This window comes from Actinomadura mexicana (assembly GCF_900188105.1).
Lineage (GTDB): Bacteria > Actinomycetota > Actinomycetes > Streptosporangiales > Streptosporangiaceae > Spirillospora > Spirillospora mexicana.
Genome location: NZ_FZNP01000020.1, coordinates 1 through 115,343 on the forward strand (window position 1 = coordinate 1; position 115,343 = coordinate 115,343).

The 115,343-nt window shown below is 72.9% G+C and carries 91 protein-coding genes, 1 tRNA gene and 1 pseudogene (1 of these 93 running past the window's edge); 44 read left to right on the plus strand and 49 right to left on the minus strand.

Annotated elements, in window-relative coordinates:
• Positions 1–162: 162 nt before the first annotated feature.
• The gene (locus CHC11_RS34710; RefSeq protein WP_179279158.1) at positions 163–831 is read left to right on the plus strand and encodes an SDR family NAD(P)-dependent oxidoreductase; all 669 of its coding nucleotides are present in this window, start codon (positions 163–165) and stop codon (positions 829–831) included.
• Positions 832–836: 5 nt separating this feature from the next.
• On the opposite strand, the gene CHC11_RS34715 is transcribed toward CHC11_RS34710, so the two are convergent.
• Positions 837–1,148, minus strand: a complete 312-nt coding sequence (locus tag CHC11_RS34715) for an ArsR/SmtB family transcription factor (protein ID WP_089316128.1) — start codon at positions 1,146–1,148, stop codon at positions 837–839.
• Between the two features lie 230 nt (positions 1,149–1,378).
• Here CHC11_RS34715 and CHC11_RS34720 point away from each other — a divergent pair, with 230 nt between their 5' ends.
• Positions 1,379–3,004 carry an AMP-binding protein gene (locus CHC11_RS34720; RefSeq protein ID WP_089316129.1) on the plus strand — a complete coding sequence of 542 codons (1,626 nt, stop codon included), beginning with the start codon at positions 1,379–1,381 and terminating at the stop codon, positions 3,002–3,004.
• A gap of 221 nt (positions 3,005–3,225) precedes the next feature.
• Here the strand turns inward: CHC11_RS34720 and CHC11_RS34725 are convergent, their stop codons facing one another.
• From CHC11_RS34725 to CHC11_RS34760, 8 genes are read right to left on the minus strand one after another with little or no spacing between them, the layout of a single operon-like run.
• Positions 3,226–3,972, minus strand: a complete 747-nt coding sequence (locus CHC11_RS34725) for an ATP-binding cassette domain-containing protein (protein WP_089316130.1) — start codon at positions 3,970–3,972, stop codon at positions 3,226–3,228.
• A complete protein-coding gene (locus CHC11_RS34730; RefSeq protein ID WP_218826371.1) occupies positions 3,969–5,003 on the minus strand; it encodes an ABC transporter permease in 1,035 nt (344 codons plus the stop codon). The genes CHC11_RS34725 and CHC11_RS34730 overlap by 4 nt, the downstream gene beginning before the upstream one ends.
• Positions 5,004–5,019: 16 nt before the next feature.
• Entirely contained in the window at positions 5,020–6,153 is a 1,134-nt protein-coding gene (locus CHC11_RS34735) for a sugar ABC transporter substrate-binding protein (RefSeq protein WP_089316131.1), read from the minus strand.
• Position 6,154: 1 nt separating this feature from the next.
• On the minus strand, positions 6,155–7,315 hold the full coding sequence (locus tag CHC11_RS34740) for an aldose epimerase family protein (protein WP_089316132.1): 1,161 nt from the start codon (positions 7,313–7,315) through the stop codon (positions 6,155–6,157).
• A 44-nt stretch (positions 7,316–7,359) separates the two neighbouring features.
• Entirely contained in the window at positions 7,360–8,853 is a 1,494-nt protein-coding gene (gene araA / locus CHC11_RS34745; protein WP_089316133.1) for an L-arabinose isomerase, read from the minus strand.
• A 23-nt stretch (positions 8,854–8,876) separates the two neighbouring features.
• Positions 8,877–9,551, minus strand: coding sequence for an L-ribulose-5-phosphate 4-epimerase (locus CHC11_RS34750; protein WP_089316134.1), 675 nt, complete (start codon positions 9,549–9,551; stop codon positions 8,877–8,879).
• A complete protein-coding gene (locus CHC11_RS34755; RefSeq protein ID WP_425427371.1) occupies positions 9,551–11,206 on the minus strand; it encodes a ribulokinase in 1,656 nt (551 codons plus the stop codon). The genes CHC11_RS34750 and CHC11_RS34755 overlap by 1 nt, the downstream gene beginning before the upstream one ends.
• Positions 11,207–11,243: 37 nt before the next feature.
• Positions 11,244–12,233 carry a LacI family DNA-binding transcriptional regulator gene (locus CHC11_RS34760; protein WP_089316218.1) on the minus strand — a complete coding sequence of 330 codons (990 nt, stop codon included), beginning with the start codon at positions 12,231–12,233 and terminating at the stop codon, positions 11,244–11,246.
• A 409-nt stretch (positions 12,234–12,642) separates the two neighbouring features.
• Between CHC11_RS34760 and fdhA the strand changes: the two genes are divergently transcribed.
• Complete coding sequence (gene fdhA / locus CHC11_RS34765) at positions 12,643–13,857, plus strand: formaldehyde dehydrogenase, glutathione-independent (protein WP_089316136.1); 1,215 nt, start codon at positions 12,643–12,645, stop codon at positions 13,855–13,857.
• Positions 13,858–14,081: 224 nt separating this feature from the next.
• Here the strand turns inward: fdhA and CHC11_RS34770 are convergent, their stop codons facing one another.
• The 3 genes from CHC11_RS34770 to CHC11_RS34780 form a co-directional block, all read right to left on the minus strand.
• Positions 14,082–15,311, minus strand: a complete 1,230-nt coding sequence (locus CHC11_RS34770; RefSeq protein WP_089316137.1) for an acyl-CoA dehydrogenase family protein — start codon at positions 15,309–15,311, stop codon at positions 14,082–14,084.
• A gap of 109 nt (positions 15,312–15,420) precedes the next feature.
• The gene (locus CHC11_RS34775) at positions 15,421–16,404 is read right to left on the minus strand and encodes a glucosyl-3-phosphoglycerate synthase (RefSeq protein ID WP_089316138.1); all 984 of its coding nucleotides are present in this window, start codon (positions 16,402–16,404) and stop codon (positions 15,421–15,423) included.
• Positions 16,405–16,553: 149 nt separating this feature from the next.
• A complete protein-coding gene (locus CHC11_RS34780; protein ID WP_089316139.1) occupies positions 16,554–17,990 on the minus strand; it encodes an XRE family transcriptional regulator in 1,437 nt (478 codons plus the stop codon).
• A gap of 150 nt (positions 17,991–18,140) precedes the next feature.
• On the opposite strand from CHC11_RS34780, the gene aceA reads away from it, so the two are divergent.
• The 5 genes from aceA (at position 18,141) to CHC11_RS34805 (ending at position 23,877) form a co-directional block, all read left to right on the plus strand.
• Positions 18,141–19,424, plus strand: a complete 1,284-nt coding sequence (aceA, locus tag CHC11_RS34785) for an isocitrate lyase (RefSeq protein ID WP_089316140.1) — start codon at positions 18,141–18,143, stop codon at positions 19,422–19,424.
• A gap of 239 nt (positions 19,425–19,663) precedes the next feature.
• Complete coding sequence (locus tag CHC11_RS34790) at positions 19,664–21,181, plus strand: M1 family metallopeptidase (RefSeq protein ID WP_089316141.1); 1,518 nt, start codon at positions 19,664–19,666, stop codon at positions 21,179–21,181.
• Between the two features lie 104 nt (positions 21,182–21,285).
• Positions 21,286–22,074: an ABC transporter permease gene (locus CHC11_RS34795; protein WP_089316142.1), complete on the plus strand. Its 789-nt coding sequence runs from the start codon at positions 21,286–21,288 to the stop codon at positions 22,072–22,074.
• A complete protein-coding gene (locus CHC11_RS34800; protein ID WP_245920155.1) occupies positions 22,067–22,885 on the plus strand; it encodes an ABC transporter permease in 819 nt (272 codons plus the stop codon). The genes CHC11_RS34795 and CHC11_RS34800 overlap by 8 nt, the downstream gene beginning before the upstream one ends.
• On the plus strand, positions 22,885–23,877 hold the full coding sequence (locus CHC11_RS34805; protein WP_245920157.1) for an ABC transporter ATP-binding protein: 993 nt from the start codon (positions 22,885–22,887) through the stop codon (positions 23,875–23,877). The genes CHC11_RS34800 and CHC11_RS34805 overlap by 1 nt, the downstream gene beginning before the upstream one ends.
• A 7-nt stretch (positions 23,878–23,884) precedes the next feature.
• Here CHC11_RS34805 and CHC11_RS42240 read toward each other — a convergent pair whose 3' ends face one another.
• The gene (locus tag CHC11_RS42240) at positions 23,885–24,055 is read right to left on the minus strand and encodes a helix-turn-helix domain-containing protein (protein ID WP_218826372.1); all 171 of its coding nucleotides are present in this window, start codon (positions 24,053–24,055) and stop codon (positions 23,885–23,887) included.
• A gap of 195 nt (positions 24,056–24,250) precedes the next feature.
• Here CHC11_RS42240 and CHC11_RS34815 point away from each other — a divergent pair, with 195 nt between their 5' ends.
• Positions 24,251–25,294 (plus strand): ABC transporter substrate-binding protein, encoded by a 1,044-nt coding sequence (locus CHC11_RS34815; RefSeq protein ID WP_089316143.1) that lies wholly within the window; start codon positions 24,251–24,253, stop codon positions 25,292–25,294.
• 67 nt (positions 25,295–25,361) lie between these two features.
• Here CHC11_RS34815 and CHC11_RS34820 read toward each other — a convergent pair whose 3' ends face one another.
• Complete coding sequence (locus CHC11_RS34820; RefSeq protein WP_089316144.1) at positions 25,362–25,832, minus strand: hypothetical protein; 471 nt, start codon at positions 25,830–25,832, stop codon at positions 25,362–25,364.
• Positions 25,833–26,012: 180 nt separating this feature from the next.
• Between CHC11_RS34820 and CHC11_RS34825 the strand changes: the two genes are divergently transcribed.
• The 5 genes from CHC11_RS34825 to CHC11_RS34845 all read left to right on the plus strand — a co-directional run bounded on the left by CHC11_RS34825 (position 26,013) and on the right by CHC11_RS34845 (position 30,844).
• The gene (locus CHC11_RS34825) at positions 26,013–26,723 is read left to right on the plus strand and encodes a hypothetical protein (RefSeq protein ID WP_218826373.1); all 711 of its coding nucleotides are present in this window, start codon (positions 26,013–26,015) and stop codon (positions 26,721–26,723) included.
• A 4-nt stretch (positions 26,724–26,727) separates the two neighbouring features.
• Positions 26,728–27,381 carry a hypothetical protein gene (locus tag CHC11_RS34830; RefSeq protein ID WP_089316145.1) on the plus strand — a complete coding sequence of 218 codons (654 nt, stop codon included), beginning with the start codon at positions 26,728–26,730 and terminating at the stop codon, positions 27,379–27,381.
• A 235-nt stretch (positions 27,382–27,616) separates the two neighbouring features.
• Positions 27,617–29,026 (plus strand): aldehyde dehydrogenase family protein, encoded by a 1,410-nt coding sequence (locus CHC11_RS34835; protein ID WP_245920159.1) that lies wholly within the window; start codon positions 27,617–27,619, stop codon positions 29,024–29,026.
• Positions 29,027–29,204: 178 nt separating this feature from the next.
• Entirely contained in the window at positions 29,205–29,954 is a 750-nt protein-coding gene (locus tag CHC11_RS34840; RefSeq protein ID WP_089316146.1) for a hypothetical protein, read from the plus strand.
• A 35-nt stretch (positions 29,955–29,989) separates the two neighbouring features.
• A complete protein-coding gene (locus CHC11_RS34845) occupies positions 29,990–30,844 on the plus strand; it encodes a helix-turn-helix domain-containing protein (RefSeq protein ID WP_089316147.1) in 855 nt (284 codons plus the stop codon).
• A gap of 8 nt (positions 30,845–30,852) precedes the next feature.
• Here CHC11_RS34845 and CHC11_RS34850 read toward each other — a convergent pair whose 3' ends face one another.
• The 3 genes from CHC11_RS34850 to CHC11_RS34860 all read right to left on the minus strand — a co-directional run bounded on the left by CHC11_RS34850 (position 30,853) and on the right by CHC11_RS34860 (position 33,267).
• Positions 30,853–31,182 (minus strand): DMT family transporter, encoded by a 330-nt coding sequence (locus CHC11_RS34850; protein ID WP_089316148.1) that lies wholly within the window; start codon positions 31,180–31,182, stop codon positions 30,853–30,855.
• Entirely contained in the window at positions 31,182–32,048 is an 867-nt protein-coding gene (locus tag CHC11_RS34855; protein WP_218826374.1) for an LLM class flavin-dependent oxidoreductase, read from the minus strand. Before CHC11_RS34855 ends, CHC11_RS34850 begins: the two co-directional genes overlap by 1 nt.
• 70 nt (positions 32,049–32,118) lie before the next feature.
• Positions 32,119–33,267 (minus strand): helix-turn-helix domain-containing protein, encoded by a 1,149-nt coding sequence (locus CHC11_RS34860; RefSeq protein WP_089316150.1) that lies wholly within the window; start codon positions 33,265–33,267, stop codon positions 32,119–32,121.
• A 127-nt stretch (positions 33,268–33,394) separates the two neighbouring features.
• Here CHC11_RS34860 and CHC11_RS34865 point away from each other — a divergent pair, with 127 nt between their 5' ends.
• Both CHC11_RS34865 and CHC11_RS42245 read left to right on the plus strand, forming a co-directional pair.
• Positions 33,395–34,189, plus strand: coding sequence for a class II aldolase/adducin family protein (locus tag CHC11_RS34865; RefSeq protein ID WP_179279159.1), 795 nt, complete (start codon positions 33,395–33,397; stop codon positions 34,187–34,189).
• 76 nt (positions 34,190–34,265) lie between these two features.
• On the plus strand, positions 34,266–34,499 hold the full coding sequence (locus CHC11_RS42245; protein ID WP_218826375.1) for a VOC family protein: 234 nt from the start codon (positions 34,266–34,268) through the stop codon (positions 34,497–34,499).
• Here CHC11_RS42245 and CHC11_RS34875 read toward each other — a convergent pair.
• Both CHC11_RS34875 and CHC11_RS34880 read right to left on the minus strand, forming a co-directional pair.
• Entirely contained in the window at positions 34,493–35,926 is a 1,434-nt protein-coding gene (locus CHC11_RS34875; protein WP_089316151.1) for an ATP-binding protein, read from the minus strand. The two genes, CHC11_RS42245 and CHC11_RS34875, sit on opposite strands and share 7 nt — an antisense overlap.
• Entirely contained in the window at positions 35,923–37,572 is a 1,650-nt protein-coding gene (locus tag CHC11_RS34880; RefSeq protein WP_089316152.1) for an NAD(P)/FAD-dependent oxidoreductase, read from the minus strand. Before CHC11_RS34880 ends, CHC11_RS34875 begins: the two co-directional genes overlap by 4 nt.
• 127 nt (positions 37,573–37,699) lie before the next feature.
• Between CHC11_RS34880 and CHC11_RS34885 the strand changes: the two genes are divergently transcribed.
• Positions 37,700–38,755, plus strand: a complete 1,056-nt coding sequence (locus tag CHC11_RS34885; protein WP_089316153.1) for a Gfo/Idh/MocA family oxidoreductase — start codon at positions 37,700–37,702, stop codon at positions 38,753–38,755.
• A 48-nt stretch (positions 38,756–38,803) separates the two neighbouring features.
• Here CHC11_RS34885 and CHC11_RS34890 read toward each other — a convergent pair whose 3' ends face one another.
• From CHC11_RS34890 to CHC11_RS34920, 7 genes are all read right to left on the minus strand, one after another.
• Complete coding sequence (locus tag CHC11_RS34890; protein WP_245920161.1) at positions 38,804–39,826, minus strand: coiled-coil domain-containing protein; 1,023 nt, start codon at positions 39,824–39,826, stop codon at positions 38,804–38,806.
• A 196-nt stretch (positions 39,827–40,022) separates the two neighbouring features.
• Complete coding sequence (locus CHC11_RS34895) at positions 40,023–40,463, minus strand: HNH endonuclease (protein ID WP_089316154.1); 441 nt, start codon at positions 40,461–40,463, stop codon at positions 40,023–40,025.
• A gap of 25 nt (positions 40,464–40,488) precedes the next feature.
• Positions 40,489–40,559 (minus strand) — tRNA-Asn (locus CHC11_RS34900).
• 92 nt (positions 40,560–40,651) lie between these two features.
• On the minus strand, positions 40,652–41,653 hold the full coding sequence (locus tag CHC11_RS34905; protein ID WP_089316155.1) for a GNAT family N-acetyltransferase: 1,002 nt from the start codon (positions 41,651–41,653) through the stop codon (positions 40,652–40,654).
• Positions 41,654–41,732: 79 nt separating this feature from the next.
• Positions 41,733–42,719 (minus strand): methylmalonyl Co-A mutase-associated GTPase MeaB, encoded by a 987-nt coding sequence (gene meaB, locus CHC11_RS34910; protein WP_089316156.1) that lies wholly within the window; start codon positions 42,717–42,719, stop codon positions 41,733–41,735.
• Between the two features lie 67 nt (positions 42,720–42,786).
• The gene (scpA, locus tag CHC11_RS34915; protein WP_089316157.1) at positions 42,787–45,009 is read right to left on the minus strand and encodes a methylmalonyl-CoA mutase; all 2,223 of its coding nucleotides are present in this window, start codon (positions 45,007–45,009) and stop codon (positions 42,787–42,789) included.
• Positions 45,006–46,829, minus strand: a complete 1,824-nt coding sequence (locus CHC11_RS34920; protein WP_089316158.1) for a methylmalonyl-CoA mutase subunit beta — start codon at positions 46,827–46,829, stop codon at positions 45,006–45,008. Before CHC11_RS34920 ends, scpA begins: the two co-directional genes overlap by 4 nt.
• A 116-nt stretch (positions 46,830–46,945) precedes the next feature.
• On the opposite strand from CHC11_RS34920, the gene CHC11_RS34925 reads away from it, so the two are divergent.
• From CHC11_RS34925 to CHC11_RS34935, 3 genes are all read left to right on the plus strand, one after another.
• Complete coding sequence (locus tag CHC11_RS34925) at positions 46,946–48,124, plus strand: acyl-CoA dehydrogenase family protein (protein WP_089316159.1); 1,179 nt, start codon at positions 46,946–46,948, stop codon at positions 48,122–48,124.
• 137 nt (positions 48,125–48,261) lie between these two features.
• The gene (locus CHC11_RS34930; RefSeq protein WP_089316160.1) at positions 48,262–48,471 is read left to right on the plus strand and encodes an HGxxPAAW family protein; all 210 of its coding nucleotides are present in this window, start codon (positions 48,262–48,264) and stop codon (positions 48,469–48,471) included.
• Between the two features lie 2 nt (positions 48,472–48,473).
• A complete protein-coding gene (locus tag CHC11_RS34935) occupies positions 48,474–48,656 on the plus strand; it encodes a hypothetical protein (RefSeq protein ID WP_089316161.1) in 183 nt (60 codons plus the stop codon).
• 43 nt (positions 48,657–48,699) lie between these two features.
• On the opposite strand, the gene CHC11_RS43600 is transcribed toward CHC11_RS34935, so the two are convergent.
• A complete protein-coding gene (locus tag CHC11_RS43600; RefSeq protein ID WP_281258412.1) occupies positions 48,700–48,828 on the minus strand; it encodes a hypothetical protein in 129 nt (42 codons plus the stop codon).
• 166 nt (positions 48,829–48,994) lie between these two features.
• Here CHC11_RS43600 and CHC11_RS34940 point away from each other — a divergent pair, with 166 nt between their 5' ends.
• From CHC11_RS34940 to CHC11_RS34970, 7 genes are all read left to right on the plus strand, one after another.
• Positions 48,995–50,080, plus strand: coding sequence for a carboxylate-amine ligase (locus CHC11_RS34940; protein ID WP_089316162.1), 1,086 nt, complete (start codon positions 48,995–48,997; stop codon positions 50,078–50,080).
• Between the two features lie 226 nt (positions 50,081–50,306).
• The gene (locus tag CHC11_RS34945) at positions 50,307–51,281 is read left to right on the plus strand and encodes a sensor histidine kinase (RefSeq protein WP_089316163.1); all 975 of its coding nucleotides are present in this window, start codon (positions 50,307–50,309) and stop codon (positions 51,279–51,281) included.
• A 212-nt stretch (positions 51,282–51,493) separates the two neighbouring features.
• Complete coding sequence (locus CHC11_RS34950) at positions 51,494–51,937, plus strand: hypothetical protein (protein ID WP_089316164.1); 444 nt, start codon at positions 51,494–51,496, stop codon at positions 51,935–51,937.
• A 63-nt stretch (positions 51,938–52,000) separates the two neighbouring features.
• Positions 52,001–52,630: a GNAT family N-acetyltransferase gene (locus tag CHC11_RS34955; RefSeq protein WP_089316165.1), complete on the plus strand. Its 630-nt coding sequence runs from the start codon at positions 52,001–52,003 to the stop codon at positions 52,628–52,630.
• A 293-nt stretch (positions 52,631–52,923) separates the two neighbouring features.
• Positions 52,924–53,706: an SAM-dependent methyltransferase gene (locus CHC11_RS34960; RefSeq protein ID WP_179279160.1), complete on the plus strand. Its 783-nt coding sequence runs from the start codon at positions 52,924–52,926 to the stop codon at positions 53,704–53,706.
• A gap of 198 nt (positions 53,707–53,904) precedes the next feature.
• Positions 53,905–55,212: an acyltransferase family protein gene (locus CHC11_RS34965; RefSeq protein WP_179279161.1), complete on the plus strand. Its 1,308-nt coding sequence runs from the start codon at positions 53,905–53,907 to the stop codon at positions 55,210–55,212.
• 100 nt (positions 55,213–55,312) lie between these two features.
• A complete protein-coding gene (locus tag CHC11_RS34970) occupies positions 55,313–56,485 on the plus strand; it encodes a PucR-like N-terminal domain-containing protein (protein ID WP_089316168.1) in 1,173 nt (390 codons plus the stop codon).
• 7 nt (positions 56,486–56,492) lie between these two features.
• Here CHC11_RS34970 and ligA read toward each other — a convergent pair whose 3' ends face one another.
• From ligA to CHC11_RS35010, 8 genes are all read right to left on the minus strand, one after another.
• The gene (gene ligA, locus CHC11_RS34975; RefSeq protein ID WP_089316169.1) at positions 56,493–58,565 is read right to left on the minus strand and encodes an NAD-dependent DNA ligase LigA; all 2,073 of its coding nucleotides are present in this window, start codon (positions 58,563–58,565) and stop codon (positions 56,493–56,495) included.
• 39 nt (positions 58,566–58,604) lie between these two features.
• Positions 58,605–58,733, minus strand: coding sequence for a hypothetical protein (locus CHC11_RS43605; RefSeq protein ID WP_281258413.1), 129 nt, complete (start codon positions 58,731–58,733; stop codon positions 58,605–58,607).
• Between the two features lie 419 nt (positions 58,734–59,152).
• Positions 59,153–60,037: a DMT family transporter gene (locus tag CHC11_RS34980; RefSeq protein WP_089316170.1), complete on the minus strand. Its 885-nt coding sequence runs from the start codon at positions 60,035–60,037 to the stop codon at positions 59,153–59,155.
• Positions 60,038–60,471: 434 nt separating this feature from the next.
• Entirely contained in the window at positions 60,472–61,785 is a 1,314-nt protein-coding gene (locus CHC11_RS34990) for an ABC transporter substrate-binding protein (RefSeq protein ID WP_089316172.1), read from the minus strand.
• Entirely contained in the window at positions 61,703–62,893 is a 1,191-nt protein-coding gene (locus tag CHC11_RS34995) for a branched-chain amino acid ABC transporter permease (RefSeq protein WP_089316173.1), read from the minus strand. The genes CHC11_RS34990 and CHC11_RS34995 overlap by 83 nt, the downstream gene beginning before the upstream one ends.
• Positions 62,894–62,897: 4 nt before the next feature.
• Positions 62,898–63,776, minus strand: a complete 879-nt coding sequence (locus CHC11_RS35000) for a branched-chain amino acid ABC transporter permease (RefSeq protein WP_089316174.1) — start codon at positions 63,774–63,776, stop codon at positions 62,898–62,900.
• Positions 63,776–64,483: an ABC transporter ATP-binding protein gene (locus CHC11_RS35005; protein WP_089316175.1), complete on the minus strand. Its 708-nt coding sequence runs from the start codon at positions 64,481–64,483 to the stop codon at positions 63,776–63,778. The genes CHC11_RS35000 and CHC11_RS35005 overlap by 1 nt, the downstream gene beginning before the upstream one ends.
• Positions 64,476–65,255 (minus strand): ABC transporter ATP-binding protein, encoded by a 780-nt coding sequence (locus CHC11_RS35010; RefSeq protein WP_089316176.1) that lies wholly within the window; start codon positions 65,253–65,255, stop codon positions 64,476–64,478. Before CHC11_RS35010 ends, CHC11_RS35005 begins: the two co-directional genes overlap by 8 nt.
• Before the next feature lie 237 nt (positions 65,256–65,492).
• On the opposite strand from CHC11_RS35010, the gene CHC11_RS35015 reads away from it, so the two are divergent.
• A complete protein-coding gene (locus CHC11_RS35015) occupies positions 65,493–66,095 on the plus strand; it encodes a TetR/AcrR family transcriptional regulator (protein WP_089316177.1) in 603 nt (200 codons plus the stop codon).
• Between the two features lie 18 nt (positions 66,096–66,113).
• On the opposite strand, the gene CHC11_RS35020 is transcribed toward CHC11_RS35015, so the two are convergent.
• Positions 66,114–67,745: a long-chain fatty acid--CoA ligase gene (locus CHC11_RS35020; RefSeq protein ID WP_245920164.1), complete on the minus strand. Its 1,632-nt coding sequence runs from the start codon at positions 67,743–67,745 to the stop codon at positions 66,114–66,116.
• Positions 67,746–68,556: 811 nt separating this feature from the next.
• Here CHC11_RS35020 and CHC11_RS35025 point away from each other — a divergent pair.
• The 3 genes from CHC11_RS35025 (at position 68,557) to CHC11_RS35035 (ending at position 74,795) form a co-directional block, all read left to right on the plus strand.
• A complete protein-coding gene (locus CHC11_RS35025; protein ID WP_089316178.1) occupies positions 68,557–69,420 on the plus strand; it encodes a CE1 family esterase in 864 nt (287 codons plus the stop codon).
• An 84-nt stretch (positions 69,421–69,504) separates the two neighbouring features.
• Positions 69,505–69,789 (plus strand): trypco2 family protein, encoded by a 285-nt coding sequence (locus CHC11_RS41780; protein ID WP_089316179.1) that lies wholly within the window; start codon positions 69,505–69,507, stop codon positions 69,787–69,789.
• The gene (locus tag CHC11_RS35035; RefSeq protein ID WP_089316180.1) at positions 69,786–74,795 is read left to right on the plus strand and encodes a trypsin-like peptidase domain-containing protein; all 5,010 of its coding nucleotides are present in this window, start codon (positions 69,786–69,788) and stop codon (positions 74,793–74,795) included. The genes CHC11_RS41780 and CHC11_RS35035 overlap by 4 nt, the downstream gene beginning before the upstream one ends.
• Before the next feature lie 12 nt (positions 74,796–74,807).
• Here the strand turns inward: CHC11_RS35035 and CHC11_RS35040 are convergent, their stop codons facing one another.
• From CHC11_RS35040 to CHC11_RS35055, 4 genes are all read right to left on the minus strand, one after another.
• Positions 74,808–75,017, minus strand: a complete 210-nt coding sequence (locus CHC11_RS35040) for an MbtH family protein (protein ID WP_089316181.1) — start codon at positions 75,015–75,017, stop codon at positions 74,808–74,810.
• A 17-nt stretch (positions 75,018–75,034) separates the two neighbouring features.
• Positions 75,035–76,303, minus strand: a complete 1,269-nt coding sequence (locus CHC11_RS35045; RefSeq protein WP_245920166.1) for a lysine N(6)-hydroxylase/L-ornithine N(5)-oxygenase family protein — start codon at positions 76,301–76,303, stop codon at positions 75,035–75,037.
• A 14-nt stretch (positions 76,304–76,317) separates the two neighbouring features.
• Positions 76,318–77,337 carry an iron-siderophore ABC transporter substrate-binding protein gene (locus tag CHC11_RS35050; protein WP_218826378.1) on the minus strand — a complete coding sequence of 340 codons (1,020 nt, stop codon included), beginning with the start codon at positions 77,335–77,337 and terminating at the stop codon, positions 76,318–76,320.
• 101 nt (positions 77,338–77,438) lie between these two features.
• Positions 77,439–89,450, minus strand: a complete 12,012-nt coding sequence (locus tag CHC11_RS35055; RefSeq protein WP_089316183.1) for a non-ribosomal peptide synthetase — start codon at positions 89,448–89,450, stop codon at positions 77,439–77,441.
• Between the two features lie 116 nt (positions 89,451–89,566).
• On the opposite strand from CHC11_RS35055, the gene CHC11_RS35060 reads away from it, so the two are divergent.
• The 3 genes and pseudogenes from CHC11_RS35060 to CHC11_RS43055 all read left to right on the plus strand — a co-directional run bounded on the left by CHC11_RS35060 (position 89,567) and on the right by CHC11_RS43055 (position 91,739).
• Positions 89,567–90,877 (plus strand): salicylate synthase, encoded by a 1,311-nt coding sequence (locus CHC11_RS35060; protein ID WP_245920168.1) that lies wholly within the window; start codon positions 89,567–89,569, stop codon positions 90,875–90,877.
• A 23-nt stretch (positions 90,878–90,900) separates the two neighbouring features.
• A pseudogene (locus CHC11_RS43990) lies at positions 90,901–91,155 on the plus strand (DNA-formamidopyrimidine glycosylase family protein); the annotation flags it as partial.
• A gap of 263 nt (positions 91,156–91,418) precedes the next feature.
• Positions 91,419–91,739 carry a hypothetical protein gene (locus CHC11_RS43055; protein ID WP_245920170.1) on the plus strand — a complete coding sequence of 107 codons (321 nt, stop codon included), beginning with the start codon at positions 91,419–91,421 and terminating at the stop codon, positions 91,737–91,739.
• Positions 91,740–91,937: 198 nt separating this feature from the next.
• Here CHC11_RS43055 and CHC11_RS35075 read toward each other — a convergent pair whose 3' ends face one another.
• Complete coding sequence (locus CHC11_RS35075; RefSeq protein ID WP_143227429.1) at positions 91,938–92,435, minus strand: hypothetical protein; 498 nt, start codon at positions 92,433–92,435, stop codon at positions 91,938–91,940.
• 59 nt (positions 92,436–92,494) lie between these two features.
• Positions 92,495–92,929 carry an ATP-binding protein gene (locus CHC11_RS35080; protein ID WP_089316187.1) on the minus strand — a complete coding sequence of 145 codons (435 nt, stop codon included), beginning with the start codon at positions 92,927–92,929 and terminating at the stop codon, positions 92,495–92,497.
• 605 nt (positions 92,930–93,534) lie between these two features.
• Between CHC11_RS35080 and CHC11_RS35085 the strand changes: the two genes are divergently transcribed.
• The 3 genes from CHC11_RS35085 to CHC11_RS35095 all read left to right on the plus strand — a co-directional run bounded on the left by CHC11_RS35085 (position 93,535) and on the right by CHC11_RS35095 (position 97,099).
• Positions 93,535–95,145 carry a toxin glutamine deamidase domain-containing protein gene (locus CHC11_RS35085; RefSeq protein ID WP_143227430.1) on the plus strand — a complete coding sequence of 537 codons (1,611 nt, stop codon included), beginning with the start codon at positions 93,535–93,537 and terminating at the stop codon, positions 95,143–95,145.
• A 559-nt stretch (positions 95,146–95,704) separates the two neighbouring features.
• Positions 95,705–96,307, plus strand: coding sequence for a 3'-5' exonuclease family protein (locus tag CHC11_RS35090; RefSeq protein ID WP_089316189.1), 603 nt, complete (start codon positions 95,705–95,707; stop codon positions 96,305–96,307).
• A 123-nt stretch (positions 96,308–96,430) separates the two neighbouring features.
• A complete protein-coding gene (locus CHC11_RS35095; protein ID WP_089316190.1) occupies positions 96,431–97,099 on the plus strand; it encodes a hypothetical protein in 669 nt (222 codons plus the stop codon).
• Here CHC11_RS35095 and CHC11_RS35100 read toward each other — a convergent pair.
• A complete protein-coding gene (locus tag CHC11_RS35100) occupies positions 97,024–97,668 on the minus strand; it encodes a dihydrofolate reductase family protein (RefSeq protein WP_089316191.1) in 645 nt (214 codons plus the stop codon). The genes CHC11_RS35095 and CHC11_RS35100 overlap by 76 nt on opposite strands.
• A 197-nt stretch (positions 97,669–97,865) precedes the next feature.
• On the opposite strand from CHC11_RS35100, the gene CHC11_RS35105 reads away from it, so the two are divergent.
• The 3 genes from CHC11_RS35105 (at position 97,866) to CHC11_RS35115 (ending at position 100,048) form a co-directional block, all read left to right on the plus strand.
• Positions 97,866–98,636 carry an MBL fold metallo-hydrolase gene (locus tag CHC11_RS35105; protein WP_089316192.1) on the plus strand — a complete coding sequence of 257 codons (771 nt, stop codon included), beginning with the start codon at positions 97,866–97,868 and terminating at the stop codon, positions 98,634–98,636.
• Between the two features lie 330 nt (positions 98,637–98,966).
• Positions 98,967–99,848 (plus strand): helix-turn-helix domain-containing protein, encoded by an 882-nt coding sequence (locus CHC11_RS35110; RefSeq protein WP_089316193.1) that lies wholly within the window; start codon positions 98,967–98,969, stop codon positions 99,846–99,848.
• Positions 99,845–100,048 carry a DUF397 domain-containing protein gene (locus tag CHC11_RS35115; protein WP_089316194.1) on the plus strand — a complete coding sequence of 68 codons (204 nt, stop codon included), beginning with the start codon at positions 99,845–99,847 and terminating at the stop codon, positions 100,046–100,048. Before CHC11_RS35110 ends, CHC11_RS35115 begins: the two co-directional genes overlap by 4 nt.
• Positions 100,049–100,153: 105 nt before the next feature.
• Here the strand turns inward: CHC11_RS35115 and CHC11_RS35120 are convergent, their stop codons facing one another.
• From CHC11_RS35120 to panD, 3 genes are all read right to left on the minus strand, one after another.
• Complete coding sequence (locus tag CHC11_RS35120; protein ID WP_179279162.1) at positions 100,154–103,708, minus strand: serine/threonine-protein kinase; 3,555 nt, start codon at positions 103,706–103,708, stop codon at positions 100,154–100,156.
• Positions 103,709–103,812: 104 nt separating this feature from the next.
• Positions 103,813–105,381 (minus strand): (2,3-dihydroxybenzoyl)adenylate synthase, encoded by a 1,569-nt coding sequence (locus tag CHC11_RS35125; protein ID WP_089316227.1) that lies wholly within the window; start codon positions 105,379–105,381, stop codon positions 103,813–103,815.
• Between the two features lie 2 nt (positions 105,382–105,383).
• Positions 105,384–105,785 (minus strand): aspartate 1-decarboxylase, encoded by a 402-nt coding sequence (gene panD, locus CHC11_RS35130; RefSeq protein WP_089316196.1) that lies wholly within the window; start codon positions 105,783–105,785, stop codon positions 105,384–105,386.
• A 73-nt stretch (positions 105,786–105,858) separates the two neighbouring features.
• Here panD and entS point away from each other — a divergent pair, with 73 nt between their 5' ends.
• On the plus strand, positions 105,859–107,106 hold the full coding sequence (gene entS / locus CHC11_RS35135) for an enterobactin transporter EntS (protein WP_089316197.1): 1,248 nt from the start codon (positions 105,859–105,861) through the stop codon (positions 107,104–107,106).
• 7 nt (positions 107,107–107,113) lie between these two features.
• Here entS and CHC11_RS35140 read toward each other — a convergent pair whose 3' ends face one another.
• Genes CHC11_RS35140 through CHC11_RS35150 form a run of 3 tightly spaced genes read right to left on the minus strand, consistent with a single transcriptional unit; the run spans position 107,114 to position 112,603 of the window.
• Positions 107,114–110,488, minus strand: a complete 3,375-nt coding sequence (locus tag CHC11_RS35140; protein WP_089316198.1) for a non-ribosomal peptide synthetase — start codon at positions 110,486–110,488, stop codon at positions 107,114–107,116.
• Between the two features lie 52 nt (positions 110,489–110,540).
• Positions 110,541–111,557 (minus strand): FecCD family ABC transporter permease, encoded by a 1,017-nt coding sequence (locus tag CHC11_RS35145; RefSeq protein ID WP_089316199.1) that lies wholly within the window; start codon positions 111,555–111,557, stop codon positions 110,541–110,543.
• Positions 111,554–112,603 carry a FecCD family ABC transporter permease gene (locus tag CHC11_RS35150; protein WP_218826379.1) on the minus strand — a complete coding sequence of 350 codons (1,050 nt, stop codon included), beginning with the start codon at positions 112,601–112,603 and terminating at the stop codon, positions 111,554–111,556. The genes CHC11_RS35145 and CHC11_RS35150 overlap by 4 nt, the downstream gene beginning before the upstream one ends.
• 129 nt (positions 112,604–112,732) lie before the next feature.
• On the opposite strand from CHC11_RS35150, the gene CHC11_RS43615 reads away from it, so the two are divergent.
• The 3 genes in view from CHC11_RS43615 to CHC11_RS35165 are tightly spaced (each overlapping or abutting the next) and all read left to right on the plus strand, a layout consistent with a single transcriptional unit that may run on beyond the window.
• Positions 112,733–113,407, plus strand: coding sequence for a TetR/AcrR family transcriptional regulator (locus CHC11_RS43615; RefSeq protein ID WP_089316200.1), 675 nt, complete (start codon positions 112,733–112,735; stop codon positions 113,405–113,407).
• Positions 113,400–114,302 (plus strand): ABC transporter ATP-binding protein, encoded by a 903-nt coding sequence (locus tag CHC11_RS35160; RefSeq protein WP_089316201.1) that lies wholly within the window; start codon positions 113,400–113,402, stop codon positions 114,300–114,302. Before CHC11_RS43615 ends, CHC11_RS35160 begins: the two co-directional genes overlap by 8 nt.
• Positions 114,299–115,343, plus strand: the 5' portion of a protein-coding gene (locus CHC11_RS35165; protein WP_089316202.1) for an ABC transporter permease. It continues 593 nt past the right edge of the window; the window shows 1,045 of its 1,638 coding nt (coding positions 1–1,045); it begins with the start codon at positions 114,299–114,301; the stop codon falls past the right edge of the window. The genes CHC11_RS35160 and CHC11_RS35165 overlap by 4 nt, the downstream gene beginning before the upstream one ends.

Below are 115,343 nucleotides of genomic sequence, written 5' to 3' on the forward strand. Positions count from 1 at the left end.
CCGGCCAGATCGTGATCGTCGGCACCGAGGGCTTCGACCCCGCCGACACCGACACCACCGAGAAGGCCAAGTTCACCTTCAAGGGCGTGCCCAAGTCCACCTCAGTGCCCGACGCGCCGTCCCAGGGCGCGGTCACGCGTTAGCCGCACGGTGCGGAACCAGGTGGGAGAGCCGCGGCGGGCGCTCGTGATCGGCGGACTGGGCGCGATCGGCGGCGCCGTGGTCCGGCGGTTGGCGAGCGCCGGCTGGGAGTGCCTCGTGGCGTCCCGGTCGCCGCATGCCGACATCGGCCTCGACATGGCGGACGAGGCTTCGGTCGGCGCGGCGGCGGCGGCATGCCCGCCGTTGGACGCGCTCGTCATCGCCACCAACCTGGAGCCGAGCGCTTCGCTCGCCGAGCTGACCGGCCGGCACGCGACGGCGATGTTCGCCACGCATGTCACCGGTCCGCTCCTGTTCATCCGGAGCGCGCGCCACCTGCTGACGAAGGGGTCGAGCATCGTGTTCCTGTCGTCCCCGGCCGCCTACCGCGGAAGTTACGACCCGTGTTATGCGGCGGCGAAGGGGGCCACGATCGCTCTCGCCCGGACGCTGGCGAAGGAACTCGCACCGGACGTGCGCGTCAACGCACTGTCCCCCAGCATCGTCGAAGACTCACCCGTCGCCCGGCGCATGACGCCCGACTTTCGCGCCCGCCATCGTGAAGCCTCCCTTCTGGAGCGAACGCTCTCCATGGACGAGTGCGCGGAAGCGGTCTGCTTCCTCGTCTCCCACCCGCACGTGACGGGCGCGACCCTGCATCTGAACGGCGGCGAGTTCCTCGGGGCGTGACGGGCTCACTTGTCCTCGAACTCGGCCTCCAGCGCGTCCAGGTGCTGGGTCCAGAACCTGCGGAAGCGCTCCAGCCACGTGTCGATCTCCCGCAGGGTCGCGGAGTCCACGGCGTAGAGACGGTGGGCGCCCCTCGCCCGGACCGTCGCGAGCCCGCTCTCCCGCAGCACGCGCAGGTGCTGGGACACCCCCGGCTGCGAGATTCCGAACTCCGCCTGGATGACCGCGGCGATGGCGCCGGAGGTCTGCTCACCGTCGGCGAGCAGCTCCAGGATCCGGCGCCTCACCGGGTCCCCCAGGACATCGAACACGTGCATCACGCCATTATTTCGGTGCGACTTATATAAGTCAATGGCTAAACATCGGGCCGGATCACGCCCCCCGGCCGGATCGGGGCCGGTAGCGGCCAGGGCGCCGGTCACTACCACGGCATGGCCAGCCAGCTATATTTTTTTGTAGCGGACTCTCTGACCGCGCTCATTCCAGCGCGATGCTTCCGGCTCGCCGGGCCGAAGCCTTCGCCCGCCTTGGATGGAGAGGTGGCCCGATGGAGCCCAGCGCCTCCGCGCACGTCGACACGTTCTGCCGCGACAACCTGCCTCCCCACGACGAATGGCCCGAGTTCGACTTCACGCTTCCGGAGGTCGCCTACCCCGAGCGGCTCAACTGCGCGCACGTCCTGCTGGACGAGACCGTGAGGGCGGTCGGCGCCGGCCGGCCCTGCCTGCGCACTCCCGGAGGCCTCCTGTGGACCTACGGCGACGTGCTGCGGCGGGCGAACCAGGTGGCCCGGGTACTGGTCGACGACCTCGGGCTGGTGCCGGGCAACCGCGTGCTGCTGCGCGGGCCGAACAACCCGTGGCTGGCCGCGGCATGGCTCGGCGTGCTCAAGGCGGGCGGCGTGGTGATCACGACCATGCCGATGCTCCGCGCCCGGGAGCTGACGACCATCGCCGAGCTGGCCGAACCGAGCCTGGCGCTGTGCGACCACCGTTTCCTGGAGGACCTGGCCGCGGCGGAGACTCCCGGGATGCGCACCGTGCCCTACGGCTCGGACGACGCCGACGACCTGGTGTCCCGGGCGGCGGGCAAGGACGGGACCTTCGAGGACGTCGAGACCGCGGCCGACGACGTCGCGCTGCTGGCGTTCACCTCGGGCACCACCGGACGGCCGAAGGCCACCATGCACTTCCACCGCGACGTGCTGGCGATCGCCGACACCTTCTCCCGGCATCTCCTCCGGCCCGTTCCGGACGACGTCTTCGCCGCGTCGCCGCCGCTCGGGTTCACCTACGGACTGGGCGGGCTGCTGGTGTTCCCGCTCCGGGCGGGCGCCTCCGCGCTGCTGATCGAGAAGGCGTCCCCGGCCGAGCTCGCCGAGATCACGGCGGGGCACGGCGTGACGGTGCTGTCCACCGCGCCGACGACCTACCGCGCGATCCTGGCCGCCGGGCTGGCCGGGCGGCTGGCCGGGGTGCGGCGCTGCGTTTCGGCGGGCGAGCACCTTCCGGCCGCGGTGTGGAGGGCGTTCCACGAGGAGACGGGCGTGCGGATCATCGACGGGATCGGCTCGACGGAGATGCTGCACATCTTCGTCGCGGCCGCCGACGACGCCATCAGGCCGGGCGCGACGGGCGTCCCGGTCCCCGGCTACCGGGCGGCCGTGGTCGACGCCGCCGGCCGGCCGGTGCCGGACGGGACCCCCGGGCAGCTCGCGGTCCGCGGCCCGACCGGCTGCCGCTACCTCGCCGACGCCCGGCAGAAGACCTACGTCCTGGACGGGTGGAACATCACCGGCGACACCTACATCCGCGACGCCGACGGCTACTTCTGGTACCAGGCCCGCAGCGACGACATGATCATCTCGTCCGGCTACAACATCGCCGGGCCCGAGGTCGAGCAGGCGCTGATCGAGCATCCGGACGTGGTCGAATGCGGAGTGGTCGGCGCCCCCGACCCCGACCGCGGTGCCGTGGTGACGGCGTTCGTGGTCCTGCGCGAGGGGGTCGAGGGGAACGCGGGCAAGGCCGCCGAGCTCCAGGCCTTCACCAAGCGGACGATCGCCCCGTACAAGTACCCGAGGTCGGTCCGGTTCGTCGACCGGCTCCCCCGCACCAACACCGGCAAGCTGCAGCGCTTCCCCCTGCGCGAGATCGCCGGGGGCGCCCGGTAGGGGCCGGAGCGGCGCGCCGACGCCCACATCCGGTCATCCGCCCGGCCATCGGGCGGTCTTCGCGCTGGGCGGGCAGACCGTGACGCTGTGGGCCGCGCTCTTCTTCGTCGGTCAGCAGCGGGCCTGGCTCAAGGCCCAGGCGCAGCCCGCCTGAGTGTGCCTCACCCCGAAGGCGGGCCGAGCCTTCGGGCCAGGCTCGGCACGCCCGGCCCGAAGGCCTCCTACAGACCTCGGCTTCGGCGGTAGTCGGCGACGACCAGGTCGGTCAGCTCCTGCAGGGAGGTCTCGGCCGTCGGCTTGTCGAAGGAGATCCGGCCGTGCTGCAGCAGGTTGACCCGGTCGCAGACGTCCAGGACCTGGGCGTAGTTGTGCGCGATGATGATGATCGACACCTCGCCGCGCGCCTTGAGGTCGCGGACGAGGTCGAGGATCATCGTGCCCTCCTTGGCGCCCATCGCGGCCAGCGGCTCGTCGAGCAGCAGGATGCGGGCGTCGGAGTAGACCGAGCGGGCGACCGCGATGGCCTGCCGCTGACCGCCGGACAGCTTGGCGACCTCGACGTCCACCGACGGGATCCGTACCCCCATGTCGGCCAGCTGGCGGGCGGCCCGCCGGCGCATCGCACGGTTGCTGAGCAGCGGCCAGCGCACCAGCTCCCGGTTGAGGAACATGTTGTGGTAGACGCTCAGCTCGTTGACCAGGGCGAGGTCCTGGTAGACGGTGTCGACGCCGAGCGAGCGGGCGTGGTCCACCGAGCGCGGGCTCACCTCCGTGCCGTCGATGAGGATGCGGCCGGTGTCCGGCCGCTGGAAGCCGCTGATGATTTTGATGAGCGTGGACTTCCCGGCCCCGTTGTCACCGATGAGGCCGAGCACCTCGCCCTTGCCGAGGTGCAGCGTGACGTCGGCGAGGGCCTCCACGCCGCCGAAGCGCTTGCCGATGCCCTCCACCCGCAGAGCCTCGCTCATGAGCGCCCCGCCCTTCGCAGCCGGGCCAGGTGGACGTTCAGCACCATCGAGATGATGATCGCCGACCCGAGGATGATGTTGAACGGGTTCGCGCTGATCCCGATGAGGTTGAAGCCGTTCTGCATCTCGGCCAGCACCAGCGCTCCGAGCAGCGCCCCGACGACGGTCCCCGAGCCCCCGGCCAGGGCGGTGCCGCCGATGACCGCCGCCGACACCGCGATGAACATCGCGTTCGACCCGCCCGAGCTCGGGTCGATGGAGCCGACCCGGAAGGCCTCCAGGATGCCGGCGAAGGCGCCGAGCGCTCCGGTGAGCATGAAGTTGCCGATCTTGATCCGGCCGGTGCGGATGCCCGCCTCGGCCGCGCCGAGCGGGTTGCCCCCGGTCGCGACCGTGTGCAGTCCCCACCGGGTGCGGGTGAGGACCAGGTGGAAGAAGACCACGATCACCAGGCACCAGGTCAGCTCCGCCCAGGGGGCGCGCCCGAACCAGCCCGCCAGGCCCTCGGCCGCCTCGGGGATCTGCGCCGGGTAGGCGTGGGAGGTGGTGAGCATGATGCCCTGCACCAGGAACATCGAGCCCAGGGTGGCGACGAACGACGGCACCCGCAGCACGACCGTCACCACTCCGTTGCCGAGTCCGATGAGCGCGCCGGCCAGGACCGCCAGCACGATCGCGATGAACGGGTACACGCCGGAGAAGTCGACCATGTAGTGCATGAGGAAGGGTGCCAGCGCGAAGACCATGCCGACCGACAGGTCGATCTCGCCGCTGACGAGCAGGAACACCTCGCCGACCGCGATGATGGCGTACGGCGCGGTGCCCTGGGAGACGTTGACCAGGTTGTCGTGGGTCAGGAAGACCGACTTCGCGGTCTGGAAGTAGATCAGCAGTCCGAGCGCCACCAGGAGGATGGTGGCCTCCCGGCGGCGCAGGAACGCGTCGGTGGCCAGGCCGGGCAGCCCCCGGGCACGCCGCCGCGGTGGCGTGCCCGGGGTTGCCGCCTGGTCCCGCAGGGTGCTCTCGCTCACTCCGTGCTCCTCCCTGTCAGACGTGAGCGATGGCGCCGGACCGCGGCACCAGCTGCTGGGCGGGGCTGGAACCCTCGTACCGGGTCTTGGTGGTGAGGTACGGGCCGACCGTCTGCTTGCTGACGAAGGTCAGGCCGGTGTTGGTCACCGGGGGGAAGACCAGGCCGCCGGACAGCTTGTAGAACCACAGGGCCAGCACGGGCAGGAATCCCTGCAGGTAGGGCTGCTGGTCGATGGTGAAGTCCAGGTCGCCGGACTTGACGGCGCCCAGCGTGCCCGGGGTGAGGTCGAACCCGCCCGCGGCGACGCCTCTGCCCTTGAGGCGGTACTTCTGCATGACCTTGCCGATGCTCTCGGTCGAGCCGGCGTCCACCGCGAACATGCCCTTGACGTTCTGGTGGCCCTGGGCGTAGGCGTCGACGGTCGACAGTTCCTTCGGCAGCTCGGCGCCGCTGGCCACCGAGGTGAACTTGATCGGCTTGCCGGAGGCCTTGATGGCGTCCCGCGCGCCGTCGATGCGCGGCTGGATGTTCAGCGAGCCCGGGGTGGCGATGAACCCGACCGCGTCTCCCCCGGTCATCAGCGCCGCGATCTTGGTGCCGAGCTGGTAGCCGGAGGTGTAGAGGTCCTGGCCGATGTAGGCGAGCCGGTTGGTGCCGGGGTCGTCCTTGGCGCCGTCGGCGTTGTAGGAGACCACCGGGATCCCGGCGTCCAGCGCCTTGTCCACCGGCTGCCGGAAGGCGGTCTTGTCCACCACGGCGACCGCGAGACCGTCGGCCTTGCCGGAGATGGCCGCGTTGGTGGCGCTGACCATCTCGGGCACCGCGGAGTTCTGCGAACCCGTCCACTGGAACGAGCAGCCCAGCAGGGCGCAGGCGTCCTGCGCGCCGTACTGCGTCGGCGTGAAGAAGGGGTTCGTGGTGACGTGGTTGACGAACACGAACTTCCAGTTCGGCGTCTTCGGGAAGTGCCCGGGCCCGCCGGTGGGCGAGGACGAGCTCTTGTTGTCCGAGGAGCAGGCGGCCAGCAGCGCCGACGCGGCCGCGGTCGCGCTGACCAGGCCGGCGCCGCTGAGCAGCCGGCGCCGGGTGGGCTCGCTGAGGCCGAGGTCGTCGACGGCCTCTTCGACCGCCGGATCGATGCGCTCCATGTCAGGCTCCGAACTGGTAGACGGTCGTGGAGTGGTAGGCCTGGCCGGGGTCCAGCTCCGTGGAGGGGAAGGCCGGCTGGTTCGGCGAGTCGGGGAAGTGCTGGGTCTCCAGTGCGAACCCGTCGCCCTGCCGGTAGACGCGGCCGCCGGTGCCGACCAGCGTGCCGTCGAGGAAGTTGCCCGAGTAGAACTGGAGCCCGGGCTGGTCGGTGGAGATGGCCAGGGTGCGGCCGCTCCCGGGATCCTGGACGCGCGCGGCGACCTTCCAGCCGGAACCGTCCAGGACGAAGTTGTGGTCGTAGCCCTGGCCGTAGAGGAGCTGGTCGAAGCCCGTGCGGATGCGGGCGCCGATCGCGGTGGGCCCGGTGAAGTCCAGCGGGGTGCCGTGCACCGGGGCGATGCGGCCGGTCGGGATCAGCTCTGATGAGCTGACAGGGGTGTACCGGGAGCCGTTGATCTGGAGCCGGTGGTCGTAGACCGTTCCGCTGCCCTCGCCCGAGAGGTTGAAGTAGGAGTGGTTGGTGAGGTTGACGACGGTCGGCTTGTCGGTGGCGGCGTGGTAGTCGAACCGGATGGCGTTGTGCCGCGTGACGGAGATGGTCACGTCGGTCTTGAGGGTGCCGGGGAAGCCCTGGTCGCCGTCCGGGCTGGTGTGGGACAGCCGGAGCGCGACGCTGCCGCCGGTGGTGACCGGGGCCGCGGACCAGACGCGCTGGTCGAAGCCGGTCGTGCCGCCGTGCAGGGTGTTCCCGTTGTTGTTGGTGGTCAGCTGGTACGCGCGCCCGTCGAGCGTGAACCGGCCCTTGGCGATGCGGTTGCCGTACCGGCCGATGAGCGCTCCGAAGTACGTGCTGTTCTTGGTGAGGTAGTCGGAGAGGGTCGGGAAGCCCAGCGTGACGTTGGCGAGCCTGCCGTGCCGGTCGGGCGTCTCGATGGTCTGGACGATGCCGCCGTAGGTGATCACCCGGATGCGCATCGAGCCGTTGGTCAGGGTGTAGCGCCAGACCTTGGTGCCGTCGGGCATCGTGCCGAACAGGTCCTTGCCGATCCCGGGCTTCAGGTGGCGGCCGGACGCCGTGGAGGAGGGGGCGAATCCGCCGATCGCGGCGCCGGCGAGCACGGCCAGCGCGACCAGCCTTACTGCGAAGCGTGATCTGGTCATGGGACGGTTTCCTCACAGATCTCGGGGGTGGGGTGTCCTGGCGGCTAGAAGCCTTGTGCCAGGCGGTGGTACGCCTGGTTCCAGCGCATCTCGCGCCGGAACCGGGCGACCTCGGTCTCGCTGTCGATGACGAGCAGTTCCACGCCCGTCATCTCGGCGAGGTCGGCCAGGATCTCGATGGTGATCGCCTGGGACAGCACCGTGTGGTGCGGTCCCCCGGCCGACAGCCAGGCCTCGGTTGCTGTACGGAAGTTCGGGCGGGGCGCCCACACGGCCCGGGCCACCGGCAGCCGGGGCAGCGGTTCCGGGGGCCCCACCAGGTCGATCTCGTTGGCGACCAGCCGGAAGCGGTCGCCGAGATCGGCCAGCCCGACGACGAGCCCCGGTCCGGGCGCCGCGTCGAACACGAGCCGGACCGGGTCCTGCCGTCCCCCGATGGACAGCGGGTGCACCTCGCAGCTCGGCACGCCGGCGGCGATGGAGGGGCAGACCTCCAGCATGTGGGCGCCCAGGATGAGCTCCCGGCCCGGGACGAGGTGGTAGGTGTAGTCCTCCATGAAGGAGGTGCCGCCGGGCAGTCCCGCGGCGGCGCTCTTGAGGGCCCGCAGCAGCAGGGCCGTCTTCCAGTCGCCCTCCGCGCCGAAGCCGCGGCCGTCGGCCATCAGGCGCTGCACGGCGATGCCCGGCAGCTGCCTGAGCCCGCCGAGATCCTCGAAGTTGGTGGTGAACGCCTGGTAGGACCCGGCGGCGAGGAAGTCGCGCAGCCCGAGCTCGATGCGCGCGGCGTCGCGCAGCGCCTGGTGGCGTCCGCCGCCGGACCGCAGCTCCGGGGCGACGGCGTACGCCTGCTCGTACTCCTCGGCGAGCTCGCCGACCCGGTGGTCCGGCACCGCGCCGGCGGCCGCGACGAGGTCGTTCACGCCGAAGGCGTGGACCGAGGCGCCGAACCGGATCTGCGCCTCGACCTTGTCGCCCTCGGTGACGGCGACGTCCCGCATGTTGTCGCCGAAGCGGGCGAGCCGCAGGGTCCGCAGGTCGGCGTGGCCACGGGCGGCCCTGACCCATGAGGCGATCCGCGCGCGTACCGCGGGGTCGCTGGTGTGCCCGGCCACCGTGGTGCGCGCCATGCCGAGCCGGGTCTGGACGTGGGCGTGTTCCCGGTCCCCGTGCGCGGCTTGGTTGAGGTTCATGAAGTCCATGTCGATGCTCGACCACGGCAGCGCCACGTTCGCCTGGGTGTGCAGGTGCAGCAGTGGCCGGAGCAGCGCGTTCAGGCCGGCGATCCACATCTTGGCGGGCGAGAACGTGTGCATCCAGGTGATGACCCCGATGCAGTCGTCGTCCGCGCCCGCCTGGAGCATCGTCCGCCGGATGGCCTCCGCGTCGGTGAGCACCGGGCGCCACCGCACCGCCGCCGGGATGTCCGGATCCTCGTCCAGGGCCTGGGCGATCCGCCGTGACTGCGCGGCGACCTGGTGGAGCGTGTCCTCGCCGTACAAGGACTGGCTTCCGGTGAGGAACCAGATGGTCGGTGCCATCGCGGGGCTGCTCCCTTCGCGGGTCACGGGCGCTGTCCGTAGGCGTTCTGGTAGCGCTGGTACAGGCGGTCGATGTCGTCGGGCCGCAGCGGGACGGGGTCGCCGAGCTGGCGGGCCAGGTGCACCGCCCGTGCCGCGTCCTCGCACATCACCGCGGCCTTGACCGCGGCCCGCGCGTCCGCGCCGATGGTGAAGACGCCGTGGTTGCGCATGATCACCGCCGGGGAGCGGTGGCCGCGCAGCGTGCCGACGATGCCGCGCCCGATCGAGTCGTCGCCGATGGGCGCGAACGGGCCGAGGGGGATCTCCGCGCCGAACTCGTCGGCCATGGCCGTCAGGACGCAGGGCACCGGTTCCCCGCGGGCGGCCCAGGCGCAGGCGTACGCGGAGTGCGTGTGCACCACCCCGCCGACCTCGGGCATGTGCCGGTAGACGTAGGCGTGCGCGGCGGTGTCGCTCGAAGGCCGCAGGTCGCCCTCGACGACCGTCCCTTCGAGGTCGCAGACCACCATCCCCTCCGGGGACAGGTCCTCGTAGGAGACGCCGCTGGGTTTGATGACCATCAGGTCGCGGCCGGGCACCCGGGCGGAGATGTTGCCGGCCGTCCACACGACCAGTCCGTACCTGACGAGTTCGGCGTGCAGGTCGGTGACGGTCCGCCGCAGCGCGCGGACCCTCCCGTCGGGTGCGCCGGGCATCAGAGGCCCCCTTCCGAGCCGAGCGCGTCGTTGCGCAGCCGCCGCAGCCGGTGCAGGACCGCGCTGCTCGCGCCGCCCCGGGCCGCGAAGTGGTCGTGCAGTTCGCGGTACTCCGCGAAGAGGAGGTCATGGACCCGGGCCCGGGCGGGGTCCGGCGCGTAGGCGGCGGTGACCACCCGGCCCATCGCCGCCGCGGCCTCCGGCACGTCCCGGTGGAGGCCCGCCGCGACCGCGGCGTGGATGGCGGCACCGAGCGCCGGCGCCTGGTCGGAGGCGGCGATGGAGACCGGCCGGCGCAGGACGTCGGCGTAGATCTGCATCAGCGCCGCGTTGCGTTTCAGCCCGCCGGCGACGACGAACTCCTCGACCGGGACCCCGGCCGCCTCGAAGGCCTCGACGATGACGCGGGTCCCGTAGGCCGTCGCCTCCATGAGCGCGCGGTAGACCTCCTCCGGCCGGGTGGCCAGGGTCATTCCCGCGATCACGCCCGACAGGTGGTGGTCGACCAGGACCGAGCGGTTGCCGCCCGTCCAGTCCAGCGCCACCAGCCCGTGCGAGCCGACGGGCGCTGCCGCGGACGCGGCCGCCAGTTCGTCGTGGTCCCGGCCGGTCATCCGGGTCCACCAGGCGAAGATGTCGCCGACCGCGCTCTGCCCGGCCTCGTAGCCGTAGGCTCCGGCGGTGATGCCGCCGTCCACGACGCCGCAGATCCCCGGGACCTCGGCGAGGACGGCGCTGCTGACCACGTGGCAGGTCGACGTCCCCATGATCGCCAGCAGCCTGCCGTTCTCGACCGCGCGGGCGGCCGGCGCGGTGACGTGGGCGTCGATGTTGCCGGCCGCCACCGCGATGCCCTCCGGCAGACCGGTCCGGCGGGCCGCCTCGGCGGTCAGCGTCCCCACCCGCGACCCCAGCGGGGAGAGCGGATGGGCCAGCCGCGTGGCCGCGAAGTCGGCGAAGCCGGGATGCAGCGCGGCCAGATAGCCGGCGGAGGGGTAGCCGCCGTCCTGGTGGATGCCCTTGTAGCCGGCGGTGCAGGCGTTGCGCGTCTCGCGGCCGGTCAGCTGCCAGACGATCCAGTCCGCCGCCTCGATCCAGCGTTCCGTACGCCGGTAGGTGTCCGGATCCTCCTCCAGGACCTGCAGCGCCTTGGCGAACTGCCACTCCGAAGAGATCCGTCCGCCGTACCGCTTGATCCACTTCTCCGCGCGCTCGTGCGCCAGTGCGGTGATGCGGTCGGCCTGCGGCTGCGCCGCATGGTGCTTCCACAGCTTCGGCCAGGCGTGCGGCCGGTCCGCCAGCTCCGGGAGCTCGCACAGCGGGGTGCCGTCCGACCGGACGGGAAGCACCGTGCAGGACGTGAAGTCGGTGCCGATCCCCACGATCCGGGCCGGATCCACCCCGGCCTCGGCGACGGCCGCGGGGACGGCGGTGCGCAGCACGGCCCGCCAGTCCGCGGGGTTCTGCAGTGCCCAGTCGGGCGGGAGCGGCTCCCCCGTGACGGGCAGCGCCCGCTCGATCACCGCGTCGGCGTAGTCGTGGACGGCGCCGCCCAGCTCGGCCCCGTCGGCGACCCGGACGACGACCGCCCGGCCGGACAGCGTGCCGAAGTCGACGCCGACGACGCAGGCGGTCTGGTTGATGTTAGCGCTCACAATTTCCTCATCGCTGGAGTCCGGGAGCATCGGCAGGTCAGGTGCGCGGGGCCGGGCGGGCGCTGGACCTGACCACCAGCTCCGGCGGGATCAGCACATTCCCCGGCGGCCCCGAGGGTTCGCCGAGGCGCTGCACCAGCAGCTCCAGCGAACGGCGGCCGAGCTCGCCGAAGTCCTGGCGCACCGTGGACAGCGGCGGGATGAAGTAGGCGGCCTCCGGGATGTCGTCGAAGCCGACCAGGCTGACGTCCTCGGGGACCCGGCGGCCGGCCTCGTGCAGCGCGCGGAGCACGCCCAGGGCCATGTGGTCGTTGGCGCAGAAAACCGCCGTGACCGCGGGGTCTCCCGCGAGCCGCCGGCCGGCCTCGTAGCCCGACCGGGCGCTCCAGTCACCGGTCAGCACCTCCGGCACCGCCGCTCCGGCCCCGGTCAGGGTCGCGCGCCAGCCGTCGGCCCGGCCGACCGCGTCGAGCCAGGTCCCGGGACCCGCGACGTGGTGGACCGTGCGGTGCCCGAGGTCGAGCAGGTGGCGGGTGGCCGCCACCGCGCCGGCGCGCTGGTCGATGGCCACCATCGGAACCCGCGCGGTCAGCCCGCACCCGGCTCCCACCAGCGGCACGAGCCGGCCGGCCTGCGCCAGCACGTCGTTCGTCGAGGTGTGCGGGGCGATCACCACGACGCCCTCGACGGCCTGCTCCGCCAACCGTCCGACCGCGTCCAGCAGGGCGCGCTGCGTGATCGCCCGCAGGCTGACGATGCTGACGAAGAAGTCGGCGTTCCGGGCGGCCTGCTCGATGCCGTGCAGCATCGACGCAGGACCGTAGAGCGTGGATTCGAAGCTGACCACGCCGAGCGTCCTGGAGCGCCGGGTCACCAGGGTCCGGGCCGCCGAGTTCGGCCGGTAGCCGAGCTCGGCGATCGCCGCCTGCACGCGGGCGCGGGTCCGCGCCGAGACGTTCGGATGGTCGTTGACCACGCGCGACACCGTCTGGTGCGACACCCCCGCCAGCTGGGCGACGTCAGCCATGATCGGCGGATTCGACGAGCCGTGGTCGGCCACCGTCTCCTCCTCCGCGGTCGCGCCGGGGGCTCCGGCAGTGTTGCGTAGGCCGATTGTGAGCGCAAACATTTCAACCGTCAAGACCCGATACGCAATGGGTTTCGGACGGCCGGTGACGGGCGCTCGGCCTCGGCGATCGCGTAGCCGGATGATCACGAAGCCGGGCCGGACGTACGGATGCCCAGGGGCGGGCAGCCGGTCCCGTGACGTCCGGGGCTCTTGAGACCCTCGCCAGAAAATCGGACTAACAGCTGGAAACCGGGTACATCCCGAAGTACCCATCGTGGACACCCGTGACGTCCGAGGACGGGGGCGACGAGCACGGGCCGCTGTTCCGGGCGCCTGCGAGCCGACTCTCTACGTGGAAGGAGAGGACATGGCGGACACCAATCGAGGCGTCGTGTACCAGGGGCCGGGCGAGGTCACGGTCGAGGACCTGGACTTCCCCAAGCTCGAACTGGCCGAACAGGGCGGGCGCAAGCTGCAGCACGGCGTCATCCTGAAGGTACTGGCCACCAATATCTGCGGTTCCGACCAGCACATGGTGCGGGGCCGGACGACCGCGCCCGCCGGGCTCACGCTCGGCCACGAGATCACCGGGGAGGTGATCGAGACAGGCAGGGACGTCGAGTTCATCAAGGAGGGCGACCTCGTCAGCGTCCCGTTCAACATCGCGTGCGGCCGCTGCCGCAACTGCAAGGAGCGCCACACCGGCGTGTGCGAGAACGTCAACCGGGAACGGCCGGGCGCCGCCTACGGGTACGTCGACATGGGCGGCTGGCACGGCGGCCAGGCCGCCTACGCGGTCGTCCCGTACGCCGACTTCAACCTGCTCAAGTTCCCGGCCGACCGCGACACCGTGATGGAGAAGCTGCCCGACCTGGCGATGCTGTCGGACATCTTCCCGACCGGATACCACGGCGCCTACACCGCCGGCGTCACGACCGGTTCGACCGTGTACGTGGCGGGCGCGGGACCGGTCGGCCTCGCGTGCGCGACCGCCTGCCTGCTGCTCGGCGCCGCCGTCGTGATCGTCGGCGACATGAACGAGCGGCGGCTGCAGCAGGCCCGCGGCTTCGGCTGCGAGACGATCGACCTGTCGGAGCACGGTGACGTGGGCGCGCAGATCGAGCAGGTCCTCGGCGTTCCCGAGGTGGACGCCGCCGTCGACTGCGTCGGGTTCGAGGCGCGCGGCCAGGGGCACGAGGGAGCGAGGACGGAGCAGCCCGCGACCGTCCTCAACACGCTCATGAACGTCGCCCGCCCCGCCGCAGGGCTCGGCATCCCCGGCCTGTACGTCACCGGTGACCCGGGCGCGTCGGACGAGAACGCGAAGGAGGGCCAGCTCGGGCTGCGGATCGGCCTCGGCTGGGCCAAGTCGCAGTACCTCGTCACGGGCCAGTGCCCGGTGATGGCGTACAACCGGCAGCTGATGATGGCGATCCTGTACGACCGGGTACAGATCGCCCGGAACGTCAACGCGTCGGTCATCCCGCTCGAGCAGGCGCCGCAGGGCTACGCCGAGTTCGACAAGGGCGCGGCGCGCAAGTACATCCTCGACCCGCACGGCACAGTGGGAGCCGCGGCCTGAGTCCGCCCCCTACTCGACGCCCTCGGCGATCCGGCGCCGCTCAGTCTGCGGCATTCACGCCGGGTGTGGCTGGACGAGCTTTGGGCGGCCCCGGAGCGACACCCGCATGATCGGCTCCCGATCGGCTCCCGGTCTCGGATGCGGAGCACGCGAAGCCGGGAAGACGGCCGGGGCGCCCGTGGGCGTTCCGGCGAGGCGGCCCGGCCGTCTGCGCAGGTCGGCTGCTACCGCACCGGCAGGCCCGTGATGGTGCGGCCGATCACCAGGCGCTGGATCTCCGAGGTGCCCTCGAAGATCGTGAAGATCTTGGAGTCGCGGTGCATGCGCTCGACGGGGTACTCGCGGGTGTAGCCGTTGCCGCCGAGGATCTGGATCGCCTCCTCGGTGACGTGGACCGACATCTCGCTGGCCATCAGCTTGGCCATCGAGCCCTCGGCGCTCTGGAAGTCCTTGCCGGTGCGCGCCATCCAGGCGGCCCGCCACACCATGAGGCGGGCGGCGTCCAGGCGGCACTTCATGTCGGCCAGTTTGAAGGCGATGGCCTGGAAGTCGCCGATCTTCTTGCCGAACTGCTCGCGCTCCTGCGCGTACTGGAGGGCGTAGTCGTAGGCGGCTCGGCCGACGCCGAGGGCCATCGCGCCGACGGACGGGCGGGTCGTCTCGAACGTCTTCATCGCGGCCTGGCCCTTGGAGCTCTTGCCCTCGCGGCTGCGCGCGATGCGCTCGTCGAACCTGTCCTTGCCGCCGACGATCAGGTGGGACGGGATCCGGACGTCGTCCAGCACCACCTCGGCCGTGTGGGAGGCGCGGATGCCGTGCTTCTTGAACTTCTGGCCCTGCCTCAACCCCGGCGTGTTCGGGGGGACGATGAAGCTGGCCTGCCCGCGGCTGCCGAGGTCGGGGTGCACCGAGGCGACGATCACGTGGACGTCGGCGATGCCGCCGTTGGTCGCCCAGGTCTTGGTGCCGTTCAGCACCCACTCGTCCTTGGCCTCGTCGAACACGGCGCGGGTGCGGATGGAGCCGACGTCGCTGCCGGCGTCGGGCTCGGAGGCGCAGAACGCGCCGAGCTTGATGTCGTCGGCGGTGCCGAACATCTGCGGCACCCACTCACTGACCTGGTCAGGCGTGCCCACGGCGGCGACGGACGCGGCGGCGAGGCCGGTCCCCACGATCGACAGGGCGATGCCCGCGTCACCCCAGAACAGCTCCTCGAACGCCACCGGGATGCCGAGGCCGGTCGGCTCCAGCCACTGGGTGGCGAAGAAGTCGAGGGAGTAGATGCCGACCTTGGACGCCTCCTGGATCAGCGGCCAGGGGGTCTCCTCGCGCTCGTCCCACTCCTCCGCGGCGGGGCGGATGACGTCCTTGGCGAACTCGTGCACCCAGTCCCTGACCTCGCGAACGTCCTCGCTGGGCTCCAGCGAGAACGGCGTCTGCTCCGCGCTCGTCATGATTATTCGACCCTCTCTCCAATATTGCCTGTTACCAACGGTAGCACCATCCGGAGTTACCGCGGGTAACACGTTGGCAGGGTGTGCGGAGCGGAGCGGTCGGCGGCCGCTATCCACGGCCAGAAGAGACGGAGCGGGCGGCGTCGTGGCCGGAGACCTCGATCATCGGCGGGCGCTCCCCCACGGCCACGTCGGCCGTGCGCGCGTCGTGCCCGCCCGCGCGGCGCCGGAACCGGGTCAGCGCGGTGGAGGGGGCCGCGAGGGGGAGCATCCGGCCGTGCCGCTCCAGCCGCGACCAGGCGGTCAGCATGATCTGGCCCGCCATCGCCCCGAGCGCCTCGGTGGACTGGTGGGCGTGGATCCGGCGGCCGAGGTCGACCTGCGCGATCGCGTCGAGCCCGGAGTCCTGGAAGACGTCCAGCAGCAGGCCGAGCTCCACCCCGTAGCCGGTCACGAACGGCAGCCGCTCCAGCAGCGCGCGGCGCCCCGCGTACTCGCCGCCGAGCGGCTGCATGACGCCGGCCAGCAGCGGCCAGTGCAGGTTGATCAGGGGGCGCGCGACCAGTTCGGTCACCCGGCCGCCGCCGTCCTCGACGCGCCGCTCCCCCTCGACCAGCGGCCGGTCGTAGCAGCCCTTGACGTAGCCGACGGAGGGGTCGGTCAGCAGCGGTCCGAGCAGCCCGGTGACGTAGGAGGAGGTGAACCCGCGCAGGTCGGCGTCCACGAACACGATCAGGTCGCCGGAGGTCACGGCGAGGGACTTCCACAGGGCCTCGCCCTTGCCGGACATGCGGCCCTGCTCCGGCAGGACGGAGTCCTGCGCCGCCACGTCCGCGCCGGCCGCGGCGGCGACGGCGGCGGTCCGGTCGGCGGAGCGGGAGTCGATCACGACGATCTCGTCCACCAGCGGGATCCGCTCGACCAGGTCGGTGCGCACGGCCGCGACGATCGCGCCGACCGTCGCCTCCTCGTCGCGCGCGGGCAGCACGACGCTGATCCTGGTCGCGCCCTTGGCGGCGAGCAGGAGACGCGGCGGCCAGTCCTCCGCCGCGCTCGTACGGCGGGCCAGCCAGGACTCGACCTCGGGCAGCACGCGCTCTCCCTTCCGCCGGGGGGGACCCGGACCGGGCGGTCGGCGTCCCCCTCGCCTACCAGGAAACGCGAGATCCCCCCGCCCCGTGCACGGTTCGCGCCGCGCGCGGCCGACCGACCCGAAGGTTTAACGCGGCCACAACACGCCCGTCATCCGGCGGCGTGCCGGTCCAGGAACTCGTAGACGTCGGCCTCGTCGACGCCGGGGAACGCTCCCGGCGGCAGGACCGACAGGACGTGCGAGTGTGCGCGCGCCGACGGCCACGCCATCCCCTCCCACCGGTCCGACAGCGCCTTCGGGGGCCGCTGGCAGCAGTCGCCGTCCGGGCAGGCCGACCTGACCCGCCGGGTCGTCTCCCGGCCGCGGAACCAGCGGGAGTCCTCGAACCGGACGCCCAGCGTGATCGCGAAGTCGCGCTCGTGGCTGGGGTCGATGTGCGACAGGCACCAGTACGTCCCGTTCGGGGTGTCGGTGTACTGGTGGTAGACGGAGAAGCGGTCCGCGGCGCCGAACACGTGCCGCCCGGCCCACTCCCGGCACATCCGCTGGCCCTCGATCGCGCCGTCCTCGTCCTGCGGGAAGGCCAGGCCGTCGTTGGCGTACGCCTTGTAGATCGTGCCGTTCTCGTCGTTCTTGGTGAAGTGCAGCTGCAGGTCGAGGTGGTGCGTCGCGACGTTGGTGAAGCGGTGCGCGGCCATCTCGTAGGAGACGGAGAAGACGTCCGCCAGGTCCTCCACCGACAGCTCCCGGGCGGCCTTGGCCTCCTGCAGGAACGGGACGACGCTGCGCTCGGGCATCAGGATCGCGGCGCCGAAGTAGTTGGCCTCGACGCGCTGGCGCAGGAAGTCGGCGAAGTCGCGCGGCTGGTCGTGGTCGAGGGCGATGTGCCCGAGGGTCTGCAGCAGGATCGTCCGCGGCGTGTGCATGCCGAGCTGCTCGCGCTCCAGGTAGATCCGCCGGTTGCGCAGGTCGGTGATCGACCGGACCGAGCGCGGCAGGTCCTGGACGTACTGGAGGCTGAAGCCGAAGTGCCCCACCAGCGTCATCAGCAGCCCCTGCGAGACCGCGCCGCGCCGGTACCCGACCGAGTCGAGGGTCTGGGACGCGACGCGCTCGATGTCGGCGAAGTGGTTGCCGCGCTCGTGCATCTGGCGGCGCAGCTCGGCGTTGGCCTTGCGCGCCTCCTCGGGGCTCGCGGTGGGCTTGGTACGGCTGCGCCTGAGCTCCCCGTACAGCGCGAGAATGTGCTCGATGACCTCGTTCGGCATCCGCTTGCCGACCTTCAGGTGCGACAGGCCGAGCGTCCGGTACAGCGGGTCGCGCTGCGCTTCCTCCAGCTGGATCTCCAGCTGGGCGCGCCGGCTGGGGGGCTGGCGGCGCAGGAGTTCCTCCACCGGGCATTCCAGCGCGGCGGCGAGGGCCTGCAGCAACGACAGCTTGGGCTCGCGCCGCCCGTTCTCCAGCAGGGAGAGCTGGGACGGGGCGCGGCCCACGCGCTCGCCGAGCTCCGACAGCGTCAGGCCGCGAGCGCGCCGCAGGTGGCGGAGCCGCTGTCCGAACGTGACGAGATCCACGTCACCCGTCAAGTTAAGGGCTTCTTCTGTCCGCAAGGTCGTCACCGCTTCATCTTAGCGGAAATATCGCACTTCTTCTGTTACTCGCCAGTTCATAACGGACTGGTGCCGGGGGCATAGTCGTGAGCAAGCACCCAGGGGACGACACGGAAGGGCAGGAAGATGAGCGAAAGTCGCCTCAAGGGCGCAGCCGAGGAGCTGCAGCGACAGTGGGAGACCGACCCGCGTTGGAAGGGCGTCGAGCGGACCTACACGGCCGAGGACGTCGTCCGGATCCGCGGATCGGTCCAGGAGGAGCACACCCTCGCGCGTCTCGGCGCGGAGCGGCTGTGGACCCTCCTGCACGAGGAGGACTACGTCCACTCCCTCGGCGCGCTGACCGGTCTCCAGGCCGTCCAGCAGGTCAAGGCGGGCCTGAAGGCCATCTACCTGTCCGGCTGGCAGGTCGCGGCGGACGCCAACCTGGCGGGCCAGACCTACCCGGACCAGAGCATCTACCCGGCGAACTCGGTCCCGTCCGTCGTGCGCCGGATCAACAACGCGCTGCTGCGCGCCGACCAGGTGCAGTGGGCCGAGGGTGAGGGCGACACGCACTTCCTCGCCCCGATCGTGGCCGACGCCGAGGCCGGCTTCGGCGGCGTGCTGAACGCCTTCGAGCTGATGAAGGGCATGATCGCCGCGGGCGCCGCGGGCGTGCACTGGGAGGACCAGCTGGCCTCCGAGAAGAAGTGCGGCCACCTCGGCGGCAAGGTCCTCATCCCGACCTCACAGCACATCAAGACCCTCAACACCGCCCGCCTCGCCGCGGACATCTCGGGCGTGCCGTCTCTGATCATCGCGCGGACCGACGCCGAGGCCGCGACCCTGATCACGACGGACGTGGACGAGCGCGACCGCGAGTTCACCACCGGCGAGCGGACCGCCGAGGGCTTCTACCGCGTCCGCAACGGCATCGAGCCCTGCATCGCGCGCGCCAAGGCGTACGCGCCGCACTCCGACCTCATCTGGATGGAGACCGGCACCCCGGACCTGGAGCAGGCCCGCAGGTTCGCCGAGGCCGTGAAGGCCGAGTACCCGGACCAGATGCTGGCCTACAACTGCTCGCCGTCCTTCAACTGGAAGGCGCACCTGGACGACGCGACCATCGCCAAGTTCCAGCGCGAGCTCGGCCACATGGGCTTCAAGTTCCAGTTCATCACCCTGGCCGGGTTCCACGCGCTCAACTACGGCATGTTCGACCTGGCGCACGGCTACGCCCGCGAGGGCATGACGGCCTACGTCGACCTGCAGGAGCGCGAGTTCGCGGCGGCCGAGAAGGGCTTCACCGCGGTCAAGCACCAGCGCGAGGCCGGCACCGGCTACTTCGACCTGGTCAGCACCGCGATCAACCCCGACTCCTCCACCACCGCCCTGAAGGGCTCGACGGAAGAGGGCCAGTTCCACTGACCCTCGCCGGCCGGCGCCGCCGGCCCCGCTCTCCGGCCTGATCCCCAAGGACCCGAAGGCCCCCGCGTCCCTACACCCGCGGGGGCCTTCCGGCGTCCCGGCACACCCCGCGCCGCCCCTCCCACCACCCTCGTCCGCCCCTCACGTTCCGGCCACATTCGGCAACGGATCTCGACAAACGCCGCCGCGGGGCGCATCGTGAGCCCCGCTAGATGATCTCTTTGAGAGAGGACCCCCTGATGGCGCGTCACCCCCGGTTCATCCGGTCCCGGGCGATCCCCGGCCGGATGCTGCCGCTCGCCGTCGCCGCGGTGAGCGTCGTCGCGCTCGCGCCCGCCGCCTCCGCCGACGGGCAGGGCCACCACGGGCGCTTCACCCCCGGCGCCTCCGGTGTCGGCGACCCCTACTTCCCGCTGGAGGGCAACGGCGGATACGACGTCCGGCACTACTCGCTGAACCTGAGCTACGACCCCGACCACGACCAGCTCGACGGCACCGTGACCGTCACCGCGCGCGCCACCCAGGACCTGTCGCGGTTCGACCTCGACCTGTCCGGGATGGACGTCGACAAGATCTGGGTCGACCGGCACCGGGCCCGCTACGAGCGGCGCGGCCAGGAGCTGGTCATCACGCCGCGGCAGGGGTTGCGCAAGGGGCGGACCTTCACCGCCGTCATCAGGTACGGCGGCGTGCCGCAGACCATCGTGGGCTCGCCGATCGTCTTCGGCTCCCCCTACGGCTTCCTGCACACCCCCGACGGCGCGTTCGTCGGCGGCGAGCCGAACGGCGCCAGCACCTGGTTCCCCGTCAACGACCACCCGAGCGACAAGGCCACCTACGACTACACCATCACGGTGCCGGAGGGCCTGACGGCCGTCGCCAACGGCCGCCCTGCGGGGCACCGCTCCGCCGTCGCCGGCTTCAGCCGCCGCGCGTCCAAGACCCGCGCCGAGGTCTTCAGGTGGCGCGAGGACAGCCCGATGGCGAGCTACCTCACCACGATCGACATCGGCAGGTGGGACGTGCGGCAGGGCCGCACGCCCCGCGGCGTCCCCAACTACACGGCCGTCGACCCCGAGCTGCTCGCCGCCCAGCCGGACGCGGTGAGCTTCTTCTATGACACCACCAGCGAGGTCACCGACCTCTGGTCGAAGACGTTCGGGGAGTACGCGTTCGGCAGTACCGGCGCGATCGCCGACGACGCCCGCTTCAACGGCCAGCCGCTCGGGTTCTCCCTGGAGACGCAGAGCAAGCCCGTGTACTCGGCCGTGCGCAGCACCGGCACGATCGCGCACGAGCTGGCGCACCAGTGGTACGGCGACGCGGTATCGCCCGCGCGGTGGAAGGACGTGTGGCTGAACGAGAGCTTCGCCACCTGGGCCGCCTGGTACTACAACGAGGTCCACGGCCGCCAGACCGTGCACGACGCGGCCCGCGCCACCTACGCCGCCCGCCCGTTCCCCGACCGTGAAGGCCGCCCGTACTGGTCGGTGCTCACCGCCGACCCGCAGCGCGACACCATGTTCAACGACCGCGTCTACAGCGGCGGCGGCATGATGCTGCAGTTCCTCCGGGAGAAGATCGGTGACGACAGGTTCTTCACCCTGCTCCGGACCTGGTACGCGCAGCACAAGTACGGCAACGCCAGGACCGAGCAGTTCACGGCGCTGGCCCAGCGGGTCGCGGGGCAGGACCTGAGCGGGTTCTTCAAGGACTGGCTCTACTCCCCCGTCAAGCCCGGCATCCCGCAGGACTGAGCTCGTCCCTTCGGTGGACCGGCCCCCGGCGCGACCCGCCGGGGGCCGGTCTCTGTGCGAAAGTACGTGGTCGGAGGCGGGCCGCCGGTCTAGGCTTCCGGCAGGTGAGCGTCCTTCCGTGGGTGTGGTGGTACGGGTTCCGCCGCCACACCGCCTATCCGCTCGGATCCCTGACCGAGTCGCTCACCAACACGCTGTTCGGCTTCCTGCGCGCCTACGTACTGCTGGCGCTGTGGGACGTCCGGCCGTCGCTCGGCGGGTACGCGGCCGCCGACGCCGTGACCTTCTGCTTCGTCACCCAGGCGCTGATCGGGCCGGTGCAGATCTTCGGCGGGATGGAGCTGACCGAGCGCATCCGCAACGGGGACGTCGCGATCGACCTGCACCGGCCCGCCGGGCTGCAGGGCTGGTGGCTGGCCCACGACCTCGGCCGCGCGGCGAGTTCACTGGTGCTGCGCGCGGGGCCGCCGCTGCTGGCCGGCGCCCTGGCGTTCCCCTTCCGGTGGCCGGCTCCGGCGCACCTGGCCGCGTTCGCGGTGGCGCTGGTCCTCGCGACGGTGGTGAGCTTCGGACTGCGCTACCTGGTGGCGATGGGGATGTTCTGGCTGCACGACGACCGCGGCCTGAGCGCCATAACGCTCGTGATGTCGCTGTTCTTCTCCGGGATGATCCTGCCGCTCGTCGTGTTCCCCGGGCGGCTCGGCCGGACCGCCGAGCTCCTGCCGTGGGCGGCGCAGATCCAGGTGCCGGCGGACGTGTTCCTCGGCCGGTACGACGGCGCGGGCCTGGCCGGCGCGCTGGCGTTCCAGGCGGGGTGGGCGGCCGTCCTGCTCGGGGCGGGCGCGCTGGTCACGCGGGCGGCCCGGCGGAGGCTGGTGGTCCACGGTGGCTGAGCCCGCGGCGCCCGGCGCGCTGCGCGTGTACGGGCTGCTCGCCTGGACGTGGATCCGGGCGGCGGCGCAGTACCCGGTGTCGATGGTGCTGCTCGGCGTGGCCACGGCGGTCGTCTTCGCGCTGGACGCGGCCGCGATCCTGGTGCTGTTCTCGCGGGCGCCGCGCATCGCCGGGTTCGGCGTGTCCGAGGTCCTGTTCCTGTACGGCACGTCGGCCCTGTCCTTCGCGCTCTCCGACATCGTCCTCGGGTCGACCGAGCGCCTCGGGACGCACGTGCGGGAGGGGACGCTGGACGCGATGCTGGTGCGCCCGGTGAGCCCGCTGATCCAGATCGCGACGGAGGGCTTCACGCCGCGCCGGCTCGGCAAGCTCGTCCCGGCCGTGCTGGTGCTCGGGTACGCGCTCGGCCGGCTGGACGTCCACTGGACCCCGGGCCGGCTCGCGCTGCTCCCGGTCATGGTGCTGTCCGGGACGGCGATCTTCGGGGGGCTGTGGGTGCTCACGGCCGCGGTGCAGTTCGTGCTCGTCGACAGCCACGGAGCGAGCAAGTCGCTCACCTACGGCGGCGCCTTCCTCACCCAGTACCCGATGACCGTGTTCGCCCAGGACCTGGTCCGCGGGGTGACGTTCGTCGTGCCGCTGGCGTTCGTCAACTGGCAGCCCGCGCTGTACGTCCTGGACCGTCCGGACCCGCTCGGGCTGCCGGACGCGGCGCGGTTCGCCTCCCCTGCGGTCGCCGCGGCGCTGTGCGCGGTGGCGGCCATCGCATGGCGGGCCGGCCTGCGGCACTACCGATCGACAGGGAGCTGATGCCGGTGCCGATGATCGAGGCCGAGAACGTGGCCAAGAACTTCACCGTGCGGGCGCGTTCGGGGTTCCCGCGGCGGGCGCGCAGGACGGTGCGCGCGGTGGACGGGGTGTCGTTCACGGTGGAGCGGGGCGAGTTCGTCGGCTACCTCGGCCCGAACGGGGCGGGCAAGTCCACGACGATCAAAATGCTGACCGGAATCCTCACCGCGTCGTCCGGGACCCTGCGGGTGTGCGGGCTGGACCCGTCGCGGCGCCGCACGACGCTCGCGCGCCGCACCGGGGTGGTGTTCGGGCAGCGGACGACGCTGTGGTGGGACCTTCCGCTGCGCGCCAGCCTGGCGCTCGTGCGGCGCCTCTACGGGGTCGAGGCGGCGGCGCACCGGGCGCGGCTCGCGGAGCTGACCGCGCTGCTGGAGCTGGAGCCGTTCCTGGACACCCCGGTCCGGCAGCTCAGCCTCGGCCAGCGGATGCGGGGCGACCTCGCGGCGGCGCTGCTGCACGACCCGGAACTGCTCGTCCTGGACGAGCCGACGATCGGCCTGGACGTGGTGAGCAAGGCGACCGTCCGCGACTTCCTGGAACGCGTCAACGCCGAGCGCGGCACCACGATCCTGCTGACCACGCACGACCTCGGCGACATCGAGCGGCTCTGCCGCCGCGTCCTGATCATCGATCACGGCCGGCTCGCCTACGACGGCGGGCTGGAGGAGCTGCGCCGCACCGTGGACGCCGACCGGCTGCTGGTCGTGGAGCTCGCGCGGCCGGCGCCGCCGATCAGGCTGGACGGGATCGAGGCGGAGCGGGTGGAGGGGCCGCGGCAGTGGCTCCGGCTGCCGAACGCGGCGAACGCGGCGGCCGTCGTCGCCGCGCTGGCGCGCGACCACGATATCCGCGACATCTCGCTGCGGGAGGCGGGCATCGAGGACGTCCTCGCCGGCCTCTACCGGGGGGACCACGCGTACTGGTGCTCGGGCCGGCCCGTGGCGCCGTAGCGCAGCGTCACCACGACCCGCCCGCCTCGGCGAGCGCCGCGAGGTAGCGCTGGGCGGTGGCGCGGGAGATGCCGACCTGGTCGGCGATCTCGGCCGCCGACCGCGGCCCGTCCGCCCGCCGCAGCGCGCAGCCGGAGCGCCTCGCGCACGGCGCGGGGGTCGGCGGCCGCCGTCGCAATGATGACGTCGGCCTCCAGTTCGGGCAGCAGGGTGAGGCCCGAGGCGTCCGGCAGGTAGACGTCCAGCAGGACGAGGGCGGGCCGCAGCTGGCGCCCCGCCGCGTCCGGGCACGGCGTCCAGCTCTGACCGCGTCCCCCGGCCCCCGCTCCCGGGGCATCCCACCCCCGTCACCAGCCCGACCAGGAGAACCGTCATGCCCAGCACCTCCGTCCGGGCGGGCGCCGCCGCGCTCGCCGCCCTGTCGTCCCTGTCCGCCTGCCGCGGCTCCCGCTCCGGATCGGAGGCCGACGGCTCCGGCGGCACCGTCAAGATCATGGTGGGCGGGATCGACAAGGTGATCTACCTGCCCGCCAAGCTGACCGAGCAGCTCGGCTACTTCAAGGAGCAGGGCCTGGACGTCCGGCTGCTCACCGAGCCGGCCGGCGCGCAGGCCGAGAACGTGCTGATCGCCGGGGACGTCCAGGGCGTCGTCGGCTTCTACGACCACTCCATCCACCTGCAGACCAAGGGCAAGTGCGTGCAGAGCGTCGTGCAGATGGCGGACGTGCCCGGCGAGGCGGAGATGGTCCCGGCGTCCAGGGCCGGCTCCCCGACCTCCCCGGCCGGGTTCAGGGGCAAGAAGCTCGGCGTCACCAGCCCGGGATCGTCCACCGACTTCATCACCCGCGCGCTGGCCGTGCGCAACGGCGTCAGGACGTCGGACTACACGACGGTGAAGGCGGGCGCGGGCCAGACGTTCATCTCCACGATGGAGAACGGCGGCATCGACGCCGGCATGACGACCGACCCGACCATCGCCAAGCTCGTGAGCACCGGCAAGGGCAAGGTCATGGTCGAGATGCGCACCGAGGACGGCACCCGCCGGGCGCTCGGCGGGCTGTACCCGTCCAGCTCGATCTCCATGGACTGCGCGTACGTGAAGTCGCACGGCGAGACCGTGCAGAAACTCGCCAACGCCTTCGTCAAGACGCTCGGCTGGATCAAGCAGCACAAGCCGGCGGAGATCGCCGCGAAGATACCGAAGGACTACGCGGGCGGCGATCCGGCGCTGTACGAGAAGGCCGTCGGCGACTCGATCAGCATGTTCAACGGGGACGGCCTCATGAAGCCGGACGCCGCGGAGAACGTCCTGAAAGTACTGGCGCAGTTCTCCCCGGAGGTCGCGGAGAAGAAGGGCCGGATCGACCTGGCCGAGACCTACACCACGCACTTCGTCACCAACGCGAAACAGGGCTGATCAGTCGCGCCGGCCCCCGGCCGGACGCCGTGGACGCGGGCCGGGCCGCGCGCGGAGGCCCGGCCCGTCAGCGTCCCACGGCGGAGTAGAAGTCCGCGTCGGCGGGGTTCTCCCGGCGGCCCGAACCCCAGCGCCGCGGCGCCCAGGCGGGCATCAGCAGCGCGAGCCCCATCATCCCGTACACGCCGGACCCGAGCAGCATGCGCAGGCCGAAGTCCATGTCGCCGGCCGGCGGCACCCTGCCGGGCAGGTCGAGGGCGCGGCCCGGGTCGACCAGGAAGTAGGCGGACGCGCCGAGCAGCGCCAGCGCCGGCACCAGCGAGACCAGCGGCGACGCCCACCGCGCGACGATGATCACGCCCATCACCAGGCCCACGGCGGCGAGCAGGGCGAACGCGCCGTAGATGCGCGTGCGGTCGGTGATCTCCTGCCCGGTGCCGTCGAAGGACTGGCCGGCCTGGACGTACCCCCAGGCCGCGCCGTACACCAGCGCGGGTGTCAGCAGGACGCCGAGGACGAAGCCGAACGCGTGGCGCACCGCGCATCACATCCATTCGAACGCGCCCGCCACAGGGCGCGGGTTCCGGGGGCGCCTCAATCAGAACACGCGCGTCGGTGACGCCGCAGGAAATCCGTACCGTTTTATGGCGGTTCGTTTTGAACGCCTTTGACTGGGCATCGCCGTCTCATTCGATCCGACAGCACGTTGGAGGAAACAATGTCGACCGCGATATGGGTCGTCGTCGCCCTGGTGGTCGTCGCCGTCCTCGCCGCGGCCGGGTACTTCGTGATGACCCGGTCCCGCACGGCGCGGCTCAGGCGGCGGTTCGGCCCCGAGTACGACCGGGCCGTTGAGCGCCAGGGCGGCCGCGCGGCCGCCGAGCGGGAGCTGCGCTCCCGCGAGCAGCGCCACGAGGAGCTGGAGCTGCGCGACCTCGACCCCCGGCGCCGCGAGGAGTACCGCGAGCAGTGGGTCCGCGTCCAGGAACGCTTCGTCGACGCCCCCGAGGCGGCGGTGGAGCAGGCCGACCAGCTCGTCACGGTGGTGATGGGCGAGCGCGGCTACCCGACGCATGGCTTCGAGGAGAAGGTCGCCCACCTGTCGGTCGAGCACGGCCGCACGCTGGACCACTACCGGCGGGCCCACACCATCAGCGGGAGGGCCGCGACCAAGGAGGCGTCCACCGAGGACCTGCGCCAGGCCATGGTGCACTACCGCGCCCTGTTCGAGGAGTTGCTCGCCCCGCACGGCGAGGCCCACCACGGCAAGGGCGAAGAGCACGCCGCGCGGAATTCCGCGAGGCACGCCGCACCGCACACCGAGCGGCGCGCCGCGGAGCGCACCGACGACCACGCCGGCAGGAACCCCGCCGCGCCCACCGCCCCGGCCGCCGGAGACCGCGGCGACGACCGAACCATGAGGAGCTGACCCGATGGAGCACAGGCGACCCGAGACCGGAACGCCCGCCGCCGGGCCGCTCACCGGCGAGCGCGCCCGCGCCGCGGGAACGGCGGAACCCGGGACGACCGACGACCGGCACGTCGCCGGTCCCCACCCGACCGCCCCTGGGACGCAGGCGCCGGAGACCGTGCCCGACACGGTCCCGGACCCGGTACCGGCCCACCGCGGCACGGACCGCACCAGGACCCCCGTCAGGGACGCGGGCGCGATCAAGACTCCGAGCCAGGAGGCCAACCAGGCCCAACCGTCCACCCGGGACACCGACCCGACCGGGATCCCCGTCCCGGGCACGGAGCCCGAGCATGCCGCTTCCCCGAAGCCGGGCGCGGCTCCGGGCGCCGCAGCCGGCGGCGTCAAGGAGAAGCTGATCGCCTCGGGCGAGGCCGAGCGGTTCCGGGAGCGGTGGCACGAGGTTCAGGCCGCCTTCGTCGACGACCCCGGCGAGTCGGTGCGCAAGGCGGACGGCCTGGCCTCCGAGGCGGTCGACGCCCTCGCGCAGGCGCTCGCCAAGCACCGCCGCTCGCTCACCGAGGCGCTGGACGGCGGCGAGCCCGCCGACACCGAGCGCCTCCGGCTGGCGCTGCGCGGCTACCGCGACCTTCTGGACCGCATCTTCGCCGCCTGACCTGCCGAAACGGGCGCCCTCGCGAAATAGCGGGGGCGCCCGTCGGCGTCCGGCCTCCGCCGTTCTGGAACTAGGAGACCGCTCGCCGCCCCGGCTCGCCGGAATGCCGCCGGACCGGTCCTGGCGCCGGCCGCCGGCCGCCCGTCCCGCCGCCGGGGCGCCCCGGCCGCTCGTCAGGAAGGCGGTGAGGGTGAATACTGAATCCCGTTCGGTAACCCCGTGAGCGGAGGACCAGGTGTCCGAGAACTTCTCGATGACCATCGACGGCCAGGCCGTGACGGCGCCCGGCGCCTTCGGCGTGATCGATCCGGCGACCGGCGAGGTGGCCGAGCAGGCGCCCGACGCGTCCCGGGAGCAGCTCGACGCGGCGATGGCCTCGGCTCAGACCGCCTTCACCGAGTGGCGCCGCGACGAGGCCGCGCGCCGCAAGGCGCTGCTCGCGGCGGCCGAGGTCATGTTCGCCAGGTCCGAGGAGATCGGCCGGATCCTCACACTGGAGCAGGGCAAGCCCCTGGCCGACGCGACCATGGAGGTCGTCGGCGCGGGCGTGTGGCTGAAGTACTTCGCCGACCTCGAACTGCCCCGCGAGGTCATCCAGGACGACGCGAACGCGCGGGTCGAGGTCGTGCGCCGCCCCATGGGCGTGGTCGCAGCGATCACCCCGTGGAACTACCCCCTGCTCCTGGCCGTCTGGAAGCTCGCCCCGGCGCTGCTCGCGGGCAACACGATGGTCCTCAAGCCGTCCCCGTTCACGCCGCTCTCCAGCCTGAAGCTCGGCGAGGTGCTGCGCGACGTCCTGCCGCCCGGCGTGCTGAACGTCGTCACCGGCGGCGACGAGCTCGGCGCCTGGATGACCGGGCACGAGGTGCCCCGCAAGATCAGTTTCACCGGCAGCGTCGCGACCGGCAAGCGCGTCGCGGCCGCGGCGGCGCCCGACCTGAAGCGCGTCACGCTGGAGCTCGGCGGCAACGACCCGGCGATCCTGCTCGACGACGCCGACCCGGCCGCGGTCGCCGACCGGCTGTTCGGCGCCGCGTTCCAGAACAACGGGCAGGTCTGCTCGGCGATCAAGCGCGTGTACGTCCCGGAGGCCCTCTACGGGGACGTGGTGGACGCGCTCGCCGAACGGGCCAGGGCCGCGCGGGTCGGCAACGGGATGGACGAGGGCGTCCAGTACGGGCCGATCAACAACCGGCCGCAGTACGAGCGGGTCGGTGAGCTGGTCGCCGACGCGCTCGCGGGCGGCGCCCGCGCGGCGGCGGGCGGCAAGCCGATCGACGGGCCCGGCTACTTCTTCGAGCCGACGATCCTCGCCGACGTCTCCGACGGCACCCGCATCGTGGACGAGGAGCAGTTCGGCCCCGCACTGCCGATCGTCAAGTACACCGACCTGGAGGACGCCGTCGCCCGCGCCAACGGCACCCACTTCGGACTGTCCGGATCGGTGTGGGGCGCCGACGCCGACCGGGCAGCGGAGGTCGCCGGGCGGCTGGAGTGCGGCACCGCGTGGGTCAACACCCACCTGGCCCTCGCCCCCAACCAGCCGTTCGGCGGGTTCAAGTGGAGCGGCGTCGGCGTGGAGAACGGCCCATGGGGCCTGTACGGGTTCACCGAGCTCCAGGTGATCCACCGCTCGAAGGGCTGACACGTCCGGCAGGGGCCCGGGGGCAGGGCCCCTACCCTGTTCCATCACGCCCTGCATGAGCGGAAAGGCACGACTTCGCGTCCGGAAAGTGATGCGGCCGCTGCTGGCGGACCGGTCCCGGAATGGGACACTTTCCGGACGGGGGCGTTGATCACCGCACCGACCCTGGAGGAGCCGGATGGACACCTGGGACGTCATGCGGCAGGACGATCTCGGCAATGTCTTCCGCGTCGCGGCGCACGACTCCCGGATCTCCGCGCTGGCCCAGGTCATGGTCCTGGAAAGCGGCGTCCGGCACCGGCAGATGTACTGGGTGGACGGCCCGCCGGGCCCCGCCGTGCGCACCAACCGCGACCTGTACCTGGTGTTCCTGCAGCTGGGGCAGCAGGCGAGGGCGGCCTCGTGGTCGCTGTCGGCGTTCCTGCGCTCGCTGTGGAAGGTCGGCGCCGCGCTCGCCGACCAGGCGCGGCTGGAGCCCGACGACGTGGCGGCGATGTTCGCGGCGGCCGCCGCCACGCCGCCCCCCGCCTTCGACCCCGCCTGGAGCGGCAAGGACCTGTCGCTGCCCGGCGAGGAGCCGGACCGGTACACCGACTGGGAGCGGGTCCTGCTCTCCCAGATCGCCGACCTGGAGGACTTCCTGGCCGCTCCCCCGGGCCCGCAGGCCCGGTTCGGCGTGGAGGCGCCCCGGCCGCCCGGCTCCGGCGCCCGGGCCACCCCGGCCCGCTGGTACAACTTCGACCCCGCGACCTACCTGGAGTGCGCGGTGGCGGGCAGCCTCGGCGGGTGGGACGCGGCCGACGGCGCCCGCGTGCCGCTGCCGGCCGGCCCCGGCGAGCCGACGGCGCGCTCCTACGTCCGCACGATCACCACGATGAGCTGGACCGATCTGGCCCGCATCGCCGTGTGCGGGCAGATGTACGAGTAGCCTGCCCTGTCGTCCTCACGTGGTAGGACTGGCCCATGAGCGACAGGCCGGTCGAGTTCAGCGACCGGGGCGGCTGGTTTCTGGCGCGGGGCCGTCCCCATCCCGCGCTGCGCCCGTTCCTGCGCGCCTACGACGGCTACTGGGAGACCGAGGCCGTGCCGTCCCGGATGCGGACCCTGCCGACCCGCACCACCGTGGTGATCCTCAACCTGGGCCCGCCGCTCCACCTGGAGGTCCCCGACCCGGGGGTGCGCGACCGCGCGTACGGGTCGTTCGTCGCGGGGATGCACGACGGCCACGGCATGTACCTCAGCCCCGGCGGGCAGCGCGGCATCCAGCTCGACGTGACCCCGCTGGGCGCCTACACGCTGCTCGGCGTCCCGATGGCGCGGCTCACCAACGCCGCCGCCGACCTGCCCGACCTGCTCGGCCGGGAGGCGCGGACGCTGGTCGAGCGGCTCGGCGACGCGCCGGACTGGGGCGCGCGGTTCGCCATCCTGGACGCCTTCCTGCTGCGCCGGCTCGACGCCGGTCCGGTCCCCGACCGGGAGGTGGCCCGGGCGTGGCGGCTGCTGATCGCCGACCCCGCCATGCCGGTCGCCGACCTCGCCTCCGACGTCGGCTGGAGCCGCAAGCACCTGACCCACCGGTTCCGGGAGCAGGCCGGGCTGCCGCCCAAGGTGATGGCGCGGGTGCTGCGCTTCCAGCGCGCCGTCGGGCTGCTCCTCGGCGGCACCGGGCTCGCCGAGGCCGCGTTCGCCTGCGGCTACTACGACCAGGCCCATCTCAACCGGGACTTCCGCACGCTGTCGGGCTGCACGCCGACCGAGCTGCTCGGCGGCCAGCTGGAGCAGCAGCGCGTCTCCACGCCGGCCGACGCCTCCGCCTGAGCCGGCCGTCAGCCCTGGTGCACGCCGCCGCCCAGGTTCATCACGACGACGCCGAGCACGATGATGGCTGCGCCGGCGATGGTCACCGGTTTGACCGGCTCGTCGAACAGCAGCACGCCGCCCGCGAACGCGCCGATCGTGCCGAGCGCGGACCAGATGGCGTAGACGGGCCCGACGTTCAGCGACGTCAGCGCCTTGGCCATGAGGACGAAGGAGATCAGGTACCCGGCCACCACGATCAGCGACGGCCCCAGCCGGGTGAAGCCGTCGGAGGCGCGCATCGCCAGTGTCGCCGTCACCTCGAAGGCGATCGCCAGGCCGAGCAGGACGAACGGCATCAGCGGGCCTCGCCGTGCTCGGCGGCGACGGCCTCGAAGACCTTCATGTCCGCCTCGAACGGCGAGCCGGGGCGGGGCCAGTGCAGCGCGATCTCGGTGATGCCGAGTTCGGCGTAGCGGCCGGCCAGGTCGGCGAACGCGCCGGCCGACTCCAGCCAGGGCTCCTCGTTGAAGCCGGTCAGCAGGACGAGGTCGTCGAGACGGCGGCCCTCGGCGTCGCACGCGGCGCGCAGGGCCTCCAGCCGGGAGCGGACGATGCCGTACGGCTCGTCTCCCTCGCCGTGGGCACTGGTCACCCAGCCGGTCCCGTGCCGGGCCGCGACCCGCATCCCGCGCGGCCCGTCCCCCGCGATGACGAGCGGCACCCGGGGGCGCTGGACGCAGCCGGGTTCCTGCACGACCTCGCGCGCGGTGTAGTACCTCCCCTCGAAGGAGGTCTCGGGGGCGGTCAGCAGGAGGTCCAGCAGTTCCACCCACTCGGCGAAGCGGGAGGCCCGCTCGTCCGGGCTCCAGTCGCCGCCGAGGATCCCGGCGTCGGACGCGCGGCGCGTGCCGCCCGCCCCGACGCCGACGGTCAGGCGCCCGCCGCTCACGTGGTCGATCGTCTTGATCGCGTGCGCGGTCGGAACGGGATGCCGGAAGTTCGGCGAGGTCACCAGCGTGCCGACGCGGACGCGGGAGGTGACCGCGGCGGCGGCGGCGAGCGTGGTGAAGGCGTCGTACCAGGGCGTCGTGCCGCGCCAGGCGATGTGGTCGTACACCCACGCGTGCCGGAACCCGAGGTCCTCGGCACGCCGCCACAGATCCCCGGCCTCCGGCCAGGACTGCATGGGCCACATCACTGCGCCGATCCTCGGTGCGGTCACCGGCTCCTCCGTCCTCTCCGGCGTCCCCCGCGGAACGCCCCCACCAATAGATACATCCCGCCGCGGCGGTTCACGCACCGGACCGCGCGAGCCACCGGTGCAGGGCCCACCACCAGTTCGCGCTGCGCGACACGGCCGCGCCCGCGCCGGGGGCGAGCAGCGGACGCCCGGCCAGTTCCTGGAAGCGGCGGATCCGGTACTTCACGGTGTTGCCGTGGACGTGCAGCGCCGCGGCCGTCGGCTCGATCCGGCCGCCGTGGTCGAGGTAGGCCAGCGCGGTCTCGGCCAGGTCCCGGTGGAACGGCTCGCCAGGGTCGAGGCCCGGCAGCAGCGTGCCGGCGAGCAGCCCGCCGAGCTCCGGCTCGGCCTCGGTGGCGGTGAGCAGCGCGAGGTCGGCCAGCTCCCGCATCCCGGTGAGCCCGGCGGCGGCGCCCGCCCGCAGCGCCCGCCGCCCGAGCGCGTACATCGGGGCGATCTCGCCGGGACGGGCGGGCGGGGCGGCCACCAGCAGCGGGCCCGGCGGCCCTGCGACCGGGGCCCGCGGGCCTGGCAGCCGGGCGACGAGGGCCGCGAGCCGCCCGTCGACGAGCCCGCACAGCCCCGGCCCGGCGGCGGTGAGCGCCGACTCCAGCCGTCCCGCCACGGCCGGGTCGCTGACGTCGGAGACCACGCAGTGGTAGGCGGCGCGGGGGTCGAGCGGGGCGAGCACGGGGACGGACTCGCCGTGCAGCAGCTGCCGGAGCATCTGGAGGCGACCCTCGCGGACGGTCCGCGCCATCTCCAGCTCGGCGACCCGGTGCGCGTGGACCATCCGCCGCACCAGCGCGGTGGTGATCTCATCGATGCGGGTCACGCCGTCCAGCAGCGCCGCGTCCGGGACGCCCATCCGGCGGCCGTCGGCGACGAGCGCCCGGACGAGGTGGGCGCGACCCGCCTGGAAGCCGTCCAGGAACGCCGCGACCGGCACGCCCTGCCGGGCCCGGTCCGAGCCGAGCCGCTCCGCCGCCGCGAGGACCTCCTCGCTCGGCCGGCCGTCCTCCAGCGCGGCGAGCACCCCGTGGACCAGGGCACGCGTGTGCCGCCTGGTCTCCTCCTCCGGCAGCGCGGCCACCAGCTCCGACCGGCCGCGGGCGGCGCGGACCGTCGCCTCCAGCAGCACCGGATCATCGGTGTGCTCGATCAGCAACCGCAGGAAGCGGTCGCCGGCGCTGGGCTCCATCCACCCATTGTGCGGCCTCGTTGTCCCCTCCGGACAACCAGGTTCGCGGGCATTGGGCGCCGCCGGTCTAGCCGGGAGGCCGGACGGTGGTGTTCGGTGGTCGGGAGACGAGCCCGAGGAGTGCGCGATGTCCGACGAGGAAGAGTTCCTGGAGAAGCTGCCGACCGACCTGATCTTCCGGCTGCCGCCCGCGTTCGACGACGTCGCGGACGAGCGCCGGCACCGCAAGGAGCGCCTCACCGCCGCGCTGCGCGTCTTCGGCAAGTTCGGCTTCGAGGAGGGCGTGGCCGGGCACATCACCGCCCGCGACCCCGAGCGCACCGACCATTTCTGGGTGAACCCGTTCGGCATGTCGTTCAAGCACGTCCGGGTCAGCGACCTGATCCTGGTGAACCACGAGGGCAAGGTCGTCGAGGGCCGCTACCCGGTCAACGAGGCGGCGTTCGCGATCCACTCCCAGGTGCACCAGGCGCGCCCGGACGTGGTGGCGGCCGCGCACAGCCACTCCACCCACGGGCGGGCGATCTCGGCGCTCGGGCAGAAGCTGGAGCCGATCACCCAGGACGTGTGCGCGTTCTACCAGGACCACGGCCTGTTCGACGACTACACCGGCGTCGTGACCGACCTGGAGGAGGGCAAGCGCATCGCCGCGGCCCTCGGCGGCCACAAGGCCGTCATCCTGCGCAACCACGGCCTGCTCACCGTCGGCGACACCGTGGACGCCGCCGCCTGGTGGTTCATCACGATGGAGCGCTCCTGCCAGGTGCAGCTTCTGGCCAAGGCCGCGGGGCAGGTCGTCCCGATCGAGCACGACAACGCCGTCCTGACCCACGGGCAGATCGGCAACGACCTGGTCGGCTGGATCAACTACCAGCCCCTCTACGACCAGATCACCCGCGAGCAGCCCGACCTGTTCGAGTAGGCCGCCCCTCCCCCGGCCCCGGCGCGCTCGGCGGCGCCGGGGCCTTCGCGCGCCCCGGACGCGCCCGCGGATCGTGGTGGGCGAGCAGGACGCGGGCGATGCGCTCCAGGGCGGCCCGGTCGTCCGGGGTGAGCGGCGCCAGCAGCTCGGCGTCCAGCCCGGCCGCGCGGCGGGTGACCTCGTCCAGCTCCGCGGGCTCGGCGCCGTCCAGGTCGCCGGACCGCGGGACCGCCCCGAGTGGGGGCCGGGGCTGCGCATCGCCCATCTGCGCGACCCCGGCGGGAACCTGCTGGAGGTCCAGTCCTACTGAGCGGACTCCTCGGCGGACTCCTCGGCGGGCTCGGTGAGCGGGAGCAGGACCTGGAACCGGGTGTCGCCGGGCAGCGACTCCACCCGGATGTCGCCGCCGTGCCGGTCCGCGACGATGCGCCAGGAGATGTCGAGGCCGAGCCCCGTTCCCTGCCCCACCGGCTTGGTGGTGAAGAACGGCGTGAAGATCCGGTCGAGGTCCTCCTCGGGGATGCCCGTCCCGGTGTCGGCGATCTCCACCAGCGCGTAGTCGTTCTCACGGGCGGTGCGGATCGTCAGTGTGCCGCTGCCCTGCATCGCGTAGAGCGAGTTGACGATCAGGTTCGTCCACACCTGGTTCAGCTCAGCCGCGTAGACCGGGACGGGCGGCAGCGTCTCGTCGTAGACGGTCTTGACCGTCACACCGTCCCCGAACTTGCGCTTCAGCATGGTGAGCGTGCTGTCCAGCAGCTCGCGCAGGTCGGTGCGCTGGTAGGGCGCGCGGTCGAGCTGGGAGTACTGGCGGGCCGAGTCCAGCAGCGCGGTGATGCGGCCCATCGCCTCGGAGATCTCCGCCTGGAGCTGGGTCACCTCCAGCACCTCGGCCAGCCAGCGCATCGCGGCCGGCAGGTGGTCGCCCGCCGCCCGCTCGACCTCCTCGGCCTGCCCGACGCCGATCCCGGCGGCCACCAGGCCGGGCGCCAGGTCCCAGGCGTCGCCGACGCCGTGCTCCTCCAGCCAGTCGCCCAGCTCGTCCTCGGCGTCGCTGACCTCCAGCGGGCTGCGGCGCCCCCCGGGCGCGGCGGGCAGCACCGGGCGCAGCGCCACGAGCGCGCTCAGGTGGGTGCAGTCGACGCCCTGCGCGGCGAGGCCGGCCAGGCTCGCCTGCGCGCCGATCAGCCGGTCGCCGAGCTCGGCGCTGGCCCGCGCCGCGGCGGCGGCCGGATTGTTCAGCTCGTGCGTGAGGCCCGCGGTGATGGTGCCGAGCGCGGTGAGGCGCTCGCGCTGGTCGACGACCCGCCGCGCGTTGGTCATCCCGAAGAAGACGCCCTCCAGCAGGTGCGTGGCCATCGGGAACCACTTGCGGACCATCTTGGCGAACTTGCGCGCCGGCAGCACGAACACCGTCGACGGGCGCGTCGCGCGCAGCGAGTGCTGGTACCTCTGCTCGATCTTGTCGCCCAGGTACGCCTGCACGGCCCCGCCATAGGTGCCGGGACGGTCGGTCCGGCTGACCTGCGCCACGTGGCCCCGGACGTTCTGGGTCATCACCATCTCGCCGTCGAGCAGCACGTAGAGGAACTCGGCGGCATCGCCCTGGGCGCAGATGATCCCGTCCACGGGGTAGTCCGCGACCGTCCCGCAGGCCGACAGCCAGCCGAGCTTCTCGTCGTCCAGGTCCTCGAAGAGGAACAGCTCCCGCAGCTGCTCCGGTGTCGCCGTGTTCATGCCTGCTCCAGATAACGGTGGACCAACGCGACGGCCATCGCGCCGTCGCCGACCGCGGACGCCACCCGCTTCATCGACTCCGCGCGGACGTCGCCCGCCGCGAACACCCCGGGGACGCTGGTCTCCAGGTGGTAGGGCTGGCGGGCGAGCGGCCACCCGGCGGGGCGGCGGCCCCCGCCGACGAGGTCGGGCCCGGTCAGGACGTATCCGCGCACGTCGCGCTCCACGAAGCCGTCCAGCCACTGCGTGCCCGGTTCCGCGCCGATGAACACGAACAGCCAGTGCGCGTCGATGGTCTTCTTGCCGCCCGGCCACGCGAACGTGAGCCGCTCCAGCCGGTCGGCGCCCTCCGCCGCGCACACCGTCTTGCCGGTGTGCACCTCGATGTTGGGCGTCGCCGCGATCTGCTCGACCAGGTAGTGCGACATCGACTTCTCCAGGCCGTCGGCCCGGACGATGATGTGCACCTTCCTGGCGTACTTGGCCAGGTGCACGGCCGCCTGCCCCGCGGAGTTGGCGCCGCCGACGACGGCGACCTCCTCGTCCGCGCAGGACGGCGCCTCGGTGAGCGCGGCGCCGTAGTACACCCCGCGCCCGACGAAGTCGTCCACGCCCTGCGCGTTGAGGCGCCGGTAGGAGACGCCGGTGGCGAGGATGACGGCGTGCGCGGCGATCTCCGTGCCGTCCGACAGCCGCGCCACCCGGGCCGTGCCCCGCGACTCCAGCGCGGTCACCTCGCCTGCCTGCAGCAGCTCGGCGCCGAACCGGTCGGCCTGGCGGCGGGCCCGGTCGGCGAGCTGCGCGCCGCTCACCCCGTCGGGGAAGCCGAGGTAGTTCTCGATGCGGGAGCTCTGCCCGGCCTGGCCGCCGAGGGCGCGGCGCTCCACGACCACCGTGTTCAGTCCCTCGGACGCGCCGTACACGGCCGCGCCGAGCCCGGACGGGCCCCCGCCGACGACGATCAGGTCGTAGAAGCCGGTGGACGGGGTGCTCGGCAGCCCGACCGCGGCGACCAGCTCGGCGTCGGACGGGGCCGACAGCGTCGTCCCGTCCGCGGTCACGATCAGCGGCAGCTCCGGGCACGCGGCCGCCGCGACCAGCTGGGCGCCCTCGGGGTCGCCGTCCATCAGCCAGGTGTAGGGCACCTGGTGGCGGGCCAGGAAGTCGCGGACCTCGTAGCAGCGGGCCGACCAGCGGTGCCCCACCACCCGCAGCTCGCCCGGCGGGCGCCGGTCGACGCGCGCCCAGGCGTCCAGCTGCTCGTCGATCACCGGGTAGAACTTCTCCTCCGGCGGGTTCCACGGCTTCAGCATGTAGTGGTCGAGGTCGACGTCGTTGATCGCGCGGATCGCCGCGTCCGTGTCGGCGTAGGCGGTGAGCAGGACCCGGCGCGCGAACGGGAACAGGTCCATGGCGCGTTCCAGGAACTCGACGCCGTCCATCCCGGGCATCCGGTAGTCGGCGAGCAGCACGGCCGTGTCGTCGCCGCGCAGCCGCAGTCCGCTCAGCGCCTCCAGGGCCTGCCCGCCCGACTCGGCGCGCACGATCCGGTACGCCTCGGCGTACCGGCGGCGCAGGTCCCGCGCCACGGCCCGGGACACACCCGGGTCGTCGTCGACCGTCAGCAGCACTGGCTTGGACAACATGTCCCCCTCGATCCGACACAACCCCGTACGAAAGCCTACGTGGATCCGGCCCCGCGATGCGGGACCGGATCCGCCGACCGGGGCCCCGCCGCCCGGTCGCCGCCGCGCCATCGGTCATGATCGGGACATGGATCTGCGTGTTGCCCTGATCGGATTCGGCACCGGCGGCTCGGTCTTCCACGCCCCGCTGATCTCGTCCGTGCCGGGGATGCGGCTGGCCGCGGTCGTGACCGGCGCCCCGGAGCGACAGCGGGCCGTGCGCGAGCGGTACCCGGAGGCGGAGGTCCTCGACAGCGTGGACCGGCTGTGGGGGGCGTCGGGCGCCTGCGACCTGGTGGTGGTCACCGCCCCCAACCGGCAGCACGTGCCGCTGGCCCGGACCGCGCTGACCTCGGGCCTGCCCGTCGTCGTGGACAAGCCCGTCGCGGCGGCCTCGGCCGACGCCCGCTCCCTCGCCGCGCTGAGCGCCGTCCGGGGGCTGCCGGTCTTCCCCTTCCACAACCGCCGCTGGGACGGCGACTTCCAGACGGTGCGGCGGCTGGTCTCCGCGGGCGCCCTCGGCGACGTCCGGCGCCTGGAGTCCCGCTTCGAGCGCTGGCGGCCGGAGGTCAGGGAGAGCTGGAAGGAGAGCGCCGACCCCCGCGACGCGGGCGGCATCCTGTTCGACCTCGGGTCCCACCTCGTCGACCAGGCGATCACGCTGCTCGGCCCCCCGGACCGGGTCTACGCCGAGATCGACACCCGCCGCCCGGGAGCCGTGGCCCCCGACGACGTGTTCGTGGCCCTGACCCACCCGGGCGGCGCCCGGTCGCACCTCTGGATGAGCGCCACCGCGGCCGAGCCGGGCCCGCGCTTCCGCGTCCTCGGCGGCAGCGCGGCGTACGCGGTCTCGGGCATGGACGTCCAGGAGGAGCAGCTCCGCGCGGGCCTCACCCCCAAGGACCCCGGCTACGGCATCGCCCCGCCCGGGTCCGGCGGCCTGCTCGGCACGCCCGGAAACCAGACCCCGGAGCCCACGGCCGCCGGGGCCTACCACGACTTCTACGCGAGCGTCCTGCGCACCCTGCGGGACGGCGCACCGCCCCCGGTCACGCTCGCCGAGGCGATCACCGGGCTGGAGGTCATCGAGGCCGCCGCCCGCTCCGCCCGCGACTCCGCCGTCGTCGAACTCGGCGATCGGTGAGGGCACCTGCGCGGCGTCCCGGCGACGGCGCCGAAGGACGCGGACCCGTCAGAGCACGGAGACGTGGACGTGGTCGAAGTGGTTCTGGGTGACGCTGCCGCGGTCCTCCATCTGGCTCCAGCCGCCGCTGCCGCGCATGTCGTAGATGCGCTGCTTCCAGATGACGTACTTGATGCCGAGGCGGGACGCGTTGTCGATCACGTACTGGGCGACGCGGTCGCCGTGCGCCTGGGCGGAGGCGCTCGGCATCTTGCCGCCCGTGCTCTCCATGAAGTCGCAGGCCCGGCCCGAGCCGTGGTCCTGCGGGTCGCCGGGGCGCGAGCAGCCGATGGTGGGGAACGCGCCGAACTTCCCGTCGATCTCCAGCAGCGCGGTGCGCATCCGCGCGGTCATCGAGTTCCCGACGATCGGGGACTTGGTGCCGCTCGCCCCGTCCGGGCGCCCGCCGCCGCCGGGGACGGCGGTGCGGGTCACCTCCGGCTTGTACTTGGCCAGCAGCTTCTTGACGCGGGCGCGCTGGCCCTCCAGGTCGTCGATCTCCTTCTTGACCGCGTCCAGCTTCTTCCCCGCCGTCGCCTTCGACTGGGCCGCCCTGGCGTTCAGCGCCTCCAGGCTCTGGATGCGGCGGCCGTTGTTGCGGGTGATGTGCTCGATCACGGCGGCGTCGCGGACGGCGGCGCCCGGCTCGGCCGAGGACATCATCGGAATCACGTCGAGGCGGCCGGTCATGTAGGTGGTGGACGCCAGGCGCGCCACGTCGACGCGGGCGGCGTCGTACTCGCGGCCGGCCTTGGTCGCGTCCGCGCCCGCGCGGACGGCGGCCTTCTTCGCCTCCTCCAGGGAGAGGAGTTCTCCCCGGTACTCCTTGGAGAGCTTCTCCGAGCGCGCCTTGAGCTTGGCGTACTCCTTCTTCAGGTCCTTCGGCTCCTGCGGGAGGGCCGCCGCGCTCCCGGACACCGGCGGCAGCGCCGCCGAGACGCCCGCCGCGAGGGCCAGCGCCGCGAGGCGCTTCGCCGTTCCGCGCCCGCGCGGGGGGCGGGGAGTCCTGCCGGGGGGATCGAGGGCCGCCACAGATCTCTCCTAGATAACAAAGCTCAAGATTGGCGGCACATTACCACAATCGCCCTAATTACCTCACAAGCTTCACAAAACACACAGAGTCACGCGCGGGCTACCGGACGGCGCCGCGGCGAGAGGCCAGGGGCCGGACCGCGCGATGCGGTCCGGCCCCTCCCCCGATGGCGCCGGGCGGACCCGGCGCCCCCGGTCACGGCCCGACGAGCTCCTCCCAGCGGGGCACCCGCGGCTGCGACAGCAGCCGCAGCCCGGCCTCGGCGAGCGTCCGGTCGCCCTTGCGGTTGTTGCACCTGCCGCACGCCAGGACGGTGTTCTCCCAGGTGTCCGCGCCTCCGCGGGACTGCGGGTGGACGTGGTCGATCGTGTTGCCGCGCTTCCCGCAGTAGCAGCAGCGGCCCCGGTCGCGCACGTACACGCCGCGCTTGCTCCAGGGCGGGCGCCTGCCGTGCCTCCAGCGCATAGCGACGTAGCGGACGAGCCGCAGGACCCGGGGGACCGGGAAGCGGCCGAAGGTGCGCCCCTCCTCCGCCTCCTCGACCACGGCCACCTCGCGCACCAGCATGCGGATGGCGTGCCGCAGATCGACCCTCTGCATGGGTTCGTACGACGCGTTCAGGACGAGCACGTTCACCGCGTCACCTCCCTAGCCCGTGCCGCTCCCCCGCCAGGATTCGAACCTGGATATCCGCATTAACAGTGCGGCGTTCTGCCGTTGAACTACGAGGAAATGCTTCGGCAATTCTCCGCCTTCCGGGCATTTCCCGGAAGGCCTCCATGAGAATGCCCAGCGGAGGGCCGCGGGGGCAACGTGTTTTCCGGTCAGCGGCCGGCGGCGGGGAGGGCCGACACGGCCGCCTGGAACTCCAGGGACTCGCGCTCCAGGCGGAAGCCGAGCTCCTCGTTCACGGCGAGCATGTGCGCGTTGTCGCCGGAATTGTCCGTTTCGATTTCCCGCACGCCGGGGCACTCCTCCCCCAGCCAGCGCAGCATCGCCGCCTTCACCCAGATGCCGAGCCGCCTGCCGCGGTGCTCGGGCAGCACCGCCGTGTCGTACTGCGCCGCGCGCCCGACGCACCCGGCCGGCACCACGACCTCGGTGAACCCGGCGATGACGCCTCCGGACAGCGCCGCGACCGTGTAGAGGTCGTCGCCGCGCTTGGCGACGATCTCGGCCATCTCGCGGACGCGGTGCGCGTCCCAGGGCGTCCAGTCGTACTCGGCGAAGTCGGCCATGGCGTGCTTGGCGCGGGCGAGGGCGTCGGCGTGCTCGTCCGGCACCACGCCCCGCCAGCGCACGAGCCGGTACCCGGCGGGCGCCTCGGCCAGCAGCCGCGCCACGCGCTCGGCGGGGACGTCGTCCAGCCGCAGCAGCATGCCGCGCAGGGTCAGCACGCACTCGAAGCCGTGCGACTCCAGGAACGGGACGGCCGGGGTGCCCGCGAGGACCTGCGCGATCACGCTGGAGCGGCCGTCGGCGCGCAGCCCCTCCGCGGCCGCGGCGAGGAGCCCGGCGCCGAGGCCGCGCCGCCGGTGCTCGGGGCGGACCTGGATGTCGACCTCGCCGGGACGCTCGGCGCCCGGCCCGCCGGGCAGCCGCAGCGCCGCCACCGCGACCAGGGCGCCGTCCGCCCCGGGTCCGCCGGCGGCCGCCGCCCACAGCCGCTGCCGCGAGCCGGCCTCGGCGCCGAGCAGCAGCCGCGCCGTCCGCTCCAGGTCGGGCGCGGGCTCGCCGTCCGGCTCGGCCGCGTGGACGGCGGCGAGCACCGAGTGCCACTCCCGGATCTGCGCGTCCGTCGGATCATCGAGCGCGATGACGTCCATCCGACTTTTGTACCTGATCCCCGTGCGCCGCGACCGGGACCTGGGACAACCCAAGGTTTCGGACATACGGGAACCCCGTTCAGCGGTCCCGCGAGAACGCCTCCAGGATGCGCTCGGCGGCCAGCGCGGGCGTCAGCGTCCCCTCCGCGACCTCCCGCTCCAGGCCGGGCGCCGCCTCCCGGACACCGGGATGCCCGCGCAGGTCGGACAGCAACCGCTCGCGGACCAGCGCCCACGTCCAGCCGACCTGCTGGCGGCGCCGCCGGACCTCCAGCTCGCCGGACTCGCGGAGCCGGTCCTGGTGCTCCACGAGCGCGCCCCACACCTCCTCCAGGCCGGTGCCCTCCTTGGCGCTGCACGTCAGGACCTGGGCGGCGCGGACGCGCTCGTCACTGCGCAGCAGCCGCAGCGCTCCCGCCAGCTCGCGGGCGGCGCGCTCGGCCTCTCGCCTGTGCTCGCCGTCGGCCTTGTTCACCGCGATGACGTCGGCCAGTTCCAGGACGCCCTTCTTGATCCCCTGGAGCTGGTCGCCGGTGCGGGCGAGGGTGAGGAACAGGAAGGAGTCGACCATCTCGGCGACGGCCGTCTCGGACTGCCCGACGCCGACCGTCTCGACCAGGACGACGTCGTACCCGGCGGCCTCCATGACCACCATCGCCTCGCGGGTGGCCTTCGCGACGCCGCCGAGCGTTCCGGCGGTGGGCGAGGGGCGGATGAACGCGGCCGGATCGGTGGCGAGGCGGTGCATGCGGGTCTTGTCGCCGAGGATGCTGCCGCCCGTCCGGGTGGAGGACGGATCCACGGCGAGGACCGCGACCTTGCCGCCCTCCCCTGTCAGCCGTGTGCCGAGCGCGTCGATGAACGTGGACTTGCCGACCCCGGGCACGCCGGTGATCCCGACCCGGCGTGCGTTCCCGGCATGCGGGGACAGCTCGACCAGCAGCTTCTGCGCCAGCTCCCGGTGGTCCGGGCGGGCCGACTCCACGAGCGTGATCGCCCGCGCGATCCACGCCCGCGACCCCTCCCGCACCCCGGCCGCGTAGTCGTCGAGGCCCGGCGCGCTCACGACGCTCCCCGCGCGCCCGCCGGGCGCCCCGCGGCGCCGCCTTCCCTCGCCACTCCCGCGTCGCTCCTCAGGAGCGCTCGGGCACGCCGTGCCCGAGCGCGGCGGTGAGCTCCTCCAGCAGGCCGATCGCCGCGTCCGCCAGGACGGTGCCGGGCGGGAAGATCGCCGAGGCGCCGGCCGCGCGCAGCTCCTCGAAGTCCCCGGGCGGGATGACGCCGCCGACGACGATCATGATGTCGCCGCGGCCCAGGGCGGCCAGCTCCTCGCGCAGCGCGGGAACCAGCGTCAGGTGGCCGGCGGCGAGCGAGTTCACGCCGACGATGTGCACGTCGGCCTCGACGGCCTGCAGGGCCACCTCGGCGGGGGTCTGGAACAGCGGGCCCACGTCGACGTCGAAGCCGAGGTCGGCGAACCCGGTCGCGATCACCTTCTGGCCGCGGTCGTGGCCGTCCTGCCCCATCTTGGCCACGAGGATGCGGGGGCGGCGGCCCTCGGCCTCCTCGAACGCGTCGGTCGCGGCCCGCGCCCTCTCGATGCTCGACACCCGCCCCGCCTCCTCCCGGTACACCCCGGAGATCGTACGGATCTGCGCCGCGTGCCGCCCGTAGGCCCGCTCCAGGGCGTCGGAGATCTCGCCGACGGTGGCCTTGGCCCGGGCGGCGTCGATGGCGAGCGCGAGCAGGTTGTGCTCCAGGCCCGGCGGGCGGGTGCCGTCCTCGGCGGCCTCGGCGGTGCGGGTGAGCGCCTCCAGCGCGGCCCGCGCCGCGGTCTCGTCGCGCTCCTCGCGCAGCCGGCGCAGCTTGTCGATCTGCCGCGCGCCGACGGAGGCGTTGTCGACCTTGAGGACCTCGATCTCCTGCTCGACGTCGGGCCGGTACTTGTTGACGCCGATGACGGGCTGCCGCCCGGAGTCGATGCGGGCCTGGGTGCGGGCGGCGGCCTCCTCGATGCGCAGCTTGGGCAGCCCCTCGTCGATCGCCTTGGCCATGCCGCCGGCCTGCTCGACCTCGGTGATGTGGCCCCAGGCGCGGCGGGCGAGGTCGTAGGTGAGCCGCTCGACGTAGGCGCTGCCGCCCCAGGGGTCGATGGTGCGGGTCGTCCCGGACTCCTGCTGCAGGACGAGCTGGGTGTTGCGGGCGATGCGGGCCGAGAAGTCGGTCGGCAGCGCAAGGGCCTCGTCCAGCGCGTTGGTGTGCAGGGACTGGGTGTGGCCCTGCGTGGCGGCCATGGCCTCGACGCAGGTGCGGGCGACGTTGTTGAACGCGTCCTGCGCGGTCAGCGACCAGCCGGACGTCTGCGAGTGCGTCCGCAGCGACAGCGACTTGGGATTGCGCGGCTCGAAGGTCTGCACCAGCCGCGCCCACAGCAGCCGCGCGGCGCGGAGCTTGGCGACCTCCATGAAGAAGTTCATCCCGATCGCCCAGAAGAACGACAGGCGCGGCGCGAACGCGTCGATGTCGAGGCCCGCCTCCCGCCCGGCCCGGATGTACTCGACGCCGTCCGCGAGCGTGTAGGCGAGCTCCAGGTCGGCGGTGGCCCCGGCCTCCTGGATGTGGTAGCCGGAGATCGAGATGGAGTTGTACTTCGGCATCCGCCGCGAGGTGAACGCGAAGATGTCGGAGATGATCCGCATGGACGGCTGCGGCGGGTAGATGTAGGTGTTGCGGACCATGAACTCCTTGAGGATGTCGTTCTGGATGGTCCCCGCGAGCGCCTCCGGCTCCACCCCCTGCTCCTGCGCGGCGGCGATGTACAGCGCGAGGACGGGCAGGACGGCGCCGTTCATGGTCATCGACACGCTCATCCGGTCCAGCGGGATGCCGTCGAAGAGCTGCCGCATGTCATAGATCGAGTCGATCGCGACCCCGGCCATGCCGACGTCGCCGGCGACGCGCGGATGGTCGGAGTCGTAGCCGCGGTGCGTGGCCAGGTCGAACGCCACCGACAGGCCCTTCTGCCCGGCCGCGAGGTTGCGCCGGTAGAAGGCGTTGGACTCCTCGGCGGTGGAGAAGCCGGCGTACTGCCGGATCGTCCACGGCTGGGTCGCGTACATCGCCGGATAGGGGCCGCGCAGGAACGGCGCGATGCCCGGATAGGTGCCGAGGAAGTCGAGCCCCACCAGGTCGTCGCCGGTGTAGAGGGGCTTGACGCCGATGCCCTCCGGGGTGTCCCAGGTCTGGGCCTCGGGGTCTGCGCCGGTGGCGTCGGCGACCGCGGCGCGCCACCGCTTGGCGGCCTCGTCGGCGGGGGGCGCCGTCCCGAGGTCCACCTCGGTGAAGTCGGGGATCATTCGTTCACTCCCAGATCGTGGAGGGTGGTCTCCAGCACCTCGATCGCGTCGCATCCCGCGTGCACGCGCGCGTCGACCCCCTCGTAGGTTCCCTTACCCGCCAGCCAGACCTTCACCGCACCCGCGTCGCGCAGAACCCGCGCGGCCTCCGCGGCCCGCTCCTCGTAGAGGGCATCGCTGGAGCAGATGCAGGCGACCGCGGCGCCGGACGTCCCGAACTCCTCGGGGGCGCCCGCGACCGTCTCGATCCCGCCGGCCTGGAAGAGGTTGGCGGCGAACGACGCGCGCGCCGTGTGGACGGCGATCGGTCCGAGCGTCGCGAGGAAGACCTTCGGACGCGCGCCGGTGGACTCGGCGTGTGCGTCGGAGCGGTCGCGCAGGGCCTCGAAGTCCTGCGCGTAGGCGACGACCGGGAGGCCGCCGCCGGGCGCCGGTGGCGCCGGGTCGCGCCGTGGCAGTGTCTCGGCGAGGTCGGGGAACTCGCTGACGCCGGTGAGCGGCGCCTTGCGGCGGGCGACGTCCTCGCGCCGCCGCTCCCAGGTGGCGGCGAGGCGGCGGGCGACGAGGCCCGAGTCGAGGGCGGCGGCGAGGCCCCCGGCCTTCTCGATCTCGGTGAACCAGGTCCAGGCGGCCTGGGCGAGGCCCTCGGTGAGGCTCTCGGCGTACCAGGAGCCGCCCGCCGGGTCCACGACGCGGGCGAGGCTCGACTCCTCCAGCAGCAGGGTCTGGGTGTTGCGGGCGATGCGGCGGGCGAACCCGTCGGGCAGGCCGAGGCGGGCGTCGAACGGCTGGACGGTGACCGCGTCCGCGCCGCCGACCCCGGCGGCGAACGTCGCGATGGTGGTGCGCAGCATGTTCACCCACGGGTCGCGCCGCGTCATCATCGCCGACGAGGTGACCGCGTGGACGCGCGCGGCGGTGCCCTCCGCGGCGCCGCTGACCTCCGCCACCCGCGCCCACAGCCGCCGCGCGGCGCGGAGCTTGGCGATCGAGGAGAACTGGTCGGCGCTGACGGCGAGGCGGAACTCGATCTGCCCGAACGTTTCGTCCACGCTCAGCCCGGCGCCCGTCAGGGCGCGCAGGTACGCGACGCCGGCGGCGACGGCGGCGCCCAGTTCCTCGGCGTCGCCGCCCCCCGCGTCGTGGTACGGGGTCCCGTCGGCCACGACCGCGCGCAGCCCGGGGAAGTCGCGGACGCAGCGGACGGCGAGCGCGGCGGCCTCGTCCAGCGAAGCCGGCGTGCCGGTGCGCGCCGCGAGGCCGAGCGGGTCGGCGCCGAGATTGCCGGCCGCGCCGGCCGCGTTCCCGCGCTCGGCGACCAGGGCCAGGAACGCCTCCGCGGCCTCGCCCGCCGACGCTCCCGCGTCCAGCACCACCGGGGCCAGGTCGAGCAGGACGCCGCGCAGCGCCTCGGGAAGCGCGGCCACGGGCAGGCCGCCCTCGCCGAGCCGCAGCCACACGGAGGTGGCGCCGTTCTCCAGGTCGGCGAGGATCGCCTCGCGGGTGACGGCCGGGTCGGGGTGGGCGTGCCGCTGCCGGACGTCCCATCCGGCGATGCCCTCGCCGTCGGGGCGCACCTCGCGCACGTAGGGGGCCAGCCCGGGACGTCCCGGCGGCGCGTCGTCGCGGGTGTAGAGCGCGGCGACCGGCACTCCGTCGTAGGAGTCCCGGGTCAGCAGACCCTCGATCTCGTCGAGGGGGGTGTCCTCGCTCGCCGCGCCGGACCTGCGCAGCACCCCCTTCACCATCTCCCGCCACCGGTCGCGGTCGGCCGTGGGGAAGGCGGCGGCCAGTTCGAGTTCCTCAGGCGGCACCGTCATGTCCTGGATCGTAGGTGAGCGGCCGAATCCGGCTCGGAACCGGGTCCCGCTGACCAGTACGCGGCGCCCGGCGCGGGCCGCGGGTTAGCGGTGCGCCGTCCGGGAAAAGGGTGGCCATGACCCTGGAATCGCTCCCCGGCGACCTCTACCACATGCAGGAACTCCTCGACGGGCGGGAGAAGGAGATCCTCGGGAGGGTGCGCGGCTTCCTGGAGGAGAAGGTCGCGCCGATCGCCGACGACTGCTGGGCGCGGGCGGAGTTCCCGTTCGACCTGATCCCGCAGTACGGGGAGCTCGGCATCGCCGGCCTGGCCCACGACGAGTGCCCGGGCGACAAGCCGAGAAGCCTGCTCACCGGGTTCCTCGCGATGGACATGGCCCGCGTGGACCCGTCCATGGCGACGTTCTTCGGGGTGCACGCCGGGCTCGCGATGGGCAGCATCGGGCGGTGCGGCTCCCCGGAGCAGCGCGAGCGCTGGCTGCCCGCGATGGGACGGATGGAGAAGATCGGCGCGTTCGCGCTCACCGAGCCGGACGGCGGCTCGGACGTCGCGCTGGGCCTGCGCACCACCGCGCGGCGCGACGGCGACCACTGGGTGCTGAACGGGGCCAAGCGGTGGATCGGCAACGCCACCTTCGCCGACCACACCGTCGTGTGGGCCAGGGACGAGGCCGACGACCAGGTGAAGGGCTTCGTGGTCGCGAAGGGCACGCCCGGGTTCACCGCGACCCGGATCGAGAACAAGATCGCGCTGCGAACCGTGCAGAACGCCGACATCCGGCTGGAGGACTGCCGCGTCCCCGAGTCCGACCGGCTGGCCGGGGCGAACGGCTTCCGGGACACCGCCGCGATCCTGCGCCAGACCCGCAGCGGCGTCGCCTGGCAGGCCGTCGGGGTGATGCTCGCCGCCTACGAGATCGCCCGCGACTACGCGGTGGAGCGCGAGCAGTTCGGGCGGCCGATCGCCAAGTTCCAGCTCGTCCAGGACCTTCTGGTCAGGATGCTCGGCAACGCCACCGCCTCGCTCGGCATGGTGGTGCGGCTCGCCCAGCTCCAGGACGAGGGCCTCTACCGCGACGAGCACTCCGCGCTCGCCAAGGCCTACTGCACCAGCCGCATGCGCGAGGCGGTCGGCTGGGCGCGCGAGCTGATGGCGGGCAACGGGATCGTGCTCGACTACGGCATCGGCCGGTTCGTCGCCGACGCCGAGGCGCTCTACTCCTACGAGGGCACCCGGGAGATCAACACGCTGATCGTCGGGCGCGCGGCGACCGGCCTGGGGGCGTTCGTCTGATCCGTCCCGCCCTGCGGCGGCTCACCCCGGCCACGGGCGATCTTCGGGTACCCCGGAAGCCCCTGTGGCTAGGGGCGTTGCTAGAGTTCGGCGTCGTAGACCCCAGCCCCCGAACCTTGCAGAGGGAAGACGAACGCATGTCGACTGGCAGCCACGCCGGGCGCCCCAGGTCCTGGGTCGCCGTGGCCATCATCTTCATCGGTTTCGCCATCGGCGGCGTCGGCATCACCCTCGGACCCGACTGGGTCGTGTTCGGAGTGGGCGCCGCACTCGTCGCGATCGGCGGCGTCATCGCGCTGGCCGTCGACATCATGACCGACGTCGTCGTCGACGAGCCCCGGGGGTAGCGATGTTCGGCCGGCCTCCGATCGAGGAGCGGATCGCCGCGCGGCAGCGCGAGCGTGGACCGCTCGAGCCGGGGACCGTCTTCCCGCACGGCCCCGCCAAGATGCTCTTCTTCTTCGGCATCGGCGTGGTCGTCGTCACGCACCTCATCGCGCTGTCGATGTACTTCGTGGACCCCGGCCCCTGAGGGCGGCCGGGGGCCGGCGCGCGGCACGCGCCGGCGGCCCGTCTCAGCGGCCGCGATCCGAGCCGTTGGGCGGGCCTTTGCGCTTGTCGCCGAGGTAGAACAGCCCCGCCAGGACGAACACGGCGACGGCGAGCAGGATGACGAGCACGCCGATCGGGGTCGAGCCGGGCATCCGATCCCACCTCCCTTCCTTCCGCTGCGTCCCCCCGGACAGTGCCCGCTGAGCGACGGGTCAAAAGAGGTCAAAGAGATCCCTTTCCACCCATTCCGGGCTGTCCGGCAGATGCGCACGGCGCGGCGGCGACGTAGTTTCGAAAGCCCGAGCCCGAGGTGGTGGGATGGCCCTGCGATTCGGAATCGAGGAAGAGTACTTCGTCGTCGATCCCGTCTCCCGGGAGGTCGTCCCCCGTGCCGCCGCCGTGGTGCGCCGGGCGGGCGCGGCGCTGGGCGAGCGCGCCTCCACCGAACTCGTCGCCTACCTCGCCGAGGCCAAGACCTCGCCGTGCGACGACCTGGACAAGCTCGGCGAGCAGGTCCGCTCGATGCGGACGGTGATGGCCGCCGCCGCGGCGGCCGAGGGCGTGCGGCTCGCGGCGAGCGGGACGCCCGTGCTGGGGGACCTCGTGCCCGCGCCGATCGCCCGCGGCGCCCGCTACGCCGAGAGCCTCGCCGTCTACCGCGGCCTGGACGACGAGCAGAGCATCTGCTCGTGCCACGTCCACGTCGAGATGCCGGACCGCGAGCGCGCCGTCCAGGTCAGCAACCACCTGCGCCCCTGGTTGCCGACGCTGCTGGCCCTGGCGGCGAACTCGCCGTACTGGGCGGGACGCGACACCGGCCACGCCTGCTGGCGGGCGCTGACCTGGGCGCGGTGGCCGGTGGCGGGGCCTCCGCCCTACTTCGCCTCGGCGGGCCATTACGACGACCTCGTCGGGGCGCTGCTCGAATGCGGGGCCCTGATGGACTCCGGGACCATCTTTTGGGACGTCCGGCCGTCGGCGCGGCTGCCCACCATCGAGATCCGGCTCGCGGACGTCGCCCCGACGGCCGGCGAGGCGACGGCGTTCGCCGCGCTGGTCCGGGCGCTGGTGGAGGTGTCCTCCGATGCGGTGGAGGCCGGCGAGCGGGCGCCCGACCCGCCCCCCGAGATCCTGCGCGCGGCCTACTGGCTGGCGGCGCGGCACGGTCTGGCCGGGCACGGCCTGGACGTGCGGACGGGACGGCCGGCGAGCTTCGGTGCGCAGGCCGGCGGCCTGCTCGCGCACGTGCTGCCCGCGCTGCGCGGCACCGGCGACCTCGACGCCGTCGCCCGCGGGGTCCGGCGCCTGGTCGCCGGCGGGACGGGAGCGGAGCGGCAGCGCGCCGCCTACCGCGGGCGCGGGCGGCTGACCGACGTCGTCGACGCGGTCCTCCTCCCCGGCTAATGACCCCCCGGTCACATGGTGGCGGGTGAGCGACGCGGCGACCCCGGACGCGATTGGTCCGGATATTGTCTGTTTTCGGAGGGCGCCTCGCGGGTACCGCTGATTCGGAACACCAGATCGGCTGACCTCGGGGGATGTCCGCATGGTCCTGCTCGTACGGCTTCCCTCCGGCACGTATTCTCGATCGAATGCACGAGACAGCGGCACCGGACGGAGCGACCGAACGATGAGCCTCAAGCCCGGCGGAACGGGCGTGGCACGCGAGGACGCGTTCGTCCATCCCGCGCTCTTCTACCTCGGCGACGAGGAGTACCTCGCGGGCACCGTGCCGTTCATCCGCGCCGGGCTCGACGCGGGCGAGCCCGTGGCCGTGGCGGTGCCCGGCGTCCGCACGGCCCAGCTCGGCAGCGCCCTCGGCGCGGCCGCCGGTCAGGTGACCTGGATCGACATGGCGAAGGCGGGCCGCAACCCCGGGCGCATCATCCCGGGGGTGCTGCGGCACTTCGCCGACCGGCACCCCGAAGGGCGGGTGCGGATCATCGGCGAACCGATCTGGCCCGGCCGCTCGGCCACCGAGTACCCGGCCTGCGCGCAGCACGAGGCGCTGATCAACCTGGCTTTCGCGGGGCGGGAGGCGACGATCCTGTGCCCGTACGACGTGGCCCGGCTGGACCCGGTCGCGATCGCCGACGCCCGCGCCACGCATCCGGTCGTGATCGACCGGTACGGCACGCACCCGAGCGGCGACTACGCGCCCCACCGCGTCATCGGCGACTACAACCTGCCGCTGCCCGAGCCGGCCGAGGCCGCCGGGGCGGTCGCGATGAGCTTCGACATCGACGCGCTCCCCCTCGTCCGTGAGTTCGCCTGCCACTGGGGGACGCGGTTCGGTCTCGGCCCGAGAGCCGTCGGCGACCTTGAGCTCGCCGTGAACGAGCTGGCCGCCAACTCCTGCCTGCACGGCGGGGGCACGGGCACCGCGCGGCTCTGGCCGGAGAACGGGCACGTGGTCTGCGAGGTCAGCGACGCCGGAACGATCAGCGACCCGCTCGTCGGCCGGCGCCCCGCGGACATGAGCCCGAACGGCGGCCGCGGCATCCTCATGGTCAACCACCTCGCCGACCTGGTCCGCGTCCACACCGGGCCGGAGGGCACCACGATCCGCGTCTACATGCACACCATGAGCCCCGGCCTCAGCTGAGGGCCCGGCCGATCCCGGCGAGCGTCGGCCGGACGTGCAGATCCCCGAGGACGATCCGGTCCCCGTCCGGCGGCCGCACGTCGTGCGCTCCCCGCGCGGTAGCCCGCCCGGCGCGCGCCGGCAGGCCGAGACTTGACCCGGCGATCAGGTGGAGGGGCGAATCGACGGGAATGATGTTCTGCGCCCGGTCTTCCGATCCTTATGGGGACACGATGCGTCTTCTTGCTCGCGCTCACCAGATGCCCGTCCGGCTGGCCGTCGGCGCGTTCGTCCTGAACTCGGGCCTGTCGAAGCTCCAGGGACTGGACGAGGCGGCCGATCAGACCCACGGGACGGCGACGGCCGCCTACCCGTTCCTGGAGGCGCAGGACCCGCGCGACTTCACCCGCACGCTCGGCAGGGCGGAGGTCGCCCTCGGCACCGCGCTGCTGGTGCCGCTGGTGCCCTCCCTCGTCGCGGGCGCGGCGCTCACCGCGTTCTCGGCCGGGTTGACCGGCCTCTACCTGCGGCTGCCCGGCATGCGGCAGGAGGGCGGCCTGCGCCCCTCCCCGCAGGGCATCCCGCTCGCGAAGGACACCTGGCTGGTCGGGATCGGCGTCTCGCTCGTCCTAGAGGAGCTGGCCAGGTCGAGGGCCGAGCGCCGCGGCCGCGCGTGACCCCTGCTTGACGCGGGGCCCCGCCCCCGGTGAGGATCGGCGCGTCCCCGAGGAGGCCGCGCCATGACGTCCGAGCCCCGCCCGTCCCCCCTCGTCCGCGTGGCGGGCGACGCCGACGCCGCACCGATCGCGGCCGTCCTCGGGCGCGCCTTCGACGACGACCCGGTCTGGCGCTGGCTCCTGCCGGACGACGCCTCCCGCGTGCGGCGGATGACCGCGCTGTTCGGCATCCTGCTGCGGCGGGTGCACCTCCCCCATGGGGCCACCGAGACCGCCGGGCGCGGGGACGGGGCGGAGGCCGCCGCGCTGTGGGACCCGCCCGGCCTGTGGAGCGTGCCCCTGCGGTTGCAGGCGGCGCACGCCGTGCCGCTGCTGCGCATCCTGGGGGCCAGGACGCCCGCCACCCTCCGCGCGCTCAGCGCGATCGAGAAGCACCATCCGCGCGAGCCGCACTGGTACCTGGCGGTGCTCGGCACCGATCCCCCGGCGCAGGGCAACGGCCTGGGCGCGGCCCTGCTGCGGTCGCGGCTCGACCGCTGCGACGCCGAAGGCCGCCCCGCCTACCTGGAGTCGTCCAAGGAACAGAACGTGCCCTACTACACGAGGTTCGGCTTCCGCGTGACGCGCGAGCTGCAACTGCCGGGCAAGGGCTGCCCGCCGGTCTGGCTCATGTGGCGCGACCCCGAACGGTGACCCGGGGGCTCTCCACCGCGAATCGGCGTCTTCGGTTAAGTGCTTGTCATGGCCGGAAAAGGCCAGTCGCACGCCGGTGCCCGGGCGCGGATGCGCCCGCGCCGCGACCGCCAGCCGCAGAACCGGGCGGGGGTGCGCCAAACCCGGCTGGCCCCATGCGGCCATGCGCCCGGCGAGTTTCGGACGGTCCGCCGGACGCGGCCGCCCCCGGGCCTGCCGCGGCGGCCTACCGTCGTAAGCGAGCCATTGCACCGATCCCCTCTGGTGAAGGCGACAGGTGAAGCACCATGCCCATGGCCGGCACGAGGGCGCCGGAGACCACCCCTCTCGCCCTGCACAGGCCGGGTCCGGCGCGCGTCCAGGACTACCTCCTCGGCGGCAAGGACAACTACGCGTCCGACCGCGACCTCGCCCAGCGGATCCTGCGGGTCCTGCCGCAGGCCGCGGGCGCCGCCCGCGCCGCCCGCCGCTTCCTCGCCGCCTCCGTCGCGCTGCTCGCCGGACGCGGCGTGCGGCAGTTCCTCGACCTCGGCTGCGGCCTGCCGAGGACCGCCAACCTGCACCAGATGGCCGCGGGCCGCGCCGGCGGCGCCCGCGTCGTGTACGTCGACCACGACCCGCTCGTCATCGCCCACGCCCGCGCGCTGCTCATCGACGGCGGCAACATCGCGGCGCTGCGGGCCGACATCCGCGACCCGGCCGCGGTCTTGGGCAGCCCCGAGGTGCGGCGGCTGATCGACCCGGCCGAGCCGGTCGCGCTGGTGTTCTCCTGCGTCCTGCACTTCGTGTCCGGTGCCGGCGACCTCGTCGCCGACCTCGCTGCGGCGGCGGCGCCCGGCAGCGCGCTGGTCGTCTCGCACGCCACCGCCGACTTCGCCCCGGGCGCCGTCACCGAGGCCGCGCGGCTCTACGGCGAGGAGGCCTCGGTCGCGGTGCACCCGCGCGGCGGCGCCGAGATCGCGCGGCTGCTCGGGCCGTTCCGCCCGCTGCCGCCCGGGGTGGCGCCGCTCATCGCCGAGGGACCGGCCGGCCCCCGCGACGAGCCGCTCATGTACGGCGCGGTCGGCGTCCGCTGACGCCGATGTGGGGTTGATCACATTTTTCCGGTAGGTCCGGCCCGGCGGCCTCCTCCGGTTCGCCGCACTCGCCCAGCTCCAGCCGCTCATCCGGCGTCCGCGTCCCGTGACGCTGCGTCAGACGGCGGGTGCCGCGATTAAGACAAATCTCATTTGCCCGTTAGAAACGGTAACGGTTCGGCCCCTATGGTGGCCCGGATGCCGACGAACACCCTGACTCCGCCTGACACGACGATCGGCGCTCCCCCGGCCAAGGCGCCGCGCATGGGCTGGCTGGACGCGCTGCGCGGCCTCGCCGCCTTGGTGGTGGTGTTCGAGCACTCCCTGGACGTGCTGCTGCCCGAGGTCCGCAAGGCGACCGGCCCGTGGTTCGACTTCGGCCGGTACGGGGTCTTCGTGTTCTTCCTCGTCAGCGGCTACGTGGTGCCGTTCTCCCTGGAGCGGCGCGGCAGCGTCCGGCAGTTCTGGGCCGGGCGGTTCTTCCGGCTGTACCCGGCGTGGTCCGTGTCGGTGGTACTGGCGCTGCTGCTCGGCGCGGCCGGCCTCTCCTACGGGCTGCCCGCGGCGATCGGCGACCGGCCCTGGACGTCCGCGCTGGCGCACCTGACGATGCTGCAGGACCTGCTGGGCGTCCCTAACGTCGTCAACGTCTTCTGGACGCTGTCCTACGAGATGGTCTTCTACCTGCTCGTGACGGCCATGTTCGTCGCCGGCGTGCACCGGGCCAGCGCCCGGGTCGCCCTCGGCTTCGGCGTGGGCGCGGCCATCCTCGGGGTCGCGCTGCCGTCCGGGCTGCTGGCCTCCCGGTGGCCGGGCGGGACGATCCTCGCCGCCGCGCTGCTGCTCGCCGGCGGCCTGGCCGCCATGGTGAGCCGGCGGCGCGGGCTGCGGCGGGCGGGCGTCGCGGTGGTCGCCGCGCTGGCCCTCATCCTGCTCGTGCTGAACAGCCGCATCGGCGCCATCGAGAGCCTGTGCATCATCGCCACCATGTTCGCCGGGACCGCGATCCGCGGTATCCAGGACGGGCGGCTCCGGCTCGGACCCGCCGCGGCGATGGTGGCGATCGTCCCCGCCCTGACGCTGGCGGCGGGCATGCGCTCCCCGACCAGCTGGGCCCTGCACGCCAACCCGAACCCCCTCGGGCCGGACTGGTCCATCGCCGTGGGCGCCGCGTGGCTGACGTTCCTCGGCGGCCTCGCCCTGCGGCACCGCTCCATGCCGCGCGTCTTCGTGTGGCTGGGGCTGGTCAGCTACTCGGTCTACCTGCTGCATCCCCTGGTCATCCAAGCGGTCTGGCACGCCGCCGGACGCGAGACCTGGGGTCTGTCGGCGCCGGTCCGGGCGGCGTGGGGCGTGGTGCTGCTGGCGTCCGTCCTCACCTCGGCGGCGCTGGTGCACCGCTATGTCGAACGGCCCGCGCAGAATCTCGGCCGCCGCCTGACGGCGCGGCGGCGCTCTCCCGCGGCCCCCGCCGGCGCCTCCGCACCGCAGCCCGCCCATCCCTGACCGTCCCGTCCGGAGGGTGATGACAGCGTTGGCTTTCTTGCCTAGGGTGATTCGCCCGAGCCCACCCCCCCCGATCGGACAACGGATGACAGAAGGGCCGATGCCCGCCGAGCTGCCCGACGTGCTGCGGCAGCACCTCCAGGCCGCCGTGGACGAGATGGAGCGGGAGATCCGCGACCAGGTCCCCGAGTACGCGGGCGCCGACGGGGGCGAGTACGCCCGGAAGGTGGAGCGGACGGTCAGCGACACCGTCGCGTTCTTCGTGGACTCCGTCGACCATCCGACCGCGGACGCGCGCAAGATCACCGAGTTGTACATGCGGCTCGGCGAGGAGGAGGCGCGGCACGGCCGGAGCCTGGCCGCGCTGCAGAACGCGATGCGCGTGAGCAGCCAGGTCGCCTGCCGCCGGTTCATCAAGGACGCCTACCGGCTCGGCTGGTCGCGCGAGACGCTGGGCCGGCTCACGGACTCGCTGTTCCTGCTGCTGGCACGGGCCGCCGACGCCGCCGCGCAGGGCTACGCCCGCGAGCAGGGCCAGCTGGCGACCGAGCGGGAGCGCCGCCGCGACCGGCTCCGCGACCTGCTGGTCGCCGAGCCCCCGCCCGGGCACGAGGCGATCGCCGAGCTGGCGGTCGCGGCCCGCTGGGAGCTGCCGAAGAGCATCGGGCTGGTGGCGCTGCCGGCGGGGGCGCCCGCCGGAGCCCGGATCCTGCCGCCCGCCGTGCTGGCCGACTGGGAGGCGCCGGTCCCCTTCCTCGTGGTGCCCGACCCGGAGGGCCCCGGCCAGGACCGGCTGTGGCCGGCGCTGCGCAGGCTCGGCACCTCGGCGCTCGGCCCGACCGTTCCGATCGGGCAGGGCGCGGTGTCGCTGCGCTGGGCCCGGCACGCCCTGACCCTGGCGGAGCGGGGGCTGCTCCCGGACGACGGTCCCGTCCGGTGCGTCGATCACATCGCGTCCCTGGCCACGCTCGCGGCGGAGGAACTGGTCGACGCCACCGCCGAGGCCGCTCTCGGGCCGCTGCTGGAGCTGCCGCCGGCGCGCCGGCAGCCGCTCGCCGAGACGCTCCTGACCTACCTGCAGTGCGGCGACAACGCGGTGATCGCCGCGGAGCGGCTGCACATCCACGAGCAGACCGTCCGGTACCGGCTGCGCCGCATCACCGAGCTGACCGGCGGCCGGTTCACCGAGCCGGACGGCCGGCTCGACCTCATGGTGATGCTCAGCTGGCTGGTGCGGACGGGCCGGGCCGACCGGGCCGAGCGGACGGCATAGCCCCGGCTCACAGGAATGCGGCGACGCGGGCGGCGAACTCCTCCGGCGTGACGATCTCGATGCCGAGCCGCTCGGCCCTGGCCTTCTTCGACCCGGCCCTCTCCCCCGCGACGAGCAGGGACGTGCGGGCCGACACCGACGAGGACGCCGTGCCGCCGGCGCGTTCGATCAGCTCGTTCACCCGGTCGCGCGACAGGCCGTCGAGCGGGCCGGACATCGCTCCGGTGGCGACGACGGACATCCCGGCCAGGGGCAGCGACGGGGCGTCCTCCCCGGGGGCCTCCCGTGCGGCGGGGCCCGCGGCGCCCGGCTCGGTCATGGTGACCCCGGCGGCCACGAGCTTGTCGATCAGCGGGGCAAGTTCCGCGATCTCGGCGACCAGGACCGCCGCGCGCTCCGGCCCGACGCCCTCGACCTCCTGGAACGCCGCGGCGTCCGCGGCTCGGATCGCGTCCATCGTGGCGAAGTGGCGGGCGATGCGCCGCGACATCGACCGGCCGGTGCCGCGCACGCCGAGCGCGCAGAACACCTTGTTCAGCGGCTTGGCCTTGGCGCCCTCGATCGCGGCGAGAAGGGCGGTGGTGCTGGTCTCGCCCATCCGGTCCAGGGCTATGACCTGTTCATGGGTGAGGGTGAACAGGTCGGCGAAGTCGGTGATCAGCCCCGTGGCGATGAGCTGGTCGATGCGGCCCTCGCCGAGGCCCTCGATGTCGAACTGGTCGCGGGCCACCGCGTAGCGGACGGACACGACGGCGTGGCAGGCGCGCCCCCGCACGCACCGCCAGCGCTGCTGGGAGGCGTCGATCTCGTCGCCGCAGCGCGGGCAGGCCGCGGGGATCTCGACGGGCCGCTCCTGACCGGAGCGCAGGTGGACGACGGGCGCCTCCACGCGCGGGATGACGTCGCCCGCCTTGTACACGGTGACGTGGTCGCCGATCATCAGGCCGCGCCGCTCGATGTCGGCGGCGTTGTGCAGGGTCGCGTAGGTGACGGTGGAGCCGTCCACCTCGACGGGCTCCAGGACGGCGCGGGGGGCGATGACCCCGGTGCGGCCGACGTTCCACTCCACGTCCAGCAGCCGGGTGATCTTCTCGACCGCGGGCAGCTTGTAGGCGACCGCCCAGCGCGGGGCGCGCGAGGACAGGCCGGCGTCGGCCTGGTCGGCGGCCGCGTCCGCCTTGATCACGATGCCGTCGATGCCGAAGTCGAGTCCGGCGCGCAGCGCGGCGATCTCCTCGACCCGTTCCAGCACCCCCTCGATCGACGTCGCGGTGGTCCCCGGGGCGGACGTCGCGGCCGCGGTGTTCGCGCCGAGGCCGGCGACCAGCTCCATGACCCGGCTGTGCGGCAGGTCGCGCAGGCGCGCGGCGGTCTCGTCGTCGGTGCCGTCCACCGGGAGGGCGCCGTAGGCGAAGAAGGTCATCTCCACCTTGTAGGGGTGGTCCCTGGTGCGCAGGGACCCGGCGGCGGCGCTGCGCGGGTTGGCGAACGTCGTTCCCACGGCGGCGGTGCGGGCGGCGTTGGCGGCCTCGAACTGCGCCCGCGTCATCAGCACCTCGCCGCGCAGTTCGACGGTGAGCGGCCGGGCGAGGCGTGCCGGCAGGCCGAGGATCATGCCGGCGCAGTGCGAGACGTCGTCCCCGGCGGCGCCGTCGCCCCGCGTCACCAGCCGGACGAGACGCCCGCCGCGATACCGGGCCGAGATCGCCATGCCGTCCAGCTTCGGCTCCACGCTCCACGCCGCGACCTCGCGGCCGAGCCTGCGGACCAGGCGCGCCGCCCACATCCGCAGGCCCTCGGCGGAGAACACGTTGTCCAGGCTCAGCATCGGCACGGTGTGCGGGACGTCGCCGACCACCGCTCCCCCGGCGACCTTGCCCGCCGGGGACTCGGGCAGCACCTCGTCCGGGTGCTCGGCCTCGTAGGCGGCGATGCCGCGCACCAGGCGGTCGAAGGCGTCGTCGTCGAGCGGCGAGTCGCCCTCGCCGTAGTAGGCGGCGGAGGCGGCGACGGCGGTCTGGACGGCCGCGGCGTACGCCGCCAGGTCGCCGATCTCGGTGCGGGCCGGGCTGTCGCTCATGACGACATCATGCCTGGTCCCACCGACATCTCCAGGTGATCAGCGGGCGCCCAGGCGGTGCCCGAGGAACGCCGGTTCGCGGCGGAGCTGGCGCCGCCAGAAGGACGCGTCGTGGCATCCGCCCTCCAGCCCGCCCTCGGGGCGGGCGCGGTCGCGGAACTCGCGCACCCGGTCGGCGAACGGGTCGCTCGTCCCGCAGTCGAGGCGGCGCGGGGATGCCAGTAGGTGTCGGGTCCGCCGTCCACGCTCACCAGGGTGAACGGGGGGGGACGCCGCCGTTGGCGACGGCGTCGGGCAGGTAGTGGTCCAGGGCCGCGCGGCGACCGGTTCGCGGCGGGCGGGACGACGGTCGCGGTGACGGTCGTGCGGCGATGCGCGGAACGCCAGGTCATCGTCTCGGCCCGGACGGACGCGGGCGGCGGCGCCGGGGCGTCCCCGCACCTGCCGAGCGCGCGGTCCAGCCGGACCTTGCCGGGAGGGTCTCGCTCTCCACCAGCGCGTAACCGGTGCCGCCTGTGACCGCGACGGCGCCGATACCGCCGAGCCCGCCCAGGACGAGGGCGCGTCGGGTGACCAAGGAAGATCTCTCAGGAGGGTTCGGGCACCGTATCGCCCTCGCGGGTCGCGTGCGCGGACCGCGAGAGCAGCGCGACTCCGCCGGTGAGCAGGAGCACGCTGAACGACAGGGCCGTGAACGCCGCCGCCGTCCGGGGCGGCAAAGTCTGGAAGGCGAAGGCGGCCACGAGGTAGGACGCGATGGGGTTGGTCATCGTCATCGCGGTCATGGCGGCGGGGAGCGACCCGGCCGCGAACGCCCGCTGCTCGATGACCAGGCCGAGCAGCGTGCTGCCCGCCAGCGCGTAGCCGGGCCAGTCCACCGCGGTGGCCGCGACGCCGCGGTCGACCAGGTCGGCGGTGGTGAGCTTGATCAGCACGGCGGTCGCCGCGAAGCACAGGCCGGCGCAGACGCCGAGCAGCGCGGCCCGTACCGGGCCCTTGCGCAGCCATGCCGCCCGGGACAGCACGGCGATGGCCGGCGCGGCGGCGAGCCCGGCGAGCAGGATCCGCGGCCGGGACGGCTCGCCCTGGGGCGGGATCGCGCCCGGGACGGTGAACAGGACGGCGAGGCCGGCGGACACGGCGATGCCGCCGAGCAGGTCCAGCCGCGCGGGCCGGCGTCCCGTGCCGATCGTGCCGAGCACGATCGTGAAGACCAGCTGGGTGACCAGCAGCGGCTGGACGACGGCCGTCGAACCGAAGTGCAGGGCGACGGCCTGCGCGCAGAACCCGCCGAGGTTGACCCCCCATCCGGTCAGCCACACCGGGTCGCGGACCAGCCGGCGGATCAGCCCGTGGACGGCGGACGCGTCCGAGACGCCGTGGACGGCCCGCCTCGCGGCACGGTACTGCAGGGCCGCCGCGGCGGCGAAGAGGAACGCCGCGAGCACGCTGGAGCAGACGGACCAGGCCATCAGACCGTCCCGCCCTGCGCGCCGCCGTCGGCGCCGGCGCCCTCGCTCCGGCCCACGATGCCCCTCCCGCCTCGCGCATCGCAACGCCCACCACAGATCATCCTTCCCGCCATCGGACAGGAGGACCATGGCGGCCCTCCCGCTCTTGACCCCGGCAGGAACGGATCTAACAAATAGAAAGCCAATCATGCAGATGGAAAGCAACATCAAGCCGGGAGCGGTCGGCGCATGATCGTGACGGTGACGCTCAACCCGAGCCTCGACCGGACGATCGAGGTGGACGCGCCGACCCGCGGCGCGGTCGTCCGGCCCGGTCCGCGCAGCTGGACCCGGGCGGCAAGGGCGTCAACGTGTCCCGGGGTCGTCCGCGCCCGAACCGGCCCGGTCGAGGGGGGGCCGTCCCGCGCCGGGGGCGCGCGGGACGGCCGGACCCGTCAGCCCGCGGCGGGGACGCCGTTGGCGGGCGCCTGCGGCTGCGGGGTCGTGTAGGGCTGGATCGGCCCGTCACCGTCGTCGGTGGTCAGCGGCTGCCCCTGCGGCACCACGTTCTGCCCCTTGATCGTGCCGATGACCGCGCCGGTGTACCCGGCGTGCGAGTTCGCGCCGTAGGCGAACGGGACGACGCCCGGCCCGGTGAAGCGCGACTTCTCCAGCGCCTCCACGATGCCCTTGCGGGTCGGGTCCTTCCCGGCCGCCTGGAGCGCCTGCACGAAGGTGTAGGCGACCGACATCCCGTAGACGATGTTGCCGTTGAACGGCAGCTTCGGGATGTACTGGTCGTGGATCTTCTTGAACAGCGCCGTCCAGCTGTTGGCGGCGTCGCCCGGCGCGGCGAGGTAGCCGTCGGTCACCATGCCCTGGATGAGCGGGCTGCCCTCGACCTGGCTGCCGCCCTTCTCGGCGAAGCTCTCCAGCAGTCCGGTGAGGGTGATCGGGTCGGACCCGACATTGCTGACGACGAACGTCGGCTTGTAGTTCAGCTTCAGCGCGGCGAGCCGGAACAGCGCCGTGTAGGTGGGGATGCTGAACAGCACGACGACGTCGGCCTTGGACTGCGCGATCGCCTGCGCCTGCGCGCCGATGTCGGTGCTGCCCGGCTGGTAGGACTGCCGGGAAACGACCTGGTCCTTCGGAATGTACTTGTCGAGGCCCTTCACCCCGTCCTGGCCGAAGTCGTCGTTCTGGAAGAAGTAGGCGACCTTCTTCCCCGCGTAGGTCTTCTTGACGTGGTCGCCGAGGATCTTGCCCTCGCGGATGTAGTCGACCTGCCAGCCGAACGTCTGCGGGTGCTGGTCCGGCCGGTCCCAGCAGCCGCAGCCGGACGCGACGAACAGGTCGGGGACGCGCTGGGCGTTCAGGTAGTCGACCACCTTGGAGTGCGTGGGCGTGCCCAGCCCGTTGAAGATCGCGAAGACCTTGTCCTGGAGGACGAGCTTCTGCGTCACGCTCACGGTCTGCGTCGGGTTGTAGGCGTCGTCGACGTACTTGTACACGATCTTGCGTCCGTGCACGCCGCCGCTGGCGTTCACGTAGTCGAAGAACGCCTTGGACGCCGCGGAGTTGGCGCTGTAGCCGGGCGCGGCCGGCCCCGTCAGCGGCTGGTGGCTGCCGATCGTGACGGTGGTGGCGGTCACGCCGGGCGCCGCCGACCCGCCGTCCCCTCCGTCACCGCCGCAGCCGCTCGCCGCGACCGCCAGCGTCGCCGCGGTCGTCAGGGCGAGCGCCCGCATCGTCCGGGCTCGCTTCATCTGCTCCTCCTGGGTGCGTTGTGGTGGGCCCCGATGTGTCGCTCGGCGCGGGACCGCGCGACCCGGGAGCCCGGTCGCGCCTCCCGCGCGCGCGGCGCCGGACGGCGCCGCCGATTCCGCGCAGTCCCCCCTGGACGCCGCGCGGGAAGGCCAGCGTCACCGCGATGAGGACGAGGCCGTAGACGGCGAGGGGCAGGTTCGACGCGATGTTGTGCGAGAGGCCGGACGAGGACGACAGGTCCGCCGCCCACGTCGGCACGTAGACCAGGATCAGCGCGCCCCACACGGCGCCCGGCAGGCTGCCGAGCCCGCCGATGACGATCGCGGCGATGAGCTGGAGGGACAGCGTGAGCGGGAACGCGCCCGGCGCGGCCAGCGTGGCGACCACGGCGAGCAGCCCGCCGGCGAGGCCGGCGCAGGCCGCCGAGACGACGGTCGCGGCGACCCGCAGCCGGGCGACCCGGACCCCGCTCAGCGCGGCGGCGATCTCGTCGTCGCGGCTGGCGCGCAGCGTCCGCCCGAACCGGCCGCGGGTCAGGTTGGCGAGCAGGAACAGCGTGACGACGGCGCCGAGGCAGCAGATCCACGCCTGCCAGCGCTCCAGCGGGAAGGTCTCGCCGAGCGCGGCGGGCGGGACCGGCGGGACGATCGTCAGCCCGTTCTGGCCGCCGAGCACGCCGGCGAGCGGCTTGTAGTTGGCGAGGCCGGGCAGCCCCACGGCGAAGGCGAGGGTGGCGCCGGCCAGATAGGGGCCGTGCAGCCGGGCGGCGACGGCGCCGACCAGCGCGCCCGCCACGGCGGTGGCCCCGGCCGCCGCCGGCAGGACCGCCGCGAGCGGCCAGCCCCAGTGCCCGATGACCAGCGCGGCGGTGTAGGCGCCGACCGCCATGAACGCCCCGTGCCCGAGGGAGATCTGCCCGCCGAGCCCGGTCAGCACCGTCAGGCCGGCGACCGCGCAGGTGAGGTAGGCGGCCTGCGCGATCTGCAGGTCCCGGTAGGGGCCGGCGGCCGTGGTCAGCACGTACAGCGCGGCGAGCGCGAGGACGGCGCCGGCCGTGTGCCGGGTCAGGGTGGAGCGGCGCAGGGCGCTTCGCGCGAGGGCGGTCACGGCGTCACACCCTCCGTCCGGTACTCACGGCGAACAGGCCGTTCGGTCTGATCATCAGGACGGTGATGAGGGCGGCGAGCGCCCCGAGGGCGACCAGCTCCGAGCCGAGGTAGCCGGACACGTAGCTGAGCGCGCAGCCGAGCAGCAGCCCGCCGGTGACGGCGCCCGCGGGGCTGTCCAGCCCGCCGATCACGGCGGCGGTGAACCCGAACACGAGCATCGCGTCGAACTGGGCGGGCCCGACGAACACCGACGGGGCGATCAGCACCCCGGCGAGCGATCCCACCAGCGCGGCGAGCGCCCAGCCGAGGGTCAGCATCCGGCCGACGCGGACGCCCTGCAGCCGGGCGATCTCGGGCGCGAACGCCGACGCCCGCAGCCGCAGCCCGAGGTCGGTGCGAACGAACAGCAGCGTCAGCAGCACCATGACCGCGGCGACGGAGCCGATGACGAACAGGTCGAACGGCGACAGCAGCAGCCGCGTCCCGCCCGCGGACAGGCCCTTGATGGTGAAGGCGGGCGGGTAGGAGTGCGGCGTGTCGCCCCAGATCATGCCCGCGGCCGCCTGCAGCAGCACCAGCAGGCCGAGGGTGACGATCACCGCGTTCAGCGGCGGCTTGTTCTCGACGGGGCGGACCACGACCCGTTCGACGACCGCGCCCAGCACCAGCCCCGACGCCAGGGCGGCGCCGAGCGCGAGCCAGTAGGAGCCGCCGGCGTCGACGACGCTCCAGGCGAGGAACGTCGTGAACATCAGCATGCCGCCCTGCGCGAAGTTCACGACCCGGGTGGAGCGCCAGATCAGCACCAGGGCGAGCGCGACCGCCGCGAACACCGCCCCGGAGGTGATGCCGGCGAGCGTGAGATTGAGGAAGCGCACCATCAGAACCCCAGGTAGGCGTGGCGGAGGCGGTCGTCGGCGGCGATCGCCGCGGCGGTCTCGTCCGCCACGACGGAGCCGAGGTCCAGCACGACGGCGCGGTCGGCGACCGACAGGGCGCTGCGCGCGTTCTGCTCCACGAGCAGCACGGTCCGGCCGTCCTCGTCGCACAGCCGCCGCAGCACGGCCATCAGCTGGGCGACCACCCGTGGCGCGAGGCCGAGGGACGGCTCGTCCACCAGCAGCAGCCGCGGCGCTCCGGTGAGCGCCCGGGCCAGCGCGAGCATCTGCCGCTCGCCGCCGGACAGGGTGGCGGCGGTGCGGGACCGGCGCTGCGCGAGCGGCGGGAACAGCTCGTACATGTCGGCGACCCGGCGCGCGAGGGCCGCCCGGTCGCGCCGCCACAGCCCGCCGAGCCGCAGGTTGTCCTGCACGGTCAGCTCGGTGATGACGCCGCCGTTCTGCGGGACGTGCGCGACGCCGAGCCGGACGATCTCCTCGACCGCCGTCCCGGTGATGTCCGCGCCGTCCAGCTCGACGCGTCCCGAGCGGGGCCGCAGGAGGCCCGAGACGGCGCGCAGCAGCGTGGTCTTCCCCGCGCCGTTCGCGCCGAGCACCGCGGTCACCGAGCCCTCGCCGACCGACAGGTCCACGCCGTCGAGCGCGCGGACCGCGCCGTAGGAGACGGTGATGCCCTTCACCTCAAGCACCGGTGACCTCCTCGCCGAGGTAGGCGTCGAGGACGGCCGGGTCGTCGCGCACGCGCTCGGGCGGGCCGCTCGCGATGACCCTGCCGAAGTCCAGCACGACGACCTGGTCGCAGACGCTCATGACGAGGTCCATGTGGTGCTCGACGAGGACGACGGCGGGCCCGCTCCGCAGCCCGCGGACCAGCCCGGCCAGCTCGTCGATCTCGGTCGCGGACAGTCCGGCGGCGGGCTCGTCCAGCAGCAGCAGGTCGGGCTCGGCCACGAGCGCGCGGGCCAGCGCGACCCGCTTCTGCACGCCGTAGGGCAGCTGCCCCGGCAACCGGGCGGCCTCCTCCGCGACGCCCAGCTCCGCGAGCCGCGCCATGGCCCGCTCGCGCAGGGCCGCCTCGTCGCGGTCGGCGCGCGGAAGCGCGAGGAGGCCGGACCAGAATCCGGCCTTGGCGTGCGGGTCGGCGCCGACCATCACGTTCTCCAGCACGGTCAGCCCCGGGAACAGCCCGAGACCCTGGAGGGTGCGGGCGATGCCGAGCCGCGTCAGGTCGTGCGGCCGATGGCGGCCAAGGACCCGGCCCCGCCAGCGCACCTCGCCCGCTTCCGGCCGGACGAAGCCGCACACGACGTTGAAGAGCGTCGTCTTGCCCGCGCCGTTGGGGCCGATCACCCCGGTGACCCGGCCCTGGGGCGCCGTGAGCGACACCCCGTCCAATGCGACCAGCCCGGCGAAGCGGACGGTCACCTCTCGAAGTTCCAGGATCGCGGAAGAGCCGGACATGTCGCCTCACCTCGCCGATGAATCAGCGCGAATCCCCCGAGGCCAAATGCACATACCGACTGGTCGGATTCACCGAAGATAGAATCACTGGGCGCTCCGGTCAACAGCCGGTTTCGCGCGGTCCCGGCGCGCGCCGCGGCGGATCATCGGCGGGCGGTAGGCTGATCGGCGATCTGCGGGCGGCCGCGCCGGGGCGGCACGAGACCCCGGGGCGCGTTCCCGGACGGAGGTGGAGTGATGGCGCAGGCGCCCGCGGGCCGGACCCCCGGCACCCTGCCGCTTCCCGACCGGCTGCTGGCCGTGGCGACCCGGATGTTCGCCGAGAAGGGCTTCGAGAACACCTCGGTGCAGGAGATCGTGAACGCCGCCGGGGTGACCAAGGGGGCCATGTACCACTACTTCGGCTCCAAGGACGACCTGCTCTACGAGATCTACCACCGGCTCCTCGGCCTGCAGACGTCCCGGCTGGAGCAGATCGCGGGCGGCCCCGGCACGGCCGCCGAGCGGCTGCGCGCCGCCGCCGTCGACGTCCTCAACACCTCGTTCCTCTACCTGGACGACTTCACCGTCTTCTTCCGCTCGACGCACCTGCTCTCCCGCGACCGCCGCGAGGCCGTCCGCGCCGAGCGGCGCCGCTACCACGAGCGCTTCCGCGCCCTGGTCGAGGAGGGCCAGCGCGAGGGGACGTTCCGCACCGAGACGCCCGCCGACATCGCCGTCCACTTCTTCTTCGGCACCGTCCACCAGATCGGCGCCTGGTACCGCCCGGGCGGCCGCCTCAAGACGGCCGCCATCAGCGAGCACTACGTGGACCTTCTCCTCCACGGCCTGGAGAAGTAGCGGGCGGCCCGCCGCCCGTCAGCGCTCCACGTGCTCGATCCTGAGCGCCGCGTCCCTGTGCCGGGCGCGCAGCGGCTTCTTGTCGAACTTGCCGACCGTGGTCTTCGGGATCTCCTCCAGGAACGTCCAGTACTCGGGGACCTGCCAGCGGGCGACCTTGTCCGCGAGGAACGATGCCAGCTCCGCGGGAGTGGCGGACGCGTCCGGGCGCAGGACGACGCAGGCGAGGGGGCGCTCGTCCCACCGGGCGTCGGGGATGCCGATGACGGCGGCCTCCGCCACGGCGGGGTGGGCCATGAGGTGGTTCTCCAGCTCCACCGAGGAGATCCACTCGCCGCCCGACTTGATGACGTCCTTCGCGCGGTCGGTGATCTGGTAGAAGCCGCGGTCGTCGACGGTGCCGATGTCGCCGGTGCGCAGCCAGCCGTCGTCGAACTTCCCGGGCGCTGGGTCGCGGTGGTACGCGCCGGTGATCCACGGCCCGCGCACCTCGATCTCGCCCGCGGACTCGCCGTCCCACGGCAGTTCGGCGCCGGAGTCGTCGACGATGCGCATCTCGACGCCGGCGGCGACGCGGCCGGACTTCAGCCGCCAGTACATGTCCTCGTCGGTACCGGGCTCGACGCCGGGCGGCGGGAACGCCATGCCGCCGAGCGGGCTCGTCTCCGTCATGCCCCAGCCCTGGATGATGCGCAGCCCGTACCGCTGCTCGAAGCGCTCCAGCAGGACGCGGGGCGCGGCGGCTCCGCCGGAGGTGCCCGCACGCAGCGACGACAGGTCGATCTCCTCCTGCTCCCCCAGGGCCAGGATCCCGTTCCAGATCGTCGGAACGGCGGAGGCCAGCGTGCTGCGCTCGGCGGCGACGAACTTCGCGAGATGCTCCGGCTGCATGAACGGCCCCGGCATGTGCAGCGTCGCCCCGGACAGGAACGCCCCGTACGGAAGACCCCAGGCGTTGACGTGGAACATCGGCACGATGGTCAGGACGCGGTCGGCCTCGGTGATGCCCACCAGCGACGCCGACTGCACGGCCATCGCGTGCAGGAACGTGGAGCGGTGCGAGTACACCACGCCCTTGGGGTCGCCCGTGGTGCCGCTGGTGTAGCACATGGACGCGGCGGATCGCTCGTCCACCTCCGGCCAGGCGTAACCGGGCTCCTCCGCGGCGAGCAGCTCGTGGTAGCGCAGGACGGGCGCCCCGTTGCCGTTGGCCTCCAGGGCCGAGGCGTCGCCGTCCCCGACGACGACGAACGCCTCCACGGCGGGAAGCTCGCGCACGACGCGCGCCAGGAGCGGGACGAGGCTGTCGTCGACGACGATGACCTGGTCGTCGGCGTGGTTGATGATGTGCGAGAGCTGCTCGGGGAACAACCGGATGTTCAGCGTGTGCAGGACCGCTCCCATGGCGGGCACCGCGAAGTACGCCTCCAGGTGCTCCTGGTTGTTCCAGCAGAACGTCGCCACCCGGTCGCCGGGACGGACGCCCAGCCTGGCCAGGGCGGACGCGAGCCGCTCGGCGTTGCCGGCGATCTGCGCGAAGGTCGCGCGCCGGGGCGCGCCGCCGCCCGTCCACGTCACGCACTCGCTGCGGCCGTAGACGCGCGCCCCGTGCCGCAGGATCGCGGCGACGGACAGCGGAAAGTCCTGCATCGTGCTGAGGATCATGGCATTTCTCCGGGGAGGCCCGCGATGGCGACAGGAACGGGCCGGACGCACGGAATTCCGCACATACCGACCGGTCGGTTCACCATATTTTCGCCACCGCCCCGCCGTCAATGATCCGCCGCGGGCAGCGCCGCCCTGCACGTGGACGAGCATCCACCGGCGCCCCGGGGCTCGGGAAGGCCGGAGGGCTGGGCGGTTCCGCGGCGTCCGCCCCGGCACCGCCCAGCCCCCACTCGCCACCGGTGTTCGCGGCTGACGTGCGGACTCCCCTCCTCGCAGCCCGCCGGCACCGCCGTGATCCGGTTCCCACCTTCACAGCGCCCCGCACCCCACGGCATGTCACACACTCCAGCACCGCGCTGGTCCACCTGGCCCGACACGGCAAGGACACTGTGGATGGACCACTCCGGGCCTCCGCCAAGTCCACACCACCAGCCGCCTTCGAGCGCCCCGGCCCCGCGGCCGGCACCACAGATGATCTTCGCGGCCCGTCCCGTGGCGGAACTGGTGGTACGTCTGCCTGGGCGGGCAGATTGTTCCTGCCGTTCATCCTCGTCATGACGGGCCGCTGGAGCCCCAGGCGCGCCAGGGAGGACGCCGAGGCGCACCGGCGCGCGATCGACAAGGAGCTGGCCGCGCTCGCCCGGGACTGAGCCCACCCACCGGCGCGGGGGGCTCGGGTCCGTCTCCCCGCGGCGCGCTCCTACGCCGCTGCGCGCCCGCCGCCAAAAAGGGCCGGACTTTTCTGCGCGCCGGTGCGTAGCCCGGCGAGGCGCGGCGGGCGTTAGATCGCGCTATGAAGATCGCCGTGCGGGCGGCGATGATCGTGGCACTCCTCGCGACGCTCATCGCCCACCCCCTGCCCGCCGGAGCGTCCAAGGACGCCCCGGGAACGTCGAAGCACACCATTGCCATGGGCGACTGGAACCGCCCCTACCTCCTGCACGTCCCGCCCCAGCCCGAGTCCGGCGCGCCGCCGCCGCTCATCGTGGCGCTGCACGGCGGTCTGAACGACTCCGAGTACGTCCGCCGGCAGAGCGGGCTCGACGAGGTCGCCGACCGCCACGGCTACGCCGTCGCCTACCCCGACGGGCTTCTCGGCACCTGGAACGCCGGTGCCTGCTGCTGGTTCGCCCGCTGGACCGGCGTCGACGACGTCGCGTTCCTCGACAAGCTGATCGACACGCTGGTGCGGCAGGGGGTCGCCGACCCCCGCCGCGTCTTCGTGACCGGTTTCTCCAACGGCGGCGGCATGGCGTACCGGTACGCGTGCGAACGGTCGGACAGGATCGCCGGGATCGCCGTGGTGTCGGGCGCCCTCGCGATCGGCTGCACGCCGAGGAGACCGGTGCCGGTGCTGGCCTTCCACGGGACCTGGGACCCGTCCGTCCCCTATACGGGCGGCGGGAACATGGACGCGGACGTCCATTTCCCGTTCATCCCCGTCCAGGTCGTCATGGAGTTCTGGAGATGGGTGGACAAGCTGCCCGCGCTCTCGTGGCCGCTGCCGGACGGGCCGGACGACTGCGTCGGCACGGGCCCGGGCCCCGTCGTCGTCGCGCTGTGCACCAGGCAGCGCGGTGGGCACGAATGGCCGGATTATGCCAGCGAGCTCATGGCCAGGTTCTTTGCCGACAGGCCGTCCCTGCCGAAGACGTGACCTCCGTTCAATTCAAGCCGTCCCGCTACAAAGCGCTAAACTCTCCCCACTTACGAGTAATGGGGAGCAATGCAGGAAATCGGCTTGGCAGAGGCAGTCAAAGCGATCCGCGACGACCTGGCGCGGGCTCAGCTTGAGGGCGCCGAGGAGGAGATCCGCTTCAGCGTGGGGCCGGTCGAGGTCGAGTTCGAGGTCGCCGTGGTCCGGGAGGGCGGCGCCAACGGCAAGGTGAAGGTCTGGGTGGTCGAGGTCGGCGCCTCGGGCAAGCTCGCACAGACCACCACGCACCGGGTGGCGGTCACGCTGACTCCGCACGTCGACGGCAAGCCGATCGAGGTGGGTGACCGGCTCCGCAAGCCCGGCCGGTGATCCCTGACGAACCACGCTGGCGCACCGTCGAGGTGCTCGTCGAGGAGGGCGAGCAGGGCTACGGCACCGGCTACCGGATCTCCGCCGGGCTGGTGCTCACCTGCCGGCACGTCCTGGCCGCCTCCGGTGCGGTCACGGTCCGGCTCGTCACTCCGGACGAGTCGGTCTCCGTCGCCGCCGAGCGGGTCTGGACCGCCGAGGGCCCGGAGGTCGACCTGGCGCTGCTGCGGGTGGCGGACGGCTCGCTGCCCCCGGTGGCCCCGGCGGTGCTGGCGGACGTCGACCCCTGGAGCACCGGGCGCGCCCGGTTCGTCTCGTGGGGCTTCCCCGCCTCCCACGACCGCGAGAGCGAGTTCGGCGGCGTCCGCGACGTCGACCAGGTGGACGGCGACGTCCTCCTCGGCGCCAACGTCAAGACGGGCCTGCTCGACCTGCACCGCGACGACGCCCCGCAGCGCGCCGGCCGCCGGTACAGGGGCCTGTCCGGAGGTCCGGTCCTGGTCGGCGGCAAGCTCGTCGGCGTGGTGCGCCGGGCCGAACCCGACGGGCCGCTGACCGCCTCCCGCGTCTTCAGCGCGGCCGGACCGCACCGGCCGCGGATCGCCGGCGAGTTCGTCGAGCCCCAGCCGAGCCGGGAGCGGCTGAACGCGCTCCTGGACGGCGCGGGCGTGCGGCTCGACCCCGGGAACGCCGGGCCGTCCGCGCCGCTGCGCCGGTCGCGGTACTGGTCGACCATCACCAAGCTGCGGGCCCGCTGCCCCGATCCCGCCGACCGGGACGCCGAGCTCGGCCGGCTCCAGGAGTTCGCCACGGGCGGCGCGCCCTACCTGTGGCTGGTGGGCGAGCCCTGGGCCGGCAAGACGACGCTCGCCGCCGCCTTCGCCGGGGACCCCGCCCCCGACGTCATCACGGTCGCGTTCTTCGTGTCCCGGTCGGCCGGGTCGCGGCTGGCCGACTTCCGGGCCGCGCTGGCCGACCAGCTGGCCCCGCTGGTCGGCGAGACGCCGACGCCCGGGGTCGTGCCCGCCGCGTTCGACCTGGACGACCTGTGGCAGCGCGCGGTCGAGCGGGTCACCGCCGACGGCCGCCATCTCATGCTCATCGTGGACGGGCTCGACGAGGACGACCACCTGCGGCACCGCGAGAGCAGCATCGCGGCGCAGCTCCCCGAGTACGTGCCGCCCGGCAGCCACGTGCTGGTGACCAGCAGGCACTTCCCCGAGGTGCCCGCCGACGTCCCGGACGGTCATCCGCTGCGCGGGTGCGAGCGCCGCACGCTCCCCGCCAACGAGGCCTCGCGCGCCTCGCGCAACGCCGCCGAGCGCGACCTGCAGCAGCACCTGCGCGACCGGACGAGCCGCGAGGTGCTCGGGCTGCTTGCGGCCTCCGGCGGCGGGCTGGCCGACGAGGACATCGCCCGGCTCACCGGCCTGGACCTCTACGACGTCCGGGAACTGGTCGAGCAGACCGTCGCCCGCCTGGTCGAGCGGCGGGAGGACGGCGGCCGGGACCGCTACTCCTTCGCCCACGACCTGATCCGGGAGACCACGACCGAGCGCCTCGGCGCCGAGACGATGGCCGGCTTCTGGGCGCGGGTGCTCGACTGGGCCGAGACCCACCGGACCGGCGGCTGGCCCGCCGGCACCCCCCTGTACCTCCTGGACCGGTTCCCGCAGGTGCTGGCCGACAACGGGGACCTGGACCGCCTGCTGCGGCTCAACGAGCCCGACCGCTGGAGGCGCCTGCTGGAGCGGACCGGCACGGTGGAGCCGGCCGTGCTGACGCTGACCGACTCGATCCGGCTGCTCCTCGCGGCCGACTCCCCCGACCTCGCCGTGATCTACCTGCTGGCCCTGTGGCGCGACCAGCTCCGCCTGCCCGTCCGCGTCCATCCCGAGGTCATCGCCGTGGCCTGGACCGAGCTCGGCGAGCTGGAGCGGGCCGAGCGGATGGCCCGCGAAATCCCCGTCGCCTCGATCAAGGCCAACATCCTGATCTCCATGGCCGAGGCGGCGAACCGGGCGGGTGCCGAGACCGAGGCGGCGCTGTGGCTCCAGGAGGCGGAGCTGCTGGCGGGGGGCATCCTGAGCGGGGTGCGCAGGGCCCGGACCCTGGCCCGGATCGCGCTGGCCCTCGGCCCCGGCTTCACCCGCGCCGAGACCCTCCTGGCCGAGGCCACCCGGCTCTTCACCTCCGTCGTGCCGTCCCGGTTCCGGCGCAGGGAGCTGATGACGGGCATGGCCTGCGACGCGGCCCGCGCCGGTCTGTGCGACTCGGTGGAGCGCATCGCGCGGTCGTTCGCCGACCGCAAGCACCAGTGGCCGATCATCATGGCCGCCGCCCGCGCCGCCGCCGAACAGGGCCTGCAGGAGGACGCCGAGCGCCTGGCGGGCCTGCTCACCCCCGACGACCTGCGGTGGGAGACGTTCGCCGAGCTCGTGCGGCTGCTGGCCGACCGGGGCGAGTTCGCGGCGGCCGAGGAGCTGGCGCGGACGTCGGTCAACGGGGCCCCGGCGATCTCCCGGGCGCTCGGCGGCATCCTGCGGGCGCGCGCGCTGCGGGGCGAGCGGGCCGAAGCGCAGGCGGTGCTCGCGACGGCGATCGGAACCGTCACGGCCAAGGGCGGCGCGTCCCGCCAGGCGGCGCTCGGCGAGCTGCTCACCTCCGTCGTGGACGCGGGGCTGCTCGACGAGGCCGAGAGGCTCATGTCGCTGCTGGAAGGGCATCGCAGGGTGCTCGCCGCGGCCCGCGCCGCCGTCGGCGCGCTCGACGCCGGCCTGCCGGACACCGCGATCCGGCTGATGACCACGGCCGCCGGCCTCGTCTCGCTCCAGCCGCGGCGCCAGTGGGCGCCGCTGGTCGAGGCGGCCCCCGCGGTCGCGGCGGGGGGAGACCTGGATTCGGCTCGCGGCCTGCTGACCCTCGCGCTCACCGTGGCCGGGGGGACCTCCCCCAGGGCGGCGCGGGCGGTCAACCTTCTGATCAAGAGCCATGTCGCCGAGCTCCAGGGCGCCTCCGGCGTGCTGGAGGCGGGCATCGAGGCGGCGCTGCGCCTCCCGTCCCAGCAGGACCTGCCGGCGGAAACGGCGAGGGCCGCCACCGAGCTCGGCCTCACCGGGCCGGCCGTCCGGGCGGCGGTCCTCGTCGTCGACGTGCACGAGCGCAACACCCTGCTCGGGACGATCGCGGAGCGGGCCGCCCGGGACGGCCGCCTGGAGGTCGTCCACCGCGCGCTCGCCGGCATGAGCCGCACCCGCAAGCAGCTCTTCGCGAGCGTCAACGCCGCCGGGGAACTGGCCAAAGCGGGCCGGACCGGCGACGCCGAACAGCTGGTCGACCGCGTGCGGAACGGCTTCCGCCGGGCCACGGGCCTGGCCCGGCTCGCCCGGATCGTCGGGGCTCGGGGTGAGCGCGACCAGGCCGTCTCCTACCTCCTCGCGGCCGAGCAGCTGGCTCCCGCGGGCTCCGTGCGGCACCTGACCCAGTTCGAGATCACGGCCGCCGCCGTGGCCGCGGCCCGGCGGGGCCGCTACGGGGAGGCGGAGCGCATCGCCGCCGTCATCGACGGTCCCCGGCGGCAGGTGTCCGCGCTGGCCGAACTCGCCGAGACCGCCTACGGCGCCGGGTCCTACGCCCACGTGGCGCGGTTCCTGACCGCCGCCGAGGAGCTGCTCGGCGAGCTCGAAGCCGACTCCCGCGACGCCGTCGCGACGGAACTGGCGGCGGCCGCGGCCCGGGTCACCGACCTCGACACGGCGCGGCGGCTGGTCGCGCTCGTCTCAGATCCGGCCATGGGACTGTCCGCGCTGACCGAGGTCGCGCGCGCCGCCCGCGGCTTCGGCAACGCCGCCGCGGCAGGGCGGCTGCTGGCCGAAGGGGAGAAGCGGCTGGCCGGATTCGACGCCGACTCCAGCGAGGGGGTGGCGACCGAGCTCGCGGCGGCGGCCGTGGAGATCGGCGACCTGGACCTGGCGGAGCGGCTCGCGACCGGGCTGGCCGACCCGCGGCTGCGGGTGGAGGTCCTGCTGGCGGTCTGCCGGGCGAGCGCCGAGCGGCTGCGGGCCCTGCGCCGCCGGGTCGCCCGCGAGGCGCGCGGGGTGCGCAATTTGCGGATCCGCGGCGAGCTGATCGGCTCCCTGGCCGCCGCCGTGGCGGCCACGGGCAACGCGAACCTGGCGGGCAGAACGATGGACGACGCCGAGACGGCCGTCCGCACCATCGCGATCACCAACCCCGAGCCCCGGTGCCGCGGGCTCGTGGAGCTGGCCCTGCTCTCCGAGACGATCGGCGACGCCGAGCGCGCGCGCCGGCTGCTGCGCGAGGCCGAGCAGCTCGCCGCCACCTACGTGGACGAGCAGCGCCACCAGCGGGCGCTGGCGCACATCGCCCACGCCGCCGCGCAGCTCGGGCTGCTGGACGAGGCGGAGCGGGTGACGGAGAACATGCGGGCCTCGCGGCTGCCGTTCCCCGCGTGGAACACCCTGGCCGCCGTCGCGGAGCGGGCCGCGGCCCTGGGCGACACCGGCCGCGCCTTCCGGCTCATCGAGGAGTCGCTGCGGATCGCGCGGAGCGTGCGCGACCCCAAGGTGCGCGGCGCGACGTTCGCCGGCATCGCCGCCGCCGCGCTGCGGGCGGGGCTGCCCGAGCAGGCGCAGAGCATCATCGGCGAGGAGCCGCAGCACCACCACCGGCAGGGCCCGATCCTGCGGGACATCGCCCTGGCCACCGCCGCGGCGGGCCGGCTGCCCGACGCCGAGCGGATGGCGGCGCAGATCCGGTCGCCCGCCCGCCGCCGGGAGGCGTTCGAGGGCGTCATCGCCCGCCTGGTGGAGGACGGCGACAGCGCCGAGGCCGAGCGCCTCATCGTCCAGGGCATCCGGGAGGACGGCTGGCTGCCGCCCCCCGCCGTCATGATGGCGGCCCTGCCGGAGGTGGTCCCGCCGCTCGGCAACGTCCTGCCCCGGATGGCCGCCTTCGAGGAGGCGGCCAGGGCCGAGCGGGCGTGACCGGCGGCGGCCTCAGGGCGCTTCGGCGACCAGGCTCCGCGGGCGGATGTCCTTCCAGTTGTCCATGACGTACCCGATGCAGCCGGACCGGGACTCGGGGCCGTGGACCGTCGTCCAGCCGGAGGGGACGTCGGCGAACGCCGGCCACAGGGAGTGCTGCCCCTCGGCGTTGGCGAGGACGAGGAACGTGCCGTCGGGGTCGTCGAACGGGTTGGTCGTCATGGTCTTCTTCCCTTCCTCTAGACGCCGGGGGTGACGCGGGCGGACCGCCGCGCCATGGACCGGACGATCTCCCCGGTGCGCACGGCGGTCATGGACAGCAGCGAGGAGGCGATCCCGTGGCTGTGCTCGGTCGCCCCCTGCAGGTAGACGCCCCACTCGGGGCCGGGCTCGGTGGCGATGCGGTAGTCGCGCTCGACGACCGGGCGCCCGTCCGGGCCGCTGCGGCAGTGCGCGCCCGCCTCGCCGAGCAGGTCGAACGGGTCGCGTTCGCGGTATCCGGTGGCGTAGACGACGGCGTCGGCGTCCAGGTCCGCGACCTCGCCGGTCGGCAGGAACGCGACCCGCACCCGCGCCCCGCCGGTGCCGCCGTCCGCTACGTCCAGGACGCGGGAGACGTTGAGGATGCGCAGCCGCTCGGCGCCCGCGACCTTCTCGGCGTAGGCGCGCCGGTACAGCTCGTCGATTAGGTCGAGGTCCACCACGGAGTAGTTGGTGTTGCGCGAGTACTCGAACAGCATGCGCTTCACGTCGCCGGGCGCGGCGTAGTAGTGGTCGACGGCCTCGGGGTCGAAGATGCGGTTGGCGAACGAGCTGTCGTCGGCGGGCGAGTACCCGTACCGCGCGAAGACCGCGCACACCTCGGCGCGCGGGAAGGTGCGGTGCAGGTACTCGACGGCCTCGGCGGCGCTCTGCCCGGCGCCGACCACGACGACGCGGCGCGGATCCCAGTCCCCGCGCTCGCCGAGCCGGGTGAGCAGGTCCTCGGTGTGCCAGATCCGCTCTCCCGCCCGGACGCCCTCGGGCAGGAAGGGTTCGAGCCCGGCGCCGATGACGACGTTGCGGGTGAGGTGCGTCTCCAGTTCGTCGCCGCGCCGCACGACGACCTCCAGGGTCTCGTCGTCGTGCGGGCGGAGCGCGACGACCTCCGTCCCGTAGCGGACGCGGTCCTCGAACGCGGCGGCGGCCCATTCGAGGTAGTCGTGGAACTCCAGCCGCGTCGGGAACATCGTCTTGTGGTTGACGAAGTCGACCAGCCGGCCCCGGGCGTGCAGGTAGGCCAGGAACGAGTACGGGCTGGCGGGGTTGCGCAGCGACGCCAGGTCCTTGAGGAAGTGGACCTGCATGGTGGCGCCGTCGATCAGCATGCCGCGGTGCCAGCCGAACGCGGGCTGCTTCTCGAAGAACACCGCGTCAGCGCCGCCGTGCTCCTCCTCCAGCGCGACGGCCAGCGCCAGGTTGGACGGGCCGAACCCGATGCCGACCACGTCGCGGACGGGGGTGTGCATGCGCTCCTCCGGCATCAGGCGGGCTTGGCCGCGCTCGCGGCCTTGGCGATCTGCGGAACGACCTGGTCGATCACGTAGGGCACGGCGAGCGGGGTGGGGGTGCGCAGCGGCCAGAACGACTTCAGGTCCAGCGCCACGTAGGAGCCGCGCTCGACGGCGCCGAGCCCGGCGAACAGCTTGTTGCCCTCGATCTTCTTCTGGGTGGCGGGGTCGTCGTTGTAGTGGCTGAGCAGGACGTCCACGTCCAGCACGGAGACCTTCTCCATGCTCAGTTCGGCGGCGAACCCGTCGCCGGGGAGCTTCTTCAGCGACTCGGGCAGCGTCATGCCGAACTGCTGGAGCAGTTTCACGCTCGTGTCGTCGCCGGACTTCATAACGCCGATGTTGCCGTTGGGGAAGACGCTGGTGAACGCGAACTGCTTGCCGGTCAGCTCGGGGTGCTCGGTCCTCACTCCCGCGATCTTCGTCTCGACGTCGGCGACGAGTTTCCCGCCGTCCCCGGGACGGCCGATCGCGGCGGCCACCTGCCGGGTGATCTGCTGCCAGGAGTCCTCGGCGGGACCGGTCTGGTAGGCGAGCGTCGGCGCGAGCTTGGAGAGCTTGCCGTACTCCTTGTCGATGGCGAAGTCGCCGGCGGCGAGGATCAGGTCGGGCCGCAGCGCGGCGACCTCCTCCAGGTTGAAGCCCGCCTCGCCCGCCTTGAGCAGCTTGGGCCTGTCCCCGGTCAGCCTGGGCGCGCTCCAGGGCGCCAGGCCGTCGGGCTGGACGCCGGTCAGCTCGGCCATGCCGACGGGCGTGACGCCGAGGGCGAGCAGCGCGTCCTGGTCGACCTCGCCGAGCGCGACGATCCGCTTCGGCGCGGACTTCACCTCCGTGGAGCCGAGCTTGTGGGTGACGGTCACCGGGAACGCCCCGGCGGAGCCGCCGGAGCCGCCGGAGCCGCCGGTGGGCTCGTCGTCGCCGCAGGCGGCGACCGCGGCGAGTCCGAGGACGAGCGCGGCGGCGGCGGTCAGGCGCCGCATCGTGGTGCGCATGGCGGACCTTCCAGATGTCGGGGGGAAAAGCCGGAGAGTGTGATCAAGAATATTAGGTTAGCCTTGCCTAACTAGCAATGGCCGGGCGGATATGAGCCGCCTCACTCCCGCGGAACCGCCTCACCCCCGCCGGCGGGCGCGAGCCTGGCGAGCAAGCCCGCCACGGTGGGCGCGGCCATCAGGGTCGCGATCTTCAGGTCCGCACAGCCGGGCTCCCGCCGGACGCGCCGCACCAGCTTCATCGCGAGCAGCGAATGCCCGCCGAGGTCGAAGAAGTCGTCGTCCGGGCCCACCTCGGGGACCCCGAGCTCCGCGGCGAAGATCCGGCACAGGGCCGCCTCCCTGTCGTCGCCCCGGCGCGCCGCCTGCGGGGCCGCCTCGGCGGTCACGGCGCGGGCGGTCAGGACGGCCGGCAGCGCGCCGACCCTGACGCCGGGATCGTCGGCGACGGCCGCGAGCAGCGCGATCAGACCGTCCGCCAGCGCGGCGACCGTGGCGCGGTCGAACAGGTCGGCGGAGTAGTCGACGACGAGCCGGAGCCCGTCCGGTCCCTCCCGGAAGATGAAGTCCAGGTCGAACTTCGCCGAACCCGGCCCGAACACCGCCTCCCGCTGCTCCAGGCCGGGGAACCGCACGTCGCCGACGCCCTGGTTCTCGTACCCGACCATCACCTGGAACAGCGGGTTGCGCCCGGGCACGCGGCGCGGGCGCAGCGCCTCGACGACCGCCTCGAAGGGCAGGTCCTGGTGGGCGAGTCCGGCGAGGTCGGCCTCCCGGACGCGGGCGAGCAGCTCGGCGAACACCGGGTCGCCGGACACGTCCGCGCGCAGGACGAGCGTGTTCACGAAGAACCCGACGAGGTCCCGGGCGGCCTCCTCGGTGCGTCCCGCGACGGGGCTGCCGAGGGGGATGTCGTCGCCCGCGCCCGTGCGGTGCAGCAGTGCGGCGACGGCGGCCTGGCAGAGCATGAACATGCTGGCGTTCGCGTCCCGCGCGACGCGCCCGAGCCGGCCGGTGAGGCCGGGCGGCAGGTCGGCGGTGAGGGTGCCGCCGCGCTGCCCGACCGTGCCGGGGCGCGGCCGGTCCACCGGCAGCGGGATCTCCTCGGGCAGGTCCGCGAGCGCCCGCGCCCAGTGGTCGAGCTGCCGGGCGTGGACGCTGCCGGGGTCGGCCGGGTCGCCGAGCAGCTCCCGCTGCCACAGGGCGTGGTCGGCGTACTGGACGGGCGGCGGCTCCCAGGCGGGCTCCTTGCCGTCCAGCCGCGCCGCGTACGCCTCGGCCACGTCGCGGGCGAACGGCCCGAACGACCATTCGTCGAACGCGATGTGGTGGAAGACGGCGAGCAGCAGGTGCTCCCGCGCGCCTTCCGGGAAGACCGCGACCCGCAGGGGGATCTGCTCGGCGAGGTCGAACGGCCTGGCGATGACGTCCTCGGGCGCGCAGGTCGCCGCCTCCAGGACGGGCCGCGCCTCCTCCGGGTCGAGGATCCGCTGGTAGGGCACGCCGTCGTGCTCGACGAAGACCGTCCGGAGGCTCTCGTGCCGGGCGGTGACGTCGCCGATCGCCGCCTCCAGGGCCGCGAGGTCGAGGTCGCCCCGCAGGCGGACCGCGAGCGGCAGATGGTAGGCGTCGCGGGGCCCGTCGTCCTCGCGGAGCAGCTGGTCGAGCATCCACAGCCGCCGCTGGGCGGACGACAGCGGCACGCGCTCGGGCCGCTCTCCCGGTTCCAGGACGGGCCGGGCCCGTACCTCGGCGCCGCGGTGCAGGCGCCCGGCCAGCTCCGCGACGGTCGGCGCCTCGAACAGGTCGCGGATGGCGAGCTCGGCGCCGAGCACCGCCCGCGCCCTGCCGACGAGCCTCGTCGCGAGCAGCGAGTGGCCGCCGAGGTCGAAGAAGTCGTCGTCGATCCCGGCGCCGGGCGCGTCCAGGACCTCGGCGAACAGCGTGCACAGCAGGCGCTCGACGGGGGTGCGCGGGGCCCGTCCCGTGCGGCGCGGGCCGTCCTGCCCGGGATCGGGCAGGGCGCGCCGGTCGAGCTTGCCGTTCACCGTGAGCGGCAGCGCGTCCAGCGTCATGATCGCGCTCGGCACCATGTATCCGGGCAGGCGCGCCTTGAGGCTCTCGCGGACCCGCGCGGCCAGCACGCCGTGGTCGCGCGCGGCGACCGGATCGTTCGCGTACGAGGCGGGCGCGCGTCCGGGCTCGGCCGGCAGGCACGCCGCTCCCCCGCCGAACACGGCGTCATAGCGGCCGAGCCGGTCGGACGGTGTGAGCACGACGTCCGGGAAGAGTTCGTGGAGCGTCTCCGGCTCGATCCCCTCCGGGGCCGAGGCCAGCGCCGCCCGCGCCTCGTCCGGCGACGCCCCGGCGTCCAGCGCCCGCAGCGCCGCGACCTCGCCCGACGACCTCGGGTCGGGGATTCCCCGGACCCTCAGCGGTCCCGCGGGCCTGTTCCCGAGGTCGTCGAGAGCGGTCCAGTCGATGGCCGGGGTCGGCGGGGCGGGGGCCGCGTCCTTGCGCAGGACGACGTCGTACCGGTGGCGGGTCAGTTCGTTGTGGCGGGTGCCGCGTTTGACGAGGACGTCCACGCGGGCGGGCCCGTCCAGCGCGGCGAAGAAGGCGGGGTCGAGGAGGAGTTCCTTCTCCAGGCGGACGGCGCGCTCGATCGCGTCCGGATCGCCTCCGCCGCGTCCGAGCTGGACCGCGGCGTGCAGGCAGCGGACCGTGCGCAGATCGCGGACGTCCCCGACGAACAGGGCGCCGCCCGGGGCGAGCAGGCGCATCGCCTTGGCGACGACGTCCTCCAGGTAGGCGGCACCGGGGAAGTACTGGACCACCGAGTTGATGACGACGGTGTCGAAGTGCCCGTCGGGCAGGCCGCCGGTGTCGTGGGCGGGCCGGCAGCTGAGGCGGACGGGCGAGCCGGAGCCGACGGCCCGCCAGTCCTGGGACGCGGGCTCCGCGGCGCCTCCGCCGAGGTCCGCGCGGAGCTTGGCGATGACCGGCTCGGAGAAGTCGGTCCCCCAGTACTCCTCGCTCTCGGGCGCGAGGCGGGTGAGGAGCAGGCCCGCGCCGACGCCGATCTCCAGGACGCGGCGGGGGCCGAGCGCGCGGATGCGCTCGACGGTGGTCTCGCGCCACTCGCGCATGTCGTCCAGCGGGATGGGGGCGCCGTCGTAGCTGCTGTCCCAGCCCGCGAACTCCTCGGCGTGGACGACCGTGCCGACCTCGGTGTACTCGGTGTCGTAGATCTGCCGCCACTCGGCGAGCTGCTCCTCGGCGGCGCCGTCGCGGGAGCCGTCCGGGACGACGTAGCCGATGAGGCGCCGCACGCCGGGGACGCCGGTCTCGGCCGCGACGACGGCGGCCTGGCCGACGCCGGGCTCGGCGGCGAGCGCGGTCTCGATCTCCTCCAGCTCGACCCGGTAGCCGCGGATCTTCACCTGGTCGTCGGTGCGGCCGAGGAAGTCGATGTTGCCGTCCTCGCGGACGCGCACGAGGTCGCCCGTCCGGTACATGCGGGCTCCGGGCGGGCCGGACGGGTCGGCGACGAAGCGCTCGGCGGTCAGGTCGGCGCGTCCGAGGTAGCCGCGCGCCAGCCCGGCGCCCGCGATGTACAGCTCGCCGGGCGCGCCGGGCGGGACGGGACGCAGCCAGGCGTCCAGGACGTATCCGCGGGTGTTCCAGATCGGCTTGCCGACGGTGGGGGTGGCGCTGTCCCCGGTGCCGCCGCCGAGCGTGTTGATCGTGTACTCGGTCGGGCCGTAGAGGTTGTAGCCGAGGACGCCGTCGGCGCGCGCGAGCCGCTCCCACACCGCCGTCGGGACGGCCTCGCCGCCGAGCAGGACCAGGGGCGGCCGGTGCCCGCCGTCCAGGAGTCCCTCTTCCAGGAGCTGCTGGGCGTAGGTCGGCGTCACGTTGATGACGTCGATCTCGTGCTGCCGCAGGTAGGCGGTGAGTGCCTGGGCGTCGCGGCGGAGGTCCTCGTCGCAGACGTGCACCTCGTGGCCTTCGATGAGCCAGAGCAGCTCCTCCCACGACATGTCGAAGGAGAAGGAGACGGTGTGGGCGATGCGGAGGCGGCGCCCCGCCGACGCGACCACCGGGTCGAAGATGTTGGCGCGGTGGTTGAACTGCATGTTGGTGAGCCCCCGGTAGGGCGTCACCACGCCCTTGGGCCGCCCGGTCGAGCCCGACGTGTAGATGACGTAGGCGGGGTGGTCGAGTCTGTGGGGCGTGCCGGGCGCGAACCCGGGGACGTCGTCTGGCGCCAGGTCGTGGGCGGGCTGCGCGGCGAGGGCCCGCGCGGTCGCCGGGTCGTCCAGTGCGAGGGTGGCCCCGGAGTGGGTGAGGCCGGCGGCGATGTCGCGGTGCGAGACCAGGCAGACCGGTGCCGCGTCCTGGAGCATGTAGTCGAGCCGGTCGGCCGGGTAGTCGAGTTCCAGCGGCAGGTAGGCGGCGCCCGTGCGCAGGACGGCGAACAGGGCGACGACCATTTGCGCCGAGCGCGGCAGGGCGAGCGCGACGACCTTCTCAGGACCGGCGCCGTGGGCGAGCAGGAGCCGGGCGAGCCGGTTGACCTCGGCGTTCAGCTCGCCGTAGGTGAGGCGGACGTCCGGGAGCGAGACGAGCGCGGAGTCGCCGGGCCGCTCGGCCGCGCGCTCGGCGAGCAGCTCGGCGACCGTCAGCTCGGGAACGGGACGGCGCGCCTCGTCCCAGTCGCGCCGGAGCCGGTCGTGCTCCTGCGGGACGAGCAGGTCGAGGCCGTGGCACGGGGATCCGGGCGCCTCGGCGAGCCGCCGCAGGACCTGGACGTAGCGGTCGGTGACGCGCTCGGCCCCGGCCTCGGTGAACGCGTCGCCCCGGTACATGACGCGCAGGCCGGCGTCCGGCTCGACGACCATGGTGATCGGGTAGTGGGTGGCGTCGCGGACCTCGCGTCCGACGACCCGCAGGTCTCCGTCCGGGCCGAAGGCGCGGTCGGTCGGCATGCCCGGGAAGTTCTGGAAGACGAACAGCGTGTCGAAGAGGGTGCCGAGCCCGGTCGCGCGCTGGACGTCGGCGAGCGCGACGAAGGAGTGGTCGAACAGCTCGGACTGGGCGGCCTGGACCCGGTCGAGGACCGCGGCGAGGGAGTCCGCCGGGCCCGCCTGCACGCGGACGGGGACGGTGTTGAACAGCAGCCCGACCATCGACTCGACGCCGTCCACGTCGGGGTGGCGTCCGGAGACCGAGGCGCCGAAGACGACGTCGTCGCGCCCGGTCAGGCCCATCAGGACGAGACCCCACGCGGTCTGGAAGAGGGTTCCGGGTGTGACGCCCCGGTCCCGCGCGACCTCGTCCAGGCGCTCCGCGAGCCCGGCGGGCAGTGCGCGGTGCACCTCACCGGCGCCCGCGAGGTCGGCGGGCGCGTCGACCAGGCCCGGCCGGACGAGCGCGGGCTCGTCGAAGCCGTCGAGCGCGCGCCGCCAGGCGTCGGCCGCGGCATCCCTGTCGCGGCCGTTCACCCAGTCGAGGAACGCGCGGAAGGGCGGGGCGGGACGGCGGGCCTCGGCGGCGGCGTCGGTGTAGGCGCCGAGCAGCGAGGTGACGAGCAGGCCGCCGGACCAGCCGTCCAGCAGGATCAGCTCGGAGGTGAGGACCAGCCGGTGGTCGTCCTCGGCCAGGCGGGCGAGGGCGAACCGGATCAGCGGCGGCGCGGCGGGGTCGAACGGCTCGGCGCGCTGGGCGTCGACGAACGCCTCCAGCTCGTGCGGGGCCACGTCGGCGTGCGTCCACGGGGTCTCGAAGTCGTCCGGGACGAACTGGACCGCGCGGTCGCCGTCCGTCCGGAACCCTGCGCGGAGGTTGGGGAACTTCTCCAGCGTCGCGCGCACCGCCTGCGCCATCCGCTCGGGGTCGACCGGCCCGGACAGCGTCACCACGGCCTGCTGGACGTAGATGTCGCGGTCCTCGCCGGCCAGCATCAGGTGGTAGAGCAGCCCTTCCTGGAGCGGCGACAGCGGAAGCTCACCGGCAGGGTCCCCCGGCCGGGCGGGCTCATCCGTCGCGGAGGGCGCGGCGGTGAGGGCGAGGGCCTCGACGGTCCGCAGCCGGAAGACGTCCCGCACGGTGAACGAGAGGCCGGCGCGGCGGGCGCGGGCGACGAGGAGCGCCGCGCTGATGCTGTCGCCTCCCGTGCGGAAGAAGTCGTCGTCGACGCCCACGGCGTCGCGGCCGAGGACGCTCGCGGCGAGGCGGGCGAGGACGCGTTCCGGTTCGGTGGCCGGGGCCCGCCCCCCGGCCGGGCGTCCGGGCTCGGGGAGAGCCCGCCGGTCGACCTTCCCGTTCGGGTTGAGGGGAAGCTCGTCCAATACGACCAGGTCGGCGGGAACGAGATAGTCGGGCAGCACCGCGCACAGCGCCGCGTCGAGCGTCTCCGGTTCGACGTCGCCCGTGACGTAGCCGACGAGGCGGGATCCGTGCGCGGCGACGGCGGCACGCCGCACCCCGGGCTGGGCGGCGAGCGCGGACTCCACCTCTCCCGGCTCGATACGGAAGCCCCGGATCTTGATCTGCTCGTCGGCGCGGCCGAGGAAGTCCAGCCCGCCGTCCGGGCGGCGGCGGACGCGGTCCCCGGTGCGGTAGAGGCGGGAGCCGGGCGGACCGAACGGGTTCGCCACGAAGCGCTCGGCGGTGCGGGCGGGGTCGCCGAGATACCCGCGCGCCAGCCCGTCGCCCGCGAGGTAGAGCTCACCGACGGGGACTTCGCGGAGCGCGGCGTCCAGGACGTGGGCGCGGGTGTTGGCGATGGGCCGCAGCCCGCCCCCCTCGGCGGCGAGGCTGTCCCCTGCGGCCTCCGAGCACCCGTACAGGTTGACCAGCCGCGCCGGCACCCGGTCGGCGAGCGCGCCGGGCAGCGCTTCGCCGCTGCTGATCCACGTGGTCACCGAGGGCGGCGGGCCGCTGTCCACGAGCGCCGCCAGCAGGCTCGGGACGAGCGTGACGAGGCCGATGTCGTGGCGGTCGATGAACTCGGCGAGCGCGACGGCGTCGGCGGCGGTCTCGTCGTCGGCGATGACGACCGTGTCGCCCGCGACGAGGCCGCCGAGGAGTTCGGTCGTCCCGTCGATGAACGCGGGCGAGCTCTTGGCGGCGCGGATGCCGGGCGCGGCGAGGCCGGCACCCCAGGCGAGCCGGTTGGCGAGGGCGCGCTGCGTGCCGGCGACGGCCTTGGGAGTCCCGGTCGAGCCGGAGGTGAACACGACGTAGGACGTGTGGTCGGGGTGGACGTCCGGGCTCTGGCGGCGGGGCGCGTCCAGGGGCGGCTCGTCGCGTCCGAGGACCAGCAGCGGCCGGACGGTGTCGAGCATCGCGGCGATGCGGGCGGGCGGGTACGCCAGGTCGACGGGCAAGTAGGCGGCACCCGTCTTGAGCACGGCGTAGAGCGCGACGGCGAACTCGTCCGAGCGGGGCAGCGCGAGCGCGACGACCTGCTCGGGGCGCGCCCCCGCGGCGGCGAGCCGGTCGGCGAGGGCCTCGGCGCGGCGGTCGAGGTCGGCATAGGTGAGGGCGGCGTCGCCGAAGACCAGGGCGGTCCTGTGCGGCGTCCGCGCCACCTGCGCCTCGATGAGCTCGGCGACGGTCTGGGCGGGTGGCTCGCACGCGGTGTCCGGGTGCTCGACGGGCGCGTCGAGGGAGGACAGCCGGCGGCCGGGATCGGCGGTGACCTTGGCGAGCAGCGCGCCCAGGTCGTCCATCAGCCGCTCGACGGTCGGCGCGTCGAACAGGTCTGCGGCGAACGCCGCGAACCCCTCGACCTCGTCGTCGCCTTCCGCGAAGTACAGGTCGAGGTCGAACTTCACGCCGCCGGTCTCCGGCAGGAACGGCTCCGCGCGCACGCCGGGCAGCGCGAGCCGCACGTCCTCCAGCCGCTGGTGGACGATCATCACCTGGAACAGCGGGCTGCGGGCGAGGGAGCGTTCGGGGGCGAGCCGGTCCACGACCCGCTCGAACGGGACGTCGGCGTGGGAGAACGCGGCGAGGTCGGCGGCCCGGACGCGGTGGAGCAGCTCGGCGAACGTCGGATCGCCGGACAGGTCGGTGCGCAGGACCAGCGGGTTGACGAAGACGCCGACCAGGTCGGTGAGGTCCTCGTCGGTGCGTCCCGCGATCGGGGAGCCGAGGGCGATGTCGTCGCCCGCGCCGGACCGCCGGAGCAGCGCGGCGACGGCGGCGTGCAGCACCATGAACACGCTGGCACCGGTGTCGCGGGCCAGCCGCCGCGCCCCCGCCGCCGGAAGCCGGAACGGCACCAGCCCGCCGCGACGGCTCGCCTCGGCCGGACGGGGCCGGTCGAACGGCAGGACCGTCTCCTCGGGCAGCGCGGCCAGCGCGTCCGCCCAGAAGTCGAGTTGCGGCGCCGTGCCCGGGGCCGCCTCGCGCTGCCAGGCCGCGTAGTCGGAGTACTGGACGGGCAGCGGCTCCCAGCCGGGGGCCCGGCCGTCCTGGCGGGCCTCGTAGGCGCGGGCGAGGTCGGCCAGCAGCGGCGTGAACGACCACTCGTCGGCGGCGGCGTGGTGCAGGAGAAGGATCAGCGACCAGTCGGCGTCGCCCGTCCGGACGAGGGTGCCGCGGACGGGGAGGTCGCGTCCGATGTCGAAGACGTGCGCGGTGGCGGCCTTCTCGACGGCCGCGCGTCCTTCGGGGGTCTCGTCCCGCGCGTCGATGACGGCGAGGCGCACGGGGACCTTCGGGCCGAGGACGCGCTGGACGGGCAGGCCGTCCGGCCCCTCGACGAGGAGCGTGCGCAGCGCTTCGTGCCGGGCGACGACATCGGCGAACGCCCGGTCGAGAGCGGCCTCGTCGACCGGGCCGTGCAGGCGGATCCCGAGCGGCAGCGAGTAGGAGGCGGACGGGCCGCGCAGCCGTTCCTCCAGCCAGAGCCCGCGCTGCGCCGCCGACGCCGGGACGACCTCGGGGCGCGCGACGTCGCGGACGCGAACGGCGTCGGTCGCGACCAGGCGGGGCGCGAGCGCGGCGACGGTCGGCGCCTCGAACACGTCCGCGATGGACGGCTCCGCGCCGAGGACGGTCCGGGCCCTGGCCGCGAGCCGCGCCGCCAGCAGCGAGTGCCCGCCGAGCGCGAAGAAGTCGTCGTCGATGCCGACGCCCTCGACGCCGAGCAGCTCGGCGAAGATCGCGCAGAGGGCGGCCTCGCGGGCGTCGCGCGGCGCCCGTCCCGACACCTCGGCCCCGGGGGCGGGCAGCGCGGCGCGGTCGAGCTTGCCGTTGACCGTCCGGGGCAGCCCGTCCAGGGCGATGAGGGCGGACGGCACCATGTACTCGGGCAGCGCCCTGGCGAGCGCGTCGCGCAGGTCCGCTTCGTCCGGGCCGTCGGCGGGGACGTAGTAGCCGACCAGGCCGGGGTCGCCGGGGCGGTCCTCACGGACGACGACCGCGGCCTGCGCGACGCCGGGCTGCGCGGCGAGCACGGCCTGCGCCTCGGCGGGCTCGATCCGGAACCCGCGGATCTTCACCTGGTCGTCGGTGCGGCCGAGGTACTCCACGGACCCGTCGCGGGCGCGCCGCGCGAGGTCGCCCGTCCGGTACATGCGGGATCCGGGCGGGCCGGACGGGTCGGCGACGAAGCGTTCCGCGGTGAGGTCGGGCCGGCCGACGTAGCCGCGGGCGAGCTGCGCGCCCGCCAGGTACAGCTCGCCCGGGACACCCGGCGGGACCGGGCGCAGGGCGGCGTCCAGGATGTGGGCGCGGGTGTTCCAGAAGGGGGTGCCGATGCCTTCTGCGGGCAGGTCCGCGGACGTCGCCCAGATCGTCGCCTCGGTCGGCCCGTACATGTTGGTCGCGAGCGCGGCCGACTCCGCCAGCGACGCGGCGAGCGCGGGAGGCAGCGCCTCACCGCCGACCAGGACACGCAGGCCCTTCAACGCGTCCGGGTCGAGCGTGCCGAGCAGCGACGGGGTGCCCTGGACGATGGTCGCGTCCGCCAGGAGCCCGGCGAGGGCGGCCGGGTCGCGGACCGTCCCGCGCCCGGCGAGGACGACCGTCGCACCGCTGATCAGCGGGACGAACAGCTCCAGGGCGGCGATGTCGAACGCGATGGTCGTGACGGCGACGAGGCGGTCGCCGGTGCCGAGGTCCAGCCGGGCGCGGGTCGTGAGCAGGAAGTTCGTGAGCGCGCCGTGCGGGATGGCCACGCCCTTGGGGCGTCCGGTGGAGCCGGAGGTGTAGATCACGTAGGCGAGGTCGTCCGGGCGCGGGCTCGCCGGCCGGGTGTCTCCGGCGTTGCGAAGTGAGTGGTCGAGGACGAGGAGGTCCGTCACGTCCGGGAGGAGCGGCGCCGTGTCGCCGGTGACGATCGCGCAGAGCGGCCCGGCGTCGTCCAGCATGTAGGCGAGCCGGTCGGCGGGATGGTCGAGGTCCAGCGGCAGATAGGCGGCGCCTGCCTTCAGGACGCCGAGGAGGGCGACGACGAGGTCGGGCGTGCGCGGCAGCGCGAGCGCGACGACGCTCTCCGGCCCGGCGCCCCGGGCGCGCAGCCCGGCGGCGAGCGCGGACGCCCGCTCGTCCAGCTCGGCGTAGGTGAGGGCGGCATCACCCGCCTGGACCGCCGTCGCGTCCGGCGTCCGGGCCGCCTGCTCCTCGAACAGCGCGACGACGTCGGTCGCGGGAAGTGCGCGGCCGGTACCGTTCGCCTCGCCGATCAGGGCGCGCTCCCCCGCGCTCATGACCTCCAGCGCGCCGATGGGCCGGTCGGGGTCGGCCAGCGCGTCGCCGAGAAGCGTCTCCAGGTGGGCGAGCAGGGCGTCGATGCGCTCGTCCTCGAACAGCTCGCGCCGGAACGTCGCCTCGACCGTCATCCCCTGCGGCCGGACGAACGCCTCCAGCGACAGGTCGAAGTGCGTGGTCCCGTTGTGGACGTGCGTCCAGCTCGACGCGATGCCGGGCAGGTCCAGCTCGCCTATCTCCTGGGCGAGGAACAGTAGCATCGTGTCGAAGAACGCCGAGCGCCCCCGCCCGCGCGCGGGCCGCAGTTCCTGGACGAGCCGGTCATACGGCAGCGCCTGGTGCGCGAAGGCCTCGGCGACCGTCCGGCCCACCCGGCGCAGCGCCTCCCGGAACGTCGGTGTCCCGGACAGGTCGGTGCGCAGCACGAGCGTGTTGCCGAAGTTCCCGACGAGCCGCTCCACCTCGGCGTGCTCGCGGTTCATCACCGACGACCCGATCGCCACGTCATCGGATCCGGTGTAGCGGTGCAGGAGGACCGCGTAGGCGGCCGTCATCACCATGTACGGGGTGAGGTTCTCCTCGGCGGCGAGCTTCCGCATGCCCTCGGTGACGGCGTCGTCGAAGCGGCGCGCCCGCCGTCCCCCGCGCTCGGACACGACCGCGCCGCGCGGATGGTCCGCGGGCAGGTCGAGCGGAGCGGGGGGCGGATCGAGGCGTCGGCGCCAGTAGGCGAGGTCGTCCTCGGCGACGGGCCGCTGCTGCTCCCACTCGGCGTGGTCGGCGTACTGGACGTCCAGCGAGGGCAGCCCGTCCGGGGCACCGGTGACGGCCGCGCGGTAGAGCGCCGAGAGGTCGCGCGAGAGCGAGCCCCAGGTCATGCCGTCCCACGCGATGTGGTGCACGACGAGCACGAGCGCGTGCTCGTCGTCGCCGAGTCCGAGCAGCTCCAGCCGGATCGGCCGCTCGGCCCGCAGGTCGAACGGGAGCGCCGCCAGCTCCGCCGCCCGCGCCCCGGCGTCCGCGCACCGGACCGGCGGCAGGTCGAGCGAGTCGTCCTCCGTGACGATCTGCACCGCCCTCTGATCGGGACCGTCCGCGTAGACGGTGCGGAGGACGGCGTGCCGCCGGATCAGCGCCCGCAGCGCCTCGCGGAGGGCCCCGGCGTCGAGCGGGCCGGACATGCGGACGAGCAGGCAGACGTTGTAGGCGGGGCTGTCCGGGAAGGCGCGGTGGTGCAGCCACATGCTCTGCTGCGCGTAGGAGAGGGGGGCCGGTCCGTCCGACCCTCTGGGGGCGAGCCGGGCGGTGTCCGCGCCCAGCCCGGCCTCGGCCATCATCCGCCGTATCAGTTCGCGCCGCCGCGCCGCCGTCGTCGTCTGCTCCACGCTCAACTCTTTCGTCGTCGGCTTCGCCACCGCGGGTTAGGTTAGCCTTGCCTATAAAAAACGTGCAAGGTTAGCCTTACCTAAGTTTGACCTTCCGGCCGCGAAAGGAAGCTGCCTTGTCCACTGGTCTGCGCACCGAAGCGAACCCCGTCGAGCTGGTCGTCGAGCATGCCTCGGCGCCGCTCGCCCTCATGGCCCGCCTGGCCGGATCGGGCCTGTTCGGCGACCACGTCGTCTACGAGCGGCCCGGCTCATGGACGTTCGCGGGAGGCATGCTCGCCGAAGTCGTCCTCGACGCCGACGCCGTCCACGCCCACTGGCCGGACCGCGCCCCTATCACCCGTCCATGGACGGGACGCCCCGCCGACGCACTCCGCGACACCTTCGCCGACGCGCCCCTGCCCGCCTGGAACGCTTACGGCTGGATCGCGTTCGAGTTCGCCGCGACTCGTCCCTCTGGACGGCTGGCGCACCTGATCGTCCCCCGCACCGAAGTTCGGGCCGAGAGCGGCCGCGTCACCATCACCGGCGTGGACGAGGCAGACATCGAGCAGGTCACCGAACTCCTGGCCAGACCGGACGGCCGTGCCGTCGGCGAGCCCTCCCCCGTCGACGTCAGAGTCGGCGGCGCCGCCTACCGCGAGCGCGTCGCCGAGGCCGTGGGCGAGATCCACGCGGGCCGCTACCAGAAGGTCATCGTGTCGCGCCGCCTGGACATCCCCCACCCGGTCGACGTCGTCTCGACCTACGTCCGGGGCCGCGAGGCCAACACCCCGGCCCGCTCGTTCCTGCTCGACATGGGCGGCTTCCAGGCCACCGGGTTCAGCCCCGAGGTGCTCGCGAGCGTCGACTCCTCGGGGAACGTCATGACCCAGCCCCTGGCCGGCACCCGCGCCTTCGGCCTCGGCGCCGACACCGACGCACGCACCCGCCACGACCTGGAGACCGACCCCAAGGAGATCTACGAGCACGCCGTCTCCGTCCGTACGTCGCAGGAGGAGCTCTACCGGGTCTGCGACCAGGAGAGCGTCCGCGTGACCGGTTTCATGACGGTGAAGGAGCGCGGGAGCGTCCAGCACCTGGGCTCCAGCGTCAGCGGCACCCTCTCCCCCGGCCGCGCCGCGTGGGACGCCCTGGACGCCCTCTTCCCAGGTGTCACCGCGTCCGGCATCCCGAAGCCCCAGGCGATCGAGGCCATCACCCGCCTGGAGGAGCGCCGCGGCCTGTACTCGGGGGCCGTCGTCACCGTCTCCCGTGACGGCGCGCTGGACTCCGCTCTCGTCCTCCGCGCCCTCTACGCCGAGAACGGCCGAGCGTGGCTGCGTGCCGGCGCAGGCATCGTCAGCGCCTCCACTCCCGACCGCGAATACGAGGAGACCTGCGAGAAGCTCTCCAGCATCGCGCCGCACGTCGTCCCGCAGACCTGACCGGTGGCGGGTAGGAACCCGCCATGCCGGAACCTCCTGACGTCGAAGGCTTCCGCCGGGTGCTCGCCGAGCACACCGGCGAGCCGATCGCCTCAGTGTCGGTTCTAGACCCCGGCGTCCTGCGCGGAGTCACCGCCCGGCGCCTTCGCACGGCGCTGCGCGGCCACCGCTTCGAAGAACCGCACCGCCACGGCAAGTGGCTGCTGGCCCCGGCGCAGGGCCCGGTCGTCCTGCTCCACTTCGGCATGACGGGCTCGCTCACCTGGCACCGCCCGGACGAGCCGCGCCACCGCCACGACCGCCTCGTCTGGGAACTCCCCGCCGGCGAAACTCGCTACAGGTCCCGTTCACGGTCGATGGCCTCAATCTGCACGTTGAGTTCGCGCGGTCCAAGACCCGGTCACGTCCATCGAACGCTTGCCGCCGAAGTCACGGTGCGGACAGTGACTACCGACGCTCGCGAGTTCCGGCGCGCGCGTTACACAAATCAGAGGCTCACACCTAGGAGCTCAATATGCGAGTTGCCAGGAAATACCAGCCCGTGGACCAGCGGGATCGCCCCGTCATCATCTACGGTGGACGCGTCAACGTGCGCATCATCGGCGAAGAGCGCAAGGATGTGGCCGTCGCTCTCGACAGCCCCATCTGGGGGCTCGGAATGCCCCGCAGGTGCATCGGCGACCATGACGAGCTGATCCTCGTCGCCTGTGGCTGGTGGAACTTCCTTCTCCCCTGGGGCAAGACGATCACCGTCCGCGTCCCGCGAAACACCGAGGTCGAAGTGCGCATCGCCCGTCGGGCCTTCACCGAGGGCGACCTGGAGACGCCTCCTCTCATCGACAACGCAACTGAGGTCGAGTAGGAGAGGGCCTCTCGGGGCCGCCTCCAGCATCCTTGACTGCGTAAGCGGTCTACCGCAGGTGACGTCATCACCTGTCGCACCAAGGGCCCTGGCATCAACCAGGACCCCTCACCGGGAGGGCCTGGCACAGCCGGGCCCTCCTCTTCCGTCTCACGAACGCCGCCGTGTCCGCGACCCTCTTGCGTCCACACCCACACCTCAGAGGATCCCCCGTTCGTAGTCGTGGTACTTGCCGACGAGAGTGCCGGTGTCCAGTGGGGGCCACTCGGTCAAGGTGCCGGCGTTGCGGTCGACGATGAGGATGTTGCCGGACGGCTGGATGGCCGGGCGGGCGATGAAACCCTCCTCGAAGGATTCGACGGACAGCAGGACGGGGCGGCCTGCCGTGCGGGCGTACCAGGCATCTGCGCGCCGCCAAGCCTCGGCGCGGTCGACCGGATCAATGGCCAGACCGTAGGCGGCCAGCACATCGGAGATGTTGCGGACCGTCCGGCAGCGTTCGATGCCGCAGGCCAGGCAGACGAGTCGATCGCGCGCGCCCCACCCGTAGCGGTGAGCGGAGAGGACAGTGGTCAGCGCTGCCGACGTCGCCAGGGCCAGTGTCCGGGCCGTCCGTACGAACGAAGCGCTGTGGGAGTCGAGAGCGTCAGGGTTCGCCAGGACCAGTCGGTCGAGTGCGTGCGTGTCTGTGCGCATGGCGGAGGTCATCGCAGACCGCACCCGGGCGACGGTCCGCTCCCGCAGCTCGTGGCCACTCACGCCGCTTCACCGAAGGTCGCGGCGAACAGAGCGGCGACGGTACGGGACCGGTCATTGCCGAACCAGCCCCAACCGGCGGCCAGCAGAGAGACGGTCCGCAGACCGCGCCCGGACTCGGCGTCGTCGCCTGCGTCGGTGACGGCAGGCTCGGACGGGGCGCCCTCATCGGTGACGGCGACGGCGACAGAACCGTCCCAGCGGGCGATCTCAACGGTGAAGGTCCCGCCGGACTGGCCGGACTTGGTATGGCGCAGGGCGTTCACCACCAGTTCGTCCACCGCGAGGAGCACCTCGTCGAGTAGGGGGCAGCCATCTAGCAGCATCGCGGTGAAGCGCCGGGCGGCACGCGCCTGAACGAGCTCGCCGGGAAAGGCGCGCCGCCAGCGCTGTGCGGCTGCAGGGATGGGCAAGAGGGGAATCGGTCGTGACATGGGTTCCTCAACACGGAGTGGCCGGTTCATCATCGTGCGTGTTCATCGTCACACCGCCCACAGCCGAACAGACGGAAAAGCCCACGTCAGCCCGCCGATTCGCACGCCTGCCGCCTGCACATCGACCAGCCGTGGCCGATGACGTCGACACGTTCACGAGCGGAACATGTCACTCCCCGCTCTTCCACGTGCCCTGACCGCCGGCGCCTGCACAACGCCCCGCCATAGCTGTGCGAGTCACGCGTCCCGGAACAACCGGCGGGTCGAGAGTGGAAAGCACGCCGCACGTGGACCGCGACCTGGACATGCGGATTTTCTGGAAAGCCCTGTACCTGCACGCTGATCGTCTGCAGACCATCAGCCCTCCTCCGTACGACTGGTCTTGCCTCGACCGCTCCACCGAATCGGACGAGAGGGCCGAGCATGTTCGAATTCTGAACGTGCACATGCGGAACGTTCGCGCTTACATGGGGTGTGGCGTCTCCGGAGGCCGCCCCCGCACGCCCGCCGGAACATGTCCAACGTGAGACGAAAAGCACGGCAAGTCCGCTGTCAGGTCGACAGCGGAGCAGGTCTCCGTTCCTCCGGCGGAAAGGACCGAAAGCGTGGGCATCGAGCAGTCCGGCGGGACCGACACCCGAGTCGAGGGCGCCGACGAACCCCCGGGCCGGGACCGGCCCCCAGCGCCACCGCCCGACCGTCCCGGACAGCCCGGCACCCCGTCCCGCCTGGAGAGCCTCCGCGCCGCCCGGGAAGCCCAACTAGCCAGCGCGGCCGAACAGGAGAGCCGGCAGACAGCCCCACCCAAGGCCAGCACCGACCAGCGCGACGAAATAGGGGGCAAAGAGACCGAGCCCTCCCGCGAACAGCAAGCATCGGAAGAAGCTAAGACAGCAAACGACAGCAACGAACCCAAGGCCGAAATCGGCGAACCCACCGAGGAGCCGAACGCCGAACAACGCGTCGGAGGGGAGGACAAGGAAGCCAAGTCCACCCCAGTCCAACAGCAGTACGCCGACAAAGCAAACGGACCTGAGGCAACAGACGAGGTCGGCGGCACTTCGACAGATGCCGAGGAAGGTGACGCCTCACTCCTCGAACCAGAGATCGCCGAAATGTCGCGCCCGGTCGACTCTGAAGTGCGTCCTGGCCCAGCAGACACCAGTGAGGCAACCGGGCAGTCCGGCGGCGAACATCTGGATATTAGGATTGAGGAGTCCGAGGGCCTCCCGGGGGAGACCACCGCTCAAAGTTTGGATCCGCCAGCTGGGACAGAGGCCGCCGAAGGCCAACCTGCTGCCCGCGACGCCGAAACTGGAACAACCGAGCAGGCAGAACGTCCGAACGAGCCCGGAGAGGATCGCCGCCTCCCGGACGCGGGTGAGGCTGCTCCGCAAGCTTCGGAAGAACCTGATCGAGCCGACTCCCTCGACACGATCGACGGGCGGCCGACCATGGGCAGCCAAGCAGCGCCTCACGAGGCCCCCATGCACCTCAACAGTCAGGAAACCGGGCCTGTCTCGCTGCCGGAGACAGAGGAGGAGGGCCGGGGGTCACCGACCCAAGTCGACGAAAGCGATTTCGGATCCCAGACCGAGAACCAGGATAGCGATTCGAGAGAGCGCCCCGAACCTCAGACAATCGCCAAGGGCAGTAAAAGCAAGATTGATCAGCAACTGGATCTCGGCGATAAAATGGCCCGACTCGCTGACCAAAAGGTCGACAGCGAGATCGACCTGACCCTCACCAAAGTTAACCCAAAGTTCGACTGGACCCGCTCCGATTACTCCGAAAACTGCACAGGCGTTGTGCAGGCGAACGAGTTGCGGCGACGTGGCCATGACGTGGAGGCCGGACCACTGGAGAAGCACCTACGGTCTGATCAAAACGGCCCAGGCGGTCGCAATATCAGCGTCATCGAACAAGCATGGGGTGGTAAGTTCACTCCCGGGACCAAGGCCGAGATCGAGGAGGCGTTCAAACAGCCGGGCTCACGAGGTATCGTCTACATCGCCTGGAATGGTGTAAATAGTGGCGCGCATGTCTTCAGCGTAGAGAACGTTGGAGGAAGGGTTCGCTTTGTTGACGGCCAGCCGAAACCTCCCCTCCGAGATGTCGCGCACTACTTCACCGCCGGGCACTCTACGAAGTATCTTCGAGTAGACGACCTACCGACACCATCCAACCACCAGATAGACCCGTTCCTCGAACCATGAGAACTAGTCACACATGGAGACGCAAGATGGCTATTAGTTATGAGCAGGCCCGTGAACTTGTCCGCGAACATTTCGAGCCCAACTGGACAAAGGGAACTTTTTGTCTGGACGATCGCTGGATCAGGGAGAACGATGAATTTTACGTCTTCAACATCGGCGCTCGCGAGTTCGTCATAGATGGAGATGACTCATTCGCGATCATAGGCAGCGTTCCCATTGTCCTAAAAGACGAAGGTCGAGTGGCATCCCGTCCCTCTGCAATGATTGCCACCGACCCTTCGATTCGAAACACGCCGAATCCGAATCCGACGTTCAGGTCTAACCAATAAATGGGAAAGTTCAAGCCACATCCGCACTCTGACGGAGCCGGAGAGACTGAAAACCCGACACGGTGAGTCTTTCTGGCTTACGCATCTAAGAGTGGCTACTCCTCGGGTAGGGCGTGCGGCACCCGACTGGGCGGTATCGCGAGACGATGCTACTTCTCGCGCCAAGCGGCGACTTCGGGCGCCGGTCTTTCGCATTTCACCAAGTGAAGGAACCGGGATGGAGATCGTTGATGGGCAAGCGTGAGGTTTATGTTTCGGTTGACGTAGAGGCTGATGGGCCGATTCCGGGGCCTTACTCCATGCTGAGTTTTGGTATGAGCGCGTGCGGAATCTTTGATGGGCAGGAGTTCAGGTCGGCCGATCCGGCTGAGAGCACGTTCTACACGGAGTTGAAACCGATCAGCGATGGCTACGTCCCCGAGGCGTTGGCGGTCAGTGGGTTGGACCGCGACCATCTGGCTGCCGAGGGGCGCGAACCGGGCGAGGCGATGGACGCGGCCGTTGACTGGGTGAATGCCGTGGCGGCCGCGGCGGGTGCCTCGCCCGTACTGGTGGCCTATCCGCTCGGCTTCGACTGGATGTTCCTGTACTGGTACTGGACGCGATTCGCCGAGGCCGGGTCTCCGTTCGGGCACTCCCGGCACCTGGATCTCAAGAGCATGTACGCCACCAAGGCCGGGACTTTGGTCGTCCGCTCGACCAAGCGTCAGATGCCTGCCGAGTTGCTGTCCGATCGACCGCACACGCACAACGCGCTGGACGACGCCATCGAGCAGGCGGAACTCTTTCAGAACCTAATCCGCTGGCAGGGTATTCGCGCCGACCACGCGTGAACCTTCACGACTGCCCGGGTGGCCTTCCCGTCAGGCTCCTGCAGGTACCCGTGCGGCCGCTGGAGCCGGTATCTTCTCGCGAACGATCTTGCCTCTCCCCTCGGCTGATCGGACGTCGCCCCGATGGGCAGCGTCTCCTCGCCCGTGCCGGAACTGAGCCTGCTCGCCGAATTCGAGAAGCGGCTCGAAGGAGAGTTCATCTCGGACGGGTTCGAGTTGTTCGAATTCGGAGAGCCGAAGCACGACGCATGGTCGGTCGCCCAGGAGTTCGTCGAGGCGGTCCTCCCCTTCGCCCAAGCCAACGGCTCGGGCTCGTTCTATGCCATGTGGCGCATCCATGACCGCGCGGACCTCGCCACCCTGCCGATCGCGGTGTTCGGTGACGAGGGAGGAGTCCATGTCACCTCACGCAACCTCCGGGACCTGTTCCGCCAGCTCGCGAGCGACCGGCCACTATATGTGGACTGGAGCGACGCCTACTTCGGAGAGTACGAAAGTTACCACCGCGAACGCCACGGTGCCCCCCAGGCGCACCAAGCTTACGTCGCCTGGCTGAGCCAGCATTTGGCCTTGGTCCGGCGAGCGATCCCAATGAGCTGGTCGAGGCAGCCCAGAAGAACTCGGGGCGCGGTTCGAGGCCTGGCTCGGATTACTCACGCAAGGAACTTGAAAGTGAGAGCTCGGGCCGCGCACCGGATGCAGATGGTGGGGGTTGTTCAGTTGTCGTGGGTGACGCCGCGGTCGGGGGCGGTCATGTCGCCTGTCTCGGGTGTGCCGTCGGCCAGGCCATAGCGGAGGTACACGGTGCCGTTCGGGGCGGCTGACGGTGGTTCCAGGAGGGTGAGGTTGGTGGGGACCTCGCCACCGTCGAAGACCTTCTTTCCGACGCCGAGCACTATCGGGTGCACCCAGAGGTCGAGGCGGTCGAAGAGTTTCTCGCGCAGGAGCGTCTGCACCAGGTTCAGGCTTCCGACCACCTTGATGTGCTCGTGCCGATCACGGATCTCGCGTACTGCGGCGGCCAGGTCCCGGCCGAGTTGCTCGGACCCGGACCAGGAGAGGTCCGGCCGGCCGCGTGAGGCCACGTACTTCGGGACGCGGTTGAAGAGCGTGGCGATGTCGTTGTCCTCGCCGCCCTCTTGGTGCGGCCAGTAGGCGGCGAAGATGTCGTACGTCCGCCGGCCGAGGAGGAGCGCGTCCGTGCCCTCGTACGCGGCACCGACCTGCGCCCCGGTGGCCTCGTCCAGCAGGGGTGCCTGCCAGCCGCCGAACGGGAACCCGGCAGGGTCCTCGTCTGGGCCGCCGGGCGACTGCCCGACGAGGTCGAGGGTCGCGAACAGCTCTATGTGGATGAGGCCCATCTCCTGCTCCCGATGTTCGGTGGTCGGTTGTAGGGGTCGGGAGGTAGACCTGCGGGCGCCGACAGACTCATCGCCGCGATGGCATCCCCAGCCCCTCTCTACCCGCACGTCCGATCCCTCGAACAGCGCATGGCGAGGTCCGATGCTGGGCGGCCCCGATACCTGGGGGCAAGGAGGCTCGGTCCTAGACTTCGCAGATGACCAGCGATCTTCTGGATCTCACCGTTCTGGGTTCTGCGACGCCGTACCCGAGTGTGGACAATCCGTGTTCTGGCTACCTGGTGTCCAGTGGGGACACACGGGTGTGGGTGGATGCGGGCACCGGGACGCTGGCTCAGCTGCAACGACACATCCGGCTGGACGAGCTGGACGCGATCTGGATCTCGCATCTGCACGCCGACCACAGCGCGGACCTGCTCACCGCCTACTACGGTGCCTTGTACGCCGACGTCCAGCTCGCCGCCCCGATCCCGCTGTACGGCCCGCCTGGCACGGCTGACCGGCTGGCGCACTTTCTGACGAACACCTCCACACGCAGCCCCGTCGAATCCGCCTTCGCCATTGATGAACTGCATGATGGGCACCAGGCGCGTGTCGGGCCTCTCACGCTGACCAGCCGGGCGGTGGCGCATGGCATTCCGGCCTTCGCTCTGCGAGTCGAGGTCGCTGGGCGGTCGTTGGTCTACTCCGGAGACACCGCGCCCTGTCCCAGTCTGACGCATCTGGCGGAAGGGTGTGATGTGCTGTTGTGTGAGGCCGAGAGCGCAAAGGTGCAGAGCGAAGAAGAACAGGTGCATCACACGCCGGACGACGCCGGCGACGCTGCGGCCCGCGCGGAGGCAGGACGGTTGGTCGTCACGCATGTCGGACGTTTCCTCACGCCGCAGGAGGCAGTGGCCCGCGCCTCGACCCGGTTCGAGGGCCCCATCGACTACGCCACGCCTGGCGCCACCTTCTCGGTCGGATGAGCCACGACAACTTCCAGAGCGCATGTCCAGTCATGCGGCTGTCCTGCTGGTGGGATGTAGGAGCGCTCTAGGAAAGTGGGCACCAGACCCATGGCGCTCTGGATGACGTGGGGTTGGACGGTCTCGCGCGTGGGGTGCTGGAAGCTGAGCTAATGAATGTTCAGGTCGTGCACGTTCGACCTACGTTCTTTTTAACGCTTATGTGCCTGTTCGACATAGAATTGTCATCCTGTTCGAGCTGACCAGCCGTTCATTTCTCGGCATTCCTTCGAAAGCTTGGTGTACATAAGGTAGTGACATGGTCACGCTTCCGATTCCCCGGGGGTCAGCATGGTCAGCCCGTATGTACGACGCCAGCGTCTGGCGGCCGAACTCCGCAGGCTCCGCGAGGAGCGCGGCATGATGGCGGAGGAACTCGCCAAGCGCATCCACTACTCGCGCATGAAGATCAGCCGCCTGGAGAACGCTCACGGCCGCCCCGATGTCAGTGACGTCATCCAGATCCTTGATGCCCTCGACATCACAGACGCAAGGTGGGAGGAGATCGTCCGCCTCGCACACCAGGCGGCGATCAAGGGCTGGTGGGACCGCTACGGCGAGGCCATGGGAGCACGGCACCGGCTTTACGCCGACATCGAGTCGGGCGCAGGCAGCATTCGCGAGTACAACCTCAGCGCAATTCCCGGAATCCTCCAGACCGCCGAGCACACGGCGTGCCTCATCGAGCTGGCGAAGAAGGAGGGGCAGCTCGATTTCCAGCCGGAGAAGATGATGGAGGCTCGCTTGAAGCGACAAGAGGTCCTTCTCCGCCAGGACGGTCCCACGTACGAGTTCGTCATCGATGAGGTGATCGTCAGGCGTCGCACCGTTCCGAGGGCCATCATGGCAGCCCAGCTACGGCACATGGTCAAAGTAGTGACGGCCGAGCCCCGGTTCTCCCTGCGAGTGCTCCCCACGCACGCCGACATGGAAGGATCTCTGCTTCCGAAGGCCACGTTCGCGCTCTATACCTTCCCAGACCCGGCAGACCCACCGATGGCCGTAGTTGACACCATCACTACCGACCTCATTCACACCGAGCGCTTGGAGGTGAAGCGGTATATACAAAGATACGAAGACCTCACCAGAGGAGCGCTCGCGCCGCAAGACAGCCTGGCGCTGCTCACCGAGGCGGCTGACCTGTTGATCAACGAGGCGGGACCCCCAGCATGACCAAGCAGTACACCCGGTGGCGCAAGTCCCAGCACAGCGAGCCCAATGGTTCTTGCGTGGAGGTGGGACGAGCGGCAGACGGAACTATCGGCGTCCGGGACACCAAGAACCTCGGGCAAGGCCCGATCTTGGAACTGACGCCCCAGGAGTGGGCTGCCCTTCTCGACTCGGTCCGACTGATTCAGATCGAACGCAGCTGACCGTCGTCGGCGTCCTCGTCCGTTGCGGCTCGGACGAGGACGCCTGGACGCTTCCGGTCTACGACCGCTGCGTCGACCTCGTCATTGAGATCGGCGCACCGGCGCTCATCGGGGGCAGGTGGGGCGGTAGTCGAGGGTGGGGAGGGTTTGGTGCCATTCCTTCTTTGTCAGGCCGCCGGTGGTGTTCTTGCAGAGGGCCGCCCTGGTGAGGGCGGGGGCCAGGTCGTGGGTGAGGACGGTGCCGGCTTCGGCGGCGCTGGTGAGGGTCTTTCCGTCCGAGGAGAACGCCAGGGCGCCGATCTCGGTCTGGTGGCCGGTCAGGGGCAGCGCGTAGGAGCGGCCGGATTCGACCTCCCATAGGCGGATCTGGCCCAATGCGTCGCCGGTGGCAAGGAGCGTGCCGTCAGGGGAGATCGCGGCGGCCCTCACGTAGCCCTTGTGGCCGCGCAGGATCAGGCCGCGCGAGCGGAGCGTCCTGCCATCGGCGAGAAGGACTTTCTGGTCCGTCTCGGTTCCCTCGGCGCTCACGATGGTGCGGCCGTCTCGGCTCATGGTGAGGAGGGTGCTGAGGAAGGTGTCGTCGCTTCTGGCGAGGACTCGTCCGGACGGGTACTCGATGAGGCCGGACTTGCCGTCCGTCATCAGCGCCTTTCCGTCCGGGCGGAAGACGATGCGTTTGACGAATGTGTCGGCCGACGATGGCACTGCGCGGATCTGCCGGAACGTCTTCGCGTCCCAGAGCTGGAGTTCTCCCGCGGTGCCACGGCGAACCAGGAGGACCAAGCCGCGGCCGTCCGGGGACAGGGCCATGGCCTGGATCCTGTCAGCGGGCTGGGGCAGCGTCACATCGCCGAGCTTTGCGAACTTCTTGGCGTCGGTGATGGTGACGGTGCGGGTGTTCTTGTAGATGGCCAGCCGCCCGCCGTCCGCGCTGAGGGCAAGGTCGTTGCCGTTGCCGGAGTACTCGTAGTCGGACGAGAGGCCGAACCCCCGGTTGACGGCGCTCTTTCGCCGGACGTCCCAGAAGTGCACCGAGTCTCCGCTGCGGTACACCATGGTCGAGGCGTCTGCGGAGATGGTCGTCTTCTGGAACAGGCCGCTTCCCTGGATGACCTTGGTGCTCAGGAAGGTGCTGATGTCCAGGGACGAGATCTGGCCGGTCGCCGGCTCGATGCAGCGTAGGGCCCGTTGCTCGACGAAGCGGACAAGGGCGCAGTCCGCGTTCGGCGCGTAGCGGATCACGGGTTCGTCGGGGGTGGACTGGCTGGCGCCGCCGTCCTTGAGGCGCCACATGGTTCTGCCCTGCGCCAGGTAGCGGCCGTCCTGGCTGAAGGCGAGGGCGGAGTACGTGTTCGCGGGCGCGAGCCTGAGGAACTGCTCGTCCGCGCCCAGCTTCCAGATCAGGATCTCCGCCTTCTTGCCCGTGGCGGGAGCGTTCGCCATGGCTAGCAGTGAACCGTCGGGGCTCACCTTCGCCGCGCTGACATACCTCCCCTTGAGCGCCTGGCTGAGGCGGGGCAGCGCGATCGTCGTCCTGGCCGCCAGCTGGTCGACGTGCACCGCGCCCTGGGGTGTGACGCCCGCGATGAGCTGGTCGCCCGCGTCGGCCGCGAGGATCTCGACGCCGTCCTTCGGGCGCGTCCAGCTCAGCGGGACCTGCCGGAGGGTCCGCAGGTCCCAGACGGTGCGGGCGTCGCGGTTGCCGGCGAGGAGGAGGTGTCCGGACGGGCTCAGGTCGATCCCGTCGAAGACCGTCGCGTTGGTGCCGGCCTTGCCGATGGGCAGCCTGCCGCGTTCCTTGCCGGACGCCGTGTCCCAGACGCGGGCCGTCCCGTCGGCCGCCCAGGTGACCATGGTGCGCGCGTCGTCGGTGACGACGAGGTCCAGGGTGTCGGCGCCGGTGATGGCGAATGCGTGCAGTTCGGCGTGGGAGTCGATGTTCCAGACACTGGCCTTTCCGCCGTCCACGACGGCGAGGATCCGGCCGCCCGGCGACGGCTGGCGGCGGGTCGTCGAACTCACGCCGGGCGGCATGAAGACGTCGCTCTCCCACTGGTATCGCAATGCCACCAGCGCCTCCCTGGTCTCCTTGGTGTCGGAGAGGGCACCGGCGGCGATGGCCAGGCGGCGGGCCGTCCTCGGGTCGCTCTTGCGGGTGGCCATCGCCACGGCCGCCAGGCGCCGCGCCTCCGCGTCGTCGCGCTGCCGCGCCACGGTGCGGCCCTGCTGGAAGACGAGCGCGCCCGCGACGAGCGTCACCAGCAGCAGGACGGCGAGGACCCCGGAGACCGCCGTCCGAAGGGTGGAGCGGCGGCGGACGGACGCGCGCCCGGCGTCCAGGAACGCCTGCTCCAGCGTGTTCGGCCGCAGCGTGCGGCTGCCGCCGACGGCCCAGGTCATCGCGCGTTCGAGGCGGGTCCCCTGGAGGAGGTCGCCGGCCTTGCGGCCGTGCGCGTCCCACAGGCGCGCCCCTTCGGCTAGTTCCTGGTGGACGTCCAGCTCCGGGCGCTCGGCGGCGGCCCAGTCGCGCAGCCGTGGCCAGGCGCGGAGCAGCGCCGGGGAGGCGAGGGTGAGGCGCTGCCCGTCCCAGGTGAGCAGCCCCGCGTGCGTGAACGCCGACAGGACTGCGTCGATCACGGGCTCCGGCGTGCGGCCGTCGCTGAACTCGGCGCGCGTCGCCGGGCGTACGAGGTCGTCTCCGGCCGACACCATCCGCAGCAGGATCTGAGGGACGGCCTGCTGCGCCTCCGGGCCGAGGCTGCCCATCGCCGCTTCGGCGCGCTCGCCCAGGGGCGGGGGCGCGGACTTGGGCATGCGGACGGCGCGGGCCTCCCGGGCCCCCTGCTCCAGAAGGTCCGCGTCAGGCCGTCCGCCGAGCAGGTCGAGGAGCAGGCCCGGCGCGTCGGGGCGCCGCCCCGGCTCCCTTGCCAGCGCGGCATCGACCATGGGCCGCAGCCGCTCGGGCACCATCGAGGTGTCCGGTTCGGTGTTCAGCACGGCGTGCATCACTTCGGGCAGGGAGCCGCCGTCGAACGGAGTGCGGCCGGACGCGGCGTAAAGGATCGTGGCGCCCCAGGCCCAGACGTCCACGGCGGGCCCGGGAGTCTTCCCCCGGAACACCTCGGGCGCCATGTACCGGGGCGTCCCCTTCATTTCGGTCGCGCTCTGCGACATGTCCTCGGTGCGGGCGATGCCGAAGTCGATGACGCGGGGGCCGTCCGGTCCCAGCAGCACGTTGGCGGGCTTCAGGTCGCGGTGCACGACGCCCGCCCGGTGGACGGTGGTCAGCGCGGTCGCGATCCCGACCGCCAGCCGGTACAGCTCGTCCGGCTTGTACGGACCGTCCTCCTCGACGGCCTGCTGGAGGTTCGGACCCGCGACGTACTCGCTGACGACGTACGGGAGCGCGTTGTCCAGGTCGACGGCGAGGACGCGCGCCGTGCAGAACTGCGAGACGCGCCGCACCGCCTCGACCTCGCGGACGAACAGGTCGCGGTGCAGGGCGGAGTAGTCGCCGTGGAGCGCCTTGACCGCGACCCGCATGCCGTCCGGGCCGTACCCCTCGTACACGACACCCTGCCCGCCGGCGCCGAGCCGGCCTGCGAGAAGGTAGTCGCCGAGCCTCGTCGGATCACCGGGTCCCAGCGGATCGGGTGCCACTAAGGTCTCCTCGCCTAATAGACATAATTGTCTATTAGGATGCCGACACCGGCGGCGGCGTTCGCGCGAAACGGTGAACACCGGTCGACGAACCGGCGACGGTCTCATCGGAGGCGGGCGGCGAGCGCCTTCTTGCTGATCTTGCCGACCGGCGTCCGGGGGAACGCGGCGGCCGTCTCCAGGCGGTCGGGGTGCTTGTAGGCGGCGACGCCGCGGGTGCGGAGGAAGTCCTTGAGCTCGCGGAGGCCGGGAGCCTGCGCCCCCTCCCTGAAGATCAGGAAGGCGCAGGTGCGCTCGCCCATGACCGGGTCGGGGACGCCGACCACGGCCGCGTCGTGGATCGCCGGGTGGGCCAGGAGGTGGTTCTCCAGTTCCTCTGCGGAGATCTTGTCGCCGCCCCGGTTGATCTGGTCCTTCTCGCGGCCCTCGACCATGAGGTGCCCGGACGGCAGCTCCCTGACGAGGTCGCCTGTCCGGTAGAAGCCGTCCGGGGTGAAGGAGCGGGCGTTGTGCTCGGGGGCGCGGTAGTAGCCGCGGAGGGTGTACGGGCCTCGGGTGAGGAGTTCGCCCACTTCGCCTGGGGACACCTGCTTGCCGTCCTGGTCGACGACGCGGATCTCGTCGGCCGGGGAGAGGGGGCGCCCCTGGGTCCGTTCGATGAGGTCGCGCGGGTCGTCCAGGCGGGTGTAGTTGAGGAGGCCCTCGGCCATGCCGAAGACCTGCTGGACCTGGCATCCCAGCGCGTCCGGGATCTCGGCGGCGCGTTCGGCGGCGAGCTTGGCGCCGCCCACCTGGAGGAGTTCGAGCGACGAGATGTCCTCGTCCGACCAGGTCACCGCGTCCAGCCAGAGGAGGGCGATCGGGGGGACGACCGCGCACACGGTGGCGCGCTCGCGTTCGATGAGGGGGAACGCCTCGTCCGGGGAGCCGGAGGGCGACAGGACGACCGTGCCGCCCGTGGCGAAGACGCCGAGGACGCCGGGGCAGGCCAGGGCGAAGTTGTGCGCGGCCGGCAGGACGACCAGGTAGACGGTGTCGCGGTCGAAGCCGCAGAGTTCGGCGCTGGCCTCCAGGTTGTAGACGTAGTCGCGATGCGTCCGCGGGATCAGCTTCGGGAGGCCGGTGGTGCCGCCGGAGAGGAGGAAGACGCCCACGTCGGAGGGGTCGGGCGCGGGGGGCGCCACCGGCTCGGCGTCGATGGAGGCCAGAGCGGTGAACTCCTCGGCCTCGCCTTCGACGATCACGTGGTCCACGGCGAGCGTGCGGGCCAGCTCGCGGTAGTCGTAGTCGCCGTCGCGGTCGGCGCAGATGTAGGCGCGGGCCTCGGAGAGCTCGCAGAGGTAGCGGATCTCGCTCTCGCGGTGCGCGGGGAGCGCCAGGACGGGCGCGGCGCCGATGCGGACGAGGGCGAGGAACGCGACGATGAAGCCCGTGGTGTTCGGGAGCTGGACGACCACGCGGTCGCCGCGGCGGAGGCCGAGGGCGAGGAGCCCGGCGGCGGTGCGGGCGGCGCGAGCGTCCAGGTCGGCGTAGGAGAGGCGGTCGTCACCGGCGACGAGGGCGGGGGCGGCCGGGTCGCCGCGCAGGACGTCGCCGAGGAGGCGATCGGTCCAGAGGCCCTCGGCCTTGTAGCGGGCTTCGAGGTCGGCGGGCCAGGGGGTGAAGCCGTCCACGGTCACCGCCCGGCGAGCTGGGCGGGGGCGCCGGGGACCGGCTCGGACGGGTCGGAGCCGAGGGCGACGATGCGGTTCGCGGCGTCGACGTGGACGACGCGGGGCTCGTGCCGGGACGGGTCCTCCACGCCGGCGTAGGTGATGATGATCACCATGTCGCCGGGCTGGACCAGGCGGGCGGCCGCGCCGTTGACGCCGATGACGCCGCTGCCCGCCTCGCCGGTGATGGCGTAGGTGACGAGCCGGGCGCCGTTGTCGATGTCGACGAGGTGGACCTGCTCGCCCTCCACGATGTCCGCCGCGGCCATCAGGTCGGCGTCGATCGTCAGCGAGCCCACGTAGTGCAGGTCCGCCTGGGTGACGGTCGCGCGGTGGATCTTCCCGTTCATCAGCGTCCGCTGCACGGCTCCTCTTTCTCACGATCAACTAAGGCTAGGCTAACCTTAGCTATTCGATCGGCAGAGGAGAACCCCGAGGATGCTCCGGCGACTGGTCATCGACGTCGGGCCGCTGCGCGACAGCAGGCCGTTCCGCAACGTGTTCATCGCCCGCACCGTCTCGGTCTTCGGGATCGGCATGCTCGCGGTGGCGCTTCCGGTGCAGGTGTACGACCTCACCGGGTCCACGGTGCATGTGGGCGGGGTCTCCGCCGCCGAAGGGTTCGCGCTCCTCGCGGGATTCCTGTGGGGCGGGGTGCTGGCCGACCGGCACGACCGGCGGCGCCTGATGCTGCGGGCGCGCGCGGCGGCCGGGATCGGGTTCGTCCTGCTGGCGCTCAACGCGTTCCTGCCCTCCCCCTCGCTGGCCGCCCTGTACGCACTGGCTGCGTGGGACGGGCTGATGACCGGCGTCAGCATCACCGCCCTGCTGGCCGCGACACCGGCGCTGGTCGCACCCGACAAGCTCGTCGCGGCGGGGGCGCTGAACGCGTTGACGGTCCGGCTCGGGTCGATGGCCTCCCCCGCGCTCGGCGGGCTCGTGGTGTCGGCGTTCGGCGTGGGCTGGAACTACGCGGCCGCGGCGGCCGGGACGCTCGGCACACTCGTGCTGCTGACCGGGCTCCCCCGGCTCAAGCCCGCAGCCGTGGAGGAGGCGGACGCCAATCCGCTGAAGTCCGTCTGGGACGGGTTCCGCTTCGTCGCCTCGCATCGGGTCGTCGGCTCGCTGATGCTCCTCGGCCTGCTGTTCATGGTCGCGGGCGGGATCCCCGTCCTGATGCCGGCGTTCGCGAGCCGGAGCCTGGACGGCGGCGCCACCACGGTCGGGCTGCTGTTCGCCGCGCCGGCCTGCGGCGCGGTGCTGGCCTCCCTGACGAGCGGCTGGGCCGGGCGGGCCCGGGCGCCGGGCCTGGCGCTGCTCGTCGCGTCCGTCTCCGGGTTCGTCGCGCTCGCGTGCCTCGGCCTGGCCCGCCATCCGGCGCTCGCCGTCGCGATCCTGTTCGTCTACGGGTTCGTCCAGTCGATCGAGGAGATCCTGCGGTACGGGCTGATCCAGTCTCATACGCCCGACTCGCACCTCGGCCGGGTGAACGCGCTGTGGTCGGCACAGGAGACGGGCGGCGGCGCCATCGGGTCGCTCGGCGCCGGGGCGCTCGGCCGTTACCTCGCCCCGGGCGCCGCCATCGTCCTGTACGGGACGGTCAGCGCCGTCCTCGCCCTGGCGCTGGCGCTGACCCTCACCGGGCTCCGGACCGCGACGCTGCGGCCGGAGCCCGAGCCCGGCTGACCCCGGCTCACCCGAGGCGAGCGGTCAGTTCCTCCTCGGTCATGGCCTCGACCTCCAGCCAGATGGCGGCGACGGATTCCAGGCGTCCCGGCGTCTCCTCCAGTTCGGTGAAGCGGCGGCAGATCCGTGCGACCGTCCGCTCGGCGAACAGGACGCGCACGGGCAGCGCCGTCGTGTCGAGTGCCTCGCGCAGTCGCGCGAGCACGGTGGTGGCGAGGACGGAGTCGCCGCCGAGGGCGAAGAAGTCGGCGTCCGCGCCGACGCGTTCCCTCCCCAGCACCTCGGCGACGATCCGGGCCAGCACCCTCTCCAGGGACGTCTCGGGCTCGGCATGGGACGCGGCCGCCTCACCGGCCTCGGCGGCGGCGAGGGCCGTGAGCGCCTTGCGGTCGACCTTGCCGTTCGCGGTGAGCGGCAGTTCGTCCACGCGCACGAGCAGTTCCGGGACCATGTGCGGGGGCAGCAGGTCGCGGACGCGGGCGAGCACGGAGTCCCGGCCGGTCTCGGCGGGCGCCACCACGGCGGCGGCGAGGCGGCCGCCGGCGAGGAGGGCGACGGCGCGCTCCACGGCGGGATGGTCGCGCAGCGCGGCCTCGACCTCGCCGAGTTCGATCCGGAACCCGCGCACCTTGACCTGGTGGTCGCGGCGGCCGAGGAACTCGATGGCCCCGCCCGGGCGGTAGCGGGCCAGGTCGCCGGTCCGGTACCAGCGGGTGCCCTCCCACAGGACGAACCGGTCGGCGGTCCGGGCCGGGTCGCCGACGTAGCCGTCCGCGACGCCGGCGCCGCCGATCCACAGCTCTCCGGTGACCCAGTCGGGGCGGTCGCGGCCCAACTCGTCCACCACCCGGCACGCGACCCCGCGCAGCGGTACCCCGTACGGGACGGCGTGCCAGTCGGCGGGGACGTCGCCCGCGACCTCCTGCACCGTCGAGTGGATCGCCGTCTCGGTCGTGCCGCCGAGCGCGACGAAGCGGCAGCCCGGCGCGCTCTCCCGCAGCAGGCCGGGAAGGTGCGTTCCCACCCAGTCGCCACCGAGCAGGACGAGCCGCAGGCTCTCCGCCCGGCCCGCGCGCAGCAGCATCTCCAGGACGGACGGGACGCAGTTCAGCACGGTCACCGACCAGCGCCGCACCAGTCCGCTCCACCGGGCGGCGTCGCGCCGCTCGTCCTCGTCCGGTACGACGACCGCGCCGCCCGCGTGCCAGGCGGCGAACAGGTCGAACACCGACAGGTCGAAGTCGAGCGCCGAGACCGCGAACGTGACGTCGTCCTCCCCCATCGCGAATCGCTCGACCAGGTCGCCGATCGTGTTCATCGCCGCGCCGTGCGAGACCTCCACGCCCTTGGGCTCGCCGGTCGACCCGGAGGTGAACAGCACGTAGGCGACCTGGTCGGGGCGCACCGCGACCGGTCCGGGCAGCGGGTCGGCGTCGGCGACGCCGCCCGGGGTGAGCGAGGCGGCGACCCCGGCGCTCGCGCGGATCCTCGCGCGCCGCGCCTGCGGCTGCTCGGGGCCGATCGGGACGTAGGCGGCGCCGGCCGCCAGCACCCCGAGCGCGGCGGCGGCCTGGTCGGGCCCCTTCGGGAGCTCGATCGAGACCCGGTCGCCGGGGCGGACGCCTTCGGCCGCCAGCGCCGACGCGATCCGCAGGGCGCGGTCGGCGAGCTCGCCGTAGGTCATCGTCCCGTCCTCGCCCCAGTGCAGGGCCGGGGCGTCCGGGCGGCGCGCGGCGTGCTCGAAGAAGCCCTCGGTCAGCGTGCGCGGCGGCGGCGCGGGCGTGGCGTTCACCCCGTGCCTGACGCGGAGCTGGGACGGTGTGGCGGCGATGGAGAGGGGCGTGTCCCAGTCGGCGCCGGGCGCGCCGAGACGGGTGATCGCGGCGGTGTAGGCGTCGAACATCGCCTCCGCGACGCCCTCCGGGAACGCGGGCAGGCGCACGTCCCAGTTGAGCAGCAGGCCGCCGGACACCTCGGTCACCTGGGCGTCCAGCAGCACCTGCGGGCCCTGCGAGATGATCCATCCGGGTTCGCCGAACAGCTCGCGGACGCGGTCGCCGAACAGCTCGCCCAGGTTGAGGGCGCTGGTGTAGACGATCGGGGCGAGCACCTGCTCCCCGCGCAGCCGCGACAGGTCCCGCAGCACCTCCAGCCCCGAGTAGTCGCTGTGCGCGCCGGCCGTGTGCAGGTTCGCCTGGAGGGCGCGGGCACGCTCGACGAAGGGGAGGTCCGCGGTGAGGTCGGCCTCCAGCATGATGGATCCGGTGAAGTCGCCGACGACCTTGTCGACGTCGGGGTGGACGGGCTCGCGGTGGAACAGCGGCAGGTTGAGCAGGAACCGCGGCGTCGCCGACCAGGCGCCGATCACCTCGGCGAACACCGCCGCGAGCGCCATGGCGGGGGTGACGCCCTCGGCGTGGGCGCGGGCGGTGAAGCGGTCCTTGCCGTCCGGCGGCAGCCAGTGGTGCTTGCGCTCGACGCGGTCCCCCGGCTCCGGGACGACCGGCGGCTCGGGCGGCCCGGGGAGATCGGCGAGGCGGTCGGCCCACCAGCGGCGGTCGGCGGCGCGCGCCTGCGCGCGGGGGTCGTCGGCGAGGTAGCGGGCGTAGCCGTAGCGGATCGGCGCGAGGGTCTCGCCCTGGTACAGCGCGGCGAGGTCGGCCAGCATGACGCGGTAGCTCATCGCGTCGGCGGCGACCATGTCGACGTCCAGGTGGAGGCGCGCGGCGCCGTCCGGGAGGAGGCTGAGCCGGGCGTCGAAGACGCGGCCGTCCTCGATGGGGAGACGCTGCCGCGACATCTCGTCCCGGACGCGCTCCAGTTCGGCGTCCGGGTCGTCCGACGAGCGCAGGTCGTGGACGGTGACGAGCGGACCGGGGCGTTCGGGCAGGATCTGCTGCCTCCCGTCGTCGCGGAAGGCGGCGCGCAGCATCGGGTGCCGCCGCACCAGCGCGCCCACGGCCGACTCGAAACGGGACGGGTCGATCGCGCGCCCGTCGAGCTCGACGTACAGGTGCGCGGCGACGGAGCCGAGCTCCTGGCCGGAGTCGCGGCCGATCCAGTACGCGTGCTGCATCAGCGCCAGCGCGAAGGGCTCGTCCGGTTCGACGGCGGTCTCGCCGATCTCCGTGCCCGGCTCCGGGGCGGGCCCGGCCGCCGCCTCCACCTGGCCCTTCTCGGCGAGCAGGTCCCACCACCCGGCGAGCGTCGGACGCTCGGCCAGCTCCGCGAAGCGGATCTCGATGCCGCGGCGCCGGAGCCTGCCGGTGAGCTGCATGAGCCGGATCGAGTCCATGCCCAGCTCGATGAGGTTGTCGTCCGCCTCCGCACGCTCGCCCAGCACCTCGGCCAGCACGGCGTGGAGCTCATCCCAGGTCAGCACGGAACCCCTTTCAAATTAGGTAAGGCTAACCTAATTGCGCCGTCCGATCGCGTCAACGCCGCCCGGAAGCCGACAGCAGCCACGCCAGGTACACGCCGCCGAGGACGCCGGTGACGACGCCGACCGGCACCGCGACCGGCAGGTGCAGCGCGACGAGGTCCGCGCTCGCCAGCAGCGCGGCTCCGGTCAGCGCGGCGGGCAGGAGCTGCGCGCCGGGCCGGCGGGTCAGCCGCCGGGCGAGCTGCGGCGCGGCGAGCGCCACGAACGGGACGGGCCCGGCCGCCGCGGTCGCCGCCGCGACGAGGCCCACCCCGGCGACCGTCAGCAGCGCCCGCGTCCGCTGGACGGGCACGCCGAGCGCCCGCGCGGCGTCGTCGCCGAGCTCCCCCATGCCGAGCGGCCGGGCCAGCAGCAGCGCCGCGGGGACGAGCACGGCCAGTGCGAGGGCGAGCGGGACGGCATGGCCCCAGTCCCGCCCGTTGAGGCTACCGGTCAGCCAGAACGCGGCCTCGTAGGCCTCGCGCAGTTCGGCGCGGGTGATGAGGTAGGAGTTGAGCGCCTCCAGCATCGCCGCCGCCGCGACGCCGATCAGCACCAGCCGGACGCCGTGCACGCCGCCGCCCCGGCGGTAGGCGACCAGGTACACCGCGAGCGCGGTCAACACCGCGCCCGCGACCGAGCTGGCAGTGATCGCGACGGCCCCGCCGCCGAACACCAGGATCTGCAGCAGCGCGCCGGTCGCCGAGCCGGTGGTGAAGCCGATGAGGTCGGGGCTGCCGAGCGGGTTGCGGGAGATGCTCTGGAAGACGGCCCCGGACAGGCCGAGCGCCAGACCGGCGAGCAGGCCGGTGACGGCGCGCGGCAGGCGCAGGGTCGTGACGATGAACTCGGTGGCCTGGTCGCCCTTGCCGAGGAGGACGCGCACCACGTCCGGCGGCGCGATGGGGAACTCCCCCGAGCCGACGACGAGGACGGCCGCGCCCACCGCGACCGCCGCCAGCACCCCGCACACCGCCGCCGAGCGCGGCTCCCAACGCAGCGACACCCCGGCCGCCCGGATGACTCTCATAGGTCGCGCGTCCTCCCCCTGCGGACCATCACCGCGAACAGCGGCGCTCCGAGGAACGCGGTGACGATGCCGGTCTCCAGTTCTCCGGGCGCGACGACGCGGCCGATGATGTCCGCGCCGAGCAGCAGGACGGGCGCGAGCAGCAGCGAGTAGGGCAGGACGAGCCGCTGGTCCGGGCCGACCGCCGTCCGGACGATGAAGGGGACGGCCAGCCCGAGGAACGTGATGGGCCCGGCCGCCGCCGTCGCGGACCCGCACAGCAGCACCACCGCGAGCGCCCCGAGCGCCCTGGTCCTGCCGGGCCGGGAGCCGAGGGCGCGGCCCGCGTCGTCGCCCAGGCCGAGGGCGTTCAGCGGGCGGGCGAGCGCCAGCGCGAGCAGCGCCCCGGCGACGATGAACGGCAGGACGCGCAGGAGGACCGGCACGTCGCGGCCGCCGAGCGAGCCGACCTGCCAGAACCGGAAGCCGCCGAAGGTGCGCGGGGTGAACAGCATCACGCCGGCCGTCATCGCGCTGAAGACGGCGTTGACGGCGGCGCCGGCGAGCACCAACCGCGCCGGTGACGCGCCGCCGCGCCCCCGGGCGCCGATCAGGTAGACCAGGGCCGCCGCGCCCGCCGCTCCGGCGAAGGCCGCCCACACGTAGACGAGCAGGTCGTCCACGCGGAACGCTCCGATGACCAGGACGACCGCGAGGGCCGCGCCGCCGTTCACGCCGAGCAGGCCCGGTTCGGCGAGCGGGTTGCGGGTGAGCCCCTGCATCACCGCGCCCGCCAGCCCGAGCGCCATGCCGACGGCGACGCCGAGGAGGGTGCGGGGCAGCCGCAGCTCGTGGACGATCAGCTGCGCCCGGGATCCGTCGTCCGGGGAGAACACGCCCGGCAGCACGTCCGCGAACGGGACGTGCCCGGCGCCGATCGCGAGGCTCGCCCCGACGGTCAGCAGCAGCACCGCCGCGAGCAGGGCAAGCCACCACGGATGCGCGCCGCGCGACAGCCCCTGCCGTTCCGGGGATTTCGGCGGGCGTCTTCGCGCGAGGGAAAGCACGAGGTAAGGCTAGCCTAAGCTAACTCACCCGCTCAATGCCCGGCCGGCACCCGCGCACACTCATTAACAATACAGACGTATGGTATACATGGATATTGGAAGTTGAACGCTTGTATTGGCGGTGGGGGAATGGCGAGGACCGGCCGGGCCGCGGGCCCGGCGCCCGAGGACCTGACGGCGCGGGCCAGGATCCGCGACGCGGCGCTGCTGCAGTTCGCCGAGCACGGCATGAAGGGCGCGACGTTCCGCGGAATCGCCGAGGCCGCCGGGGTCTCGGTGGGCCTCGTCCAGCACCACTTCGGCTCCAAGGAGGAACTGCGCGAGGCGTGCGACGCCTACGCCCTCGACACGGTCCTCGATCTCACCTCGACGGCCGCCGGCGAGGCGATGGGCGACCCGGGGATCCTGGCCGCGGCCGTCCGGGCGGACCTGCCCGTCCGGCGCTACCTGGCCCGCGCGCTCGTCGACGGCTCGGCGGCGGCGGGCCGCATGTTCGACGACCTGGTCGGCGTGACGGAGCGGTACCTGGCCGATCCGCCGCCCGGCGTCGCGTCGCCCGCGACCCGCGACCCGCTGGCCTACTCCGCCGCGATCGTCGCGATGACGATCGGGATCGAGGTGCTGCACCAGCACCTCGGCCGGGTCCTCGGCACCGACACCTTCACCCCCCAGGGGTCGCTGCGGCTGCGCCGCGCCGTCCTCGAGATCTTCGACGACCGGCTGCTCGGCCGGGAGACCGCCGCGCGCGCCCACGCGGCGATGGACCGGTACGAGGCCAGCCTCCAGGGAGACAACGATGAATGACGTCATCCGGGCCGAAGGCCTGGTCAAGGCGTTCGGCCGGACGCGCGCGCTCGACGGGCTCGATCTGCGCGTCGCGCCCGGCGAGGTGCACGGGTTCCTCGGCCCCAACGGCGCCGGGAAGTCCACGACCATCCGCGTCCTGCTCGGGCTGATGCGCGCCGACTCCGGCACCGCGAGCCTGCTCGGCGGCGACCCGTGGCGCGACGCCACCGCCCTGCACCGCCGCATCGCCTACGTCCCGGGGGACGTCACGCTGTGGCCGAACCTGTCCGGCGGCGAGGTCATCGACCTGCTCGGGCGGCTGCGCGGCGGCCTCGACGTGAACCGGCGGGACGAACTGCTCGGCCGCTTCGAACTCGACCCGAAGAAGAAGGGCCGCGCCTACTCCAAGGGCAACCGGCAGAAGGTCGCCCTCGTCGCGGCGTTCGCGTCCGACGCGGAACTGCTCATCCTGGACGAGCCCACCTCCGGCCTCGACCCGCTCATGGAGGAGGTCTTCCAGGAGTGCGTGCGGGAGGAGAGGCGCGGCGGGCGCACCGTCCTGCTGTCCAGCCACATCCTCAACGAGGTCGAAGCGCTCTGCGACCGCGTCACCATCATCCGCAAAGGCCGGACGGTCGAGACCGGCACGCTCGACGAGCTGCGGCACCTCACCCGCACGTCCGTTCGCGCCGAACTCGCCGCCGCCCCGGACGGCGTCCCGCTACCGGGGGCGCACGACGTCCGCGTCGACGGCACCACCATCACGTTCGAGGTCGACACCCCCCAACTGGACTCCGCGCTCAAGGAGCTCACCCGGATCGGCGTGCGGACCCTGACGAGCCGGCCGCCCACGCTCGAAGAGCTGTTCCTGCGCCACTACGAGGACGACCTCACCGGGAAGGCCGCCTCATGACCGCCACCACCCTGCCCGCCCCCGCGCGCGCCGCCGGCCGCGGCGGCGGCCTCGCGGGCGCCGGCATGCTGCTGAAGATCTGGCTGCGCCGCGACCGCGTCATGATGCCGGCCTGGATCTACGGGCTGACCGCGCTCGTCTCCAGCACCGTCTACAGCCTCCAGCACGAGTACGACACCCCGGCGGCGCTCGCGAGCTTCGCGCGCGGCATCAACGACAACCCGTCCACGCGGGCGCTCTACGGGCCCGTCCTGAACGACGGCAGCGTCGCGGGGCTCAGCGCGTGGCGGGTCGGCGCGACCGGCGCCGCGCTCACCGCGGTGATGTGCGTCCTGCTGGTCGTCCGGCACACGCGCGCCGAGGAGGAGGCCGGCCGGCTGGAACTGGTCGGCGCCGCGGCCGTCGGGCGCCGCGCGCCGCTCACCGCGGCGCTCCTCACCGCCGTGACCGCCGCCGGGACCCTGGCCGCCGCGGCCGCGCTCGTCATGATCCTCTTCGGGCTGCCGGCGGCCGGTTCGGTCGCGTTCGGGCTGTCCTGGTTCGGCGCCGGGCTGGTGTTCTCCGGCGTCGCGGCGCTCACCGCCCAGCTCGCCGAGACCTCGCGCCTGGCCAACGGCCTGGCGTTCGCCGTCCTCGGCGTGTCCTACCTGCTGCGCGGCGTGGCCGACGCGGGCTCGGCGCACTGGCTGTCGTGGCTGTCGCCGATCGGCTGGGCGCAGCGCGTCCGCCCGTGCGCGGACGAGCAGTGGGCCGTCCTGCTGCTTCCCCTCGCCGCGTTCGTGCTGCTGGTCGCCGCCGCCTACCTGCTGACCGAGCGCCGCGACCTCGGCGCCGGGATCCTCGCTCCGTCCCTCGGCCCCGCGCACGCCCCGCCGTCCCTGCGCGGCCCGTTCACCCTGTGGTGGCGGCTGCAGCGCGGCACGCTGCTCGGCTGGACCGCCGGGTTCCTGGTGTACGGGCTGGCGATCGGCGGCGTCGCGGACGGCGTCGACGACCTGGTCAACGGCAGCGACGCCGTCCTGGACGACATCCGCAAGATGG

Coding starts and splice junctions, on each gene's coding strand:
- CHC11_RS34905 (WP_089316155.1), bottom strand. CDS start 41,653: ATGGACGTCATCGCGCTCGATGATCCGACGGACGCGCAGATCCGGGAG.
- CHC11_RS35040 (WP_089316181.1), bottom strand. CDS start 75,017: ATGACGACCAACCCGTTCGACGACCCCGACGGCACGTTCCTCGTCCTC.
- CHC11_RS34805 (WP_245920157.1), top strand. CDS start 22,885: ATGCCGGTGCCGATGATCGAGGCCGAGAACGTGGCCAAGAACTTCACC.
- CHC11_RS34725 (WP_089316130.1), bottom strand. CDS start 3,972: ATGAGCGAGGCTCTGCGGGTGGAGGGCATCGGCAAGCGCTTCGGCGGC.
- aceA (WP_089316140.1), top strand. CDS start 18,141: ATGAGCGAAAGTCGCCTCAAGGGCGCAGCCGAGGAGCTGCAGCGACAG.
- CHC11_RS34960 (WP_179279160.1), top strand. CDS start 52,924: ATGGCCGGCACGAGGGCGCCGGAGACCACCCCTCTCGCCCTGCACAGG.
- CHC11_RS34940 (WP_089316162.1), top strand. CDS start 48,995: ATGGCCCTGCGATTCGGAATCGAGGAAGAGTACTTCGTCGTCGATCCC.
- CHC11_RS35000 (WP_089316174.1), bottom strand. CDS start 63,776: ATGGTGCGCTTCCTCAATCTCACGCTCGCCGGCATCACCTCCGGGGCG.
- ligA (WP_089316169.1), bottom strand. CDS start 58,565: ATGAGCGACAGCCCGGCCCGCACCGAGATCGGCGACCTGGCGGCGTAC.
- CHC11_RS34860 (WP_089316150.1), bottom strand. CDS start 33,267: ATGGAGCCCAGCGCCGGCGACCGCTTCCTGCGGTTGCTGATCGAGCAC.
- CHC11_RS35025 (WP_089316178.1), top strand. CDS start 68,557: ATGAAGATCGCCGTGCGGGCGGCGATGATCGTGGCACTCCTCGCGACG.
- CHC11_RS34865 (WP_179279159.1), top strand. CDS start 33,395: ATGTCCGACGAGGAAGAGTTCCTGGAGAAGCTGCCGACCGACCTGATC.
- CHC11_RS35090 (WP_089316189.1), top strand. CDS start 95,705: ATGGGCAAGCGTGAGGTTTATGTTTCGGTTGACGTAGAGGCTGATGGG.
- CHC11_RS34840 (WP_089316146.1), top strand. CDS start 29,205: ATGGACACCTGGGACGTCATGCGGCAGGACGATCTCGGCAATGTCTTC.
- CHC11_RS35075 (WP_143227429.1), bottom strand. CDS start 92,435: ATGCGCACAGACACGCACGCACTCGACCGACTGGTCCTGGCGAACCCT.
- CHC11_RS34720 (WP_089316129.1), top strand. CDS start 1,379: ATGGAGCCCAGCGCCTCCGCGCACGTCGACACGTTCTGCCGCGACAAC.
- CHC11_RS43615 (WP_089316200.1), top strand. CDS start 112,733: ATGGCGAGGACCGGCCGGGCCGCGGGCCCGGCGCCCGAGGACCTGACG.
- CHC11_RS35160 (WP_089316201.1), top strand. CDS start 113,400: ATGAATGACGTCATCCGGGCCGAAGGCCTGGTCAAGGCGTTCGGCCGG.
- CHC11_RS34760 (WP_089316218.1), bottom strand. CDS start 12,233: ATGGCTGACGTCGCCCAGCTGGCGGGGGTGTCGCACCAGACGGTGTCG.
- CHC11_RS35110 (WP_089316193.1), top strand. CDS start 98,967: ATGGTCAGCCCGTATGTACGACGCCAGCGTCTGGCGGCCGAACTCCGC.
- CHC11_RS34885 (WP_089316153.1), top strand. CDS start 37,700: ATGGATCTGCGTGTTGCCCTGATCGGATTCGGCACCGGCGGCTCGGTC.
- entS (WP_089316197.1), top strand. CDS start 105,859: ATGCTCCGGCGACTGGTCATCGACGTCGGGCCGCTGCGCGACAGCAGG.
- CHC11_RS34815 (WP_089316143.1), top strand. CDS start 24,251: ATGCCCAGCACCTCCGTCCGGGCGGGCGCCGCCGCGCTCGCCGCCCTG.
- CHC11_RS34935 (WP_089316161.1), top strand. CDS start 48,474: ATGTTCGGCCGGCCTCCGATCGAGGAGCGGATCGCCGCGCGGCAGCGC.
- CHC11_RS43600 (WP_281258412.1), bottom strand. CDS start 48,828: ATGCCCGGCTCGACCCCGATCGGCGTGCTCGTCATCCTGCTCGCCGTC.
- CHC11_RS35010 (WP_089316176.1), bottom strand. CDS start 65,255: ATGTCCGGCTCTTCCGCGATCCTGGAACTTCGAGAGGTGACCGTCCGC.
- CHC11_RS35100 (WP_089316191.1), bottom strand. CDS start 97,668: ATGGGCCTCATCCACATAGAGCTGTTCGCGACCCTCGACCTCGTCGGG.
- CHC11_RS35105 (WP_089316192.1), top strand. CDS start 97,866: ATGACCAGCGATCTTCTGGATCTCACCGTTCTGGGTTCTGCGACGCCG.
- CHC11_RS34740 (WP_089316132.1), bottom strand. CDS start 7,315: ATGACCAGATCACGCTTCGCAGTAAGGCTGGTCGCGCTGGCCGTGCTC.
- CHC11_RS34930 (WP_089316160.1), top strand. CDS start 48,262: ATGTCGACTGGCAGCCACGCCGGGCGCCCCAGGTCCTGGGTCGCCGTG.
- scpA (WP_089316157.1), bottom strand. CDS start 45,009: ATGATCCCCGACTTCACCGAGGTGGACCTCGGGACGGCGCCCCCCGCC.
- CHC11_RS34715 (WP_089316128.1), bottom strand. CDS start 1,148: ATGCACGTGTTCGATGTCCTGGGGGACCCGGTGAGGCGCCGGATCCTG.
- CHC11_RS34770 (WP_089316137.1), bottom strand. CDS start 15,311: ATGACGAGCGCGGAGCAGACGCCGTTCTCGCTGGAGCCCAGCGAGGAC.
- araA (WP_089316133.1), bottom strand. CDS start 8,853: ATGGCACCGACCATCTGGTTCCTCACCGGAAGCCAGTCCTTGTACGGC.
- CHC11_RS34845 (WP_089316147.1), top strand. CDS start 29,990: ATGAGCGACAGGCCGGTCGAGTTCAGCGACCGGGGCGGCTGGTTTCTG.
- CHC11_RS34850 (WP_089316148.1), bottom strand. CDS start 31,182: ATGCCGTTCGTCCTGCTCGGCCTGGCGATCGCCTTCGAGGTGACGGCG.
- CHC11_RS35095 (WP_089316190.1), top strand. CDS start 96,431: ATGGGCAGCGTCTCCTCGCCCGTGCCGGAACTGAGCCTGCTCGCCGAA.
- CHC11_RS35115 (WP_089316194.1), top strand. CDS start 99,845: ATGACCAAGCAGTACACCCGGTGGCGCAAGTCCCAGCACAGCGAGCCC.
- CHC11_RS34750 (WP_089316134.1), bottom strand. CDS start 9,551: ATGCCCGGCGCACCCGACGGGAGGGTCCGCGCGCTGCGGCGGACCGTC.
- CHC11_RS34825 (WP_218826373.1), top strand. CDS start 26,013: ATGTCGACCGCGATATGGGTCGTCGTCGCCCTGGTGGTCGTCGCCGTC.
- CHC11_RS35045 (WP_245920166.1), bottom strand. CDS start 76,303: ATGCACACCCCCGTCCGCGACGTGGTCGGCATCGGGTTCGGCCCGTCC.
- CHC11_RS35020 (WP_245920164.1), bottom strand. CDS start 67,745: ATGCAGGACTTTCCGCTGTCCGTCGCCGCGATCCTGCGGCACGGGGCG.
- CHC11_RS34830 (WP_089316145.1), top strand. CDS start 26,728: ATGGAGCACAGGCGACCCGAGACCGGAACGCCCGCCGCCGGGCCGCTC.
- fdhA (WP_089316136.1), top strand. CDS start 12,643: ATGGCGGACACCAATCGAGGCGTCGTGTACCAGGGGCCGGGCGAGGTC.
- CHC11_RS34875 (WP_089316151.1), bottom strand. CDS start 35,926: ATGAACACGGCGACACCGGAGCAGCTGCGGGAGCTGTTCCTCTTCGAG.
- CHC11_RS34880 (WP_089316152.1), bottom strand. CDS start 37,572: ATGTTGTCCAAGCCAGTGCTGCTGACGGTCGACGACGACCCGGGTGTG.
- CHC11_RS34980 (WP_089316170.1), bottom strand. CDS start 60,037: ATGGCCTGGTCCGTCTGCTCCAGCGTGCTCGCGGCGTTCCTCTTCGCC.
- CHC11_RS34955 (WP_089316165.1), top strand. CDS start 52,001: ATGACGTCCGAGCCCCGCCCGTCCCCCCTCGTCCGCGTGGCGGGCGAC.
- CHC11_RS34990 (WP_089316172.1), bottom strand. CDS start 61,785: ATGAAGCGAGCCCGGACGATGCGGGCGCTCGCCCTGACGACCGCGGCG.
- CHC11_RS34970 (WP_089316168.1), top strand. CDS start 55,313: ATGCCCGCCGAGCTGCCCGACGTGCTGCGGCAGCACCTCCAGGCCGCC.
- CHC11_RS35080 (WP_089316187.1), bottom strand. CDS start 92,929: ATGTCACGACCGATTCCCCTCTTGCCCATCCCTGCAGCCGCACAGCGC.
- CHC11_RS34925 (WP_089316159.1), top strand. CDS start 46,946: ATGACCCTGGAATCGCTCCCCGGCGACCTCTACCACATGCAGGAACTC.
- CHC11_RS34965 (WP_179279161.1), top strand. CDS start 53,905: ATGCCGACGAACACCCTGACTCCGCCTGACACGACGATCGGCGCTCCC.
- CHC11_RS34920 (WP_089316158.1), bottom strand. CDS start 46,829: ATGACGGTGCCGCCTGAGGAACTCGAACTGGCCGCCGCCTTCCCCACG.
- CHC11_RS35015 (WP_089316177.1), top strand. CDS start 65,493: ATGGCGCAGGCGCCCGCGGGCCGGACCCCCGGCACCCTGCCGCTTCCC.
- CHC11_RS35050 (WP_218826378.1), bottom strand. CDS start 77,337: ATGCGCACCACGATGCGGCGCCTGACCGCCGCCGCCGCGCTCGTCCTC.
- CHC11_RS34945 (WP_089316163.1), top strand. CDS start 50,307: ATGAGCCTCAAGCCCGGCGGAACGGGCGTGGCACGCGAGGACGCGTTC.
- CHC11_RS34735 (WP_089316131.1), bottom strand. CDS start 6,153: ATGGAGCGCATCGATCCGGCGGTCGAAGAGGCCGTCGACGACCTCGGC.
- CHC11_RS35145 (WP_089316199.1), bottom strand. CDS start 111,557: ATGAGAGTCATCCGGGCGGCCGGGGTGTCGCTGCGTTGGGAGCCGCGC.
- CHC11_RS34790 (WP_089316141.1), top strand. CDS start 19,664: ATGGCGCGTCACCCCCGGTTCATCCGGTCCCGGGCGATCCCCGGCCGG.
- CHC11_RS34950 (WP_089316164.1), top strand. CDS start 51,494: ATGCGTCTTCTTGCTCGCGCTCACCAGATGCCCGTCCGGCTGGCCGTC.